The sequence below is a fragment of the Mesorhizobium sp. M1A.F.Ca.IN.022.06.1.1 genome, assembly GCF_003952605.1.
In the GTDB taxonomy this organism is placed as follows: Bacteria; Pseudomonadota; Alphaproteobacteria; order Rhizobiales; family Rhizobiaceae; genus Mesorhizobium.
Map to the genome: position 1 here is coordinate 1,977,540 of NZ_CP034455.1, position 115,343 is coordinate 2,092,882.

A 115,343-nucleotide genomic window follows, 5' to 3' on the forward strand; every position below is an offset into this window, starting at 1 on the left:
CCTGCAGTCTCAGGTGCCACGGCGGCGCGACCCGAGGACCCGAACGATCCGACCCAAGTCGTGGTCGCCGGAATAATTTTCAAAGCGGGCAGCAAGGCCGGTTACAGCTACGAAGCCGACCCGCGCGACGTCGCCGACATTCTTCGGAACGTTCGGAGGGGCAAGCAGTTCTCCGACTTCTGCATCGTCACCAACCACTGTCACCAGCCCGGGAACTGGAGCGAGGAGGCGCCTGACTACGAACAATCGTTTGCCCATCGTATGATCGATGCGGGAGCGGATGCATATGTCGGACACGGCCCGCACAAGTTGCGCGGCATCGAGATCTATAGCGGTCGGGCTATCTTTTATAGCTTGGCCAATTTCTTTTATGATGACCACCGGACCCCTGTAGGGGCTGACATGTTTGCCGCTTATGGAAAGGACCCACGGGTCGACACGGATGCCGAGGTGACCGTTGCGGAGGAGGCAAAAGGTTTTGACGATCCTGTCTTCTATGAGAGCGTTATTACCGTGAGCCGCTTTCAGCGGAATCAGCTTGCTGAATTGCGCCTATATCCCGTCGAGCTCGGGTATTCAAAGCGGTTTGCCAACCGGGGTGTTCCGCGGCTAGCCCCTCCGCTGCAAGCAAGGACCATTCTGGACCGTCTGCAGAAGCTTTCAAAGCCATTTGGAACCGAAATCGCCATAGAGAACGGTGTTGGAGTAATCAGCCTGTCCTAGCCCGCCGAAATTGCGCGGACGCGTGATTTGCGGCTTGGGAAAGCGCGGATCGTGGTGCAGAGCTTTGTGCTCGCCGCGCTCGTTGCGGCGCGCCGAACGAAGTTGGACCGGCGAGGGATCGAGTGACATCTAACTGACAGCTAGCATGCTTGCAGCAGCGGTCTGCCAGCTGAGAACACCCCGTACATCTGTCTCTCCTCTTTCTTAAGATAAGCTATGACCTCTGATCGATTGAACGCCGTTTTCGAGCATATCGAGGCGAACCGCATTCCCTTCCTCGATCGCCTAATCGACTATCTTCGGCACCCGAGCATCAGTGCGGAGAATATCGGCATCGCCGAAGTCGGCGCGCTGCTGGCCGAGATGCTCACCGATGTCGGGCTCGAGACCAGCCTGATGCTAACCGAAGGGCACCCGATGGTGGTCGCGCGCTGGGAAAAGGCGCTGGGCAAGCCAACCGTTCTGCTCTACGGCCACTACGACGTGCAGCCTGCTGATCCGATAGACAAATGGCTCTCGCCGCCCTTTGAGCCTACCATTCGGGACGGGCGCCTTTACGCACGTGGCGCGGGCGACAACAAGGGACAGCATTTCGCTCAGATCCTGGCAATCGAGTCTCACCTCAAGGTGTATGGCGTGCTGCCCTGCAACGTCATCCTGCTGCTGGAAGGCGAAGAGGAGATCGGCAGTCCCCACATTGCCGATTTCGTGCGTGCCAATAAGGAAATGCTTAAAGCCGATCTTGCCGTCACAGCCGATGGCCCGCGCCATGCGAGCGGCGCACCTGTGATCAAGTTCGGATCGCGCGGAGAGCTGTCTATTGAACTACGCTGCCGCCACGCAAACGGCGACTTGCATTCGGGTAACTTCGGTGGCGTTGTGCCCAACCCGATCTGGACGTTGGTGCACCTGCTCAGCACCATGAAGAATGCTGACGGCGAGATCACCATTGAAGGCTTCCACGATGGAATCGAGCCGCCATCGCCTGAGGAGTTGGCCGCAGTCGAGCGCCTACCGCTCGATCTCGAGACATTCAAGCGCAAGCTCGATCTATCCCGGCTTGACGCGCCCGCGGAATGGTCCTTTTACGAGCGCCTCTGCTTCCGCCCGACGCTGACGATCAATGGTTTCCATGGCGGATATGGCGGGCCTGGCAGCAAGAGCGTTCTCCCCAACGAAGCCTTCGCAAAATGCGATATAAGGCTCGTGGAACCACAGGATCCCACGGATATCCTGCACAAGGTCGCCGCCCACGTGGAAAAACATGCGCCCGAGGTAGAAATTATAGCGCAAGGGAGGATGTGGCCCTCCAAAACGCCCATTGCCTCGCCCTTCACCGAGCCCCTTCGGCGTGCTTTCGTAGCAGCGCAAGGCGAGGAGGCTTTGCTGATCCCCGCAGGTTTCGGCACTCTCCCCAACTATGTATTCACCAAGATCCTCGGCATTCCTGCGTTCGACACTCCTTATGCAAACCATGATGAAGCGAATCATGCGCCGAATGAAAACTTAGCACTTAGTTGTTTCTACAGCGGGATTCGCACAGGGGCTGCATTGTTGTATGAGCTTGGTTCGAGGCCGTGAGCTTGAGGCGGCAAGTGCGGCCTATGCAGCGGTCGACAACACAACGCTGGGACCAAGGGGGGTGCTTGAAAGGTATTAATGCATGTTTCGGCGGGTCGATCTGTGTTAAGCTGGCTGCGGGCGCTGAGGTTTGCATGCCCTGGGTATAGAGCGTCCTGCGTCCCGAGTGGTGACCAGGCCACTTTTGGTTTAATACCCTGGAACGGCCATCTAAGACAAAGATATCCCCGATCTAGAAACGCAATTTGACGTCATGCAGGTCAACTTCTTATATCCTGTTCAGCGATCAAGAGGCGCTACGCAGGTGGAGGCTCGCCGACTAGATGTGTGAGGATCGGCGACGGCCTGTTTGGGGTCCATCTGACTTCCAGAGCCAGTAGAGATCATGGACATTAGGTTCTACTAAAGCGCGTCCCGAGGGAAGGTCCGCGCTGGTGAAATACATGCCAGGACAGTGCAGCAGATGCCAAAGATAAACGCGGGGCGGTTGCTCTCGGATCTTAGACGTTTCGCGCAGTTCGGCGCGTACAGGACGGGTGTCCATCGCCCAACCTATTCGAAAGAGGACATGGACAGCCGCCGCTGGCTTGCGCAGCAATACGAAGCCGTAGGGCTTCAGGCGCATATTGATGGGGTCGGCAACGTGTTCGGCACGCCGCGGTCGGACCGGCGATCGCTGTTGATCGGGTCGCACGCAGAGTCCCAGAATTATGCCGGATGGCTCGACGGGGCCCTTGGTGTGATCTACGGCCTCGAGATCGCGCGGACCTTTGCGGAAACGCCGGACTGCGCAGTCCTCCCCATCGCCCCAGTGGCGTGGGCGGATGAAGAAGGTCACTACGTCTCAATGCTCGGAAGTCGTTCGTTCGTCGGTGATATCGACGAGGCGGAGATCGACCGCGCTGTGAATGTCGATGACGGGCTGCCGCTTAGGGATGCGCACCGTGCAGCCGGCCTGGCCGGTGTTCCCCGATCTCTGGTGGAACCGGAACGCTACGTTGGTTATCTGGAAGCACATATAGAACAGGGCGACGCGCTGGAAGCCTCGAGCAAACGGATCGGTGTGGTTACGAGCATCGCCGGGATTTGGCAGTACTCAATCGTCTTTCACGGCATCCAGAATCACGCCGGCTCGACGCGCATGGCTATCCGAAAGGATGCCGGACTAGCAGCAGCGCTGCTGGCGACTACTATTGCTGATCGCTTTCCTAAAGTGGCCGGCCCGCGCTCGGTCTGGACCACAGGCCGCATTACGCTGGAGCCAGGTGCTCCCAGCATAATTCCGGGCAAGGCGGAACTGCTGTTCCAGTTCCGCGATTCGGAGGTGCCGGTGCTTGAGCGCCTTGATTTGGCGCTCAGGGAGCTGGTAAAGGAGACCGCGATCAGAACCGGCTGCCGCGCCCAGATCGACCGGGCCGAGGCCGGCAAACCATGGCATATGGACACGGCGTTCCAGGCCGCGATAGAGAACGCGGCCGCCTGCCATGCTCCCGGAGGCCACGTGAGGATGCCAAGTGGCGCCAGTCACGATGCACAAGTGGTGGCTCACAAGCTGAGAGCCGCTATGCTTTTCGTGCCAAGCATCGGCGGTATCAGCCATCATTGGAGCGAGAACACAGACGATGCCGACCTGGTGCTCGGCTGCCAGGTGCTTGCCGATGCCGCCGAGACAATCCTGCGTGACGAAGAAAACAGCTGGACTCCCAAGCTAAACGGCTCCCGCGCAACGCCCTCGAAAGCTGGGTGAATTTCGCTATTCAGTGCACGTCTCCAGTCATGTGTAGTGATCCCTCCTCCGGCAATCTGAATTCCATCTGAAAACCACGCAGACTGAACTTGACGTAAACCAGCGGCAATTGAAACCAATTAGGCGCTGGTCCATTCGGCAGTCGCATCCTAGACGGCGATTTCGGTACCTCTTTAGAGGCATTCTTTAGGATCTCGTGAAGGAGTAAGCATCTATGCGATCATCGATTGATGCGGTCATTGAGGGCAAGCTCAAGGAGTTTTCGATTCCAGGCTCAGCAGTTGGGATCGTGCGAGACGGCAAGCTCGTTTGGGCAAAGGGTTATGGATGGGCAGATGTGACACGCAAAGTTCCCATGACGCCCAAAACCATTATGAATATCGGCTCCATATCCAAGACTATCACCGCTACAGCCGTGATGCAGCTTTGGGAGCGAGAGCTAATTGACCTGGATACAGATGTCAGTAGGTATCTACCCTATCAAGTCCTCAATCCGAAATACCCGTCGATGCCCATCACAGCACGGCGGCTATTGAATCATCGTTCGTCAATCCGGGATGGGAAATGTTACTGGGAGACCTACGCTTGCGGCGATCCTGCGGCTGCGCTTGGCGATTGGCTGGAGGCATACCTAGCGCCGGGGGGAGCCTATTATGACGCCAAGGACAATTTCCATGGGTGGGCGCCCGGTATACTCCAACCAGATCAGACCAACGGGTATTGCAATGTTGCTTATGGCCTCCTCGGCCATCTTGTCGAGCGCCTGACTGGCACACACTTCACCGATTATTGCGCCGCCCACATCTTTACCCCCTTGGGCATGAGCAGCACTGGCTGGTATCTGCGTGATATCAATGTTGACCGGCATGCGGTTCTCTACGGCAGGATCACGAAAGAAAAGCTGGAAAAGGGCAGGCAATCATTTTCCTCGCTTTTACCAGCTCCAGGTTTGACCATTGATGAGCTTAAGCTGGGTGGCCGCATGCCGCATTGCCTTTACGGTTATCCCACCTATCCGGAGGGGCTGGCGCGCACGAGCGTCGAGGAGCTGTCGCTCTTTCTCGCCACTTATGGAGACCGAGGCAGAAATCAGTTGCTGAAACAAGCAACCATCGACTTGATGGTCTCTGAAGTCCATGACGGTCGAGCTCTCTGCTGGCACAAACTCGTCCTTGCAAATGGTGATATCATTTGGGGCCACCCTGGCAGCGATCCCGGTGTCAAGACCCATATCGGCTTCCGTGAAAAGGACGGGACTGGCGCGATCGTCCTCTTCAATGGCGACGACATTGGCGACAGCAAAGAGGTCATTGTCGAGACCCTTTTCTGCGATGCCGCAAGCCCTTAACGCCCTGTGGCCATACGGTGGGACGCACCTCATGGGAACGGAACGCTGGTCCCATCGGGTATGGTTGTGCTCGGCCTGAGTGCATGGCACGCGGGACCCGGTGATCCTGTTTGCAAAATCAGCGCCCTTGACTGGAGCCGTCGTTTTCGGCGCTCGATCGGGCGGTCCGCAAGCGCACTACCACGGCCTCCTAACAGCAGCCGCAGTTGTGCGGGTCAAGTTCAGCGACGTGGTGTGCGGCCAGGCCTTCTCGGTCTCGTCGATCTTGGCCCCCAACAAATTGCCGCTAGCAGCTCTTCCGTGATCGCCTTGACCTTCCGGGTCGACACGCCCTGCACGCATCTCGGCTTGCCGACCAGCTGACAAGGCTGCGGCCGTAATAATAACCCGAGCGGTAGCCGAGCGGCTCAGATGTGCGCTCGTTCTTCGAAGACCCCAGTGCCTCGTCCATTTCGGCCTCGAGCATCTCCTCAATCCCCGCACGGATCACTGTGGAAACTTTGCGGGTCCAAAAATAGAATGTCTTTGACAGCAGCGCTGGCGGTCTTACTTTCAGTTTTGATCATCGTGGCTTTCCTGCGGGGAATCGATGACGCTGAACATCACCAGCCTGCCATGACCGCCCTCTCTCAGCGTTGGCCAAGTGCCGGAAATGGTGTGATCGACCAATCGATCAAGTCGATGGCACGCTGAAGTATCGCTTCGGTCCGAGCAGGGGTAGGCGAAGCGGCGATGACATGTCCGATAGTGTCTCTAGAGTCGCCATTCCTGACTATCTGGGTCTGGGGTGCAACATAGAATTGGACCTCGGCGACGCCTGGTAGAGAAGCCGCCCGGCTGCCCCCATCGATCCAATCGAGGATGCCATCGCGATCAGGAACGAGGAACCGTGCGGCCGCTGTTTGCGAATGCATTTTGCGCAAACTGCATTCCTCGCCGATGGCAAGCTTGACGTGCTCGGTGATGAGATCAACACCGTAAGCCAAAGGAACCAGCTGGGGAGTTGGCGTGTCATGAAGGCGCGGATTGACTTCGATGACCACTGGACCACGCTTAGTCCACCGGAATTCAATCCCATTTGGTCCCCAGTCAAGACCGAGAGAGCGCAAACAGCTCCGCGAAAGATTGGCGATACATTCATGCTCGTCATCACTCAGCTGTGCCGGGTAGGTGCACTTATGATAGACGAAATGTGGTGGGGGACCTAACTCAGCGGCGTAGATCCCGATGACCTCATTTCCCATTGTGTCGGCACCATACAAGGGGCCTTGTGCGAATTCTTCGATCAGTATCCTCGGTGCAGACCGCCAAATATGCTCGCCGTCCAACAGATAGTTCGTATGGTCGACTACCTCATCGAAGCTGCGGCACAACCGGACGCCGTTGCTGCCGCTGCCTGCGGCTGGCTTAACAATCACCGGCAGGCCGATCTCTGCAGCAGCGCTCTCTGCGTCCGCCGCGTCCGCGGCCAAGCGATAACTAGGTATCGGAACGCCGGCCTCCGCGAGGAGCTGGCGTTGAGTGAATTTGTCGTTGCATCGTTCAATCGATTCGGGGTTTGGTCCGGGTAGGTCGAAATGGTGGCAGAGCTTGCCAACTGTCGCATAGAATGCGCCCCTCGCGGACGTAATGCCAGCAATTTCGTAAGCCGGACGCAACCAGGAACATTCGTGGATTAGCGCATCGAGATTGTCAGTGTCGACACGGACTACCTCAATTCCTTCCGCCGCAAGACAGTCGTATAGAGCTGGATCAGCCGACAGGATGAGTGGATGAAGACCAAGGCGTCGGGCCGATTTCATGTATAAAAGACAGAGGTGACGATGGCCTTCAACTATAATGAGCGCTCTTCTTGTCATAAACCGTGAACCCTGATATTTGCTGCCGTGCGTCGGTCCGAGCGTAATCGATATCAGCTTTGTTAGCCGTGCTCGATCTCAGATGTCGACGTGAACATACCATTGCAAGCGATCAGCGGTCGTAAAAATTGTGTAAATATATTATAAAAACAGGTTCGCTCATCACCTTGTGTCTTGAGGCGGCGTGCTGGATTTCCGGAGGTTTCTTTGGTTTTTCGGATGCCTTTATCGTCATCGATCGCCCACCGAAAGATATATATTGTGACGCGCGGGACGTCCATTCTGCCATTAATTTGGAATGATCCGGAGGGCTAAGAGCGGCAGTGGCTGCCGGCTTACTCTTCTTGCATTAGTACCGCCGCAGGGTGATTTGACCGCGGTTTTGGTCAGCGCAGGACGGCGAGCTGCCCTGGCTACGCCTCTGCCGGAGGGAGTCGCATCAAGCGGGCGTATGGATAGATAAAGCTCATCGCAAGCCTAAAGGCTGGGCCGACGGTGTGGCGTTTACCGACATCCCAAGCGGGTGACGGTGCGCCCCCTGCTAGCGCCTGAACGGAAGTTGTGTTGAGCGAGGTGGTGACGGAACTAGGGCGGCGCCTGCCATTCCAGACTCGGATCCGAAACCGACAAGCACAGGGTGCTCTTGAGCGAGACGATACGCGACTATTGTCTGGATGCCTTCATCGAGTTCATCCGCTGCTGTCCTTACCGCAAGAATGACCAGGCCTCCGTCGAACAGAAAACGGCGCCGTGGTGCGGCGCATTGTCTGGTATGGTCGGTTGGAGGGGCTTCAAGCCGCCACTCCCATCGCACAGTTTTATCTGCCAGCCCTTTCAGGCTGGATGGCGCCAGGTGCGCAAACGCTAGCAACGCCTGCCAGCGGCTGATGGGAAATCGCAGACGCCGGCGCCCGTTTGCTCTAATCTGGCCCGGACGGCTGCGCAGTTGGAACCTGATCAGACTGCCGCACAACAGCCCTTGTGGCCTCAGGCGATGATTGCCCACACCAGATCCGCGGTGTCCGAGCCGACGCTCGATGAGCTCCTTCCATTTGCGAGGCGCATGGACGCAGGGCGAAATACGACCTACTGCGATGCCGAAACCAAAAGAGAAGCGGGCGGCATTCTGATCACATTGCGGGCTCACCACGAGCTACATGGGTGGGGTTGAAGAATGGCCGTGGCAAACGAGTCGGGAATTGCTGGCGCGGCTGCAGTCGGAAGTCTCGGAAATTTATCCCTGGTGCAACGTCCCGTCAAAATATTCGCGTAAAGAGAAAAGGCTCATGAGATGGTGTTCGGCACGAGCGCCTTTCAGGCAACGTTCAGCTTCTCCCTTCAGCCGCACTCAAGCGCTCCTTAATAATCCCAGAACCCCTCTATCCCGTATCCAGGGCCTCCGAGCAAATCACGAGGGTGAAGTGAATCGAGTGCCGACTGCAATGGTGAGGTTTTTCGAGGCGTTCCAGACCGCATCGGAGAGAGGCAGATCTTTCTCGAAATCCACGTGACGTTGGCCTCCGCAGAGATGAACCGCCGAACCGTCCGAGCTGCGGTTCCTAGAAGCGTCAAGCCACTTGATCAGGCAGTTTGTGAGCTACGTCAATACATCTATTTAAGTCCTGTCAGCAAGGGAGGGCAAGGTGGCCCGCCAAAGCGACATAAACGAAGCTGGGTTCGCGCGCACCGGCGGTGTGCTGACTGCCTGACCGGATCGATCCCAAACCTAAACACGCGGTATCACAAGAATCTCTCTAGTCGCGAAAAGGCAACCAATTAGGCCACTAGATAGGAGCTGCTCATGTCAACTCAGATAAGGTCAGGCCCGGCGGAAATTGCAATTCCTGCAATCAGCGAGGCGGATGCGCGAATTGAGCGCCGACTCTCCGAGTTCGCGACTTCCGATTCAGCCTTGATCTGGGAGGCTCAAGACGAACTTTCCAGCGCAATTGCAGAGGCGGGCATGCACTTTGAGGGGCGGGCGTATCCCGTATGTCTTAGACCTCTTGTTATAGACTGCGATCTGGCCGCCCACCTGAGCGCTACCGCTGAGGAGATGATCAAGCTCCTTGATGTCGCCGCTGAGCTGTATTGCTGCAATGAAGAGATGCAAAGCCTGTTTCCAGTCTATAAACATTTGGGGCATTGGATCACTCGTCTTCCAAAACATCGGCCAATTGTCAGAATATGCCGACTGGATGGCCTATTCGGGAGCGATGGATATTATAAAATACTTGAAACGAATACCGAAGGGCCAGGCGGCGTTATTCAGAACGGCCTCGCCGCAAAAGTCTGGAGCGGTATCCCCAATCCATTGACACACGGCTTAGCCCTTGACGTGAGCAGCCAGCGTTTCGCGAAGGATCCGAACTGTTTTGTTCGGGAGCTGGTGTCTGCCTACCACGCTGCAACTGGCAGCGAGCTCAGAACCGCCGCCGTAGTCAACTTTCGCGGCCGTTATACAAACGAAGTAGAGTGGATTATTAGCGGCCTAAGAGGCCTTGGCGTCGAAGCAGCGTTGCTAGACGTTACCGCGATGAAGCGGACACGTCGCGGGCTAGTCGGGCCGGACGGTGAAATCATTGAGCTTGTATACAACAAACTAGATGTAAGGGACATTTTTAGCTGTTTGGAAGCCAGAGATTACTTAGATGCATGTGCAGCACAAGAAGTCGTGTCAATAAATCCATGGATATCCCAGTGGATATTATCTGACAAGGCGATCCTTGCTGTACTCAGCGACGAGCGATTCGTACCCAATTTCAACGCCGACCAGGTCGAGCTTATTGCACACCACATTCCATGGACCCGACTTGTTAGAGCGGGAGTAACGACCAACCCCGAACGACGTCGGATCGAGCTCATAGGTTACATTCGGGCGAACAAGGCCAATCTTGTTCTGAAGCCCTCTAATGCGACGCGTGGCGAGCATGTCTTGGTTGGGCATCTCACACCCTCAGAAGTGTGGGAGGAACACATTGAACGGGCTGCCCGCAACCCGTACGTCGTACAAGAGTACGTCAGGCCTGGAGAGGTGACCGCTCTCCACCCGCCAAGCCGGTCGATCAAGAAAATGGCGTATGGAATAGACTGTTATGTATTTGGTGGCCGCTTAGCAGGTTTTCAGTCGCGCGCAAGCTTCGATGCTGTGATGAACGTTGGGCGGAGCGGGATCCTGATGCCCGTCGTTGTCGCTGGTTCGTGAACGGGTGGCTGCCGATGCATTACATGGCGGAGCTCGGTTTCTGGCGGCGTTGCCGCCGTCGTCCAAGGTCCTCGACGAAGGCTCGAATGACAGTCAGCCAGAATCTCACGCTCCCGATTCGAGAACCCGATCTGACACATTGCCTTCCCGGACTCGGTCGCGTCGATGCCGCGCGGCTATCTTGTCCAGTCGCCCTGCGGTTGGCCGACGGCGCTGCAGAAGACGGTGCTTGGGTAATCACGGTTTCGCCAGGTTTGCTGTCACGCAGGCGGACCTCAAGGCCAACTCCAACGAAATCGAAGCTGGCCGATCCGGAGGCGTCCCGGCGGTTTGTCTTCATCCGATCGCTGGCCTCGTCGGATCAGCGACGATGGGTCAACGGTGCATTCGTGACTTAGCGAACGGATCAGGTCGGGCCGGCCTCGTAGCAGAAATGTACTCGATCGAACCTGGGTGGCAATCCGCTGGACAACTCGGCGCATGCGGTCATCCAAGGCAAATGTTTCCCTATAATCTGCCACGGCTCGTCACTCCTGTGATGAGGATCGGTCAGTGTGAGCAATCCTCGGACGCGGCAATGTGGGGCGAACCTCACCAACAGGAGCCGACACACGGTCTTACATATAGGTACTATTTGCCAAGCCTAGGAAATGGTTTGATCGACCAACCGATTGAGTCGACGGCACGTTGAAGGATCGCCTTGCTCTGACCGAGACTGGGTGAAACGGCGATGACATATCCCATAGAGTCTCGGCAGTCGCCTTTCCTGACTATCGGCGTCTTTGACGCAATGTTAAATTTGACATCGACGACACCTGGCACAGCAGCCGCTTGACTTTCGACATCGTTCCAATCGAGGATGCCATCTTGATCAGGGACTAAGTTCCGGAAGCCCACAGTCTGCGAATGCCTTTTGCGCAAATCCCATTCTTCGCCGATGACAACCTTGATGTGTTCGGTAACGAGATCGACACCGTAAGCCTGTTGGATCATTTCAGGCTCCCCATCGCCAAGACGGGGATTCACTTCAATGACGACTGGCCCACGCTTCGTCCATCGGAATTCAATATTCGATGGCCCCCAGCCAAGGCCGAGAGCTCGCAAACAGCTCAGCGAAACATCGGCGATACGTTGATGCTCCTCGTCAGTCAGCGGTGCCGGAGTGACGCACTCATGAACGACGAAATAAGGTGGCGGGCCGAACTCGTAGGCGGTAATTCCAATGACCTCATTGCCCATTAAATTGGCGACATAAACGGGGCCTTGTGCGAATTCTTCTACCAGTATCCTCGGCGAAGAGCGCCCTGTATGCTTCCCGCCCAATAGATAGCTCGTATGTTCGGCCAACTCATCGACGTTGCGGCACAATCGGACACCGATGCTCCCGCAGCCTATGGCTGGCTTAACAACCACAGGCAGGCCAATCTCTGCGGCGAAGCTTTCTACCTCCGTCGCGTTAGCTGCTAAATGATAAGTAGGCATTGGAACGCCGGCGTCTGCGAGCACCTGACGTTGAGCGAATTTGTCGCAGCACCGTTCAACGGATGCGGGGTTCGGCCCCGGTAGACCGAAATGCCGGCAGAGCTTACCAACTGTCGCAGAGATCGACTCGTCGAGACCCGCAAATCCAGTAATGCCGGCAATGTCATAGGTCACATGCAGCCGGGAACATTCGTGGATCAGCGCATCGAGATTGCCTGTATCGATGCGGATTGCCTCGACAGTTTTTGCCGCAAGATAATCGTATCGAGTTGGATCCATCGCCAGGGTAATTGGATGAAGACCAAGACGCTGGGCCGCTTGGATGTGTAGCGGACCATTACGTCTTGACCCGCCAAGCATAATGAGCGCTCTTTTTGCCATTGGCTTTAACTCCGACGTTGCGTGCCTGTGTGGCGGTTTGAGCCTAAATCGGCATCTGTTGTGATCCATCCCTGACTCAAACCTTGCCGTGAGCATATCATCGTCAGCGATTTGCGGGCGCAAAGATCCTGTGAATTCACTTGAAGGATTTGTTGCGATCGTGGATAGCACGTGGGGCAGGGAGGATGGATTGAAGGGTTACCTTTCCTATCGTTACTGCGCCTCTCTGAAAATGATTCCCCGCATAATAGTACGATTACCTCTTCATCGCCGCATTCCAAACGCGGTTATGTTTGTGAATACCTCGGAAAGTTGTTCAGCATGCTCCGAATCCAGGCGACATAGCTCTACCGTGATCTGCCGCGGGCCGGCGTCAACCACGGGCAGCAACTGTGGAAGATACATGAAACGATGGCAGGGCTACTACCGATCCAGCACCGCCCGGAAGCGCTGCTTTCTAATCAAGTCCCATACGTCAAGCTGCGTGGAACGGACTTCGGTCCGCTCATTTGTACTATACTCCAACGTGAGGACATTTGAGGGCAAGCTTGGGAACTCAAATGATCCTGGGCAGATGACGCGATGGGGACCGTTATCCTGGCCAGCTACATCGTTTCGGCCGAGGGACGGTAATCAATACCAGGCGATCTTAAGCCCTTCATTCACCGTCTCCGCGACGTAGGAGGATCTCAGCACCAGGTTCCGATTGACTGGTTGATACCCGCCATCCCCACAGCCCGTCATCGGTGTGAACGATGTAGATTGTTGGACGTTTTACCTCCAGTCAGTTGGGAATGTTCCCAGCGCCTACACGGGTCACGACATCGCTTCAATAACGTCGCTCAGCGGCCGATAGGGCATGCCTTTCTTCTCCGCCGACAGCGCGTGGGTCAGGTGGCCACCGTAGCAACAGACTCCCTCACGCAGGCTGTCATCTTCAGTGATGGCCTGAAAGGATTTGAGACTGGCGATGTAACGAATATAAGCGAAAGTTCGCGCTGTGAGCAGCCGCGTCGCGGTGTTAGCTACCATTGATGGAATATGATCGCAATTGTAATGCACGACATTTTCTTCGCGATAGGAGTGGTAGAGCGATGCCGAAGAAATACAGGTTTCGATCAATTCGCGGTCGCAAGCAGTACAGTCGCACACTATGCTGCCTCTCTGCATGGCTCGAACCATGCTGCGGTCGATCAGGTACTCCATTCTTCGCTTCGGAAGGTCGGACCGACGCACCGCACAGTTGAGGACGATGTCGATCTCCGGCAGTGCCGCCGCAATGGTGTCCTGAGTCCTTGAAGGATCATTGTTGTTCATAACGATTAGGTTGGTGCCGGTTGCGCCGATGTAATCGACGCCTTCCGTTTGGAAGCGCGCGTTGGCTTTGCAATTGAAATCATCACGGCCTCGAGCAACGACGGTCAAGGCAACCCCGAGGTCCGACAAGTATTTGAATGCAGAAAGACCGATATTACCGCATCCGATGATCAGACCCCGCCCTCCGGGGAGGTGGCTCTCATTTCGCGGGCAGAACATTCCTTTTTCCTTGGAGCATAACTCCAACGCCCGCTGAGCGAAGAGATAGCCAGTCAGTTGGCTCATCGGCTCAAGCAATGGATACTGGCCACCCTTTCCAACCCACTCGTAAGCAATCCCCAGAAACCCTCTACTGATGAGTTCAGAGATGTCCCGAGGATCAACGTTGTTCTCGTCAAAATGCAGAAACGTGAAAAGAATATGATGCGGAGCATAGTCAGAATATTCTGAGCGCAGTGGCTCCTTCACCTTGAGGAGGAGCCGCGCCCGGGCGAGGACCTCATCTTTCATCGCAATCTTCGCCCCGCAGGCCTGATAATCCGCATCCGAGAATCCAGCCGCTTCCCCGGCACCGATTTCAACATAGAGGTTGTGACCCAGACGCGAAAGCGCTTGCGCCTGGTTCGGCTGGAGTGCTACACGCCGCTCGTCTTCTTTGATTTCCTTCAAAACACCGATGTTCATTGAAGCTCCCCTTGCAGTCTTCCGTCAGCCTCCAATCCAAAATGCGCGGCCGTGACCATGCCCGTGCGAGTGTAAGTCGCCGAGTTTCGGTGTGGCGCTTTGTGTACGCGGTCTGAACGCGGTTGCCGGATTGAGTTGCGGTTGATGGCGGCGGCAAATTGGGACTCTTCGAGCCGACGTTCTGGTAGCGGAATCGGGCCAGCAAAGCCTTTTCGTTGGGCGCGGCGGCAGCATTGCTGCAAAAACCAAGTCTGCCATTTCGGGAACAGGGAGTGTCAGATCGACAACGGCTCCGAATTGCTCGAAGAGGGCCATGAGCGACCGCGATTTGGCTTTGCGCCACCCCTCCCGATTTGGGTGCCGCGGTGGCCACATCAATAAGCGCGGTGGGTATTCGAGCGGCATGTCAGTCTCTCCTCTCTTGATAGAAGATAAGGCCAGCGCGAACGTGAACAACTATCAAGTTTGGTAGGAAAGGTGACCTGCCAAGAAAAACGATGGTATCTCTCCTTGCCTGTATTGAGACTCAAGGGTGCATCAGTTTTGCCGCGTGAACCGCGGTTTACGGGCCTTGGTGGCTAATCTCGATTGGCTTTGCCGCCGCTTTGCCGACCATCCACACCGGTCGCCAAAAATGAAGCTTTTTTGCTGAGTGCACAGGGAACTCGAGTGGGCCCGCGATGTCATCGCGGTAGAACGACGCCGCCGCCCACGGAGCGTCTGCATTCTCGTTGAATGGTAAGATGGTTGATCCGCCGGTGGCGCGCTCGCGAAATCCTAGCTCTCGCCCGCAGCAACGGACCTCCCTCCAGTCAGTGTGGTCGACGGGGCCTTTCCCAGTGGGGGGGCGGCAAGTTACCTTGTCAACGTCACCGCGTCCGGAGACCGGCTGCTTGAGCGCGCCCGGATCGTAAGGGAAATTCAGCTAACTGAAACGGGACTAACGAACTCGGTGGCTGCTCCTTCCGGAGAAGGGACCATTCCGTCTGGCGCCGCTCGCTTGGTCAGTGGTTCGCTGCTTGAAGCAGTAAGACGAACTGCCGAGGATCTCGCTGAAGATAACTGGCTGCGCATCTGGGGGGACCCGCCAGCGGTGCTGGAGCTGCCGCGAACCGGCGGCATCTTGCGCAGCACTAGGGCAGTTCCGCGGTGCACAATATGCGGATGACACCATTCATCAGCATTCCGAACAGGGTGGTCTCTAGTGCTCGCGCTGGTGATTGGGGCCTTCGGGGCAATCCAAGTGTGTGACCAATGTCACCGATCAACAAAAAAGGAGTACAGGCGTGATTAATCGATTCGGTCAGCCTTTGCCGCAACCGCCGCAGCCTTGGCCGGAGGGGGACCGCGACAGTGTCGTGTCGGCACTGCAAGAGGGCGGCCACGAGGTGCTGCTGTGTGAGGGCGATAAAGGACTGCTCGCTACGCTCGAGCGGTTCATGCCGCCCGATTCACAAGCCCGCCCGTCGGGATTCGTCTTCAACTTGGCTTATGGAATTCAGGGCGAGTCCCGTTTTTCCCATGTTCCCGCCATGCTCGAGATGGCAGGCGTTCCGTATATAGGAGCGGGCCCGCTTGGACATGAGCTCGCCAACGATAAGGCGATCACCAAAATACTCATACGAGACTGCGGTGTGCCGACGGCGAACTTTCGGGTGATGCGTCGAGGCTCTGATAATGCCGGCGACCTGAAATTTCCAGTGGTAGTGAAGCCGCCTCGTGAAGGTGATAGCCTCGGATTGCAGCTCGTAATGAACCTGCCGAGCTAAAGCGGGCCGTGGAAGTGATTGTCGAGCAGTATGCGGAGGACGCGCTCGTCGGCGATCGCGCAACGCGTCTTATGACTTGGGAAGCGAAGTACGTGGCGGCTGCGGCGCCGTCGAAGATTTGCCCGGCACAGATCGGGGGCGGGCTTGCGACGGTCCTGCGGGATATTTCGATTGCGACATTCCGCGCTTGCCAATGCCGGGACTATGCCCGCGTCGACCTCCGGATCGACCGCTCCGGGCAGCCTTTTGTCCTAGAGATCAACGCCAATCCGTCCCTCACAAAGGCCTCATCGTATTGCTGCCGCATGGCCAGGTAGGCACGGACGAATGGAGTGGACGCTTCCTGCCCACTCGGACGTGGACGCGCAGACAACCTGACCGGGTCAATGGACGCCGGTCTCGGTGGCGCAGAAGGTGTCGTCCCAGCGGTGTCTTCGGTATAGTAAGAAACGGCTCGCAGTACTGTCGCATTCAGCAGGCCTATAGCCGCTATTGATCCGCCTCGTTGATCGGCGCATCAATTGCGCTGGCAGCTATCACGCAACACGCTACACTTCGGCAGACGTGAGGCCGCCCACTGATTGTGGGTATGTCCGACTCTCGAGGGGGGTAATTTCGATTGCCGCCGAAAGTGCCGCGAGAAAGGTGGATTGGGCGCGGGTGCGCCTGGCAGCGCGCTTCGTCACGAGATAAACGTCGACAGAAGGCGGATTCGTGTATGGCGGAATTTGCCAGAGCTGCCCTGCTTCCACGTCTGGAGCAACGACATGTATCGGCAGGGGACCGAATCCAAACCCGGCCTTGATCAGGCGCTTCACCTCTTCGAGATTGGTGAACTGTCCCACAATTTTCCCACAAAGCTGCTCTTGCTTGCGCAATGCTGCCACAGGCGCCAGAGCTCCTGAAAGCTCGTCGGTTTTGAAGGAAACGTAGTCGAGTCTCCTCATCTCATCGAAGCCGGAAATTTGTCGTTGGAAGAGCGGGTGGCTTGGTCCGCAAAAGAAGCCGAAACGCTCACGATAAAGCAGGGTGTATTCCAAGTCATCAAGCTTTTCCTGCGCGAGGAAAATGCCGAGTGCGGCTTCATTGTTGAGCACGGCTTCAGCGGCGGACCTGCTGGACGAAACCGTGGTAGAAAAGGTGACGCGCGGATGGGCCTTGTGGAAGTCGACAAGGAAAGTGTCGAGGAAGGGACATTCGACATGACTGGCAAAAGCCATATCGATGTGGCCGGAGATGTGGTTTTGATCCTTCTCCATGAGTTCCGGCAGTCCGGCGACGATAGCGAACATTGCCATACATTCGTTGTAAAGTGTCTCTCCCGCTGGCGTGATCCTAAAATAGTTCGAGCTTCTGTCGATCAGGCGGCAAGCCATATGCTCCTCCAGCCGGCGCAGCGCGTTGCTGATTGTGGGCTGCGACAGGGACAGCCTGTCTCCGGCAGCGGTTACGCTTCCCTCCTGCACGATGACCGAGAATGTTCTCAGGAGGTTCCAGTCGATCTCCCAGACAAAACGACGCCGCACTTGGGTCATTCTCCACCTCCAACCTTGCGGAAATCTCTTGAGGCATTTGCCGTTCCTTGTCTAGGCACTCAGGGTCCGGTCAAGGATACGGTCTATATCTCGCACGGCCCGGTCGGCTGCGGGCAATATTCCTGATCCCAGCGCCGCACTACTATGTCGGCACGACCGGCATCGACACCTTCGGTACCATGCAGTTTACCTCCGACTTGCAGGAGAAGGACATTGTCTTTGGCGTGACAAGAAGCTGGAGCAGATCATCGACGAGATCGAGGCGCTGTTTCCCCTCAACAACGGCATGACGGTGCAATCGGAATGCCCGATCGGGCTGATTGGCGACGACACCGGGGCGGTGTCGCGCAACAAGGCCAAGGAACACGCCAAGACGATCGTGCCGGTGCGCTGCGAGCTTTGGCCACCAAATCGCCAACGATACGATCCGCGACTGGGTGTTCGACAGGAAGGAGGTCGAGTCCGAGGCCGGTGCCTACGACGTCAACGTGATCGGCGATTACAATATCGGCGGTAAGCGCTGTGGTCGGCTGCGCTGTTCGATCAGCGGGATCCATTCGCTGTCCTGACGGGCGAGGTTGGCAACTTCACGCCCCAGGAGATTAGCAAGGGCAAGCCCGTTAGCATTGTAGCATCCGGCAACAAACAGCCCGTCGGCTACCTTGCCAAATACATGATGCCCATTCGTACTCAGGCAGACGATGCCCGACCAGGAATGGGTGAAAATCTGTGGGCTTAGTGCCGGAAACCGCTTCGTCAGGGCGCCGGCATGATCGGCCTCTCGCCGGACAAGCGCGGTGGTATCGAGTGACATGCGCCGCGGTACCTCGCAGGTGTTCCGGACGAGGAGGCGCCGATCGCGTGTCAGCCGGATCATCGCCCCCATGGCATCGGCCGACAGAAGGCCATACGGCTTGGGCGCACCGATCGCTGCGTATTCGTCGTCCGTTAGGGGGCGGCTCATGCTCGCGGTAAGCTGCAGGGCGAAGCTGCGGTGCTGGCGAATACCGACTTCGGGCATAAATCCGTTGACTGCCATGATGACGTTGCGCGCGACGACCTCGCCGGAAGGCGTCTTCAGTAGATACCCGCCATTGCCGGATTGCCACGCGATGACAGGCGTGTTCTCGAAGGCCTCGATCGACGGCGGCAGATTGTCGGAAAAGCCGCGCGCTAGTTTGGCGGGCTGCAGCATGACGCTCGTCTTCGTCCATACGGCAGTCGTGTAGAAGCCGGTGCCGATGTGATGGCGAAGCCTTGTCCCGGTCAGGACCTCGTTCGCGATGCCGAGTTCGCCGAGAAGGCGCGCAAATTTCTCAAGCCTGTCGAGGTAGCGCGGGTCGCGGGCGCCATAGAGTTTTCCGCACGTATCCCAGTCGCAATCGATGCCGTAGCCGTTGACGAGGGATTGGACTTCAGCGATGGCAGCGAGGGCGAGCTTGTATTTTTGCCGAAAGACCTCGATGTCCGACGCCGTGCCCGTCCCTTCGTTGAGCGTCGCATCGACCAGGAAGCCGGAGTTTCGCGCGCTTGCGACAACAATGTCGCTTTTGATTTGCCGCAGTTTGCTGATTGAGGGCAATTAGTCGGCCGCGGCGGAGTGACGTGATGGCAAGCGAGAAAAAGGGTGCTCTGTTGAATGTAATGCGACCCTTGGTCATCTACCGCTAATGGGCACTGGCGCAATTCGATCCAACATCGCTCTGCCGGACCTGAGTGCCATCTTGGGAGGGCGGCAAGCATTCCACCTCCTGCCGTTTGACGGAGAGTTGGGTCATAGAGCGTCGTGCGCATTGCGGCATCGCCGATCTCGCTGATGCGGCCGCTTTAGTCGGTCTCGCCAGATCGATAAGTCTTCGGGTCAGGCCGAAATGCACTCCTACCCGCTTCGAGGAGCGAAATTGCCGGATCATCGATCGCAGAAGCATAGGGTAGCACGACCTGGACCGCCCCCCGCGTCGACAGTAACCACTTGCCATGAGGTCCGGCGCCCCAGCGCGTAAGCTTGCTTCTCGAAAGCTTGGAATTCGCGCAGTAGCACGGCACGCTAGAAAGCAGCGCCGCGGGCCACCATCTTCAGGTTCGGATGGCCAGCCACCAGTTCGTGGATGCGCTCGGCAAAGCCGCGCAGCGTGCTCTTGCAATCTTCAGCCGCCGCGTACACTGTTCTCGAAATCCCTCATTGCGGTCCGACTTCACCGGCATCGCCGTGAAGGCGCCGCGCACCTCACACGAACCAGCTCCAGCGCCAGTCACCAATCCGCGCGCCAGAGCCGTCTCGTTGGCCAGCAACTGCTGGGGCTGGTGGGCTGCCCGAATGTCAGGCTACCGCGCTTTGGGGCGCATGAGGTAGAACGTTGCTTGCGCAAGAAACGCGATCTCGGCCGCCAGATCGCCGACGATTCTCGGCGGCTTATGCGGGCGCTTGATGCCGGTTGCCACATGATTGCATAAATGCCGAGCCTAGCCTCCTCCAGCGCCCCTCAAGGCTTTGGTCGAGAAGATGCGACAAGTGCATTTTTTTGCTGCCTACTGCTATGTTGGACGGTTGTCGCTCGGGCTACGTTAGGGAGTCCAATACGTCATTGGCTCATCCCAGCGAGGTGGGCCTCACACGGATGACCCCTACGTCGTTCTCGATAGCGATCTCGGTCCCAAACGGCTCCGAAAGCTTCAGTAGACGCTCTAGAATGGCCTTCGCTTCCTCCCTATTGGCAAGCTGCGGGATGCCGCGATTGGCAAACCTCTTCGAGCTTCCCAGTTCGACCGGATACAGCCGCAATTCGGCAAGTTGGTTCTGCTCGAATCGGCTGAGGGCAACAATGCTTTGCCAAAAGACCGGGTCTGAGTAGCTCGCCATCTCCGCGACTTTGACCTCGGCATCAGTATGGACCCGAGGGTCCTTGGTGTAATCACCGTACATGTCGGCGCCCGCGGGGGTTCCCAAGTCGTCCTGGAAGAAATTTCCAAGACTATAAAAGATGGGTCGGCCCTTAAAGATTTCGATGCCTCTCAATTGATGAGGCCCATGGCCAATGTATGCGTCGGCCCCGGCATCGATCAGACTGTGCGCAAAACAACGTTCATAGTCCGGCGACTCGTCGCTCCAGTTCCCCGGCTCGTGGCCGTGGTTCGTAACGATGCAAAAATCGGAGAACTGCTTCCCCCGGCGGACGTTTCGTAAAATGTCCGCGACGTCACGCGCATCTGGCTCGAAGCTGTAGCCGACTTCGTCACCTGCTTTGTACGTCGTTCCGGCGAGCAAAACCTTGTTTGGAACTTGGGGGGCGGCGGAGTCGGTGGGCAAGGCAGCGCTTATGAGCCTCAAATTCTCCAGCATTTCGGGTTGAACCACAATGCTTTTCGCCAAACGAAGAGCGTTCAGTCCCGGTCTGCCTGGCGCTTCGCCAGCGGGATCGCCTGCACGAGCCATCGGTGCGAATGTTGCAGCAAACGACACTAATGCCACACGCCCGCGAGCGGTTTCTAAGAAGCGAGCTGCGCCGGCTTGTGCGAGATTCTCGCCCGTGCCTGCATAGACCATATCGCTCGCGTCGAGCACCGAACTCGTCTCGCGCATGCCTTCAATGCCCCAGTCAAGCGTATGGTTGTTCGCCCGGCCAACCATGTTGAAACCCATCGCCCTCAAATCGGGACCGACCTCCGGTAGGCTGAGGTGATAGGCACCGCCGTATTCAGCCTGCGGGTAACCACTGAACGATCGGATATCGAAGACGTTAACTTCCAGGTTGCCAAAAGTGACGTCAGCATTGCGAAGGATTTTTACGACGTCTGCGAAGCCTGTATCCTGAGATTTGGTCACTGCCCGCGAGACGATGAGGTCGCCGACTGCTACCATCGTGAAGCCGTCTGCAACGTTTGTCGCAATCGAACCCACCAAGTCATAGCCAGGACCCTGCTGGGTCCGGTTGTTGTATAGATGCTTCTCCATAGCTTCCTCGGTGATAATTGCCGAACCAAAATTCGCGTTCTTGTCGCCACCTGACATGAAGGGGGATTCCGAGCACAGGGCATAGGGAAAATCCGCCAGGTTGCTCAACGTCGGGACGCGATGTGGCGGTCTGAAAAACCCTTGCGACGTGTTCTTACGAGTTGAGTGGCCGCGGTGTGTCCCGTTGCCGTCCGCTTTGATGCGGCTGGCCACTTGTCATTTCGGCCATTGAAAAAGGCTGGGTATGAGCATACAATTTGACCTCCCATTCTATTTGCCGACGTTCGCTGAGATCGGCGCAGCCAAGCTGGCGGCCGCAGCCGACTGGGCCGCGATGTCCGCAGCCGGAGCGCGCACATGACATGCGACGACGCGCCCGTCAGCAGTCGGCACAAGGGGCGGCACGTCCACGCGGCAACGCTCAGCGGCAAGGGGACAGCGCGGGTGAAAGGCGCACCCGCTCGGCGGATTGATGGGGCTTGGCACCTCGCCCTCGACGGGCGCCTCGAGCCGAACCCGCGCGGGATCCGGCACCGGGGCCGATGCGATCAGCGCCTCGCTGTAAGGATGGACCGGATTGGCGAACAGCGCCTCGCTCGGGGCGAGTTCCACGATGCGTCCCAGGTACATGACGGCTACGCGATGGGCGATATGCTCCACCACGCCAAGGTCATGTGAGATGAAGACGAAGGCGATGCCCATCTGCTGCTGGAGATCCAGAAGCAGATTCAGGATCTGCGCCTGCACGGAGACGTCAAGAGCCGACACCGCCTCGTCGGCGACAATGAGAGAGGGGTTGAGCGACAGAGCGCGTGCTATGCCGAGCCGCTGCCGCTGGCCGCCTGACAACTCGGCCGGAAGCCTGTCCATCATCTCAGGCGACATTCCAACTTTTCTCAGCAGGTCTGCAGCAAGCTCTCGACGCTGCTTCCGGCTGAGACGCTCAAAGTTCTCGACGGGCTCAGTGATGATCTGTCCGGCGGTGAAGCGCGGGTTCAGCGACGAGTAAGGATCCTGAAACACCATCTGCATGCGACGGCGCCAGGCGTGAAGTGCATCTTTGTTGAGTCCCGCAATATTGGTCCCGTCGATCAGCACGCGCCCGCCGGTCGGCTCGGCGAGCCGCATCAGGAGCCGCGCCACGGTGGATTTGCCACAGCCGGACTCGCCCACGATGCAGAGCGTCTCGCCGGCCTCGACACTGAAGGATACATCCTCCACCGCCCGGATCACTGGAATGGTTTTCTTGAACAGGCCCGCACCGAGCGGATAGTGCTTGGTGAGGTTCTCGACTTTCAGCAAAGGACCACTCATGCGCCCATCACCTCTTCGGCGCGCCAGCAGGCCGCGGAATGGCCCGAGCCGACATCACGCAGGCCGGGCGTCTTGTCGCGGCAAATGTCGACCGCGAAGGGGCAGCGGGGCGCAAAGCTGCATCCCACAATCGGCTCACGCAGACTTGGGACGATGCCGGGGATTTCCGGAAGCCGCCGCTGTCGGCCACGCCGCCGGTCAGGCACCGATCGCATGAGACCCTGAGTATAGGGATGCGCCGGTCGCGCGAACAAGTCCATGACCTTTGCTTGTTCTACGATCCGGCCAGCATACATCACGAGTACGCGTTGGCATGTTTCGGCTACAACGCCCAGGTCATGCGTGATGAACATGACGGCGGTTCCCGTGCGTTCTTGCAGATCGATGATGAGCCGCAGGATCTGCGCCTGGATGGTGACGTCGAGCGCGGTGGTTGGCTCGTCGGCAATCAACAGTTCCGGCGAGCAGGCGAGAGCCATGGCGATCATGGCGCGTTGGCGCATGCCGCCCGACATCTCATGAGGATAGTTGTTGACGCGACGCTCGGGGTCCGCGATGCGGACGAGACGGAGCATCTCTTCGGCTTTCTTCATGGCAACGGACCGCGAGGCTTTGGTGTGGATCCGCACCGCCTCGGCGATCTGGTGGCCTACTGTATAAACGGGGTTCAGGCTCGTCATCGGCTCCTGGAAGATCATGGCGATCTGGTCGCCGCGGATCTGTCGCATCTCCCGATCGGACAACTCAAGTAGGTCGCGCCCGTGAAAGCGGACCTCGCCGCCGACCGTCTTGGCGGTCAGCTTCGGCAGCAGGCGAAGGATGGAGAGAGCAGTGACGCTCTTTCCGCATCCCGATTCGCCGACAACGCCGAGCGTTTCGCCTTTGTTAACCTGAAAGCTGATTCCGCCCAGGGCGCGTGTGACGGTTTCATCGCCGTAAAAGTGCGTCTCAAGGTCTCGAACGTCGAGAAGCAAGTCCTCCCCTGCGAATTCTCGCATTAACATATCAATGTCTCCGCTTTGAGCGGGGGTCGAACAGGTCACGCAGGCCGTCCCCAAGCAGGTTGACGGCCAGAACCGTGACAGCAAGGCAGATACCGGGGGCGAAGATCGTCATTGGGGCGCTGGCAAGATACAGCCGCGAACCGGCAATCATGTTGCCCCAGCTCGGGATCTCGGGGGGTACGCCCACGCCGAGGAAACTCAGCCCCGCCTCCGTCAGAATCGCACTGGCGCAAACAGTAGCGCCCTGGACCATCAGCGCAGGAATGGTACTTGGCAGGATATGCCGCCACAGTACCTTGGGGAGGCGCGCACCGCCGCAGAGCGCGGCCTCCACATATGGCCGCTCGCGAACGCCCAGAACCACCGAACGAACTAACCGCGCGACCGGCGGCGTCTCGGGGATCGCAATGGCGACGATGAGGATGCCGATGCCGGGGCCGGTAAGAAAAATGAGCGCAATTGCCAGCAAAATCGTCGGGATCGACATCAGGCCGTCCATGACCCTCATGACCATGTTGTCGAAGGTGCGGCTATAGCCGGCGATGATTCCGATCAACAGCCCCGCAAGAGCTGCGCACGCCGCCGACAGCAAGCCGACCACGAGAGAGATCCGGGCACCGAAAACTGTTCGCGCAAACACATCCCGGCCCAGATTGTCGGTTCCGAACCAAATCTCGGCAGAAGGTGGCTGGAGACGCTTGAACGGATCCATGTTCACTGGATTGCCCGCATAAAGCGGGGCGGCGATCGCCATAACGATCAGCAGTACTAGGAGGCCGCCGCCTATTAGGACCAGGGGGTGCCGCCTTGCCAAACGGGGAACATCGGATAGCTGCAGCCGACCCATCAGCAGGGTTTCAACTGGTGCGGAGGAGAGAAGGCTCATATCAGTACCGGATGCGGGGATCGATCAGCGTATAGGCAAGATCGACCCCGAGATTGATAACGACGTACAGACCCGAAACCAGGATGAGTACACCTTGAATGATGGGATAGTCGCGCTTGCTGACCGCATCGGCGACCAGACGGCCGATACCAGGTACGTTGAACACCGTTTCCGTGATGACAGCCCCAGAGATCAGATAGGCAAAGCTTATGCCGATCACGGTTAGGATCGGGACACCCGCATTCTTCAACGCGTGATGGAAAAGCATTGAATAAGACGAAGCGCCCTTGGCAGCGGCCGTTCGCATATAGTCTTCCGACAGAACTTCGAGCATGCTCGCCCGCGCGACCCGGGCGATGAAAGCAATGTAAGCAATGCTCAGAGTCACGGTCGGGAGGATCAGATGCAAAAGCCATGGGCCGAAGCCATGGTCGAAAGGCTGGTATCCCTGGACGGGCAACCAATGTGTCCCGATCGCAAATACGTATATGAGAAAAAAGCCGACGACAAAGACCGGGACAGAAAAACCAAGTGTCGCGAATGCGGTCAGGATGCGATCAAAAAAACCGCCCGCTCGCCAAGCGGCAAGAATGCCGAAGGAGACGCCGACCGCGATCGAAAGGATCATCGTCAGGATCGACAGGGAAAGAGTCGGTTCAAGCCGCTGCGAGATGAGTTCGAGGACCGATCGTCCGGAAAAGATTGAGGTACCGAAATCGCCGACGAGTATGTCCTTTCCCCAACGTATGAACTGAACTGGCATAGGATCGTTCAGGCCGAATTTTTCGTGGATGCCGGCAATCTTCTCCGCGCTGGCAGACTCGCCGGCGATCATGACTGCCGGATCGCCAGGCGCCAGCCTAAGCAGCAGGAACACGAAGACCCCAACCATCGCCATCACGGCGATGGTTGAAACGACTCTGCGCAGGATGTAGGCCCCCATCAGGCCGAGGCCTTCTGCATGTTCCACATCGGTGTTCCAGTCGGCGTAGCAATAAGACCGGTGAGAGTCTTGCGGCTTGCGATTGGCGTGAGAACTTGACCCAACAAAACTTGGGGGGCGTAGTCCCACCAAATTCCTTGCATCTTGCGAGCCAGCCCTTTGCGCTCTTCGACCGTTGCCACATAAGGCCACCTCGCCCGCAGCGCCTCGTATTCATCGCTTTTAGGCCAGCCATACCAGCCCGCCTCGCCTTTCGCGGTTAGGTAAGGTGCGGCGAACGGGTCGCTGAGCTCAAAATTGGTAGCCGACGTGATGAAGATGCTCCAGCCGCCACTCTCAACAGAACCCTTATTCGCGCGGCGTGCGCGGACGGCGCCTCCGTCTCCGGGAGCAAGCTCCACATTAACGCCAATCTTGCGTAGCGTCGCCGCCAAGAACTGCGCCATATTGCCGGCTGCAGCCCAGTCCGTACGCTGGAGGACGACTACTTTCTCGCCTCCATATCCAGCTTCCTTAAGGAGCTGCTTGGCCTTTTCCGGATCGCCGCCCTTTTTGAACCAGCCCGTATTTTCCTCGTTGGAAAAAGGCATTCCCTTTCCAAACATCGACGTGATGGTGCCGGTGTATTCCGGGAGGGAGGAAGTACGAGTGAATGCCTCCTGATCGACCACGTGAAGCATGGCTTGACGCGCCTTGTCGTTGTCAAATGGCGGCTGCAGGCAATTCATGGCCATAAAATATACGTCGCCCCACTCATTAAGAACTTGGAGTTCAAGATTGGGGTCGCTTTTGATCACGGGGTAGAGATCGGGAGATGGTGCCTCCAGGAAATCGACCTCACCCGACTGCAAAGCCGCAAAAGCAGTCTGCTGATCGGAAATATTGTCCCAGATGACGCGTTCGACCTTCACGATCTTCCCGCCGGCAAATCCGTCGGCCGCCTCGTTACGCGGTATGTATTTTTCATTGCGGTCGTACGTGAAGCTGGCGCCCGGCTTCGCAAGAGCCTCGTTAAACCGGAACGGCCCTGACCCTATATTGGCGGTCACCTGCTCGGTTGCTGGTCGGGCCGCATCTTTCTCGCGCATTATAGACAGGTAATATCCTGAACTCGCGAGCATGTCGATCAGCAGTCCGATCGGCTCTTCAAGAACAATGGCGAAAGTCTTGTCGTCCTTTTTCGAAATATCCTTGGCGCGAGCGATAAGCAGTTGTCCGCCGGGGTCCACCTGGCCCCAGCGACGGATCGAGGCCACACAGTCAGCAGCGGTGACAGGCGTGCCGTCGTGCCAGCCGAGGCCATCCCGGAGCTTGAACGAATACGTCTTCTTGTCGTCCGAAACCTCCCACCGCTCCACCATTTGGGGCTGCGGCCTCAACTTGGAGTCCATCGCAAGCAGCGTGTCGTAAATCATGAGGGCATGGTTCAAGGCTGGAGTAGCCGTCGAAAAAATCGGGTCGAATGCATCGGGGAGTTGCACCACCATGCGTGCCGTCCCCGCCGCGTTTGAGGCGATCTGTGCTCGCAGAACAGAAGGCGCCGACAAAAACGCTCCAGCGGCCAAACCAGCCTTGATCATCTCACGTCGAGAAACTGTCATTGTTCATTTCCCCTTTTTGCAGTCGCGCCGTTTATCGCGCCTCTCTATTAGATAAATACCTAGAGGAGCATTTAATCGATCTATGTTCGGTTCTGTCTCGACTTACGTCAAATTCAGTTTGCGTATCGTTGTCATCTAGTTTTGAGATAACTCAGAGCGGTTGGAGTCGAACAACTATCGCGACCCGATTGCCCTCGGAAGAGGTGACCGCGCGAGGCGAGTGCCGTGACCAAACTTGTGGGCGTCAAGTCAGCAAATGGCTTTGCAGTGAGGTCGGTGTGTCTGCCGCGCAGCTCTCGTTGCGGAGACCACGGCTCATGCGGTCAAAGCCCCGAATTTTGTGCTCGCGTAATTGGCGGACTGCCGTCTCGACGATAGCCATATCTTCGCGTCCGTCGCAGGGTGAACTTGTCCAGGGTGCTGGTCGAAGAGGCCACTCCAAGCCCGTCAGCGAGCGGCGACAACTGCGGAGTGGCTCGCGATCGATCACCACGTCGGCCCTGATCGAGTAAGCTTGCGTTCAACACACCTTGCTCAACTATGTGGAGGAGGGACTTGCGCGGCGGTGTGGCATCGAGTGGCGCTACCGCCGTGCCTTCGGCCCTGATGGAGAGGATCTCGCCGTCGCTGCCGAAGCCGGCCAAGGGCCAAGGTCGCCACTGGCTGAACAATTCCGCGATCCAAAACGGTTGCCGACCGCCAACCAGATCCGCACTTGGCTCGGAGCCGGGCATCATGAAACACTCTGCGCCTTCACCATCACCGCCGCCAGTGTCGACGGCAGCGAAATCCGCAGCCGCACGTTCGGCTGGGACATCATCGCATTGCGGTTGATCAGGACGATACGTCCTAGCTGCAGATGAAGTTCGCTGTCGGTCAACACCTTGCCGCCGCGGGCAGGCGCTACAGTCCGCAGGTTCTAACTTATATCCAAGGCACGCGCGCGCCGCGGACCGCTTCAGACGGAAGCTGGCGCTGCGCCTCATTAGACCACGCGGATTGTTCCGCTAAATGTGTCGCGCTCGTCCGGCGCCGCGTGCACACGCCATTCGACGCGGTCAGGGAAGAGCGCAAAGACGCTCGTGGCCAGGGTCTGGTCCGAGCCGTTCGCATAAATCGGGGTGGTCTCGTCGAAGAGCACCGCCTCCGCGCCCTCCGCAAGCGCGCCTTCCGCGATCATCCGGTCCGCCGCCTCCTGCCGATTGCGCGAAGAGACGGAGATCGTCTGCTCCAGGCCGTCGAATTCCCCGAACAGCAGGTGGTTGGCGTGGGCTCGCGGCGAGGCGACCTCCCGAACGACGCAGCCTGAGGCCGGCGCCTCTACAGAGACGAGCCGACCCGTCTTCGCCTCGCCGAGATTGTGATGGTAGCCGCTGGCGCGGTCCTTGCGCTTCAGGATTTCGATCGCTTCGTCCAGCCCTTTCGCACTGAGGATCGCTCGGCTGATGATTTCCCGCGGCACGCCAGGCTTAAGATCGTTGGGTCTGATGTTGTTGATCGTCTGAACGAGTCCGGCCTCGTTCAGGCCGAATGTTTGCCCCGGCAACATGCCGGGAGTCATGAAGCTGCTCCAAGCCGGGCCCTCGTCGGGTTCGACCTCGACCCAGAGGCAGGCACCGAGAAACTCCCGCTCGCCATCCTCATTATGGGCGATGACCGCGGGTCCATCGCCTTCCGCCGGAATCAGGAGCGAAGTGCAGCCTGCAGCGGCACTGTTTTCCACGGCCTGGGAGACGCCCTCGGGAAGCATCAATTCAGCCATGCAATGCAAGAGGAAAACCGTTTCGAAGTCCTGCCCGGCGCCTGCGGCGATCCCCTCGATCTCGCGAACGTAGCGGGGATAGGCCGCGCGCGAGGCGGATTCCAGCGACTTAAGATAGTCCGATCCCCGCCAGCGCGTGTTCAAGATTTGATTTAGCTCGCTAACAAAGACGTTCTCGCGGAAGACGCGCTCGCGGAAGCTGGAGGCGGTGGCTTGACCGATGACGAAGCCGACCGAGAACGCGTCGCCCTTGGCACGCAAGCGGCGGATGGGATTTCCGGACATTCAAGGCCTCTGAACGTGAGTCACGGTTTATAATTGTACATGCACCTCGACAATGACCGTTCGGATGCAACGCAAAATTCGTGCCCCGACGGGTTGGAATCAAATAGAATATCGAGATAGGGGTTATAAGTCTGCTGAATGCGAGCGTACTGTGAGCCGCTTTCTTGTCAGTTCCTGCGCGTTTCAGGCGAGGCCTGCGGTTGGCTCATCGGCAATGATCAAGCCCGGGTTCATCGCAAGAGCACGCGTATACCAACGCGCCTGACCTGACCTCCAGAAAGCTAATGGGGATAGCGGCGAGCAAAGTCCGCCGGCAAGCCGACCATCCGAAGCAGGCGCTCCGCTTCGCCTTCAGCATCGCGACACTTAGTCCATGGATACGAAATGGCTCTGTCAGGGCAATCGCACCGTCAGCCTCGGGCGAGCGTGATCCGACCGGATCCTGGAACATCATCGCCATGCGCCGCAAGTAGGGCTTAAGGTCAGCCTCGCTGAGCTCCTCGTCATGTTCATCGAAGCTGATGCCACCGCTCAGATTCGAATATATCAGCATTTCTGCTTCTTCTGCGGACCAACCCACCTACCTTGCCAAAGACGGATTCCTAGTTTCGGTGAGCTCACAAAGCTCGATGATATTTCCTGCGAAACCGACAAGCTTTCAGAAGCTCTGGCGCTGGTTTTGGGGCTTTGGTGGCGCTTGCCTATTTCCCCGCGGTTAACAACCAGAGTGAACCCCGGGGGCTGGACTGCGAGGCGTATTAAGGTTGTGTGCGTCAAGTTCTTGTGTGGATGCCAGCCATTTTGCAAGGAAGAACCTGAAGCATTGGACGTGTGATCGAGTGCGGTCATGTGTCAGGCCTTGATTTGCGGCCGTTCCATGTGCCGCGGGCCGGTATGGTGATGCGCGGATCAGGTCCAAATCAGCAAAGCGAGCTTGCGTGGGCTCTCAACTTGACTCTGGTTTTCCTGCCTGATCGATCATTTGCCCATGCAGTTCATGCCTTCCTCACATCTCCGACGTCCCGGTCTCAGGTGCGTTGTTGCAAATCACGCAGGCAACCTCGCCGGATTCCGGTAGTCCTCCTGTTTCGTCAGCATGGCCCAGATGCCACGCGCCATCTTGTTGGCCAGCGCGATTGCCACCAGCATGCGCGGTTTCTTCAACATCAAGCGGGCAAGCCAGGAACCGTCGGGCGCGCGCCTCCGAGACGCCCATCGAACCACAGCCATGGCGCCGATGATGAGCAACCGCCGAATATCTCGCTGGCCCATCTTCGATACCTTCCCTAATCGTTGCTTGCCGCCGCTCGACTTCTGCCGAGGGACCAGCCCGAGCCAGGCGGCGAAATCGCGACCGCACTTGAAAGCCTCCATCGGCGGCGCAAAGGTTTCAATGGCAAGGGCAGCGATAGGGCCGAGACCGGGCATGGTTTGCAACCGCCGAGATGTTGCAGCTTGCTTGGACAGCGTGTCCATCGTCTTCTTCAATGCCGCGAGCCGGCTGCTCAACTGGTCGATTTGGTCAAGGAGAGCGCTGCAGATGTCGCGGACCAGATCCGGCAGGTCTGCGCTCTCGTCCTCGACGATCTCTGCCAGACGTGGCAGGTGGCGATGCCTTGCGGAGCAACATAACCGAACTCATAGAGGTGCGCGCGCAGCGCATTCACCAATTCGGTTCGCTGATTCACGAACTGCTCTCTGGTGCGAAACACGATAGCCCGGGACTGCTGCTCCTTGGTCTTCGGTTCGACAAAGCGCATTGTCGGTCGTTGCGCTGCTTCGACGATCGCCTCCGCATCTGCGACGTCGTTCTTCTGCCGCTTGACGAACGGTTTGACATAGGCCGGGGCAATCAGTCTTGGCTCATGGCCAAGCCGAGCCATCTGACGGGCCCAGTAGTGCGAGCTGCCGCACGCTTCCATCGCCACGACCCATGCCGGTTGACTCGCCATGAACTTGCAAAACTGCAGGCGCGACAGCTTCTTGCGGAACACAACCGATCCATCAGCTGCCGTGCAGCTGAAAGACGTTCTTTGCCAGATCGACCCCAATGATGGTAACCTTTTCCATGGATGCCTGCCTCTCCTTTGCGTGGCGCTAACACCACAAACTTTGGCACATTGCGATGCCGTCGGAGAAGGCTGGCATCCACCCCATCTGCAAAAAGGGGCGGCCATGGTGCTGGTCATGCGGCTTGGCGCAGAGCGAGCTTCTTGTGCTCGTGCAGGTCGTCCATGTTGATGTAGCGGTTGGCCTCCATCCAGTTTTCGTTGGTTTCGACGGCCAGCGCCCTGACGAGGCGCAGGCAACTCTGTGAGTTTGGAAAGATGCGCACGACATAGGTGCGCCGTCGGATTTCCTCGTTGAGCCGTTCAAGCATGTTGGTGCTCTTGAGATGCTTGTGGTGTGGCGTGGCAGACGAAAGAAGGTCAGCGTGTACTCGATGGTCTCCTCCACCCATGTCGTCAGTCGTGGGTAGCGGGCCGACCATTTGGAAAGCCATGCGGCGAGATCGGCCTTGGCCTCGGCGAGATCGCGCCGGTCGTAGAGCCAGCGCAGTTCCTGCAGGCAATCGTCGCCATGCTTTCTCGGCAGGTGATCGAGCGCGTTCCTGAGGAAGTGTACGTAGGGGCTGTTGAGAAAGCCGGTTTTTCAACATTTGTTCCGAGACAACGCTGGTCTTGGTGTCAGAACTGCCGAACGCCCTCGTCAGGTCTCGTCAACGAGGTTCAGAGGGTGCATCAACAGCAACAATCCCAGGAATCGGTCAAACAAAGCGGCAGCCAGCCGCTTCAGGTTCACCGCCGCTGCGGTGAGGTAGGCTTGGATCTTCATATTGGCGAGACCCCGTCGGATCGCTCGGGCCAGTCCGTGCCAGTTCTTCGCCTCGCCATGGAAGCCCTCCGAGCGCCACCGGTGGCGTTGGTAGAGACATTGATCCTCCTCTGACCATCGCTCTCGACGCCGGCGCGCGCTCAACAGCGCGGGATAATCGTCACCCACAACAACCGCTTTGTTGACGCGCCCCTTGGAAAGACACAGGGAGGCAAGGTCGCAACCGGCGCACTCACTGGAGCGCGAATAGAAGAAGCGGCCGTGCTTCACCGGCCTAGTCGGACGTAGGATCTTTCCCCGCGGACACTTCAATATGTCGTGCTTGGCATCGTAGCGGAAGCGGCGAAGCGGGACCGGGCTACGGATCGGCTCTGCCTTGGCCGGAATCAACGCATCAATGCCGCGACGCTCGAGCGCCCCGAACACTTTCGCGTAGGCATAGCCGGCATCGGCAGTGACGGTGCTAACACATAACCCGGTCGACACCATGGCGGCTTCGATCCGTTCTACGATCATCTGTCCCTCGTTGATCTCCCCGGTGGTCACGGAAACATCGAGAACTACCCCGCGCAGATCATCGACGATGGTATGCTGTTTGTAGGCGGGCTCAAGACGGCGGTTGCGGGCGTTTGTCGCCATGCTCGCATCGGGATCCGTGATGCAGACTTTTTTGAACTTTCCTGTCTTGCGGCTTTTTCTGATCGCTGCCTCCTCATCTGCATTCGCCGCGCTCACCGCCTCAAGGTGGCGCACCGCCAAGCTATCCCAGCTGACGTCGGCGCGGATTAGCGAAGCATCGACATGAATGACTTCGCCCTTGGCGATTTTGGCGTCGATACAGGCTTGTACAGTGCTCTCAAGGATCCGCTGGAACCGTTCTTCACCCCAGCGCCGGCGGATTCTCGTTAACGAAGAATGATCGGGCAATGCCTCATGGAGGGCCGTAGCCGACAAACCACCGGATCGCGATGTTGACCTGCGCCTCCCGCATCAGCCGGCGATCATGCACAATTCCAAGCAGGAAACCCGCGAGCATCAGGCGTACAGCCACCTCGGGATCGATGCCGGGGCGGCCATTATCGGTGCAGTAGAGGTTCGCCACCTCGTCGCGCAGCCAGGACAGATCCAGCACACGATCGACCCGCGCGAGAATATGATCATCAGGGATAAGCTGTCGCAGCGAGCCAGTCATGAATAGCTCAAGCTGATCGCGCTCCTTCCGTCCCAGCATCGCGAACCCCTCCAGAGAATCAACGATTTCACAATTGAATCATCAGGAGGAGGCTTCTTCAACAGCCCCACGTAGCAGCGCTGCCATGCCGCTTCCGGGATCACCTCGCCGATTGCCGCGATCAGGCCGGCATGATCGTCGGACACGACCAGCTCGACGCCCGCCGCGCGCCTTCAAGCCGACGAGAAAGTCCCTCCAGGCCGAGCGGCTCTCGCGATTTGCCATCTCCACGGCCAGGATCTGACGCCGGCCGTCCCAGTCGATGCCAACCGCGATCAGCACCGCCTGGTTCATGACGATGCCGGCTTCGCGCACCTTCTCGTAGCGAGCATCGAGGATGAGGTAGGCAAAAGGCTCTTGAAGCGGTCGCTCGGTGCTTTCAGGCTCTCGTCCAGGCGTTTGTTGATGGCCGAGATCGATGAGGCCGAGAAGGCATGGCCGCACAGCTCTTCCGTGATCGCCTTGACCTTCCGGGTCGAAACGCCCTGCACATACATCTCTGCAAGCGTGGCCACCAAGGCCCGCTCCGAACGCTGGTAACGCTCGAAAAGCTCGGTGGAGAAGCGGCCGGCCCGGTCCTGCGGAACTCGCAGCTCAAGCTTTGCCGACACGGGTGACAAGAGTGCGAATAACCCGAGCGATAGCCCAGCCGCTCCGGTGTGCGCTCGCCTTTCGAAGCACCCAGAGCCTCGTCCATGTCGGCCTCGAGCACCTCCTGCATCACCGCCCGGATCACTTCGTGCAGACCTTGCGGTCAGCAGAATGTCTTTGACGGCGGCGCTGGCGGTCTTACTTTCAGTCTTGGTCATGGTGGCGTTCCTTCGCGGGAATCAGGTGACGTTGAACATCACCAGCCTGCCATGACCGCCCCCTCTCAGCGAATTTGCAGAACTCTCAGCACACTACCCGTATTAAGGCCGTCCAGTGCGCAACCAGCCCGACCGATGTAGCCAGGGGGCTTTCGCTGTTGGCTAGACAGGTGCATCACGCCGCGTAATACAGAGTGACCGGTCGAGCTATCGGCCACGCTAGCTCGCAGAACTCATGAAGGAACATGCCCGCTCCGCGCTGCCCTTTAGGGCCGCGCGATTGGCCACTGAAAATGGCCACGTCACCGATGCCGCCGACCTCAGCATTGTGAAATTTACTTCAGCCACCTGGGGAAATTTAGAGCGGCATTGACATGCGTGCAGTTAGTTTGGCGATGGTCTTTTCCATGTCACGGTGGACTTACATGCGTCTTGGATGGATACTTCTTCGGCGGGTTATCGACATTAAGGCACCTCCAACAGTGCCAGCGAAATTGATGCGCCAGCGGGGCTGGACGGCTACGCGTGGTGAATGCGGATAATCCGGCCGGCAAGCTGTTCTTACCAGTCCCTGCGGCCCGGGGGCGCCGGTCGACACCGAACAGCCCGCGCGCCAGCGCCATAGGCTCGCGCAATGATACCCATGCGATTTATCTATTTGCGCGGCGCCCCCCGTGCGCAACGATCCGATATCGAGCCGCGTTGCAGGTGAAACCATGCCGGCTGCCGCGACATACGGAGGTTTCCATGCAGAGAGTAACATGCCGAGAGTAAAGCGGCTACCTGGCAATGATTCGACCTGCGGATGGCTAAACCAGTTACCCGAACGGTCGACGCGTCCCACGTTGAACGGCACCCAAAAAGCAGATTGGGTGGTGGTGGGCGGCGGCTACACGGGCATGGCCGCGACGCGGCAACTGGCGACGCTTAAACCCGGCGAGCGCATCATCCTCCTGGAGGCCAACCGTGTCGGAGAAGGCGCAAGCGCGCGAAACTCCGGCTTCCTGGTCGATGCGACGCTCAACGAAGGGACGGGCACGGCGTCGGACATCGAGGTCTTTCGGCAAAAATACAAGCTCGCCCTCGCTGCCATCGCTGAAGTCCAATCCCTCGTCAACGGCTACGGCATCGATTGGATACGTGCGGAAAACTCTATGGCGCCCGCGACCCGCGCTACCTCGACAGGCTTGAGAAATTTGCGCGCCTTCTCGGCGAACTCGGCATCGCGAACGAGGTCCTGACCGGGACAAGGCTTCGCCATCACATCGGCACCGGCTTCTACACGACTGCCGTATGGACGAAGACGAGCGTCATGCTGCAGCCCGCCAAACTAGCGCGCGGCTTTTCCGACAATCTGCCGCCGTCGATCGAGGCCTTCGAGAACACGCCTGTCATCGCGTGGCAATCCGGCAATGGCGGGTATCTACTGAAGACGCCTTCCGGCGAGGTCGTCGCGCGCAACGTCATCATGGCAGTCAACGGATTTATGCCCGAAGTCGGTATTCGCCAGCACCGCAGCTTCGCCCTGCAGCTTACCGCGAGCATGAGCCGCCCCCTGACGGACGACGAATACGCAGCGATCGGTGCGCCAAAGCCATATGGCCTTCTGTCGGCCGATGCCATGGGAGCGACGATCCGGCTGACACGCGACCGGCGCATCCTCGTCCGGAACACCTGCGAGGTACCGGGGCGCATGTCACTCGATCCCACAGCGCTTGTCCGACGAAAAATTGATCATGCCCGCGCACTTACGGAGCGGTTTCCGGCACTAAGCCCACAGATTTTCACCCATTCCTGGTCGGGCATCGTCTGCCTGAGTGCGAATGGACATCATGTGTTCGGCAGGATTGCCGACGGACTGTTCGTTGCCGGATGCTACAACGCCAACGGCCTTGGCCTTGCAAATCTCCTGGGGCGTGAAGTTGCCAACCTCGCCGCCCGTCAGGACAGTGAATGGATACCGCTGATTGAACAGCGCAGCCGGCCACAGCGCTTGCCGCCGCAGCCGCTGCTCGGCTGGGGGGCGCGCCTGCGGCTCGCCCGCGACCGTTTCCTCGCACGCAGCGAAGCATGAGAAAAAGGAGAGCATCCATGAACGACGATATCACCCATATCGAGCCCGGCCCACGCTACAGCCAGGCTGTCGTCCACAACGGCATCGTCTATCTCTGTGGCCAAGTCGGATCGCCGAATGCTTCTATCACCGAGCAGACCGAAGGAGCCCTTGCCAATATCGACCGCTTGCTGGCCCTGAGCGGTTCCGACAAGTCGCGTATCCTGCAGGTGACGATCTGGCTCACCGACATGAAACACTGGGCAGAAATGACGGCAGCCTACGAGAAATGGATTCCGCACGGGTCCGTGCCGGCGCGCGCGAGTGTCGGCTCCGCACTCGTCCCGAACTACGACGTGGAAATAATGCTTACGGCGGCGCAACGTCCCACCGTCTAAAGGTTCGAGCTACAATGACGACAGACACAGCTATTGCGCCCGACGGCCTCGAAGTCGAAATCTCGATGAAGACGCTTGACCTCACTCGAGAGAACTGGGGTACACTTGGCCAGCACAATGGCAATGTTGGCCTGCTGCTGCCCCTCAGGCAACCACCGCTTCATTTCTATCGCTACCTTGTCGATAGGATTGGACGCAAGTGGCACTGGCAGGATTCTCTTTGCCTGAGCGATGCAGACCTAGCTGCCCGCATCCATGCACCGCAACGCGACATGCGTCTGCTGCTGATCGAGGGCGCGCCGGCAGGCTTCTTCGATCTCGACCGTCGTGACAAAGAGACCGTCGAGATTGTCTACCTCGGCCTGATGGAGCACGTGGCCGGGCGCGGGTTCGGCAAATGGCTACTCTCCGAGGCAATGGCGGCGGCCTTTTCCGCCGATGTGCGGCGCATCGTGCTCAAGACCTGCTCGCTCGATCATCCGGCGGCACTGGCAATCTACAAGAAGGCCGGCTTCCGGGTCGTCGCAGATGTGCCGATGGCGATGCGGCTTCTGACGCTGGATCAAAGGGGGGCGATCCTACTTCGCTGATTAGGTGAGACCCGCTGCCGTTCGCCACAACCGATGGGCACCAGTCGGGGCCGCGCAAGGCCCTTCGGCATGGCCGTCTCCCATTCAGCAGATTTCGAAGAGTGCCGCAGCACCCTGCCCGCCACCGATACACATGCTGACGACTGCCAACCTGGCCCCACGGCGCCGGCCTTCGATAAGCACATGTCCCGCCAGCCGCGCCCCGGTCATGCCGTAGGGATGGCCGAGCGCGATGCCGCCGCCATTGACGTTGAGGCGTTCGGCCGGAATCTCCAGGCGATCAGTGCACGCCAGCAGTTGCGCTGCGAAAGCCTCGTTAATCTCCCACAGGTCGATATCATCAATTCCAATCCCATGGCGGGCAAGAAGCTTCGGGACCGCAAGGATGGGGCCGATGCCCATCTCTTCAGGCGCGCAGCCGGTAACCGCGATTCCGCGGAAAATTCCCAGCGGCTTCAGGTTCTCCCGCCCGGCGGTTTCGACATCCATGAGAACGAGAGCGCTTGCGCCGTCCGAGAGTTGACTGGCATTGCCGGCCGTCACATACCGCCCATGCTCCAGTGCGGGTTTCAGGCCCGCTAATCCCTCATAGGTGCTCTCGCGCGGGCCTTCATCCCTGTCCGCAGACAGCGTCCTGCAGGACATGGCGCCGCTGTCACGATCCTTCACCAGTTGTGAGACGACGATTGGAACGATCTCCGCATCGAACCTTCCCTGCCGCTGCGCATCGCGCGCGCGCTCTTGGCTCTGCACTGCGAAGTGGTCCTGACGTTCACGGGTGATGCCGTACGTTTCGGCCACCCGCTCGGCCGTCTGCAGCATCGACATATAGTAGAGCGGGTAGGATGCCTCCACTGCAGGATCACGCTCGCGGTACCGGTTCATGTGCTCATTCTGCGCAAGACTGATTGATTCAACCCCGCCGCACAGGACGACCCGGCTGCTGCCGGACGCGACCTGCATGGCGCCGGCCGCTATGGCCGACAGGCCGGAGGCGCACTGGCGGTCGATGGTCATGGCGGCTACCGAGACCGGGAAGCCAGCCGCGAGAATGGCGTGGCGCGCGACATTGACGCCGCTCGTCCCTTGGGTCACGGCGCAGCCGAGTATGACGTCGTCGACCATGCCCGGGTCAATGCCCGCCCGGGTGACGGCCGCCTTCATGGCATGGCCAGCGAGCGACGGCGCCTCGGTGTTGTTGAAACAGCCGCGATAAGCCTTGCCGACTGCCGTGCGTGCCGTTGATACGATGGCAATGTCCTGCATTCCTAAGTCCTTTCGATCGGTTCGAGCCCGCACCAGGCAGCGATGAAGAGCGCAATCGACTGCGTGACACGCTTTACAGAGTCGAGGTGTACGCGCTCGTCGTAGCCGTGGATGCGCTCTGCGACCGGCCCGTACACCAGCGCCGGCATACCGGCGTAGAGACCGAAGTAGCGTGCATCGGTCGTGGCGGTGATCGGCGTGCGCGCCATGGGGGATCCGTTGACGATCTGGTGCATGGCAGCCAGCAGCTCTATGGCATTCGTCGCCGCCTCGGAGCAATCGCGCCCCAGACTGTAACCCTCCGCACGGAAGCCATGGCAGATGACCTCCGGCGGGTTCTGCCGCAGATAGTCGGAAGTGTCCGCAGCCGACGCGATGCATTGCCGAAGCTCCCGCTCGGCCGCGTCAATATCGTCTCCCGGATAAATCGCCATGCGAACGTCGAAAGTCGACCAAGCCGGAACGCTCGATGCCCAATCTCCGCCTTCGATCCGTCCTATGTTGAGGTTCAAGGGGTGATCGACGCCTTCAAACTCCGTCGGCCGACGCGCTGCGTCGTTCCACCGCGTCTCCAGATCCCGAAGCGCAGAAATCAGGGGTAGTGCCGCTTCGATCGCGTTTACGCCTGTACTGGCATGGGCAATGTGCGAGGGAATGCCCTTCAGACGTACCTGGAGCCATAATACACCAATCTGCGCGGTGACGAGCGCCTCTCCGAACGGTTCGGGAATGACCGCGGCATCGGCTGTGTACCCTCTTTGCAGGCACGCGAGCGCACCGTTGCCCGTACACTCCTCCTCCACGACGAATTGCAGGTAGCAATCGGCAGCCGGCCGAAAGCCGAGCGAGGCAAGGGCATCCAGCGCGAAAAGATTACACGAGAGGCCGGCCTTCATGTCGCCGGCACCGCGCCCATAAAGCCAACCGTCCTCGACATACGGCTCGAAGGGATGATTGCTCCACATAGAAACCGGACCGGTGGGTACTACGTCCACATGTCCGTTCAGTATGAGGCTGCGCCCCTTGGGGCTCCGGCTGGTGCTTTTCCCGACCACGTTGAGCGCCTGCGCATAAGGCTCGAGCACCGGCGAGAAGCCGGGAAGATCGGCAAGATCCTGCTCGTTGATCTCCCACACGTCCGTCTCGTAACCGCGGCTGCGAAGCGCGTCCGCCAAACAGAGCTGAATCGACTGCTCATGGCCGCGTACCGACGGAAAGCGGCAGAGTTGTTTCAGGAAGTCTGTTTGTCGATCGAACGCGCTGTTCACCGCGTGCAGGACGGTCTGGCGAAAGTTCGAATCCATTAGATCCTCAATTGAAAACGACAGGGGGGTGCGGGATTATGAGCGGGGCACCGGTCTTAACCTTCACCTCTTCGACCGAAACGCCAGCAAACAATTCAACAAGTTCAAAGCCGCCCGATGACACGTCGACGACGGCAAGGTCGGTGATTATCCTGTGAACGCACCGCTGAGCAGTCCGAGGCAGTGTGCATTGCTCTACCAGCTTCGGTTTTCCGGCCTTGTCCACGTGTGTCGTCAGCACGACGACGCGTCGTGCCTTCTGGGCCAATTCCATCGCGCCCCCTGTCCCGGGCGTGAACTTTCCCGGTATTATCCAGTTGGCGAGATCGCCGTTGCTCGCAACCTCAAAGGCCCCCAGCATCGTGAGATCGAGATTTCCGCCGCGGATGATCGCGAACGAAACCGCACTGTCGAAGTAAGAAGCGCCGGCCAGCGTGGTGATGTAGTTGCCGCCCGCATCGATGAGGTTCCGATCGGCTGCGGTATAGTCCGCCAGAGGGCCCATGCCGGCCACTCCGTTCTCGGAATGAACGCACACTGTTATCGAGGGGGCGAGATGGGCCAGCACCTTCGTAGGCAACCCTATGCCGAGATTGACGGTGTCGCCATCATTGAGTTCGCGCGCCGCACGGCGCAGCATCATTTCACGCGCGTCGGACGACATCATATGCCTCGCTGATAACGTGGAGACCGACGACCTTTTGAACGAACGGCCCGGGCGTATGAATTTCGTCGGGCGCAAGCTCACCAAGGGCGACGATTTCCTCCGTCTCGACGACCGTTGTCCCGGCGGCCATCGCCATGAGCGGCGAAAAATTGCGCGCCGTCGCGGCAAATTTCAAATTGCCGAAGGTATCTGCCTGTACGGCATGAATCAAAGCATAGTCCGCCCTAAGCGCAGTCTCGATCAGCGCAGTCCTACCGTCCATGTCAATCGCCGTCTTTCCGTTCTGCAGCATCGTGCCGATCCCGATGTCGGTCACGATCCCCATCAGTCCGGCGCCGGCGGCGCGGATGCGTTCGGCCAGAATGCCCTGAGAGTTGAACTCGACCTTCAGTCGGCCGGCATTCATCTGCTCGACCGCCCTGGCGTTCAGGCCAATGTGCGACGCGATCAGTTTCTCGACGAGACCGGCCTTCAACAGATGGTCTATGCCCATCCCGATCTCGTTTGCGTCGTTCTTGATAATCGTGAGGTTCTTAGGCCCCTGACGCACCAGTTCGTCCAGCAGGGTGAAAGGCGTTCCCGGCACACCGAAACCGCCGATCATAATGGTCATCCCGTCACGTATTCCTGTAATCGCCTCTTCGATTTCCGTTAGTTTGTTACGCACCCTATTCTCCTATCCGGATTAGCTCCGGCAAATGCTTCACCATCACAACCGCTATCCCTGGCGCCAGTTATGCGTGGAAATGACATCATGAGGGAGGGGCATGAGCAAATAGATACCGTGAACGGAGCATATAAGTTTCGGCAATGCTGGGCGGTCGACGCCCCGCGATTTAAAGGGAGCTGCACCGGAGGTTAGAGCTCGTTTGAAAGCCGTGTCGGGGCTATCGGCAGGATCGCTGTGATTAGGGCATGGCGCCTCTCTAAGGAGCGAACCGTCAGATTGCTCCTTCGGAACGAGAGAAACGGACCCATGTCGACGTTTGTGCTCGGAATTCATCTGGCAAGAACGTCTGCAGCCTCGTCGGCCTTGACGAGATTGCGCTGTGCTCCGCACTGTCGATCTCCGTCGTGATGGTGTTGCGGACGGATCCGCTATACAGCAGTCGCACTGCAGTGCCGACGTTTGGCAGCGCTCGATTGCAGTCATCGCCGCGCTTCGTCCACTCGATAACGGGCCAGTGCTGCTCCCGCCCCCACTGTAGCGACTGAATATATCCGCCACTTCCGGATCTGAGCGGCCCATGCATGGTGCTGGCACCCAGAAATATTCGGGCGCGGGCGAGGCCTTGGAATCGTACGCGTTAGCTGCTCCAGCGGTGGTCAGTACATGCGGCACGCCTCTTCGCAGCGGTCGTGATTGAGGCGACGGTTGGCCGCTGCGACAGAAAGGTCTCAAACACGCTTACCTCAGCCTGACGCAGAACGGATCGCCGTACGGGAAGCCATTGCGTTGTGCTCAATCCCCGAAACCATATTGGGCAACAAATGCCGCTTAGCTCGGTCATTCAAACCGCCATCGATTTTGCTCGAACGGCCTCAACCGCGTCGCTCAGTATACGATTGGCGCGCTGGGGATCTAACCATGCCGCCTGCGCATCTGAAGAGAGAGACTGCAAAGGGTCCGGATATATGAAGAGCTGGTCCGGCCGCACAGATGGAGCCCGGTACAGAGCAATCCCAGTCTGACTATCATAATGCTCGAAGCTATGGACGTCGCGCTTTCCACCGCCTCCCGGCGTGTCGACAACGAACAACGGAGTGTTATACCCAGCCGTAATCCCGCGTACGGCCTTTTCTAACTGACATGCTAGTCTTACCGAGCACCGCATATGCTCGATTCCGTCGACAAGATCGCAAGTATACACGTAGTAAGGCTGGATATGTAGGCCTGATAGTTTTTTGACGAGCTTTTTCATAACCTCGGGATTGTCATTTACGCCAGCCAGCAGAACCGACTGATTGCGCATCCTTATTCCCCGCTTGAAAAGAAGCTCTGCAGCCGCAATGGTGTAGTCGGTGATTTCTCCAGGATGGTTGAAGTGGGTGTGAAATGAAATCTCTACGCCCTGATTCCGGCCAGCATCGCTAATGTTGACAAGAGCATCAGTCCATTCATGATCGCTTGTGATTTTCATAGGCAGTACAGCAAGGCCTTTCGTCGCGAATCGGATGCGGCGAATTGAGGGGATAGACAGAAGGCTCATGCCGACCGTCAAAAGTCGGGAAGGTTTGATCCGAAAGCAATCTCCTCCCGACACTACTACGTCAACAATGACTGGGGTCGCACGAAGATATGCCAGGATAGCATCCCAGCGCATCTGGAATGGAGAAGCCCTTTTCTTCGAGACCGATTGCGTGTCTAGACCCACACTGTAACTGCGGGTGCAAAAACGACAATAGACCGGGCAGCGATCTGTTGCGAGTAAAAGTGCCTTGTCCTGATAGCGATGCACCAGTCCATCTACAGGTGAACTTTCTCGTTCATGTAACGAATCCATTTTTAGTAACGGGTGAGATGGAAGAATTTCGCTTCCAACGGGAATGAATTGCTTGCGAATTGGGTCTTGAAGGAAATTGGACCAGTCAATCAAGTTCAGCACATAAGGCGTGATCCGCATCGCCATCGGCGCACGCGCGAGGCCGAGCTCAATGTCCCGTATCAGACCGCCGTCGGCGTCGACCCCCATCCATTCGCGCAGCTGGTCAACGCGAGTAACAGCATGGCGCTCTTGCCATGCAGCGTCTGCGAACTCGTGCCTCACCTCATGCGCAATACGGCTCATCGGAACTTCGCTCCTGAAAAGACGAAAGATGCTGACCGCGTGGATGGCGCCCTCGTCAATCTGCAGTTTTTCGCGGGGACCTCCGACTTGAGGGCGGCAACAGCACAATCGTTGAGCATGGACATGGAGGATTCTCCCAGTCGGTGAAGCGTTTGCCGATCTTGACGCATGAAGCGTGCCAAAGGAGATAGTCTTTTTACAACAATACGATACGCTAGTACTAATATTCGCATGTCCGACTTTGTCGGACATGCGACAGCAAGAAATCATTGACCAACGCGAGAATTCCCGTGGCCCGAGGGGTCCTATCCGCGATGGGCGGCGACGAAACGCGGTCTTCCGCCTCTCTGATAATCCGCGTGTGTCCTAACATTCGTTCTCGCCCGCCATTTGGCCGCGACCGCAGCGCACGTTCCTGCGAGTGAAGGACCCGTTATCCTGCAGGACACGACCGAATTTATCTCACACCGCGAGCCGGCCAAACCGACTCACACCAATACCGTCAACTCCGGGCGCTATAAGATCGGGCAGCCCAACCTGCTGACATTGGGCGGTTGTGTGCGCCAAGTTCTGCAAAAAAGCCAAGCCTGACCACAATTACCCTGTTCGATCACATGTCCAACGGTTCAGGTTCTTCCTCGCAAAATGGCTGGCAATTTGTCGATGATCTGCGCGGCGTGGTCCTCCATGGCGGCACGCTACAGCGCAGATCGGGCATTCTGGCAGTCGACGCTATGGATCCGCAGAACCGGCTGGGTCGCGGCGGAACTGGAGTTGCGATGGAACCGGGCGCTCGCGCGTGTCGGTGAGATAGAGAGTAGGATTGCCGCGCATGATGGCTCGACATTGTAGCCATCATGTCGCCAACACACGCCGCCGCGCTCGCTGCCGATCCCAAGACTGTCTGGTCGGCGGCAACGACCGACGCGCGGTTCAAGAAGCGCATCGTGTGCGCCGTCATCCACGAGGTGGTCGCCGATGTCAAGCCAGCGACCTGACCGAGTGGCGAAATTCGTGCCTATTCGGCGACGATTAGCGGTTATCTGGCGTCAACTCCGCCGGTGGGGGACATGAGGGCCGCGTATCATTCCTGTTCGCCAACGGTCGGAAATGGTGTGATCGACCAGTCGATCAATTCGACCGCACGCTGAAGTATCGCTTTGGTCTGAGCAAGATCAGGTGAAACGGCGATAACACGTCCCATACAGTCTCGGTAATCGCCTTTCCTGACGATCGGCATCTTGGGTCTGACATACAATTTCACCTCGGCGACACCTGATATAGTCGCAGCCTGACTGTCACCGTCGATCCAATCGAGAGTGCCATCGCGATCAGGAAGTAGAGCCCGCCAGGCCGCAATGTGCGAATTTCTTCTGCGCAAATCCCATTCGTCGCCGATGACAAGCTTGATGTGCTCGGTGATCAGATCGATACCGTAAGCCAGTTGAACCGCCTCTGGACCGGCAGCAAGACGCGGATTCACTTCAATGACGACTGGGCCACGCTTCGTCCACCGGAATTCAATGTGTGTTGGACCCCAGACAAGGCCGAGAGCGCGTAAACAGCTCAGCGAGACATCGGCTATACGCTCATGCTCGTCATCAGTGAGCAGTGCTGGAAAGATACCCCCACGATAGACGAAATGCGGTAGGGGGCCGAACTCAGAGGCTTCAATGCCAATGACCTCATCTCCCATTATACTAGCCCAATAAAGCGGGCCCTGCGCGAACTCTTCCACTAGTATCCTCGGCGAAGAGTCCCATATATGCTGTCCGCCCAAAAGATAGGTCGTATGTTCAACCAATTCATCGACGTCGCGGCACAATCGGACACCGTAGCTGCCGCTGCCTACGGCCGGCTTGAGAATGACCGGCAGCCCGATCTCCGCAGCAGCGCCTTTTACGTCCGCCGCATCCGTTGCTAAGCGATAATCAGGGATTGGAACGCCGGCTTGGGCGAGGAGCTGACGTTGACTGAACTTGTCGCAGCACTGTTCAATTGATGCGGGGTTCGGTCCCGGCAGATCGAAACGGCGGCAGAGCTTGCCAACTGTCGCAAGGAAGGGCTCGTAGGAGGTCGTAATGCCAGCAATGTCACAGGTCGCACTTACTTGGGAGCATTCGCTGATTAGCGCTTCGAGATTGTCAGTATCAACACGGATCGCCTCAACGCTTTCCGCTGCAAGATAGTCGTACTGAGCTGGATCAGCCGACAGGGTAATTGGACGAAGACCCAGACGCTGGGCCGCTTGAATGTATAGCAAGCCATTGTACCTTGTGCCTTCAAGGAGGATAAGCGCTCTTCTTGCCATTTGCTGCTAACTCCACGTTGTGTGCTGTGCTGCGGTCCCACCGCTTTCTTCGCCGCCCGATCTCGGACCTTACGGCGAAGGTACCATTGTCAGCGATCCGCGCTCGCAAAGTTTGGTAAAGTTATTTAAAAGGATCTGTTGCAAATGTGCTGGGCCGGCAATGTAGAATGGAGGTCCTGACAATTCGGATAATAGGAAAGGAATTCGACCCGCAGAGATCTAGAACATAAGCTGACCAGGCGGTCATAGGCTAGCCGGAGCCAGGAGCAGCGCAATCGCCCGACTTGGTGTTCTCCATTCGAACGCCGAGGAGATTGGAATTACCACGCTGAGGGTCCGAATGGACATCCGTAAGAATGCCCGTCTAGCCCCGCTGCGCCGAGAGGAAATGGCGCTGTCGGTATAGAAGGCAGCCCTTCGCGAGCCTAGGCGGCGTCGAAAAATGCGGTCACGGCGAACGTCTTGTGGCGCTTTGAGTCGAGCGCTGTAATCCGAGGGCCGGGCCGGCACGGCCGACCGCTCGTCGCGCCCAGACATACCCCAGCGCGACCGAGCAGCCGATCATCGACCGATCGTGGCGATGTGGCGCCAGCGCTTCACCAGCGAGCACATCGCGCACGAGGTTGCCGTTTCGCCGACTAGGTGAGCCGGGTGCTCGCGCGGGCGTTGACGGACTTCAATCCGGCCGACCCGGCGGTGCGCTACGAGCGCGAGCATTCAGGCCAGCTTTCGCTTGCCGCACACCTGGGAATCCTCTGGATCGTTCTTGTCCCAGCTGTTGTGCAACTTTCTCGTGTTCGGGCCAGTGCTACCGACGACACCAGCCGCACCTCAAAACGCGCTTCAGCCAGGTGCCAAATTGGCCGGCGATAATTCCGGTTGCGTCAACGGCGCAGACCAAAGGGCGGCCGTATGCCTGCAGCACGTCCATCAGATGGTCGTGCTCGGCACGGATGTCCAGGACCTAAGGGCGACGCCACCGCCTTCCGGTCCGGGCGCAAGCGTCTGGCCGTCGGCTGCAACGTTGCTGCATCAGATGTGCGCCAGCGAAGTTCTGGACACGAACGAAATTCAAGGGAACGCTCGCGCTCAAGCGGCAGTGTGTGCGGGAGGCGGCGGATGAACTCGTCGGATCGAGCCTCATGAACTTCGCTTGGTGCGGTTGGATAACGAGACTTGCCGTCGGCCAGCTGATCAGGCGGGAATTGGCGATGCGACGCCGTCGGTATATAACGGGCCGAGATAGGCCAGCACCTGCCCTGGCCGGCCGAAAGACGGCCTGCTGCTAGAAGACCCATCCACGGCGGCTGGCTTCGTCCTCGTGAATATCGCAGGGCTGCGGTGCGCCACTCACTCTTCTTCGTTGAGCACGCTAGTCGGCGATCGAGCTATGCTGGCAAACAAAGGAGTTGCAGACCTACTGGAACGATTTCGAGCTTGCCCTCCTGAACCAGGCCCTGGACCAACCGCCGCAGTTGTGAAGCCTCCGTTGAGCTCAATTCCCCGCGCTCTCCATGCGGCGACCGTCAATTGCGTGCTCCAACCAACCTACTTCCATTTCAGGTACGGAAGATAGCAGGAGGTCGGTATATGCGTCGAACGGCGGTGTTAGCACCTGCATCTTCGACCCGTAGCGGACCACCTCCCCTCGATGCATAACCGCGATTGAGTCCGCGATAGCCTTCACGGTCGCGAGGTCGTGCGTGATGAACAGGTAAGCCACGTCCTCAATCTTCTGTAGACGAAGCAAAAGCTTTAGGATTCCGTCGGCCACCAGCGGATCGAGAGCGCTCGTCACCTCGTCGCAGATGATGAGCTTTGGCTTTGCCGCCAGCGCGCGGGCGATGCAGACCCGCTGCTTCTGCCCGCCCGAAAGCTCTGCCGGATAGCGGTCGATGAAGCCTTTGCCCATCTCGATTTCGTCGAGCAGTTCGGCGACCCTGGCATCGCGCTGCTTTCCTCGCATACCGAAATAGAATTCGAGCGGCCGGCCGATGATGGTGCGAACCGTCTGGCGCGGGTTCATCGCAACGTCGGCCATCTGATAGATCATCTGCAATTCACGCAGGTCGTCCTTGGAGCGGTCGGCGAGCCTGGGTTCGAGCGTGCGTCCGGCGAAAGTGATGCTGCCGGCGATCGGCGGCAGCAGCCCTGTCATGACGCGGGCGAGCGTCGATTTGCCCGAGCCGGATTCCCCGACGACAGCCAGCGTCTGGCCAGGATGGACCTCCACCGAGACGTTCTGAATAACCTTCACAGCACCGCCGCCATAGGCAGCGGTGACGTGCTCGACAGAGAGCAGCGGCATCGGCGTAGGTCCCTTCTCCTCATGCTCGATCGAGCGCACCGAAACCAATGCCTTCGTGTAGTCCATGCGCGGTGCCTCGATGATCTGCCGAGTTTCGCCATGCTCCACCGTCCTACCATCCCGCAGCACCATGATCTCGTCCGAGACCTGGGCCACCACCGCAAGGTCGTGGGTGATGTAGAGCGCCGCGACGCCTGTGTCGCGGATAGCATCCTTGATGGCTGCCAGCACGTCGATTTGCGTCGTCACGTCGAGTGCTGTGGTCGGCTCGTCGAATACGATCAGGTCGGGTTCGGAGCACAACGCCATCGCAGTCATCACGCGCTGCAATTGGCCGCCAGACACCTGATGTGGATAGCGGAAGCCGATGCCTTTGGGATCGGGCAAGCGGAGTTTCGTGAACAGCGCCAGCGCGCGCTTCTCCGCCTCCGCCTTGGTGGCGACGCCGTGCAGAAGCGCTGCTTCCACCACTTGGTCCATGAGCCGGTGCGCGGGGTTGAAAGCGGCAGCAGCCGACTGCGCGACATAGCAGACCTCGCTCCCGCGCACCCTGCGTAAATCTCGGACGCCGCCCTTGAGGATGTCGCGGCCGTTCAGGAATACCTCGCCGCCGGTGATACGAACGCCGCCGCGGCCATAGCCCATTGCGGCAAGGCCGATGGTCGACTTTCCGGCGCCGGATTCACCGATCAGCCCCAGCACCTTGCCCCGATTCAATAGCAGCGAGACTCCGTCCACGATGGTCACGTCGCGGGGCTTCTCGCCAGGAGAATAGACGGTCGCCTCGACCTTAAGATTGCGGATGTCGAGCAGAGCGCTGTTTTCGCGCCGCGGCTTTGCGTGAACCTTAACCATTATTCCCGTCCTCCCTTGAGACTGGCGGTGCGGGTAAGCACCCAGTCGGCTACCAGGTTGACGGAGATTGACAGCATCGCGATCGCAGCGGCCGGGATGAGGGCGGCAGGTATCCCGAAGACAATGCCGTCCTTATTCTCTTTCACCATGCCGCCCCAATCGGCCTCCGGCGGTTGCACGCCGAGCCCGAGGAATGAGAGCGCCGAAAGGAACAGCACCGAAAAGATGAAACGCAGGCCAAGTTCCGCCACAAGCGGCGACAGTGCGTTGGGCAGGATCTCGCAAAAGATGATCCAGCCGAGACTCTCACCGCGCAACTTAGCTGCTTCGACGAAGTCCATTGCGTTGATATCGGCCGCAACGGCGCGCGAGAGGCGATAAACGCGTGTCGAACTCAGAACCCCCATGACGAGAATAAGCGTCACGTTATTCGAGGGCAGCACCGACAGCACCACTAGGCCGAATATCAGCGTCGGTATCGCCATCAAGAGGTCGACGAAGCGCGACATCAGCGTGTCGACCAGACCGCCAACGACCGCCGCCATGAAGCCGAGGATGGCGCCGAGCGAGAAAGACAAGGCGGTGGCCATGGCGGCGATGAAGATGGTGGTGCGGGCGCCATAGACCATGCGCGAGAGCAGGTCTCGCCCCAGATTGTCGGTCCCCAGCCAGTGCGTGGACGACATCGGCTCCCAGATGTCGCCGATGATCTGGCTCATTCCAAAAGGTGCAATCAGCGGGGCGAAAAGGGCGCAGAGGAGGAACAGCGCGGTGAGGATGAGGCCGATGCCGGCACTGACGGAGAGATTCTTTGAGTCGAACATAGCCGTCCCTACTTCGGATGCCGCAGGCGCGGGTTGGCAAGGATCGCGCCGACGTCCGCGACGATGTTGAGCCCAATGTACACGGCAGCAAAGATGAGACCGACCGCTTGGACCACCGGCACGTCGCGCTTGACGACGTGGTCGACCAGATATTGCCCCATGCCCGGGTAGACGAAGATCACCTCGACAACGACGACGCCTACCACCAGAAAGGCCAAGTTGAGCATGACGACGTTGATGATGGGCGCGATGGCGTTCGGGAGGGCGTGCTTGCGGATGATGTCGAAGGCGGAAAGGCCCTTAAGCTCAGCCGTCTCGATGTACGCCGATTGCATCACGTTCAGGATGGCGGCACGCGTCATGCGCATCATGTGCGCCAGTACGACAAACACCAGAGCCGTTGCCGGCAGCACGATCGCCTTCAGCTTCTCCAGGAAGGGCATGCCGTCATAGACGGTCGAGATCGACGGGAACCACTGGAGCTTCACGGCAAGGAATAAAATAAGCAAATAGCCGATGAAGAATTCAGGCAGCGATGTTGACGCCAGCGCGAAACCCGAAATGGTCTTATCGATAGGGCCATTGCGGTAGCGCACCGCCAGCAGCCCAAGGACGATGGCGAGTGGAACTGACACCACGGCAGCCCAGAAGGCGAGGAACAGCGTGTTCCACAGCCGTGGCATCAGGGTCGCCGTGATCTCCTGGCGCGTGGTGAGCGCGGTACCGAGATCGCCGGTCAAAACCCCGCCCAGCCAGTGGAAGTAGCGCACATAGGCAGGGTCGTTCAGCCCAAGCTCCCGGCGCAGATTGGCGACCGCCTCGGGCGTGGCCGCCTGACCGAGGATCGACTGCGCCACGTCGCCTGGAAGGATCTGGGTGCCCGCGAAGATCAGCACGGAGACGGCGAATAGGAGGAGAATGCCCAGCGCGACGCGCTGGGCAACCAGCCTCAGAACTGGCGAGCCCATAAGCACTATGTTCATGCTTCGAGCCAACACTGCGTCAAGGCGTAGCCGTTCATCAGCGAGTCGACCCGTCCGACGTATCCGCCAACCTGGTCGGAGATCGCATCGATGAACTGGTTGAACATCGGCACGATCGTCCCGCCCTCATCGCGAACGATGATGGCCATCTCGCGATAGAGGTTCTTGCGCTTGTCCTGGTCGAGTTCGCCGAGCGCTTCGGTGAGCAGCTTATCGAACCGTTCATTAAAGAAGTGCGTGTCGTTCCAGGGTGCCGTCGACCGATAGGTGGTCGAGTACATCCAACCCTGCGTCGCGCGCCCCCTCCAGTTGGACGCGCAGAAGGGCTGCTTATTCCACACTTCCGACCAGTAGCCATCTCCCGGCTCGCGCTTGACCTCGACGGCGATGCCGGCCTTGGCCGCGCTCTGCTGGAAGAGCTGCGCCGCGTCCACAGCACCGGCAAAGGCAACATCGGAGGCCCTCAGCAGGATCGACCCGCTGTGGCCCGACTTCTGATAATGGAACTTGGCTTTATCCGGATCGAAGGCGCGCTGCTCAATACCCTCGGGGAAGAGCGGATAGGCTGCATTAATCGGGAAGTCGTTGCCGACGGTGCCGTAGCCGCGCAGGATCTTGTCGACCATCTCCTCCCGATCCACCGCGAGCTTGAGCGCCATCCTCAGATCATTGTTGTCGAAGGGAGGCGTGTCGCAGAACATGTTGAAAACATAGTGGCCGGGACCCGGCAGGGCCTCGACCTTCAGGTTGGGCGCGCGCTTGATGAGATCGATGACCTTGGTTTCGACCTTGTTGATCATATGCACCTGGCCGCCCTGCAGCGCGGAAACTCGGGCTGTGGTGTCATTGATGACAACGATCTCGACCTGGTCGGCGAAGCCCATCTTGTCGGACTGCCAGAAATTGGCGAAGCGCTCGCCGCCGTGGCGGACGCCGGGCTGGTTGACGGTAACCTTATAGGGACCTGCGCTGATGCCTTCGGCCGGATTGTCCTTGCCACCGTTGGGCTGGATGACGAGATGATAGTCCGCCATGAGGTAGGGCAGCTCGGCGTTCGGCTCCTTGAGGGTGATGACGACGTCGCGGCCATCGGCCTTGAGGCTGTCGATGCCGGCCAAGATGCCCAGCGCGCCGGATTGCGATTTCTTGTTGGAATGGCGTTCCAGCGTCGCCACAACGTCTTCCGCCGTCACGGTCTTGCCATTGTGGAACTCGACGTCCTGACGAATCTTGAAGGTCCACACTTTTGCGTCTTTGGATGAGCCGATCTCCTCGGCAATGCGAGGCTCCAGTCCGCCGTCCGACGTGAGCGCCACGAGGTACTCGCCCCAGCATTTGCCGAAGTAGGACATCAATTCGATGAACTTCGCCGGGTCGAGGTTGTCCGTCGCCGCCCCGCCTACGATGCCGGCTTTCAGAATGCCGCCTTTTTTTGGCGTCTGCGCCATGGACGCGCCGGCAAGAAGAGAATTGGCGAAGGCAGCACTGACGCCGAGCGCCGTCGCACGGCCGAGAAATTCACGTCGGCTCAGCCGGCCCGCAGCTAAACCGCGGCTTAGATTGTCGAGTTCCTGCGACATTGATTAGCTCCTCTATGTTATGTTTGAATCTGTTCCCGGGTACAGAAAGTGCGGCTTTTTGTTTTGATGATGATACATTTGCGTTTGCGCCGCCTTATGCAGAATCCTTCGGTGTTCCGGTACGGAAACTGCGTTTTCATGGTCTCAATGCAGAATTCCGGCGACCAAAGGGAGATCTGCTCTGTGGCATCAAGCTAAGGCGCGCGGTGGATGTTCGGACAGTGATTGGCGGGCCGAGGGCCGAGCTATTGCTCCCACGCAGCAAGCGCCGGCTGATCCACCGACGGAGCTAACATGATAGATTGCGGTTCAGATTACGAGCAGGACTGGTCGGCGTGGCGAGGAGGGCACTGATCGAGCAGGCCGTCTGACCAAGCCGAAGCCTCACGCGCTATGACCAGTGGGGTGCCGGTCCTTGATAGCTTACCGATAAACGACGCTCGCCCGGCCGCCTCGCCGGCGTCGTGCGTTGGGATCTGCAGGCACCCTGCACAATCGACTGCTGGCGCGGTCTCAACGCACTTGGGCAATAGAGGTTGAGACGCTTTCATTGTCTCAGCGTTTGCTTACGGAAAAGGATCCCCAGTCTGCTGTTCGATGGGTGAATTGCCCGCAATCCAGGCGACAGTCCCGCCGGGGATTACAACTTGGCTGTAGAGATACCCGAAAATAACACCGGAGGCGCTTGCCTTCAAAGAACTCCGGTCGCCGGACACAGGATCGAGAATTGTCCCAATCTCTTCGCCTGCCTGCACATGGTCACCGGGGGTCTTCGAAAAAATGACAATCCCAGGGGCATTGGCTCGCACGTAGTCAACGCAGTCGAGCGTCGTGTGGCACGTGACAACTTGCGACGGCGGCTGCGTCGCTCCCTCCAGAAGGCCAACCGCCTCCATGAAGCCAATCAACCCTCGCGCGTCATCGACCGCAACATCGTCGCGAAGACCCTTTGATCCGCGATACTCGAGCGTGGCCGACAAGCACTCAGTTATCGGTACGTCTGGAAGAACTTCCTGTGCTGCGCGCCACGGCAGAAGGCATGCTGTAGGGAAATCTGTAAGCTCGGGAATGCCGCCGATGGTGGCCACACTGCCGATGTAGCGCGACAACAGGTCTGCGGCAGGATGCTCGGGATTGGAAACATATGCATAAAGGACCGCTTCGTCGGCGCAGTGAACGTCCAACACAAAATCCGCGTCAACAGCGAGCCTGAGAAGCACCTGCTTCAGGCTATCAAGCTCGTTTTTTGGAACGAGTGCCGAGACTGCCTTCACCATTGCACGTTTGACAGCCTCCACAATCATAGCGAGCCCCTCGCTTCGGAGTGCTGCGAGCTGCGCCCCAAGCAGAGGGGTCAAGTCCGGAAAATTGCGGTTGAAATTACCCCCCAGCCCCAAGTCAGCCCGGCCAGCATGATACCCTTGGATTCTCTGAGATAAACCAATCGGATTGGCACATGGGACTATGATGATCTCTCCGTTCGGCTCACCCTCTCTTTCTTGGAGCAGTCTCACAAGATGGCTGAGGATCACCATCCCAGGGAGTTCGTCAGCATGGAGGCCCGCCTGCAAGTAAATTTTTGGGCCTGGGCGACCAACTCCGAAACGGTGGACGGTAACCTGACGCCGAGTACCGATTGACGAGCGGAAAAGGGCGATATTTTCTACAACAGAATGCATACCGATCTCGTTGTGTTGGCGGGAGGTGACCTGGGGAACCCCCGCGCATTGGCCGCAAGCCCTGCTTCATGCGAGCTAATGTGGCAAGAATATTTTACAGATGGCGTGCATCTAACTTCTATATTGCAAATAAATTTACTTGGCTGCCTCCCATCTCAAAGTAGCCATCTCTTCGCATTCTTCGCAGGGTGAACTGATCCAGGGCGCTGCTCGAAGGCCCAAAGCCCGTGGGCGATCAGGACCACTGCGGAGGGTTGCGATCGATCACCACATGGGGCCTGATCGAGTAAGCGTGCGTTCAACACAACTTTGCTCAGCTATATGGAGGAGAGATTTGAGGGCGGCGGTGTGACATCGAGTGGCGCTACCGCCGTGCCTCAGGCATGACGGAGAGGAGCTCGCCGCTGTTGCCGAAGCCGACCAAGGTGCCGCTGCCTGAACATTCGCTTGCGCGAGGTCCTCCACGCGGATCCGCTCCATGGCATGCGCGGAGTAACTGCGGATGATCCCCGAGACTATCGTACGGCTGAGCCTTTCGAATTATCCACAAGATGAGGCTGAATAGCGAGTGCGCCGGGCGCGAAGGTCGCCCGGTGCCGGCATCAGCCACAGCCCGATCGTCAAGGCGCATACCCTGATCGCCACGCGGCGGCATGATACCGCCAACGAAACGGTCGGACGCCCGGCGCGACGTCGCGGGCGACACTGATGGGCGGCAGCTGATGGCAATCTCACTGCGGCCGGCACTTCCACTGGCGTCGGCCGCGGGTTGATTCGAAGGCTGCCGGCGAGAGCGCGCCGCGTTCGAACGGGCTCAAGCGACGCGCTTTAGTCCTTTGTTCTTATGCATGTCGTTCACCCAAAGCCCAGGTTACTTGGGGCGACATCCATCACAGGCCCTTATGTGTTCGTCCCAGGGCAGCGATGCGACATCAACCGTATTTTTCAAGCCTCGAGCCAGCATTGCGAGAAGGCGTAGCCATTCATCAGTGACTCGATCCGCCCGACGTAGCCCCCAACCCTGTCGGAGATTGCGTCAATGGCCTGGTAGAACAGTGGCACGATCGTCCCTCCTTCATCGCGAACGATGAGGGCCATCTCACGATACAAATTCTTGCGCTTGTCCTGATCCAGTTCGCCCAGCGCTTCGGTGAGCAGCTTGTCGAACTTGGCGTTGAAAAAGTGCGTGTCATTCCAGGGCGCCGTCGACCTATAGGCTGTCGAGTACATCATGCCCTGCGTCGCTCGCGGGCCCCAATTGGAGGCGCTGAAGGGCTGCTTGTTCCAGACATCAGGCCAGTAGCCGTCTCCCGGCTCGCGCTTGACGTCGATTGCGATGCCGGCCTTGGCCGCGCTCTGCTGGAAGAGCTGCGCAGCGTCGACGGCGCCGGGGAAGGCAACCTCCGAGGTCCTGAGTAGGATCGGCCCACTGTGGCCTGACTTCTGATAATGGAACTTGGCCTTGTCCGGATCGAAGGTCCGCTGTTCAATGCCCTCGGGAAAGAGCGGTTGGGACGCATTTATCGGAAAGTCGTTGCCGACCGTACCATAACCGCGCAGGATCTTGTCGACCATCTCCTGACGATCCACCGCCAGCTTGAGCGCCATCCTGAGATCGTTGTTATCGAAAGGCGCCGTGTCGCAGAACATGTTAAAAACATATTGGCCCGAAGCCGACACCGTCTCGATCTTCAGGTTGGGCACGCGCTTGATGAAATCGACGACCTTGGTCTCGACCCTGTTGATCATGTGCACTTGTCCAGCCTGCAGCGCAGAAACGCGGGCTGTGGTGTCATTGATCACGACGATTTCGATCTGGTCGGCGAAGCCCATTTTGTCGGACTGCCAAAAATTCGCGAAGCGATCGCCGCCATGGCGCACGCCTGGCTGGTTGGCCGCTAATTTATAGGGACCTGCCCCGATGCCTTCGGCAGGGTTGTCCTTACCGCCATTGGGCTGAATGACGAGATGATAGTCTACCATGAGGTAAGGGAACTCGGCGTTCGGCTCCTTGAGGGTGACGACGACGTCGCGGCCATCGGCCTTGAGGCTCTCAATCCCCGACAAGATGCCCTGTGCGCCCGACTCGGAGTCTTTGTCGGAATGGCGTGCCAGCGTCGCCACAACGTCCTGAGCTGTCACAGTCTTTCCGTTGTGGAATTCCACGCCTTGGCGGATCTTGAATGTCCATACTTTGGCGTCTTTGGATGAGCCGATCTCCTCGGCAATGCGATTCTCCAGTCCTCCATCCGCCTTCAGCGCCACAAGATACTCGCCCCAGCATTTGACGAAGAAGGACATCACCTCAATTGCTTTCGCCGGGTCGATGCTGTCCGTTGCCGCGCCGCCTCCGAGGCCGGCTTTCAGAATGCCGCCCCTTTTCGGCGTCTGCGCCATTGTGGCGCCGGCAAGAAGGGAATTGGCGAAGGCAGCACTGACGCCGAGCGCCGTCGCACGGCCGAGAAATTCACGTCGGCTCAACCTGCCCGCCGCGAAGCGGCGGTTTAGATAGTCGAGTTCCTGGGACATATTTATGCTCCTTCGTGTTTTCGTTTTCCTCGGGGCCGACAGCATGGCCACTGTTCGACGGTATCACTGAGCATGGAACCACTTGCGAGATTCCAACGTCCTTGACGCAGGCACTTGGCGTTTTGCTCTCGCCCTACGCAGAATAGCGTCGCTGTGAGAGGGCAGAGTGGCGATCGAGCTCTGTCTCCTATGGGAGAAAGCTCCGACCGTGATTGCTTCAAGAATCAAGGGCGGCGAGGGTTGCTGGTCGGGAAACCCTGTAACGATCGCGCATCATCGAAGGTTTGGCCTATCTACGGCTTACCCGCAGTGGCTATGGCTTCAGTCTGCGGCGAGAGCTGACATGAGAACGCTTAAATCCGATAACTGGTCCATCTGCTTAATCGTCGCAAGCGCGCGGGCGGTGTTGGTGGGACTCAGCACGGATCTTGCGCAGTCCTTGAATTTGGACATAAACTCATCTTCCGCCATCGGGTTCTCCGGATGGCCCCGCATGTATTTTACCGTTTTATCGATCACCCGCCCGTCCTCAAGCGAGATCTCAACCCGGGCGGCAGCGCAGAAGCTTCTCGGGTTGGGGCTGGTCAGTTCGGAATCGAAGTCGAGCTTGGAAATGTTGATCAGCCGCTTGATGACTGGATCATCGACTACTTCTTGAGAGAATTCGGCGAGAGATACGCGCCCCCGAGCCAGCGCAACCGCGGAACAAAACTCCATACTGAACTTGCCCTCCATAGGCGCTTGAGGGGCATGGTACGCCAGGTCACCACCCACTCCCGGAGCAAGCACGCATCGAATGGACCTTACGTGTTCAGGTTGGATGTTATGGCGATTGCGTAATTCGAGAATAGCATCGATGGCCGAATGGGTATCGAGGCAGGACGGATACTTTTTAAAGACAATACCTGGCTCTCGAATATCAAAGGGATTGCCGAGGAGCGGAGCGACGGCGGCGGAAAGTCCCCCTGATATGTAAGTGTTGAGAAATCCGTTTGGGCCGTCGAGCGCATTGGGACTTGCCGTGGCTCCTGCTGCAGCTAAAAGCGCCGCCTCCAGCCCGTCCCTTGCTGCAAAACCGCAATGCATCGGCTTTACCATCGACCCGATATTCGCACGTATACCGGCCACACGGGAGGCGGCAATGCCGAGGGCGGTAGCGGTATGTTCTGCGTCGAGTCCGAGTATCTTCGCGGCTCCGGCGGCAGCGCCAAACACCCCGAGTGCTGCGGTGGCGTGCCAACCGGACTGATAAAGCTCGTAACCAGCAACGCGGCCGAGCTTTGTCATCACTTCAATGGCAGCGGCATAGGCGAGAAGGACATCTCTGCCCGAACTAACTGTTAGTTCACCAGCCGCCAAGATCGCTGGGAGTGCAGGCGCAGTAGGATGCCCGCACATCGGGTCGCTTACGTCGTCAAAATCGCAAGCGTGTGCCATCACGCCGTTGGCCAGCGCCGCGCCGAGCGCGGAGCTTTGAACGGAATGGGCAAGAACTGTTGCTCTTTTATGCTCACCGGCTTCGGGCACTATGGTGTCGAGCACCATTCGGGTTACCGGCTCCCTTGCACCCGCAATCACGCAGGCTAAGCAGTCCATGATCCCGAATTTCAGGGTTGCGATATCGCTTGGCGACAGGGCGCCAAATTCAAGCCCGCTGACAAACCTTCCTATCGCCATAGAGAGAGAGGCAGCACCGTTAACATTCGAGTTCATAAGGATTGCCTATTTCGATATCAGCTCGTCTCAGTGATTAGATTCGCCGGGAACTACCTGCCGCCCACTAACAGCTCGAATAGCGGTGCCAACGTGGGCTGCTTATCGAGGTGGTTGATGAAGTCGCCGATCGATCCGAGTTGTTTCTCGGAAAACGGGACCATGGACATTTCCGCACAAGCTTCTAATTTCCGCACACCATCAGCGAGCGAAGCCGGATTTTCCGGGTGTCCGAATGCCTTGTCGACTCGGATGAAATGTTTCGCTCCGCCTTTTAATCTCACTTTGATCGTCACCGGCGAATTAGAATAAAGGCCGTGCGTGCGTTCGATCTCCGGATCAACTTCAATTTTAGTGAGCGCCATGATCCGGCGAACGGCCTGGTCCCCAAGCGCATCAGGAAGGAAATCGCGAATTGCAACTTCGCCGCGCTGGGCCGCGACAGCTGTGGCGTACGGCAGGCTGAAACGCGCTACGACTGGATCCTTCGGATCCCATTTTTGATCGCGTGGCTGGACCACAAAATCCTCTGCCAGACGATTCAATCCCAGGTCGATTGAGACAATATCCTCGCCAGTGAATTTGTAGCGCTGCCGCAATTGAAGAAGTCCGTCGATCGCAGGATGTACGCATTTACAGGCCGGCCATGGCTTGAAGCTAATGAACGCGTTCACATACTCATTGCCGAGTTTGTCCATGAGCAAGTCAAGATCGTAGGAGGGCTCGAAGGCCTTGTAGAAGCCATACCTCCCAAAGAACGGATCCCGCGGTCCGTTGAAGCCGACCATTGCTGATAGTGCTGACTCCAGTCCAGCACGTGCCCGCAACCCCTGCTGCAGCGAGACTGTGTGAGCAGCCTCTTCGTACATTTGCAATTCTCCAGCAGCGTGCGCGTAAGCGATCCCGAACGCATTGCGGGTTTTTTCTTCATCAAGCCTCAGCAACTTGGCACTGACTGCGGATGCGCCCCAGACGGCGACCATATTGTCGCGTCCTGTTTCTATGGCGTTGGTCGTGACGCTGCGGGCAAGGCGCACGTGCAAATCGATGGCCGTCGCGACTGCGCAGAGCAATTCGCTCCCGGTAATGGAAGGGTCGCGTTCGGCGAGTGCTAACGCCGGCGGCACGTCATAGGCGCTTGCGTGGCAACCGTTGATACAGAGCTCATATGTCTCATCAAAATCAAGGGCTCTGGCCGTCGACGCATTGACCAGGGCCACCAAGCTGGCGGGCAGCTTCTCACCGGAGATCCAAACCGTACATTCTGGCCTGCCGCCAGACAACGCGCCCAACTCGCGAGAGAAGCGGGCGATAGGATCATTCGACCCCCCAATGGCGCACGCGATTGTGTCAAGGATTGAAAGCTTCGCACGTTCTATCGCTTGCTCAGGTATCGCCTCCAGATTGGAATTGAGAACATGCCTAATGAGTTGCGTTGTAACGTCCATTGCCATACCTCCAAGCGATCCGGATCGAGAGCCCTAGCGCGAGCCGTCGATCGGCGGCCTCGACACTGGCAGATGAGAGACGATCTCGTGTCGATCCATCCCCACAACAAAGCCGAAGCAGTCAGCGCTGTTTAGATGTAGGGCCGATAAGGACGCGATTTGCATAAATCATGCCTGTTTCGAGCAGGAAAGCTGCGTTTTTCTACCGTGTCGCGCGCAACCCGGATTACTGAGGTGTAGAAGATTGCCGAACGCCAGCGGACACCCGGCTTTTCGTTCCAAGTACGCCTAGTGCTGCCCCAAGAAGATACGCGACCTTGCTGCAGGGGCATGGCCAAAAGCGCAGCGTTCATCCAGTGATTTCGTCGGGCTACCTCGGCATTGCGAGTGCTCAGCGTTTGCATGTTTTGTTCTGAGCACCCGCGGCTCAAGGAAGATCAATAGGGACGTCTCACAGCCGCGAATACGTGGTGGTGGACCCCGGCCAACATCATGCTGATGCAGTTCTCAAGCAGGCGACGCCAGCGTTGATCGGCAGCGGAGACATCCGATCGCAGGGCATCGCCCCGGACGATGTTCGCAGGTGGGGCACTGATCCCGGCGCAGTTCGAAAGCCTACAAGTGTAGCCGACAAAAGCGGAGTCATCGATGCAGCGGCCCACAGGCGAGCTTGCGGTCAGGCTGATGAGGGCGTCGAGATAAAGACGCCTAGCCGCCCTAAATCGCATATCTCCGGACCAACAGCGATGGCTACCAAGTTGATGCGCTTAAGACCGTAAAGTGCCGGCGTAAACCTGGATGCGGGCGCATACTGCCGTTATTCTTCAATAGGCAGAGCCAAGGATGCCTTGATCCGATCCATTACGACCATCGTCTTGACTGCTTTGATATCAGACTCATGAAAAAATCGACGGGTAAATGCCTCATACTCGGCCATGTCCTGGACAGAGATTAAGAGAACGAAATCGGCTTCACCCGTTACATAGTACGCACTCATGATCTCAGGCGTGCGCCGGACCGCCTGCTTGAACCGATCAATTATATCTACCCGCTCACGCTCGAGACTGATCGACGCCAGCATGAGCATGGGACGACCCACGGCTTGTGGCGAGACTATGGCAACGTCAGCCTCGATCACACCTTCATCACGCAGTCGCTTCAGTCGCCGCTGACAAGCGGTCGCAGAAAGGCCCGCAAGTTCGCCCAGTTCGGCTGTCGTCAGGCGATTGTCGCGCTGCACTGCGTTGAGAAGCTTACGATCAACTCGATCCAGGTCCATTTCACGATCACTGCAAAAAAGGAGAGGTTTGCGCAGAAAAACTGCTTGGCTCACACGATATTAGCCTGAGTTCCACAAGGATCAAGCCATAAAATGATCCGATCAGCGAAAGGCATGTGCCTCCCGGTGGTGAACCTCTTGTCTTATTAAATTCGGCCGAATGGTATGATCGCCCGCAACGGTAGCTCGACGGCTTCTAATCAAGGCATTTCGTTGCCAACTGCAGAAATGGGCGTCCCGAGTAGATTTTGCGCTCTTTACCCACGTAACACGGATCTGATGACGAGCATGACAAGCCATTTTCTTCCTTTGGACGTCCTCCGGCAGGAATTTCCAGCCACCCAAAGCGCCATTTACATGGATGTTGCAAATCAGGGGCTCATATCCAGAACCACCCGTACGTCCATGGATCAGCACCTTGATAATCGACTAAACGGCTTGAATGACGAAGAAGGAATGATGCAGCTTGTCGAGCAAACACGCTCCAGATTTGCTCAATTTGTTGGGGCCGAAAAGGACGAAATCGCTGTTACGAAGAATGCATCGGAAGGCATTAACATAATCGGAAACGCGATTGCTTGGAAGCCCGGAGACAATGTTGTCCTGTGCCGCCAATTGGAGCACGCAAACAACATCCTTCCTTGGCTGCAACTCAGGGACAAGCACGGAGTTGAGCTGCGGATTGTAGAATCTGATAACGGCGCAATCCCGTGCGACGCTACTATCGATCAAATCGACTCGCGCACCCGTATCGTTACAGTATCGACTGTCACAATGGTGCCAGGTTTCAAGACAGTGATGGAGCCGATAGCCGAGGCTTGCAAGCGTCTTGGCGCCTTTCTTTTGGCCGACGCCTCCCAATCAGTTGGCATCCTCCATACCGATGTCAAACTGCTTGGCGTCGACGGTTTGGTGGCTTCATCTTACAAGGGGTTGATGGGCCTCTATGGGTTGGGATTTCTATATTGCCGCCGGGAATGGGCGGATCGCCTAAGCCCTGCCTACCTCGCCCGCTTTAGTGTCGATTTGGGCGACGCACCAGAGTCGGCTCCAATATTCGATTCGGTAAAATTGCGCGCCGGCGCGCCCCGTTTTGAGATTGGCCATTTCAATTTTCCCGGCGTCATAGCGGTCCACGCATCCATCGGACAGCTGATGGAAATCGGCACGCCCGCCATTGAACAAAGCGTTACATCGGTTGCAAGGCGACTGGCGTCGGGCCTCCTTGACCTCGGGCTCCCGGTCTGCGGCGGAACGCCAGGGGATCACACCGGAAGTATTGTTGCTCTCGGAAATCCAGCACCTAGTTCGGGAAAAGCCGATAGCCGCATTCAGTCGCTGCACGAGCATTTATTGAAAAACCAGGTGATCGTCTCAGCACGCCGGGGAATGCTGCGCTTCTCGCTACATTTATACAACACAGCAGACGAGGCTGACCGAGTTGTCGGCCTGGCAAAGAACTGGCTGGCATAGCCGCAAGCTTGCGTTCTCAAGGAGGGATAGGAGTATTCATGTCGTCCATCAGCACACAAACGGTAGAGCTTCTCAAACAACTCATAAAAATTGAGAGCATCAACCCTTCAGCGTCGGCAAAGGGGAGCGGTGAACAAAAGGTCGCTGAGTTCCTCGAGGCCTTTTGCCGAGAGCGTAATCTGCCCTTTGAGTATCAGGAAGTCACCGACGGCCGCGCCAACTTCTTCACCTGGGTTCCTGGGCAGGAGCCCGACAAGCGTGTCCTGTTCATATCCCACATGGACACGGTGCCGGTTGATAATTGGGAGGCAGATCCTTTTTCGCCGGACGAACGGGATGGTCGGATTTATGGGCGAGGAAGTTGTGACGATAAGGGCCCGCTCGCGGCAATGCTCATGGCTCTTAGCACCCTGGGGGACCGTAAGCCACGATACACGATTGTCCTAGGTGCAAGCGTCGACGAAGAATACCGAAAGAAGGGGGCGCGAAAAATCGCTCAATCAGGTGTATCCTACGAGGCCGCAGTGGTCGGCGAGCCCACTGACTTGGAGCTTGTCGTTGCACATAAGGGATCGGTCCGCTGGCAGGTTGAAGTGGAGGGTGTGCCCGCTCACAGCTCCAAGCCCCATCTCGGAGTGAACGCGATCACAGGAATGGCCAAGGTTATCTTGGCGCTCGACAAGATTAATGAGACTCTGTCCCAACGCGTGCACCCCTGGTCAGCCCCCCGACCCTCACGATCACGCTCATCGAAGGGGGTGCGGAATTGGCGACGGTACCGCCATCCTGCCGGGTGTGGATCGACCGGCGGCTCATACCGGGAGAGCGACCGGCGGACGCGCTCCAGGAGGTAGAAAACATCCTGGAGGGCCTGCGCCAGGGTCCCGATAAGATCAAGGTGCGCTCGCTGCTACCCGCTCTGGAAGATCCAGCTCCCCCGAGTGCGGAAGCCACAAAAATCGCCGCGGTGGCGGCAAAGGCCTGTGCTGAAGTTGCCGGAACGGGCCAGCACCGCGGAGTTCCATATGGGACGGATGCGAGTCAGCTGTCGTTGGGAGGTATTCCCTGCGTTATTCTTGGACCTGGGAGTATTGATCAGGCCCATACTGCCAATGAGTACGTGGAGGTTGATCAATTGGCCAAAGCGGTCGACATCTACCAAAAGATCATGCTTACCTACTAGCGACCACTGGCACAATCACGCAAGAATAGGATCCCGCGATACTTCGGCTTCGCGGGACCACGTACCTTACGGTAGACTTTCAAGCCCTACCAATGCCACTTCCATTTGATCCCGCCGTTGCCGGATGATCATCTCTGACCTCGATGCGGCAAGAGGCTGGCGCATTGGGACGGATGTCGGCTGGGGGCTTCGCAGCCGACATCCGCGGCCTCATGGTCCGATCCAGGCGAAGACGACAGCTTACCTGATCTTGGGCTTCCGATAATGACCATGACAAATGTTTGAGGCAGACAAACTCTTCTCTGCGGAGGCCGATGATCATTTTCATGATGAATGCGGCATATTCGGTGTCTTTGGCCCCTTGGATGCGGCCACTATCGTAACCCTCGGCTTGCATGCCCTGCAGCACCGGGGCCAGGAGGCGGCGGGCATTGTCTCCTATGACGGCACGCAGTTCCACGTCGAACGTCATGCTGGCCTGATCGGCGACACCTTTACCAAGCAGCCGGTCCTCGACCGGCTGAAGGGCACGGGCGCCGTCGGCCACACCCGCTACGCCACCGCGGGCGGACCCGGGCTGAGCAACGTACAGCCTTTCTTCGCCGAGTTGGCCGACGGCGGCTTTGCCATCGCCCACAACGGCAACATCACCAATGCGATGACGCTGCAGCGTACGCTGCATAAGCAGGGTTCGATCTTCTCGCCGACCTCCGACACCGAAACGATCCTGCATCTCATCGCAACCAGCAGCGGGAAGGACGTCATTTCGCGCTTCATAGATGCGGTTCGCCAACTGGAGGGCGCATTCTCATTGGTAGCGCTCTCCCCCACAAAAATGATCGGCTGCCGCGACGCGCTCGGGATCCGGCCGCTGGTACTAGGCGAACTTGACGGCGCCTGGATCCTGGCCTCAGAGACCTGCGCGCTCGACATCATCGGTGCGCGCTTTGTTCGAGACCTCAAGCCTGGCGAGATGGTCATCGTCACCGCTGAGGGAGTGGAGAGCCTGTTCCCGTTCGAAACGCAGAAACCGCGGTTCTGCATTTTCGAGTATGTCTATTTCTCTCGTCCGGATTCGTCGGTCGAGGGCCGCAACGTCTATGAAGTGCGGAAGAAGATTGGCGCCGAGCTCGCCATCGAGAACCCGGTCGATGCCGATATCGTAGTGCCTGTGCCCGACGGCGGCACGCCGGCCGCGATCGGCTTCGCCCAAGCCGCCGGCCTGCCCTTCGAGCTCGTCATCATCCGCAGCCACTATGTAGGCCGCACCTTCATCCAGCCGACGGATTCCATCCGCCACATGGGCGTCAAGCTGAAGCACAATGCCAATCGCCGGATGATCGAGGATAAGCGGATCGTGCTGGTCGACGATTCCGTAGTGCGAGGCACAACCAGCCAGAAGATCGTACAGTTGCTGCGCGATGCCGGCGCGAAGGAAGTTCATATGCGCGTTGCTTCGCCGCCGACACGCTCCTCATGCTTCTACGGCGTCGACACGCCCGAGACGGCGAAACTTTTAGCGTCGCGTATGTCGATCGAGGAAATGGCCAAATTTATCCGTGTCGATTCGCTTGGCTTCCTGTCGATCGACGGGCTTTATCGAGCTCTCGGCGAAACGGCCCGTGAGAACAAACAGCCTCAATTCTGCGACGCCTGCTTCACTGCCGAGTATCCGACCCGCCTACCCGACCAAAAGGCGCTGACAACGTCCGGGCTCTGTCGGCTTTCGCCGCAGGCGGACAGTGAATCTGGCTAGCCAGTTGGAGCGGCTTCGTGGTCGGTATGAACCCCCCAAGCACTGCTGCTCGGAAGGTGAAGGGTGGTCAGCCAAAGGGCAACCGGCCCGGTAACGTTGAACTCGGCCGGAACCATTCTGCGGGCTTACTGCGGAAGAGTCCTTCGACCGCACCACCTCTGAGCGATCCCTGGTCCGTGCATGTTCGAACACGGCGCGCCGACAGATGCAGCGTCGGTGTCCGGGCACAGCGCCGCTGCGCAGATCAGTCGATCAATCTTCGGCCCGCTGTTGTGAAGCCGGCCGCGATGGCATGGGGCGGGTTAAAAGGTGCGGATCGGCGGCCTGTGCGATGAGCTCCTCCGAAAGGTCCGGCTGCTCGGCCAGGACTTCGCGGATCGTTTTACCGGAGGACAAGACTAACTTTGCAAGCTCCGCCGCCCGATCATACCCGATCGCGGGCGTCAGAGCTGTTGCCACGGCGGTGCTGGCTTCGAGATGTCTGCGGCAAGTCTCTGCATTGGCGGTAATGCCCACGACGCACTTCGTGCGCAGAACATCGACGGCATTGGTCAGAAGCTCAAGCGAGTGCAGTAAATTGTAGGCGATCACCGGCTCCATGACGTTCAGCTGCAGCTGTCCCGCTTCGGAGGCGAGTGTGATCGTGAGATCGTAACCGATGATCTGAAAGGCGACCTGATTGACCACCTCCGGCACTACAGGATTGACCTTTCCGGGCATGATCGAGGAGCCGGGCTGAAGCGCTGGCAAATTGATTTCGTTCAGCCCCCCACGCGGGCCGCTGGAAAGCAGCCGCAGATCGTTGCATATCTTCGAGAGTTTCGTGGCCGTCCGCTTCAGCATTCCCGAGAAGAGCACGAAGGCACCGGTATCCCAGCAGGCTTCGATCAGATTTCCGGCCGGGATAACGGGCAGGCCGGAAATCGCGCGCAACTCGGCGACAGCTGCCGCCTGATAGCCGGGGTTCGTATTGATGCCGGTGCCAATCGCCGTTCCACCGAGATTGATTTCATGGAAGAAAGCGCCAATCTCACCGAGACGGGCCACATCTTCCCGCAGCGTCGTCGCGAAAGCCTGAAACTCCTGGCCAAGCGTCATCGGAACTGCGTCTTGCAACTGCGTGCGGCCCAGTTTGATCACGTCCGAAAAGGCTTCCGACTTGCCCTCCAACTCAGTCGCGAGTTGCTCCAAAGCTCGTTGCAATGCCCCGCGTGAAAGAAGGATCGCAAGACGGATCGCTGTCGGATAAACATCGTTTGTCGATTGGGCGAAGTTGACGTCGTTATTGGGGTGCAGTTGGTCGTATTGTCCGCGTGGCAGTCCCATGATCTCCAAGCCGCGGTTGGCGATCACTTCATTGATGTTCATGTTGGTCGAGGTGCCTGCGCCGCCTTGAAACACATCGAGCGGGAAATGGCTGAGATGCCTGCCGGCCGCGATTTCCTCGCAGACCTGGCAGATGACATCGGCCTTTTGCTTGTCCAGATCGCCGAGCGCCGCGTTGGCGCGTGCCGCTGCCATTTTCACGTAGGCAAGCGACTTGATGAAGTTCGGAAAATGGCTGATCCGGATACCAGAAATCGGGAAGTTAGCGATGCCCCGAGCCGTTTGCGGGCCATAATAGGCATCGACCGGGATGCTTACAGGGCCAAGCGGATCTTTCTCGATGCGCTCTATTTCTGGAGCCTTCGTCACCATGGTGGCGCACGCCCTATTGTTTAGCCCGATCGCCGTTTGGATCGAAAAACGCCCGGAGCGACGCGTCGCATTCATAGAGTTTGCCGGCGATCTCGATTTCCCATCGACTGTTTTCAATCAGGTCCTTCGTGACACCAGCGGGGTGGTTTACATATCCCATTCCGATTGACGTTCCGATCGTAAAGCTCTTCACGCCGGACGAAATATATCCGACAATCCTCCCGTCACAGCGGATAAGCTCTTCATGAAAGAGGACAGGCTTCGGATCGCGAAGCTTGAATGATACCAGTCGTTTTTTAAGCGGTCCGGAATTCTTCTGGGACGTCAAGGCGTCTTTTCCTATAAAGCCGCCTTCTTTATTCCAGTCCACTGTAAATCCTAACCCCGCTTCAAGCAACGTATCAACTGGTGTAAGATCGAGCTGATATTCTCGGTAGGCACGCTCGGACCGCAGATGTTCAAGCGCGTGGTATCCTGCAGGCTTGAGACCAAACGCCTGGCCGGCCTCCCAAACAACGTCAAAGACGTGCTGCGCCATCTCGGTTGGAATATGAAGCTCCCAACCAAGCTCTCCGACATAAGTTAGTCTATTGGCAATCACGCGAGCATACCCGATATCGATTTCCTGACTGGTGGCGAATGGGAACGCCGAATTCGCCAGATCTGTGTCGGTTACGTGCGATAGGATTTCGCGCGATCGCGGACCTTGCAATGACAGGACCGCGTACCCCGACGTGAGGTCAGTGACCGTGACATTCCATTCGTCAGTAATGTGTTTTGTTATCCAGGCCTTATCCCGGGGATGGACGGTCGCTGACGAGATGATTAGGAACTCTGTCTGCGACAATCGGTTTACAGTGATGTCTGTCTCTATCCCGCCCTTTTCATTGAGCATGTGGGTGTATACCAGCTTTCCCACAGGTACATCCACGTTGCCGGCGCAAAGCCACTGAAGGAAACGGCAGGCATCGCGCCCCTGAACTAAGTGTTTTCCGAAAGAGCTTTGGTCCAACAAGATGGCATTGTTGCGGGCAGCCTTGCACTCCTGACTGGTATATTTAAACCAGTTCGGCTCGTCGTAGGAGTAGACGTTTTTAGTCGATTCCCCCTCCCCCGCGAACCACATGGGACGCTCCCATCCCATTCCTTCGCCAAAGCTAGCTCCAAGCCTCGCCCACCGGTCGTGAAGAGCGCTTTTGCGGACACCTCGGGATGTCTCCGGCTGGTAAGCCGGCCAGTGCATCTTATAGTGAAGACCCAACACTTCGGCTGTGCGATCGTGCAAGTATCGTTTATTGATCTGGAAGGGATGGAACCTGGCGACATCCACGAAGCTGATATCCATCTGAGGCTGACCGGCAATGATCCACTCTGCCAGAGCTCGTCCGGCTCCCGCGCCATATTCAATGCCCTCTGAATTATAACCTGTCGAAACGAAAAGATTTTTCGATCCAGGAACTTCACCAATCATGAACAAAAGGTCAGGGGTGAAACTTTCAGGACCATTGAAAAACTTTGCAATGCCGCAGTTCGCAAGATCAGGAACAATCTCTATTGCTTTGGTCATCGGTAGCTCAAAGTGATCCCAGTCTTCAGGAAGCTCGATGTACGCCGTTTCCTTAGGAAGCCTCCCCATCGGCAAAGGTTTTCCCCAAGGCTCGAAGGCACCAACCAAGAGCTTTCCTGTATCTTCCTTCAGATACACATGCCCGTCGGTGTCGCGTAGCACTGGCAAGGTGGGCGCTACAAAATCCATGGCTTCGGTCACTACATAAAAGTGCTCTGCCGCGTATATCGGAATTCGTGCACCTAGCTTCGACGCAAGTTCTCTGGTCCAAAGCCCACACGCAAGTACGAGAATTTCAGCTTCAACAACTCCGTCATTAGTCCGAACTTGGTAGTGCCCGTCTGCTGTGCGCCAGAGGTCGGTGACTTCCGCGTTCTCGACGATTTTTACCCCGTTCTTTTTGGCGCCAAGAGCTAACGCCATGCATGTGTCGACAGGATTGGTTTGGCCGTCCCCAGGGATAAAGACTGCGCCTTCGATGATTGACGCATTGAGCGCTGGATAGAGCTTTTTCGCCTCGCTCGGCGAGATCATGTTGGCCTCAAGGCCAAAACTTTTGGCGATCGAGGCGTTGCGTGCAGTTTCGTAGAGGCGTTCCTTGGTTCTGGCTACCCAAGTGTGCCATTTCGCTTGAATCCGGTGGCTTGGCCAGTCTCGGCCTCCAGCGCGGAGTAAAGTTCAGCATTGTATTTTGCGATCTCCGTCAGCGCGTGTGTCCCACGCGTCTGCATGATCAAACCCGCAGCGTGCCAAGTTGTACCGGACGTAAGACTGTTGCGCTCCAAGAGTGCGACGTCCTTCTTACCGTTCCTTGCAAGGTGAAAAGCAACACTTGCTCCCGCGATCCCTCCACCAACTATGAGGATCTCGTGGTGGCGAGTCGGTGTTTCACGAGGACGGAAAGGCGGATTCGTAATCATATGTATCCTTGTTCGGTTTCACTCGGAACTGGCAGCGGCAAGGTGTTTCCACGAGTTCGGCCATGATCATGCGTCAGTCACTTTCCAGCAGACTAAGGGGCGAGGCTCGCGTAGATCGCGCTAATTGGGCCGCAAGAGCGGTGTCGTTCTGCGTATTCTTCGGTTGGGCGCTGAATTATTGCGCGCGGAGAAAGGGCGGCGCTGATGAAGTCAAGGTTGGTCTGATTGCAAACACTTGCAAAGTGTGTCCGAGGGCCCAGATGGTAAACTGCGCCATCTCTCAAATAGCGGCCCATGACGCCCTCGATAGCGCTGTGACAAGCGAGCAGGTTGCCGACACAAACTGTTTGAGGAAACCATCGACAGCCAACAAAATGATGAACCTGGGCCTACCCAGAGAAGACCCCACCCCGATATCCTGCGCGGCCTGGTCGCCTTTGCCGTCGAGCGGCCGAGGAAGCTGAAGGCGGGCGCCGCCCACACCGTCCGCCCCGGCGAAAAGAACCCGCGCTTGCCCAGTGCCACGGCCGTCCCGAGCGCGACTGTGAGACGCGCGTCGGCACCCTGGAGCTTGCGCATCCCAAGCTGCGGAGGGCTCCTAATTCCCTCTTAAAGACGCTGACCGCAGTCGTGCGGGAGGTTGGCGGGAACGACTAATAGCGGCCGCTGCTGACCAGATCCGGTGAAGTCCCCAGCGCCATCACGGCTGCCGCGCGAAGCTGCATAGTACCAAAGATCGGCTCACCGGCTAGATCAAGCGGAAGACAATGGTCGGCGGCTTCTTCTCCAAGGAGATGCCATAGTCCGCCTCGCAGGTGCGCTGCTCCTGCTCATGGCGATGAAGAGCTTGTTAGGCCAGATGAGCGATGATCCGCTTATGGGCCTGCCGGCTGTGGGCTGATACGCCGGCTGCATGCCAGAGCGCGCGGCGACCAAGTCCTCAGCTACACCCTTCCGTGGGCACGATCTCGCGTCGATTGCGAAAGATCTATGGCATTGAATGGGTCATGAGTGGCCGGAATACTGATAGTTGCCCGGCAGGTAAACTCAGCGGTCTTCCGGGTAAGATGAAGAGTTAACGGATTGGGAAGCGAAGCACTTCGGCCACCTTCCCAATCCGGCTGCCTAAAAGCTTTCAGCTAGTCTACGACTATCAACTCTCGTGCGACGTCGGCTAGCCGCTCGCCACCCTTTTCGGTAACAACAAACGACTCCGAGATTGCGGCTCCGAAGGCAGGAGGCCTCACTCCTGATTGGAAATGGAAGCACATGCCAGCCTGGAGCACGGTCTTTTCGCCGGCGCGAATGCTCACAGTACGCTCGCCCCAGTCTGGCGGAAAATTCATGCCGATTGAGTAGCCGGAACGGCCTTTTTTGACATACCCGTGGCGGTTCAGAACGCTCAGCCAGACGGTGTTCAGTTCGTCGACGATTACACCCGGCTTTGCCATTTCTAGAACAGCGTCGCCACCTTCGATGATGGCATTGGCGAGGTGTTGGGCCTCCTTAGGTGGCTTTCCCATGTAGACCGTACGCGTCAGAGGCGCGTGATAATGGCGCCTGGCCGCTCCAATCTCCAGGAGAACCAGCCCCGACTTTGGCAGGGGCTTGTCCGACCATGTGAGGTGTGGAGCGTTCGTCTTCTCGTCAACCTGTATCAATGGACAGAGGCTTGTATAATCACCGTACTTTCCATCAACGCCTCTTGTCTGATCAGCATAAATCTGAGCGACGATTTCGTATTCAGGAATTCCTGGCTTCAGATTGTTGATCGCCTGGCGCATGGTGTGGCTGACAATCCGACCCGCTTCCCTCATGTAGACAAGTTCGGCGTCGGATTTGACGAGTCGGGCCCAATTAACGAGGCCGCGGCTGTCAGAGAACTTTGCATTTGGAAGGCCGTTGACAAGGTGCTGATGCGCACGCGCTGTATAAAAATGCGCATCGAGCTCAACCCCTATGCGATCAGATCCCCAACCGCGGGATTTTATGATTTCGCTAACTTCGTCGTAGGGATGCAGCTCCACATGATGAAGTCGGTCGTCGGAAAAATTGATAATGTTGTCAGCAGGCAAGTCCGTCGTGGCACGAGCGCCGTTCACGTCGACCAGCCGCCCTATCCAAATCGGCGTGTCCGATTTTAGGTGCAATAGAACCACTTGTGGCGTATAGAAGGACCAGGCGTCATAGCCGGTCAGCCAGCACATATTTGCGGGGTCCTGGCAGATTAGCAGGTCGAATCCTGCTTCCTCCATCCGTCTCTTCACGTCTTGGATACGGCGTCGATACTCCGCCGGCTGAAAGGGTTTCTCAAAGTCCATTTGTAGTCGTCCTCTGCACCTAGGTTGGCTGACCGGACCAAGCATTCATGCCCAATCCGTGCTGGTTCCCAACCTAGCATGCTTCAGAGGCCTGCTTCGCGCGGACCTCTTCGTCCAATCGCAGAAAACCTGCGTTATTTGCGCTCCATGCGCAGCTTCACCTCCCCTTGTGAAAAGGCTCGGCGCATCTCCGGGGTGGGCTGCGGCCTTTTGTTGAAGCCAAATAGCCGGACAACGGTGGAAATGTGACCCGCCGCTTGATCCACGGAAGAGCGACGCCGAGGGCGGGGCTCTTCTGGAAACGCTGCAGGACGGCCAGGCTGGCGTCATTCAGATCAGATGGACCACCTGGGACGGCCCACGGCCGTGCAAATATCCTGCCCGAAGGGCGTCGTGAAACCGTCTAGGCAAATTGGCGTTGCGCATGGGCCCCTTTAGGGCATTGGCGGCGGAGACAATCCCCGATTTTAGCAGCCCAAGACCGAGCTACTACGCCACCCCATGCCACAGCCCGCTTGGCATGACAGGTAGCGGTGACGTGCTGACCCACAACGACGTGGTTTCATTCATCCACTGTTCAATCTGCTGAAGACGCCCCGCAACTTGGCTTTCGCAAGACCGGGCCGCGACATCATTTGTCCGAAACGCCGCCGAAAGTCGCGCTAATTTGCAAGCTTCGTCGTCTTGGACACAATGCGACCAAGCGGCTCCTTTTACGCGGTCCTCAAATTGACCGGCATGTTGCGCTATGCTGCCTTCGTCCGATCCGCCATTACGCCGGCCACGACCTCGCCGAACGAAGCCGGCGTCGGCACGATGATAACGCCGGCTTCCTTCAAGATCTCGACCTTCTCTTGAGCCGACTCGCCGAAGGCGGAGATGATTGCGCCGGCATGGCCCATGCGGCGGCCCTTCGGCGCGGAAAGGCCGGCGATGTAGGCGATCAGCGGCTTCTTCATGTTGTCGCGCGCCCAGAGTGCGGCTTCCGCTTCCTGCGAACCGCCGATTTCGCCGATCATCACCACGGCGTCCGTACCGTCATCGTTTTCGAACAGTTCGAGGATGTCGCGGAAGGACGAGCCGTTGATCGGATCGCCGCCGATGCCGACGCTGGTCGAGACCCCGATGCCCATCGCCTTCATCTGCGACGCCGCCTCGTAGCCCAGGGTTCCGGAGCGCCCAACAATGCCGACACGCCCGGGCAGGTAGATCGACCCCGGCATGATGCCCATCAGAGCCTGGCCGGGCGTGATGATGCCGGCGCAATTGGGTCCGATCAGCCGCAGCCGGTCTTCGTAGCGGTAGCGGCGCATGTAGCGCTTCACCCGCATCATGTCCTGCGACGGGATGCCGTCGGTGATGCAGACGCAGAATCTGATGCCGGCGTCTGCCGCTTCCATGATCGAATCCGCAGCGAAAGGCGGCGGCACGAAGACGATGCTCGCCTCGGCGCGGGTCTCGCGCGCCGCGTCCTTGACGGTGTTGAACACCGGCAGGCCGAGATGTGTCTGGCCGCCCTTACCGGGTGTGACGCCGCCGACCACATTAGTGCCGTAACGCTTCATGTCTTCAGCGTGAAAACTGCCGATCTTGCCGGTAAATCCCTGTACGATTACGCGGGTGTCCCGGTTAAGCAGAATTGCCATTCTTTCCTCCCCTCAGCCTGCTTTTTTCAGTGACACCGCGCGCCAGGCGGCGACGGCTTTTTCGGCGGCTTCGGCCAGTGTGTCGGCCACGACCACCGCCTCGCCGGAATCGGCCAGGATGCGGCGCCCTTCTTCGACCTTGGTGCCGGCCAACCGCACCACCAACGGCACGTTGACGCCGACTTCGCGGATTGCTTTGACAACGCCCTCGGCGACCCAGTCACAGCGATTGATGCCGGCGAAGATGTTGACGAGGATGGTCTCGACATTCTTGTCACCAAGTACGGCGCGGAACGATTTCGCCACCCGCTCGGGCGAGGCGCCGCCGCCGATGTCGAGGAAGTTGGCCGGTTCGCCGCCGGCGATCTTGATCATGTCCATTGTCGCCATGGCGAGACCGGCGCCATTGATGATGCAGCCGATATTGCCGTCGAGGGCGACATAGGACAGGCCACGGTCGCTGGCAAAGGTTTCGCGCGGATCCTCCTGCGACTTGTCGCGCAGTTCGGAAATTTGGGGACGACGAAACAGCGCGTTCTCATCGAACGACATCTTGGCGTCCAGTGCCATCAGATTACCGTCACGCGTGACGACCAGCGGATTGATCTCTAGCATCGAGGCGTCGTAGTCGCGAAACACGCGGTAGCAACCAAGCAGGGTTTCGGTCGCCTTGCCAATGAGGTTGTTTTCGAAACCAAGCCCGAAGGCGATCTCGCGCGCCTGATAGTGCTGCATTCCCGCGCCAGGATCGACAGTCGCGCGAATGATTGAATCTGGCTGCTTTTCGGCGATCTCTTCGATCTCCATGCCGCCGGACGCAGACGCGACGATCATCACCCGCTCGGCTTTGCGGTCGAGAACAAAGGCGAGATAGATTTCCTGGCCAATGTCGACGGTCTCTTCGACATAGAGCCGCGACACCAACTTGCCGCGCGGCCCCGTCTGATGCGTCACCAGCTTCCTGCCCAGCATCGCCTCGGCCGCATCGGACACTTCCTGGTCGGACGAGCAGATGCGGATGCCGCCGGCCTTGCCGCGCGCACCGGAATGGATCTGCGCCTTGACCACCCATTTGCCGCCGCCGATCTCGCTGGCACGGTATGTTGCCTGCTCCGGACTGTAGGCCAGCCCGCCGCGCGGCACATGCACGCCATGACGGGCAAGCAGTTCCTTGGCCTGGTATTCGTGGATGTCCATCATGTCCTCCCGGTATTTTTACTGCGCCGCCAGATGCGCCTGGCCGGCGCGCTCGATCGCCTCGTTAACCGCCAATACGTTCCTGGCCATGCGCTCCGACGCGGCGTCGATCATCTTGCCGTCGAAAGCTGCCGCTCCCTTGCCCTGCGCCTCGGCCTCTTTCAGCACTTCGAGGATGCGCCTGGCGCGGGTGACCTCTTTTTCCGGTGGCGAGAAGACGTCGTTGGCGAGCGCGATCTGCGAGGGATGGATCGCCCATTTGCCTTCGATGCCAAGTGCTGCGGCGCGCCTTGCGGCTCCCTTGTAGCCTTCGGGATCGGAGAAATCGCCGAACGGTCCGTCAATGGCGCGCAGGCCGTAGGCGCGGCAGGCGACCGTCATGCGCGACAAAGCGAAATGCCACTGGTCACCGGGATAATCGGGGTTGAGGCCGCCGATGTTGACGGTGCGCGCCTTGTTGCTGGCGGCATAGTCGGCAACGCCGAAATGCATGGCTTCCAGCCGGCCCGGCGTGGCGGCGATCGCCTCGACATTGGCCATGCCGAGCGCGGTCTCGATCAGCGCTTCTAGACCGACACGGGTCTTGAAACCTTTAGCCATCTCGATCTGGTTGACCATGGCCTCGACCATGTAGAGATCCGCTGGAACGCCCACCTTCGGCACCAGGATGGTGTCCAGGCGGTCGCCCGCTTGTTCCATGACGTCGACCACGTCGCGATACATGTAATGGGTATCGAGGCCGTTGATGCGCACCGAGACGGTCTTGCCCTTGGCGCGCCAGTCGATGTCGTTGAGCGCCTGGATAATGTTTTTGCGGGCGCGTTCCTTGTCAGGCGGGGCGACCGCATCCTCGATGTCGAGGAATACGAAGTCGGCGGCGCTGTTCGCCGCCTTGTCGATCATCTCCGGACTGGAGCCGGGAACGGCCAACTCGCTGCGCTGCAGCCTCAGTTTCTTCAGGTGGTTGATCGTGTGGCTCATCGTGGGCTCCCCAGCATCGGGCTGTTGCTTTTCCAAGTCCTTTTGTGTTCTTCACAGGCTAGCACGCCTTGGACGCTGGGGTTCTGCTGCCCAGCCGGCGATGCCGCACAAGATCTGCATATTTGCGGCCACTTGCGCAGCAAATCCTCTTCCCTGGTTCTTTCGTCGCCTGGGAAGCGGTTGCACCCATTGGGAGCGCAGCAGAAATATTTTCGGCAAGAAGATTTTCGATTTAGTGTGATTTTTGGGATTTTCCCCAATCTGTTTTCACAAACCGCAGTGGCGATCTAAGCACAAGATCTCCCCACCAGGTCACCGATCTTACAATCAACTTCCCCACCTTTCGAAGCCCATTACAATCCTGAGGTATACTGCGAAGCCGAAGTGTCAGCCCCGCAAAAGGTCCGCCTAGCGTGGCCAACTGCAACTTACCGTTCGCCGCCCCTCCAGGCTGAGTGTGATCGTGGATGGCCACAGGTGACAATGTCATCTTTCCTTGCTGAACCTTGCCCATAAGCCGACAGAGATCCAACGGCGAAAAACCTCAGTCGCATGCCCTTATTCGCAGGAGAACGCCTCGGTGGCCCTCGATCGCGCTGCCAATCGACGCAGTTGCACGGCTATTTTGCCGGAAATGAACGGTCGATTGTGAGGTTAGTAATGAAAGGTACAGCAACTGCCGCGTTAAAGGAGCTCAAAAGGCAGGACCTCCTTCAAAAGTGCGCCTATGTGAATGGAGCTTGGCTCTCCAAGGCTGAGACGATCTTGGTGGTTGACCCGGCTACTGGCCAGGACTTGGCTCACGTGGCTGCCTGTGAGGTGTCTGATGTAGATGACGCGGTCAGCTTCGCGAGGACTGCGTTTGAACATTGGCGCAATGTTCTTCCTTGGGAAAGGGGCGCATGTCTGCGGAGATGGGCCGCCGGTATTCGCGAGAATGCGGAAGACCTTTCCACCATCATGACCGCTGAACAAGGCAAACCATTAACCGAGGCGCACGGTGAAATTTTATATGCCGCCAGCTTTCTTGACTGGTTTGCGGCAGAGGGTGAGCGAGCATATGGCGAGACCATTCCGAGCCATCTTGCGGGCAGCCGGCTCTCCGTGCAGATGCAGCCGGTCGGAGTGACGGTCGCTATCACGCCTTGGAACTTTCCGTCGGCGATGATCACCAGGAAAGCAGGAGCCGCCTTGGCTGCGGGCTGCACGATGATTGTGAAGCCAGCCCCGGAAACGCCCTTGTCCGCTCTGGCGCTTGCCCGCCTTGCCGAGGAGGCAGGAATCCCGGCTGGCGTGTTTCAGGTGATCACGGGAGAGGCTGCCCCACTCGCAAAACGGCTATTGGATCATAGAGATGTGCGGGCATTCTCCTTCACGGGCTCGACGGAGGTCGGTCGGATCCTGCTCGAGCAGTCGGCAAAAACCGTGAAGAAGGCTTCGCTTGAGCTGGGCGGCAATGCTCCTTTTATAATTTTCGATGATGCCCCATGGAGACAGCCGTAGCTGGATGCATAGCAGCCAAATTTGCCACATCCGGTCAGGACTGCCTGGCAGCCAATAGGATCTATGTTCAACGAGGCAACTATGAGCGCTTCGTGGAAGAATTCGCGAAGGCCACCGGTAAACTGAAAGTCGGACACGGATTCGAACCCGGCGTCGATATTGGCCCAATGACCAGACCATCCGTCGCCGAAAAGTGCAGACGGCAGGTGTCCGAAGCTCTTTGTTCCGGGGCTCGCATCGTTGTTGGCGGACAGGATAGTCTTCTCGGGGGCAACTTCGTTACCCCGACTGTTCTCGCCGATGTCACGGACGACATGCTGGTGGCGAAGGAAGAGACCTTTGGGCCGGTGGCGGCAGTCCTTCCGTTCGATGAGGAGGCGGAAGTGCTTGCACGAGCCAACAACTCGGAAATGGGCCTTGCGGCTTACGTTTACACAAGAGATCTGAATCGCGCCATGCGGCTAACCGATCAGTTGGAATACGGCATGGTCGCCGTTAACACCCCGAAATTCACCGGCGCTCCCATACCCTTTGGCGGATGGAAACAATCCGGGCTCGGCCGCGAGGGCTCAAGGCATGGTCTCGCCGAATATCTGGAAGCCAAATACGTGTGCATCGGTAATACGGCAAACTGAAGGGACAGACGCATGAGTATCAACATCAAGGACATCAGCGAGAAGGATAGAAATGCTGTCCTGCATCCTTTCACACAGCTCAAGGATTTTGCCACCGGCAAGCTCGGCGAGCCGACCATCGTTGAGACAGGCAAAGGCATCCGCATTCAAGATGCGCATGGCAACCAGCTGATCGACGGATTCGCCGGCCTTTATTGCGTCAATGTCGGTTACGGCCGCACCGAGGTCGCGGAAGCGATTTCCCGCCAGGCTTTCCGTCTGGCCTACTATCATTCCTACGCCGCCCACACGACCGACGAGCTCGCAATCCTTTCCGATCGCCTCGTGAAGATGGCGCCGGGCAAGATGAGCAAGGTGTTCTACGGCATGTCCGGCTCGGACGCCAACGAGACGCAGGCCAAGCTCGTCTGGTATTATAATAATCTCCGCGGTAAGCCGACCAAGAAGAAGATCATCTCGCGTGAACGCGGCTATCACGGCTGCAGCGTCGTGTCCGGCTCGATGACCGGCATGAGCTTTTATCACGACCACATGGACCTGCCGCTTCCGCAGATTGTTCACACCGGTGTTCCGCATCATTACTGGGGTGCAACCCCGGGCGAGACCGAACTGGAATTTTCAGCGCGGCGCGGCGAGGAACTTGATCAGCTGATCGAGCGGCTGGGGCCAGACAACGTGGGGGGCTTCATCGGCGAGCCGGTGCTCGGCACCGGCGGCATCACGCCTCCGCCGGAAGGGTACTGGCAAGCAATCCAGGCCGTGCTCAGGAAGCACGACGTGCTGCTCATTGCTGATGAAGTTATAACCGGCTTTGGCCGTACTGGCTCCATGTTCGGCTCGCAGCACTACGGCATGGAGCCAGACCTCATCACGATCGCAAAAGGTCTGACTTCGGCCTATTTCCCGCTTTCCGCGGCAATTGTCGGTGAAAAAGTCTACAAGGTCCTGGAGGACGGGGCAGACAAGGTCGGGGCATTCTCGCACGGATATACATATTCAGGCCATCCGATCGGGGCTGCCGCGGCCAACGCGGTCCTCGACATCGTCGAGAAAGAAGACCTTCCCGGCAATGCCCGTGACGTCGGCGCGTTCTTCCAGGCGCAGCTGCAGGAGAAATTCGCGCAGTTGCCGATCGTCGGCGAAGTGCGCGGCGTCGGTCTAATGGCTGCAATCGAATTCGTTGCCGATCGCGGCAAGAAGAAACGTTTCGATCCGTCGCTGAAGGTCGGTGCACGCATTTCGAAGGCAGCACGCGACCGCGGCCTGATCGTCCGCGCCATGCCGCATGGTGACATCCTCGGCTTCGCTCCGCCTTTGGTGACAACCAAGTCTGAAGTGGAAGAGATCATTGGCATCGCTGAGAGTGCAGTGCGCTTCGTTATGGATGAGCTCACGAGAGAGGGAGCTTAGCGTCTGAGGCGGGCGACAGCCGAACCTGCGGCGCCAGACGCCCTGATGTCTGCCTTAGGCAGGTTCAGCCTCCTGAGCGGTTCACCGGTGGCGACGCTAGCGAAGATCAATGGACACTTAGCGGGAGAATCCTCGGCACCCGAATGTGGTGGCTCAGCGCCAATCCAAATGCCAAAGCCGGTCGCGCAGTTTTGCACATGGCCGTTTCACGAACGAGAGATCAGGCTAGGAGAAAAGGAACTCCCGGGATGCTAGACTCGCAGTCGACCTGCCGAAATTTTTGCTTTTACCTCCTCCCTGCCTTTTCGCTCCAGGCGTTCTCGTCGGCAGTAGAGGCGCTAAGGCTCGCCAACGAAGTGTTGGGGCGGGACGTGTATAGCTGGCAGGTCGTTTCGGACGACGGGGGGCCTGTGGTCTCAAGTTGCGGGTTGTTGGTATGCGCTGCATCGTCGTTGTCGTTCGAACGTGAAAGAACTCGTCGATCAATCTCAGCACCGACCGTCGTCGTCGTCGGCGGCCGTAGTGCTCCTAGCGCGCACAAACAGCTTGAAGCCTGGTTACGAGAGTGCAGAAACCACCGCAGTTGTCTCGTAGGCATAAGTAGCGGAACGATTGCGCTTGCTCGTGCCGGTGTTGCAGAAGGGCGGCGTTGCGCGGTTCACTGGGAACAATTTCCTATATTCTCTGAGCGCTTTCTGGGTGTGTCAGCCACTCAAACCGCCTTTGAGCGGGATGGAGACCTGTACACCTGCGCCGGGGGAGACGCTCCCTTCGACATGTTCCTAGATTTGATTGACGGTCACCATGGGACGATAGTGGTCAATCGTATTTGTGAAAAAGCTATCGCGTGCAGGACCCGTTCAGCGGGTGACCGCCAACGTTTGCCACTCCATTCACGAGTGCAACTAAATCATCGGGCGGTCATCAAGATAATCGAGGAGATGGAGGCAAACCTTACGGAGCCACTGCTATTGGACGAACTTGTGGGATCAGCCGGTCTTTCCCGACGTCAAATCGAGCGGCTGTTTAGGAGAGAACTGGGATGTTCTCCAAGCCGTTATTACTTGGATCTTCGCCTGGAACGGGCGCATCTGCTGCTCATCAGTTCCCGCCTGCCGGTCGTCGAGATAGCGATGGCTTGCGGCTTCATCTCCGCATCGCACTTCTCAAAAGCGTACCGAGACGCCTACGGGTGCGCGCCGCATCAATCACGACTGCCAGTTCACCAACGAAAAAAAACGCGGTCGAGCGCGCCGGAAGAAAATAGAATCAGAAAAATCGACCGGAGGCTAAGTTACGAACGAGTGCCTAACTGCCACTAGCAGAGCGTTGTTCTGTGAAGATCGGTTATGGCGCTGGTGTTGGTGATGGGCTCACGTCGATGAGCTCGTGTCGATTGTCAGGTTCGAAAACCGGGCTCGCTCTGGGTCGACCCGGGCGCGATAGAAGAGGATTTTCTCAACATGATACCATTGCCATTCCACCCCGACGAATACCGCAGCAGGCTTTCCGCTATTCGCGCGGAAATGGCGCGCCGCAACCTCGATCTTCTCATCGTCAACGACGTCGCCAACCAGCATTACATCACCGGCTATGACGGCTGGTCGTTTTACACGCCGCAGATGGTCCTGGTCCCGCTCGCCGACGAGGAGCCGGTCTGGATCGGTCGCGCCATGGATGCCGCCGGCGGGTTGCTGACGGCCTGGATGAAGCCGGAGAACGTCGTCGGTTTTCCCGAAGATCATGTCCAGCGCACCGACCGTCATCCGATGGACTGGATTGCCGCCTGGATCGACAGGAAGGACTGGGGGCGCGGCAATATCGGCATCGAGCTTGAGGCCTACTACTATTCGCCAAAGGCGCATGCGCGCCTGACAGCGGGCCTGCCAAACGCAGTGTTCCACGACGCCGACCTGATGGTGAACTGGATCCGCAGCGTCAAATCGGAAGCCGAGATCGGCTACCTACGCAAAGCCTCGCGTCTTGCCGAGGCGGCGGTCACCGCGGCATATGAGGTGATAGCGCCAGGCGTTCGCGAGTGCGACGCCATCGCCAAAATCCAAGCCGCTCAGGTAGCTGGATCGCCGGATTTCGCCGGCGACATCACCGCCCTGCCACCGACAATACTGGGGGGCGAAAATGCATCGGCGCCGCATATCATGTGGAGCGATCGTCACTTTGGCCACAACGAAACCGTCGCGCTCGAGCTGGCCGGCGTTGTTCGTCGCTATGCCGCCGGTCTGGCGCGGACGCTTCAGCTGGGCGCCATGCCAGCCAAGGTCGGCGACACCGGCAAGGCCGTGCTCGAAGGCATGGAGGCCGTGCTTTCGACCATCAGGCCTGGCGTCTTGGCGGAGGACATCGAGGCGAGCTGGCGCAAGGTCATCCAGAGCTACGGCCTGAAGAAGGAATCCCGCATTGGCTATTCGATCGGCGCGGCCTATCCGCCAGACTGGGGCGAGCACACGATTAGCCTGCGCCAAGGGGATAAGACAATCCTGAAGCCAGGCAATGTCCTTCATTCGATCCTCGGCATGTGGATGGACGGCTGGGGGATCGAAGTGAGCGAAACCATCCTCGTCACCGCTGACGGCTGCCAGACTCTGACCAGCTTCCCGCGAGAGATCTATGTCAAACACTGAACGGCAATGATGGATCCCGCGCTGGAACGCCGATGATCGAACGGCGCCAACTCCATCGCAATTCGGCAACCGTCGAGCAAAAAGAGCGATGCGCCGGCCTTCGAAATCAGTGTTCGAAGAAGCCGGTTCAGCGGCATGAGGCAGAGGCCCGCTTCGGTATTGCCGTCGAAGCCGTCGCGGCTGCCGGTACCGGCCTTTGGCGTACGTTCAGCTTCTTGCAGCGTGCCCGCGCGCGACGACTGGCGTAGCGGCGGGTTCGATCAACGTGGGAAGGGCGACGCCCAGGTTCTGGCAACCGACGCTAGACGTTTGATCCAGGTTTTGATGCGGCTTGTCCTCCGAATCCGGGATGCGCTATGTGCCGGGTTCTTCATGGGAGCGCCACGACGACAGCGGTGTTCCGTCGAGCGATACAGCATGAAAGAGCCTGAAAGCGTTATCAAGCTCACCCATCATCGAGAAGAATGACTCTGCATCAGGTCCCGGCATAACCCAATCAAGTATGCAGGGTCTGCTCGGGCTCGGCTTTCGGGTCGCCACGCAAAATTGGCACGGAGCTTGTCCACCTTTGGAAGCTTAGCCCCTCACGCCGCAGGAATTGCCAAACGGTGTCATGTGAGACCTTCACACCATGTGCCTCAAGCTCGGCTTTCAACTGATGCAGTGTCAAATGCGGGGCCTTGTCGATTCGCTCCTGAATGAAATCCCGGTGAGGTTCCAGAACGCGCTTTCGGTGGCCACCCATCTTGCGAGGCTCGATAGAACCGCTCATTCGGTAGCGCTGCGACCATTTAACGGCGGAAGAAACTGCAATCCCAAAACGAGCCGCGACCGACCGGCAGCTCTCGCCAGCTTCAATCGCAAGTACGATGCGCTCGCGCAGGCTCTTGGAGAGGGGTGCTGTCATTCAAGCTTCAGTCCTGGTTAATCTTGATAATGCGAACCTAGGCAAGAACTGAACCCGGTACGTTTCACTGCTCTGAGATTCTATGTCAAATTCAGTTTGCCGATCGGATTCATCTTACGACAAGATGGTCTCGCTATCAGATGCACTTAGAACGTCAGACCCCTAAGGCGTCTGCGCCGTAGCAAGCTCTGAAGTGGAGGCATGCTGGCCTCCATGAGACCAATCTTTGCCCAGCAATAAAATGGGCGGAGTTGGACAGCAGCGGTCCTTTCGCGACGGATGTCGCGCAAAGCGCCAGTTGCCAGACTGACTGGCCATCGCCTTCGGGTAACGAGAGGAACTGCGCCTCGATCCATCAAAGCCTCTAGGCCAATACTTCGCTGACCGGTCGGGACGGGACTGAACGCTCCATGACCGTAGTCCCTCAGCGGGTCAAGGCCATGCAATCGGGGACGAAGACTCAATGCGGATCTTTCAAACCGCTTCCTTGACGGCAGAGAGGAACTGCTTGGTGCGGTCGCGCTGTGGGCTGGTGAACAATATTTGCGGGGGCGCCTGCTCCTCTATCGAGCCGCCATAAAAGAAGCACACGCGGTCAGAGATGTCGCGAGCAAAGCCCATCTGATGCGTGACCATGATCATGGTTAGATTGTGCTCGGCGACTAGCTTTCGAATGACATGTGTCACCTCGCCGATGACTTCGGGGTCGAGGGCGGAAGTGACTTCGTCGAAAAGCATCACCTTGGGCCGCATCGCCAACGCGCGGGCTATGGCGACGCGCTGTTGTTGTCCTCCTGATAGACGGGAAGGATGCTGGTCGCGCTTGTCGATCATACCCACCATTTTCAGGAGCTCTTCGGATCGCTCAAGCGCCTCTTTCCTCGAAAGCCCCAGTACCTGGACTGGGCCTTCCATGCAGTTCTGGATCGCGGTCATATGCGGAAACAGGTTGAAGTGCTGGAAACACATCCCGATCGAGGAGCGAATCTTCCGCTGGTATCGCTCGTCTGCCGGCACAAGGATCCCATCGCGGGGCATGTGTGTCAGCGGCTTGCCGTCGACGTATATCACGCCGCCATTGATAGTTTCGAGTGTCATAAGGGCTCGCAACACCGTGGTCTTCCCGGACCCTGAGGGTCCTATAATGGTAACCATCTCTCCTTCGGCCACGTCAAAATCGAGGTGGCTGATGACGTTGAGCCTTCCATAGCTCTTGCTGACGTTCATGAACCGGACCATGGGGCGGTCATTCTCCGGCAGTTCAAGGGGATAGTCGGTATTGCTCATTTTACAGTCCTAGTCTCAGCCGCAGCCGTCGTTCGAACATCCTGACGAGTCCGGCCGTCGGAAGCGAGATCAAGAGGAAAATCAGGCCAACCAAAGTAAAAGGTTCCAAATACCTGTAGTTCTCGGACCCTAACGCGTTGGCCGTGTGCATTAGCTCCATGACACCAATCACCGACAGCATGGGCGTGTCCTTGAGGATGCCCACCAGGTAGTTGCCGAGGCCTGGCACCGCAGGCGCAAGCGCCTGCGGGATGATGATGCGTACATAGGTGACGCGGGGGGACATGTTCAGCGCACGGCACACTTCCCATTGCCCGGGAGCCACGGAATTGAGGCCTGCGCGGTAAACCTCTGAGAGATAGGCCGAATAGTGCAGACCGATCGCAAAGATGCCGGATACCCAGGGCGACAGGAAAATCCCGAACTGGGGTCCGACGTAGAAAACAAAGAAAATCTGCAGGACCAAGGGCGTGGACCGGATGAATTCAATCAGCTCCCTGACGACAAATGTCAGTGCGGGCCACTTTGTGCGTTGTGCAAGAGCGAGCAGCAGGCCGCCGACCAGAGCGATTGCATACCCGACCCCGGCCGCAATCAACGTGTTGAGGGTTGCCCACAGCAACTGTGGCAGGATCTCCCACGTAAAATCCCAGCGCCAGTTGAATGTCATGCCCTTCCAAGCCTCCGGGCAACCAAGCGTTCGGCCCAGCGCATCATCGGGGTTATGAGGAACCTGGCAAGGATGTAGTAGATAATCAAAGCTGTTCCAAACGCCTGCGCCGACAGATAGGTCGAGGCGTTGATCTGGCGTGTCTGGAACATGAGATCGGCGACCGAGATGAGGGAGACCAGGGCGGTTCCCTTGAGAAGCTCGATCAGGAGATTACCCCACGGCGGAAGCATGATCGCCAGCGCTTGCGGCAGTATGATCCTGCGCATCCTCACGCCCTGCGGCATCGACAGCGCGGTTCCCGCTTCCCATTGTCCGCGCGGAACTGACTCTATGGCGCCGCGCACAATCTCGGCGCCATAGGCACCGATATTGAGGCCGACGGATATGTAGCCGGCGGTGAAGTTCGGAAGCGTTATACCAAACAGCGGCAACACGAAGAAAATCCAATATAGCTGCACCAGCAGCGACGTTCCGCGGAACACTTCAATGTAAATCACCGAAGCGCCGCGGACCAGCGGGTTTCTCGAAATCTTTCCAAGTCCTGCCACATGGGCGACCAAGATCGCAATGAGAGCAGCGAGCAGGAACTGCGTGCATGTGACCAGCGTTCCCTGCAGTAGAACGGGCTTAAATTGTTGGAGAAACTCCAAAATTGACATTCACCATCCTCTTTACGCATCGGAACTAAGGCCTAGTCCCGAATGCCACCGTCAGTGGAGGGCGCTAGCTCTGCGGTCCTGTTTCTTGGGCATAGGGTCGAATCTCAGAGCTCACATGACCCGACAAATGTCCTTCCATAACCCTCCGTCTGGCCGTTAAGGTAGCACGCTTCCAAGACCGATTTTGGCTCGTATAGCTCTTGCCACGCAGGAAATCTGCGTTCTTTTTGGTATTGGCGCATAATCTGATCGAGGAAAGACCTGTTCCGTTATGGGGGCAGCGCCAGGGGGAGACAACCCCGGCGGGAAGCCGTACCCAGCAACTCGGCATCCGCCACATTGCAATGACCTGGCTGGCGCCGTCCGGCGGCGACCCCTCCCCGGAATACCAGAAATCGCGTGATCTCACATGCGCAGAAGGCATCAGGGTGGCGAGGTGCAGTGCGCGACATAGCAGAGCTGCGGGTCCTCATGCGGAACGTGCTGGCCCTTCCGGCAAGAGCTGACGCCGCATCGCTGGAGCTTTAACGCAAGCGTTCGCCAACGACGCCAAGGCCGTCCGTAAGGCAGCGCGGTACCCGTTCGAGGTCGTCCGAATCTTCGCGAAGGATGTCCGAGAAATTCTGCTCGAAAAGAGGGAGTGGCGGTGCCGCGGGCCAGACATATGACCTGAACCGCAATAAGTTGAGCAATTTTTCAATCCTGAACTGGCAGCCGTGGCCCTCTGATCAGCCCATCGCGTCCGGCGCTACGTTCGCGCAACGAAAAAGCTTGGCAAATGCCGGCGTCTCGGCCGCCACACCCAACGTGTGGCGGATGGCGAACAACTGCTGGCGACAACTAGGTCAAGTGGAGCTGTTGCGGACGCTGTTGCCCGAACCAGACAAGGGTTGTGAGATCCGGATGCCAATATTTCTGGTCTGCACGTAGCCATCAAGGGCTTCCTGACCCTTTTCCCTACCGTAGCCAGACTTCTTCACTCCACCGAACGGCGTTTCTACGCCGCCGACGTACCATCCATTCACGTACACTTGGCCAGCCCAAAGGCGATCCGCGCTCCAAAGAGCCCGGTCGATATCCCGGGTGAAAACGCCCGCTGCCAAGCCTTGATCGGTATCGTTTGCCAGTTCGATCCCTTTTATCGGATCATCGAAAGCAGTAACGGAAAGAACAGGGCCGAAGACTTCTTTCTGGAAAAGACTACTATTTGGCGCGACATCGGCAAATACAGTCGGCGCCATGAAATAGCCGCTTCGCACCGAAAGTGCAGTTCCGCCGGCCACAAGCCGTGCCCCTTGCGACAGGGCCATCCGGCAGGCGCTCTCGACCCCTCTCGCTGCTTTTGAGAGATCAACGGGGTGATGTCGCAGTTTTCGCGTCCTGGTCCAATTGAGAGTCCTTCGACGCAGGCCTTCACTCTTTCTAACGTTTCATCAGCGATTGAACGCTCTACAAGCAATCTTGTTAGGTTGTTGCAATTCTGGCCAGCATTTAGATAGGTTCCGATACGCACCGCTTCCACGACGGCGTCGAGATCGGCATCGGAATAAACGACAGCGGCTGATTTGCCGCCCAGTTCCATGATGCAGGGTACGATGCGCTCCGCTGCAGCCTTGAGGACGGTTCGCCCGGTTGCCATGGAGCCCGTAAAGACGATGTGGCGAACATCGGGATGATCGATCAGCGCCTGGCCTGCCGTCTGGCCATACCCAGTGAGCACGTTTACGGCTCCGGCAGGCAGGCCCGCGGTCTCACAGGCGCGAGCAAGTTCTATGCCTGATAAAGGAGCCAGTTCGGGGGACTTCACTACCACTGAGTTACCAGTTGCAATGGCGCAAGCTAGTGAACGGGCCGTCAGTTCGAGGGGGCCGTTCCAAGGAACGATCTGGGCTGACACTCCGAAGGGGCTTCTAACCGTATAGTCAACAAGATCCGCCCCCCGCGGAATAGAGCGACCTTCGAGCTTGTCCGCCAAGCCAGCGTAGTACCGCAGGTATCTGACGGCGGTCCGAACCTCGCCACGGGCAAGGTCCAACGCCTTCCCAGTCTCTATGCAGTTAATGATCGCGACCTCGTCGCTGCGTGCCTCAAGTGCGTCCGCCACGCGGAAAAGCATGCGCCCACGGTCGTACGGGTGCATGTCTATCAAAACGCGGTCGCGAAAGACACGGTCGGCGGCAGCAACGGCGAGATGCACTTCTTCAGGTCCTGCCTCTGCAATAACCGCTACCGTCTCTCCGTTTGAAGGGTCATCAACCTCGATCCGTTTGCCAGACGAACAATCTCTCCACTCCCCATCGATGAAATTCTTGATCACTTCTGCGCTCGACATCAAAGTCCTCCAGTTTACCCATTATCCGATCCGAGCCGGTCAAAAGAAGCGCAGGCTTTCGCTGAGTCATTAGGGAGGCTCCTTCGCATTTGCGCGTTTCGGGCCTGCAGAGCATTAGGGCGGCTTGCAGAGGCTCGGGCCGAATTAATATTGGCCGTTTGTGAGCCGGACTCAGCTATTCTGGAGCCGAACCTCGAACCGCAAGTTGGCCGCGGTTGCAATGCCCGGGGTGGTTCAAAAGGCTGGGTTGGCAGTTTGAGAACTTATCTAGCACCCTTGAAGATTACAGCATCAGGAGCTGGCCATGGCCGACTATTGGCTTCCCATATTGCGCGAGCCTCAATGCGTCCCACAGCATAGCCTGGTTTGCAGTTATCACTGGCTTGCCGAGGCGCGCCTCCAGGCGGTCGATTATGCTTGAAGTCCGAAGGAGGGTGCATGGGATGAAAAGAGCTTCAGCTTCAGAGGAATCGAACGAGCAAGAGGCCTCGAAGATACTTTCCGGGGAAAGTCCGGCGATGTCGGAATCATTTTTGCAGTGGAATGAAGCAGACGCGCAGACCGAAATACCCGACCTGCTGAGGGCCTCGGTGACGACAGCGCCTACCTGATCGATATAAGGTGTGAGCATGGCGATGCGTTTCACCTCGAGCCTGTCGAAGGCGCGCAAAGCTCCTGTCATCGGTGAGGTTAAGGAGGCCCCGGGTCGGGTTGTCTGTAGCTCCTCTTCAAACCTTTTCTGCGAGATGATGGCTGATCCCGATGTGCAGGCGTAGGCAAATACTTTGACGACACCTGGCGGGTCGAATAGCTCGCCAACCTTAGCGATCTCATCAACATGGCGGTAGAGGTTTTCGACCGTACTGGGCTCGTGATGCTTCATCCTGGCGGCACAGAAACTGATGCCGTCATCATGCATCATTCTGCGCAATTCAAGCTCTGTGAGGACGTCGTTGGACGGGGTTATCAATCCGATGACGGTCTCAGTTGCCACAGCAGGATATGATGGCTCAACGTGAGTGGTGTAGAACGCAGTCTCACTAGGCATCTCAAAGTTCTCCGTGCGTACGATCCGTTTCCGGATTAGACTCGTACTTTCTGATATGTCATCCCTGGTTTTTCGCAGAGCGGCTGCTGATGAAATTGGCTGTGCTAGAGGCAGTCGCCTGCCTCTAGCACACAAGTTTTCAGCGATGAGCGCAGACCCATTCTGTTGTTGTATCGCCTGGCAACGCCTTCTCGTCGTAACCATCTTCTGCCGCAGCCTTCATCATCTCAGGCGTTCCGAGATAGCGCTTCAGTTCGGTATTGAATTTTGCCACGAAATCTTTGTCTGAATTCCTAAATCCAATACCTATCCAAGCGGACGATTCCTCCGGCATCAAGGCGGGATTGGTGGCCTCCACCTTCCCTCCAGATTTTTTGGCGATATCCTGGACGACTGTATAAGACGTCACTCCGGCGGCTGCTCGACCAGCGATCACCGCCGCAAGAATTTCGGTACCTCCTGGAACCTCCATAATCTGCGATGCGGGCACGCCCAGCTTCTTAGCGATCTCGATGCCAGCGTAGCCTGCCCCAGTCACCATGGTCGCATTCTTAGTCACCAAATCCTTGTACGTAGTGATTTGTTCCGGATTTCCGGATTTCACCATGAAGACATCTGTTTCTTTAGAAACAGGCTCCGAGAATGTTATGTTGTCGCACCTCTTTTTATTGATATACATGCCACCTGTAATTAAATCCAACCGGCCGGCTTGCAGCCCCGGGATCAACCCACCCCAATCGGTCACCACAGGCTCGATATTGGTGTAACCCATTGAACGAAGAACCCCTTCGGCAATGGCATTTACGTACCCCAGAGGCTTGTTGCCCTCACCAGGATATGCCTGTGGCGGCTCGGAAGCAAAGCCGAGACGAATTGTCTTGCCGCTTGCCGCGCGATCAGCAAGCTCACCTGTGTAAGCGGGCGCCGTCAGACCGACGACGACGAGCCCAATGCTCAGAAAAATCTTGGTTGTACGTTCCATTCTGTTCCCTTTTCTTGTTCTGTTGAACGCGCGCCTCTCGGCGGCGATGGGCGTTCTTCCTTTGCACTTCGAGCAAGAGACGCTTGCATCAGGTATGATAGGCCATTTTAAGTGCTCCTTTCTGCGAAGAACGCAGCTCTTGGGCATTGCAGCTGCAAAACTTCCCGCCCAAGCGCAGAGATCCTGCGTGCACGAGCACCATCGAAATGGATGACTTAATACGGCTGAGCAGATCGGTGGAATGCTGCGGAGGGCACGGGGAGCATCTTCGCAACGCGAGAGACCTGAGCCTCAGCCGGCATTTTCGTGTCTCCGGTGCCTTCAGCGGCGCCGGAAGACAATCTCTGGATCTTAATCCTGAAGGCGGTCGTCGAGGGGCGCGAGCGCGAGCAGCAGGCCGCCGACCAGAGCAATTGAATACCCGATCCCGGCCGCAACCAACGTGTTGAGGGTAGCCCACAGCAACTGTGGCAGGATCTCCCACGTAAAATCCCAGCGCCAGTTGAATGTCATGCCCTTCCAAGCCTCCGGGCAACCAAGCGTTCGGCCCAGCGCATCATCGGGGTTATGAGGAACCTGGCAAGGATGTAGTAGATAATCAAAGCTGTTCCAAACGCCTGCGCCGACAGATAGGTCGAGGCGTTGATCTGGCGTGTCTGGAACATGAGATCGGCGACCGAGATGAGGGACACCAGGGCGGTTCCCTTGAGAAGCTCGATCAGGAGATTACCCCAAGGCGGAAGCATGATCGCCAGCGCTTGCGGCAATATGATCCTGCGCATCCTCACGCCCTGCGGCATCGACAGCGCGGTTCCCGCTTCCCACTGTCCGCGCGGAACTGACTCAATGGCGCCGCGCACAATCTCGGCGCCATAGGCACCGATATTGAGGCCGACGGATATGTAGCCGGCGGTGAAGTTCGGAAGCGTTAAACCAAACAGCGGCAACACGAAGAAAATCCAATATAGCTGCACTAGCAGCGACGTTCCGCGGAAGATCTCTATGTATACAACGCTTACACTCCGGATAGGCCACTTGCTCGACAGTTTGCCGATGCCTGCGGCCCCGGCGGCAGCTACAGCGACCAGCGTAGCAAGCAAGAATTGCGCGCATGTGACCAAGGTCCCCTGTAAGAGCGCCTGGCCATAGTTTTGGAGAAACTCCAAGATTGACATTCGCCATCCTGCGTCAGACACGGCCGGGAGGCAAGCCTCCGGCCGTGTCTGGGCGGGGTCAGCGGTTGGCGCAAACCCACTCCGCACTCTTGTCATTTGGTAGCAGCTTTGCGTCGTAGCCATAAGGCTCGACAGCCTTCATCATCTCGGGCGTACCGATGTATTTTTTCTGAGCCTCGTTGAACTTCTCCACAAAGTCCTTGTCCGACTCTCGGAAGGCTATGCTGACCCAGTTTTGAGTTGATTCCGGCATTGCATCCGGGTCGGTTACGTCAAGTTTTCCACCCGATTTGCCAGCCACAGATCGAGACAACAGGTATCCCGATGCCCCGGCATCTGCTCGTCCCGCCTCGACCGCTGCAAGAATTTCTGTCTGTCCCGGCACTTGCATGATTTGATCTTCCGGAACTCCTGCCTTTTTCGCTTGCTCTATATTGCTATATCCTATGCCGGTCACCATAGTCGCCCCCTTGGCTGCGATATCTGCATAATTGTGCAGCCCTTTAGGATTGCCAGCTTTGACGATAAGCGCGTCGGTCACTTTCGCCAAAGGCTCGGAAAATGTAACGCTTTGGCACCTTGATTTAAGGATGTAGAGCCCCCCGGTAGCCATATCAAACCGTCCAGACTGCAGTCCGGGTATAAGTCCGCCCCAATCTGTTACGACGATCTCTACGTTTTCGTAGCCCATCTGCTTAAGGACGCCGAGAGTAATCGCGTTTACAAACCCTACTGGGTGACCATTACTGTCCGGAAAGGCGAACGGCTCTTCGTTCGCGAAGCCGATGCGGATGGACTTGCCGCTGGCGATACGGTCGGTTAGTTCTCCTGCGTGGGCCTGAAAAGCGGCAAGCGCGACGGCAAGGCCCAAGCCAGCCGCAATGTATGAAAGTCTGATCTTCATTTCTCGTTCCCTTCTTATTTGTTGAATTATCCAGCAGCCCGGGATGGGCGTTTCCAGCTTTGTAGAAGCGTCTTTTTTTGCAGAAGCTGATCTCCTATTTCGTTGAGTAACAAACCGGTGTTGGGCGATTGCCGCATAGTCCGGGCCCGCCAAGGCGTTATTCGAAAAGTTGATGGGCTAATAATCAGTCGATAACGACCAAGCGGCGCTCCACATCGCAGAAGCGCTGGCCGCCCTTCGCTGTGACCACGAAAGGTTCTGAGATCGCTGCGCCAAAATCGTCGAGCCACACTCCGGATTGGAAGTGGAAGCACATTCCTTCCTGCAATAGCGTTGTTTCACCCGCGCGGATGCTGATAGTGCGTTCGCCCCAGTCCGGCGGGTAGCCAACACCGATTGAGTAGCCGACGCGGCTGTCTTTGCTGTAGCCATTCCGTTTCAGTGTACGTTGGAATACGGCGGCTACCTCTTCGACGGCCACGCCCGGCTTGGCCGCTTCGAGTGCGAGGTCGCCGCCTTCAACGATCACGGAGGCCAGACGCGAGATTTCTTGTGGCGGCTGTCCGACGTGAATTGTGCGGGTCAGGGGCGCGTTATAGTGGCGACGTGCCGCGCCAAGCTCCATCACCACTAGCGCTGACTCGGGGATCGCCTGGCCCGTCCATGTGAGGTGGCAAGTGCTCGTCCCCTCACCAATCTGGATTAGGGGACACAGACCAGTGTAGTCGCCGAACTTGCCCTCACCCAAAATCTGATTGCGGTAAATGTCCCCTACGACCTCATAGTCGCGAACCCCCGGCTTGAGCTTCGCAATCGCCTCTCGCATAGTTCTGCTAATGATACGACCCGCCTCTCGCATATAGACGAGCTCGGCTTCTGACTTGACGAGCCTCGCCCAGTTTACAAGTTCCCGACTGTCCGAGATCTTCGCATTAGGCACGCCTCTAACAAGGTGCTGATGGGCCCGCGCGGTGTAGTAGTGAGTGTCGAGCTCGACGCCGATGCGATCGGAACCCCACCCTTTGGAATTGATGAGCCCGCACAAATCATCGAAAGGATGATTTTCCGGATGGTGAACCAAAGTCTCCGCGAATCCGAAGATGTTCTCGGCCGGCAAGTTTGTTGTAACGGTAGCCGATTTTGCGTCGATCGGGCGCCCGAACCAAAGAGGCATATCCTCGTTGACATGGACTAGCACTGCCTGCGGCGTGTAGAAGGACCAACTGTCGTAGCCCGTAAGCCAGTACATATTGGCTGGATCCTGGCAGATGAGGAGATCAAGACCAGCTTTTTGCATCCGCTTCTTCGTGTCCTGGACGCGCCAGTCGAACTCCTCACGCAGAAAAGGTTTTTGGTAGCTCATGCATATGATCCTTCTCGAAATTGAGCATGTGCGCTCTTGAGTTCGCCCAAGCTCGTGCGGCCCAGGACGACCGCAGGCGACGCCCGGAAATCTTGATGCCCATTCTCGCACGTCCCAGTTTGCTTGTGTTGCGGGTGCTCAGGCGAGCATTTGTCTCAAGGCATTCTCAGTCAAATGCAGTGTTTATATTGGCATCATCTCGCTTCGAGATGCCGGGGCCTGCAGACAAGAAATTGCGCGTTGAAGAATGCCGCTGGCTTCGACTAAAGACGCCCATGTCACCTGACGCTGGGCCATCTGCACCCATCGTGCCCATATGGATTTTGTCTTCGGCTTGGGCACCGGCGCTTACGACAATCGTGGCGGCGCGGGGCAGCCGCTATGCTGGGAACCACTGCCCAAGGTCCTGATATTTATAAGGGCGCCGGTTCCCTCGACCCCTGTCGGCACGTGCTTGGGTGCCGATCTCGGCGCGTTCCCGCTCCAGAGTCACCATCCGATTATGTTGCACGGCGGCCCTTCAAGTCATCACCACATTTACCCTGGTGCATTCTGCTGGAGTCACGCTGCATTGGGCCGCCTCACGGCGCAGAAATACTGCACTCCTGGTATGCAGATCAGCGGAAATCAGAGCATATCTGACAATATTTTATTGGCCACGACCAGTCCGCCTTAGCCCGCGCTTTCGCCCAAGCTCCAACAGGTTTCAAATGGCCAGCAAAGTACCATCGCATGTCGAATACGTTGTCATCGGAGGCGGCATAATCGGCCTCTCGATAGCCTATCACCTGACACGTCTCGGCCACCGGGACGTTCTGCTTCTGGAGCGCGACCAACTGACATGCGGCACGACCTGGCATGCTGCGGGCCTGGTGACGCAACTCCGCGCCAACGAGACCATGGCAAAGCTCGCTCAATACTCTGCGGATCTGTTCAGGGACCTCGAAAATCTAACCGGTCAGGCAACTGGTTTTCGGCAAACCGGCTCCATCACTGTCGCCGCGACCCAGGACCGCCTAGAAGAGCTTAAGCGCGGGTCTTCGATGGGCCGCTCGTTTGGCCTGGACGTGGAGATGATAAGCGCTGCGGAAGCCCGACGCCGCGTTCCATTGCTCGATGTCAGTGATGTCCTGGGGGCGGCATGGATCGCTTCCGACGGGATGACCAACGCTATCGATACCGCCCGTGCTTTCGCAACTGGGGCGAGGCAGGGTGGAGCAACGATCCTTGAGCGGACACCCGTCACGCGCATCCTCGTCGAGAAGGGCCGTTTTGTCGGCGTGGAAACCAGTCAGGGAACGGTCCGAGCTGAACGGGCGGTCATCTGCACCGGCCTATGGACGCGGAATATAGCTGCTGAACTTAACTGGTCGGTGCCATTGCAGGCTGCCGAGCATTTCTATGTTGTCACCGAGGCGATTCTCGACCTACCCCATGACCTACCGACGATCCGCGATATGGACGCGCGCGTATATGCAAAGGCAGACGCCGGGAAATTGCTCGTAGGTTTCTTCGAGGCCAATGGCAAACCTTGGGGCATGAACGGCATCCCCCAGGATTTCAGCTTCGATTCGTTGCCCGAAGATTTCGACCACATCGAACCGTATCTCTCTGCGGCCATCGAGCGCATGCCCGTCCTGGCAAATGTCGGCCTCCAACTGAATTTCAACGGCCCTGAGAGCTTCACGCCTGATAACCGGTTCCACCTCGGGCCATCGCCTGAAATTCAAGGTCTGTATGTCGCCTCTGGATTCAATTCCTGCGGTATCGAATCCTCGGGTGGTGCGGGCAAGGTCATGGCAGAGTGGATGTCGACAGGCTTGCCAGCGGGAGACTGCTGGGAGATGGACGTCCGGCGGTCAATGCCCTTCCAGCGGAACAGGCGGTATCTTTACGACCGCACGGTGGAGGCGGTCGGCAACCTCTGGTCGGTTCATTTGCCGCATAAGTCGCCGAAGACGGCACGCAACGTCCGCGTATCCCCCCTGCACGATCGCTTGTCCGCCGTCGGCGCGAATTTCGGTGAAAGTGCTGGTTGGGAACGCGTTCAATGGTTTGGTGCACCTGGATCCCCAAATGAAAGCCATGCAACCTATCGCCGGGACGAATGGTTCGAGCGAAGTGGCGCGGAGCATACCGCCACCCGCTCCGGCGTCACTCTGTTCGACCAAACCTCCTTCGCGCACCTTCTGGTGCAGGGTTCGGATGCCCTTGCGCTGCTACAGTGCTTGTCCACGAACGACGTGAACGTAGCGGTCGGCCGTGTTGTCTATACGCCGTGGCTGAACGAGCGAGGCGGTATGGAGTCCGACGTCACTATCGCACGCATCAGTGACGAGGAATTTCTTGTCGTGACAGCGGCGGTCCAACGCACCCGTGATCTCGCCTGGCTGCGCTTGCATGCCAAGGGAGCCGGCCACGTCTCGGTTGCCGACGTATCATCCGGATATACGACCCTCTCCGTGATGGGTCCGCGATCGCGTGAGTTACTGGAGCGCGTTAGTCCTGCGGATTTTTCTAACGAGGCATTTCCCTTCGCAACGGCTCGTGAAATCGAGGTCGGGTATAGCCTCGCGCTCGCATTCCGGATGACCTTTGTCGGCGAGTTGGGCTGGGAACTTCACATCCCGACCGAACAAACACTAGGGGTTTACGACGCCCTGGTGGCCGCCGGTGCCGATCTCGGCCTAGGCCACGCCGGATATGTCGCTCTCAACACGCTGCGCCTGGAAGCGGGCTACCGTGACTGGGGTGCAGATGTTGGTGATGAGGACACCCCGTTGGAATCGGGACTGGGGTTCACGGTTGCCTGGGATAAGCGCGAGGATTTCATCGGACGCGCTGCACTCGAGGCCCAGCGCGGCAAACCCTTGCGCCGGCGGCTGGTCCAGCTCGCTGCCGCAGATGCCAAATCGTTGATGTTCGGGACCGAGCCTGTCTGGCGTAACGGCAGCCTTGTCGGATACCTGCGATCGGCTGGATTTGGCCACACTGTCGGCTGTGGCATCGGCATGGGATATCTCACGGCAGAAGCCGGGGTGACGGCTGATTGGCTGTCCGGAGGGTCATTCGAAATCGAGATCGCTGGGGAGCGCTATTCCGCCATAGCTTCTCTGCGGCCATTCTATGACGCCGGACGCAGCCGCGTGAAGGGCGAGTGGCGTGCTGTGGAGGAGTTGGTGGCGAAAGAGCTCCTCAAGGCCTGAAAACTAGACTGCGCAATCTTGGACGACTGAGCTGCGCCTCTGGTCGACCAGCACGCGCTGCATCGGGTCGCGCATCGATTGGGGATAAGATGCCCACAACGCGGCCCGCTATGACGTCGTTGCTACAGGCCAGCTTAACGCTGGCCTCGTTTCAACGGCCCTCAGCCAGGGCAACGGTATTTGTGCTCTGGCTGGCATAACGTGGGCGAACGGCAGCTCATGGGCTTGTCTCGCAATCGCATCGGCAATTTCGTGCAACCGTATTGGATTTTAGCGCAGTGAAGGCCGCCAAACTTATCCAGGCTTGTGAGACGCTCGGTGTCCCAGCTGTATACGCCATCCGCTTGCCATGACCCGGTTTCGGGTCGCACGCCGGCCATGCTCGGCCAGTGCGTGGATGGAGGGAACAGCCTAGTTCCTCATCTTGAATTTGCACGGCGCCGAGATTGCTCGGTCTGACGACGGAGCTGGATTGTCATGCCTCGCGATGGCGCGCCCAGTTAGCTAGCAACCCTGCGTACCTATCTGAGGTGCGCGCGGGCAGAGTTTAAGAGGCTATGCAGCGCTAGCAGGCCAAGCCGCCTTCCACCAAGTTGACCCAGTAGCCGATCCCGTAAGGGATTGCATTGTCGTCGAAGTCGTAGGTTGGATTGTGCAGGCCCGCGGTAGGTCCGTTGCCAAGGAATAGGAACGCGCCAGGTCGCGCCTGCAACATGTAAGAGAAGTCCTCCGAGACCATCACCGGCTTGACCTGTTCGTTGACTGCCTCTCGCCCCACAAGACCCCGCGCGGCTGCGGCGGCCAATTCGGTCGCCTCTGTGTGGTTGAACGTCAGCGGCTCGAGACGCCTGTGCCGATATTCCACTTTAGCCCCGAAAGCTGCCGCGATATTTTCAGCGCAGACCTTGATTTGTTTTTCCGCAAAATCACGCAATGCTGGCGATAGGCTCCTAACCGTTCCGCCCAGCGTCACGGAGTCAGGTATGATGTGGTAGGATTCACTTCCGGTGAATTTCGGCACTGACACAACGAGCGCTTCCGTCGGATCGAGGTTTCGGGAAACCAAGGTCTGGAGCGCCGTGATGATCTGTGCTCCGACCACCACCGGATCTATAGTAAAATGAGGCGTTGCAGCGTGTCCGCCCCGGCCTGTGACAGTGATGTCAAACTCGTCGAGGGCCGCCATAATCGATCCGTCGCGAATACCGAATTTGCCAACGTCAATACCTGGCATGTTGTGCATGCCGAAGACTTGGGAGATATTGAACCTGTCCATCAACCCTTCTTGCACCATTCGTCCGGCGCCCTGCCCGTCTTCCTCGGCGGGTTGGAAAATGAGCGCCACCGAACCCTTGAAGTCCCGAGTGGCGGAGAGATGCTTAGCAGCACCCAGCAGCATGGCGGTGTGGCCGTCATGACCGCAGGCATGCATCTTCCCTTCGATCTGGGAAGTCCAAGGCTTGCCGGTAGCCTCGACGATCGGCAGGGCGTCCATATCCGCGCGCAGGCCAATCGTCGGTCCGTCCCCGCCGGCGCCTTGGATCACCGCAACCACACCGGTCTCGGCTATGCCCGTCTCGACATGGTTTATCCCAAAGGAAGCGAGCTTTTCGGCGACGAAGCGGGCGGTGTTGTGCACGTTGTATCCGAGTTCCGGATTCTGGTGGAGGTGACGGCGCCAAGCGATAGCCTCATCATGAATATCCCGGAATTCATCGATGCTGCGCATTCTTGTCTCCTGCACCAAAAATGAGCAGCCCGCGCCTCGCGTCTGCCGGCTTGAACCACATCTGCGCAGCGGGGCTCAGCATCCTAGATGCGCGGTTCCGCGTCGCGTCTCTATCGCTGGAAAACTTCCAGGGTTGAACCCCTACAGTCAAATGCATTGTGTGTATTGACCCCATCTCGCTTCGAGATGAGGCAAACTCCTCGCGTTCACGTGGGCGACAGACTTCTAGATGATCGGCGGTCAGCTGGTGTTCCCGGCTATTCGGCAAGTTCCGAACCAGCCAGATTGATAGCGAGCCGAAGTGACCGGTGTGCCTGCGGCCGCTTGAGCTTGCAGAATTCTACTTGACCAACGACACCTTCATTGCTGCCCCGCGTTCATGAAGTATGGCGTCAGACATTTTCTCGGCGACCATAATCGTTGGGATGTTCGTATTTGCTCGCGGGCAGAATGGCATCACCGACGCATCGGCGATTCTTAAACCGGATAGTCCATGAACGCGGCCTGTCGGATCCGTCACACTGTTCGGATCATGAGCAGATCCCATTCTGCAAGTTGAAGTGGGATGAAAATTCCCAAAAACGTTTTGTCGTACAAAGTAATCAAGAAGCTCGTCGTTATTTAGAAGGTCTGAGATGCTGCGACCATCAGTGATAGCGAATCTGATCAGGCTTCGACGAAGCGACGAGGAACTATCCATAACGGCCGCGAGCAAGGATGTGAGACCGTAGTTCAGACGGTTGTACTTGCCGATCCGCTTTGCTCGTCCAGTCCAGGTAGAAGGAAAAGGGTCGAGCGCCGTATTCGCCAAGGCCTTATGATTAATCAGTCTTGCAACGAATCGAAACGCGTTTTTCAATCGCTCCGCGTCGCGCTGGTCGCTCAACATGTCGAAGTTCACTTCTGGCTCAATGAAATGAGAGGAACTCTTGAGCGAGACAGTTCCTGTCGAATAGACGCGATTAACCCAGAAATTGAGCGTCCCTAGGCGTTTGCCAATGGGATGCCAGGCAGATTTCGCCAGAACCGAGATGGCCATATCGGTAGGCGGGCAACCGTCGTGACCGGATGAATACCGAGCATGCATCTGGATATATCCGGTCGCGGTCGGCAACATCCGATCCTCTGGCTTCAAGTACGCCGAGATGGCGACCCCGGCATGCTCCTGCAGGTTTTTTCCGACTCCTTTAATATCTGCGATGACTTGAATGCCGAGCTCTGATAAGGGTTTAGCCGGGCCAATACCGGATCGCATCAGTATTGCGGGCGAATGAATAGCGCCAGCACATAGGACCACAGTTGGTGCGCTATAGGATTGGCGACGACCGGTCTTACTCTCAGTATCGACGCCAGTTATTTTGCGACCTGAAAGAGTTAGTTTTACGACCGTAGTTTCTGCCAAAATTGTAAGATTTGTCCGAGCGCGGACACTCTCTGGCAAATAAGCCATCGCAGCTGACACTCGGCGACGATTGAGGTTTGTTAGTGGAACAACTGAGTGGCCATCGCGGAACTCACCGTTGAAGTCAGGCCAGAAGGGTATATTTTCATCTTCAAAAGCCGTCGACACCGCGTTCACGAATCCTGACCACTCTCCTTTGTCGGCACGGCTAATCGGCAACGGCCCGCTGTTGCCGTGGAAGTGATCGCGAAAGTCCAGATCGCATTCGAGTCGGCGGAAATATGGCAGGACGCCTTCCCAATCCCAACCCGTTGCCCCGGTGGAGGCCCACTCATCATAATCGGCGGGTCCACCCCGATTGGCGACTTGAGCGTTGATACTGGAGCCTCCACCTATGACTCGAGCTTGCTCATAGTGCACACGTCTGTCGCTATTTCGCGCAACGGCTGCAGTAAGTGACGGCCACTGATATCGTTGATTGTAGTAAGCGCGCGTCGGGTTCCCATCTAGAATATCATCAGGAATTTCGTTGGGGAGAAAGTCAGGCCCAGCTTCGACGAGCAGGACGTGACTACCATCGGCCGACAACCTGTTCGCCATAACGCATCCGGATGAGCCACCACCTACAATTATATAGTCAAAAAGCAACGATTTCTCCCCATCTTGCGGCAGCAAGCTAGCACAGTTCTAGAGCGGAAATTTGCGAATGAGATCATTCCTGGGCAGGAAAGCCCCGATTTTTTGCAATTTCCGCAGAAACACGCGATTCTCCTGCACGTTACGAAGAGAGCGAATTCCTTCCCCTTACAGACATTAAAAGCACCCATCTTGACAGAAGCCGTGGGAAGAGTTTCCACACGCGCAATGATCGGCAGGAGTGCTGCTCCCTTGTCTTTTCGAAGTTTCGGCTGCCAGTCTTTGCAGCCGTTTCCGGTCTTCGAGTTTCGTCAGCGCTCTGCTGAAGGATTTTGAGGCGATTGCAGTGGCGCGGCTTTTTCGCGAGGCTATCTCGAGGCTGCGGCATTGCTAGCGCGTCGGACGTTCAGATTGAATCGCGAGGGATTCCAATGAGGCGTGGTTCATGATTCACCTCCGTGAGGAGGTGATTTGTCAGCACTTTGAGTCACTCACAAGGCTTCGCGCCGTGGACCAGCAGCTGACCCCACCGGATCAGCGCGCCGGCGGTAGATGCGCGATCTGCGCACCGAGCTCATAGTAGCCCTCTCTGATGGCCCGGAAGGAGGCGTTCTGCGCCGGGGACACGGGCAGGAACATCGCATCGAGCCGCAGCTCGCCGCTGATATGGCGGGCGAGCTCGCGGCCGAACACGGTGCCCGGCGCGATGCCTCGTCCGTTGAAGCCCGTCAGCGCGATCATGTTTTCCGCTGGGGCGTGAAGGCGTGGTAGATGGTCGTTCGTCATGCCGATCCGACCGTACCACTCATGCTCCAGCTCGACCTCACCGACCTGCGGGAAGAGCGCCCGGATACGCCGCCGTGCCCAGTTGCGATGGATCACGGTTCCGGCGCCGCGGAGCGCGCCGACGCTGCCGACGATGAGGCGGCCGGCATTATCTGTGCGAAAGGCGGTCAGCACGGTGCGGGTGTCCCATGCGCCGTGCCCTTCGGGCAGAATCGTGTGGCGAATTCTGTGGCTCAGCGGCGCAGTCGCAACATGGAAGAAGGGGAGCACCACTTGCTCGCCACGCAGCTCGGGGAAGATGCGCGACGTGTAGGTGTCGGTCGAAAGAACCGCCCACTTCGCCCGGACGGTTCCACCTTGCGTGGCGAGCCGCCAGAGGCGGCCCTCGCGCCCGATGTGCTCGACCGGGCTCGCCGTAAAGACGGTCGCGCCGGCGGCAATCGCCGCACCAGCGAGGCCGCGCACATAGGCGAGCGGTTGGATCGTCCCGGCACGCAGGTCGAGGAGGCCTCCGGGGAAGGCCGAGGTGCCTGTCTTGGCACGCGTCTCCCCGGCGTCGAGGATGTGCACCGGGGCGCCGAGCGCCTGCCACTGCCGAGCTCGCTCCGCGATCTCGGCAACGCCCTTCTTATCGGCTCCACAATGGATCGTGCCGGCCCGCTTCAGCTCGCACTGCAAGTTGTGCTTGTCGACGATCTCGAAGACGGTGCGTGGGGAATCGCGCAGCAAATTAAGCAAACGATCGCCATAGAGCGGACCGAGCGTCTCCTTGAGCGCCGAGGGCATAACCCAAAGGCCCGCATTCACCAACCCGGTGCTTCGCCCGGCGGCGCCAAAACCAATTTCGGCTGCCTCAATCACGACAACGTCCAGGCCCCGCTCGGCAAGGTGCAGCGCAGTGGACAACCCGGTGTAGCCGGCGCCGACGATCGCGACATCGGCGACGAGGTTGCCTCGCAGATTCTCCGTTGCAGGCGGCGGCGGAGCTGTCCGCTCCCAAAGCCCATGGGACCGTCTATCGTTCAGCATTCATCCGCTCTCATAAGGCTGGACGCTGGCTCAGTGCGCACACAACTCAGGGCGCCCGGCAGGAGACTTAGCTCGCTGCCGGGCAGGTGCGCCTTGGGAGGAGGCGTATCTTCGCAAACGTTCTGAACCAGCCGCATCAGGCCCGCTTACAATAAGAGGACCGGACCGCTCAGAGCGCCCTTACTGAATGTAGCGCATGTAAATGGCCGATCTATTCGAATCTTCCGCGTTCACGCAGGAAATCGGCTTTGTGCGGCGACATGTGCATAAAAGCGGAGGTAGGCGAGCGCGTCGGCTCTAGGAAGCAATGACGCCCGTCAGCATAATGGTCTCCTCGCGGATGGCCAATTCACCCTAGACCGCATCGTCTCCTGCACTCGATTTCACCAACATGCTGCGATGAGTACCTTTATCTGTCACCATCTCCGCACCAGGTGGAAGGTAAGGGGCCACAGCGTGTTCCGTTTCGCCAAGGGCAGAAACCGACGTGATCGACCAATCAATCAAGGCAACGGCGTGCTGAAGTATCGCGTCGGTCTGAGGGCGGCTCGGGGAAGCGGCGATGACGTGTCCGATCGTGTCTCGGTAATCGCCTTCCCTGACGATAGGTGTCTTAGGCTGAACATGCAATTTGACCTCCGAGACACCTTCTACGGCAGCCGCTCGACTGGCGCCATCAATCCAATCGAGGATGCCATCACCCTCCGGGAGGAGGAACCGAGCGCCCGCGACATGCGAACGCGTACTTCGCAAATCCGATTCTTCGCCGATAACCACTTTGATGTGCTCGGTAACTAGATCGATACCATAAACCAATTTAACCATTTGAGGACCGGGCGCGCCAGCAAGACGCGGATTGACCTCGATGACGACTGGGCCACGCCTTGTCCAGCGGAATCCAATGTTCGATGGCCCCCAGCCAAGGCTGAGAGCTTCCAAACAGCTTAGCGATACATCGGCGATACGCTGCTGCTCGACGTCAGTAAGCACCGCTGGATAGGTGCACCCACGATGGACAAAATGCGGTGGGCGCCCGAAGTCAGCGCCGCCAATTCCAATGACCTCATTCCCCATTATGTCAGCCCAATAATAGGGGCCTTGTGCGAATTCTTCGACCAGTATCCTGGGCGAAGCCCGCCATTTGTGCTTCCCGCCCAACAGATGGATCGTATGTTTTGCTAGTTCGTCGACGTCGCGGCACAATAGGACACCGCTGCTGCCGCTGCCCACGGCAGGCTTAAGAATTACCGGGAGGTTGATTTCCGCGGCACAGCTTTGTACGTCCGCGGCATTCGATGCTAAGCGATAGGCCGGCATAGGAACGCCGGCCTCCGCGAGGATCTGACGTTGAGTGAATTTATCGCAGCATCGTTCAATCGAACTGGGGTTCGGCCCTGGCAGAGCGAAGGATCGGCATAGCTTACCAACTGTAGCATAGGCTAACTCATCGAGACCCGTAAAGCCGGTGATGCCAGCAATATCATAAGTTGCACGCACCCGGGAACATTCGCTGATCAGGGCATCGAGGTTGTCCGTATCGACGCGGATTGTCTCCATATCGTCTGCTGCAAGATAATCGTACTGGGTTGGGTCAGCCGACAAGGTAATTGGATGAAGGCCAAGACGCTTGGCCGCTTTAACGTATAGCTCACCAGTACTTCTGTTGCCTTCAACCAGGATGAGAGCTCTTTTTGTCATTGCCGTCGATCTCCGCAGTGTGCAGTGCGACGGCCTGGGAGTAAACAGGCGTCGACTTGTTGTTCGGCCTGACGTCAGCCTCCAAGAGAAGCTACCATGCTCAGCGATCTGATCTCGCGAAGATTTTGTAAAGTTAGCTGAATGATTTGTTGCGATTTTTGACCACCCGGCTGGGATCCGGTTGGCTCTCGCTGAATAGTCGCTGGGGCGGTGCTTGCCTGTCTCCGTTTTTTTGGCCAGCAGCCGTCGGCGCGCTGATGAGGCCGTCGATGTCGCCGGCTACCGTACGCGCACTTTGACAGGACCTTCAACATCAGCAGATCACCGGTCCGCGAGCGGGCTAGATATCGACGAGGCAAAGCCAGTGGATGGAGGAGCAGGGCTCAGCGCCAATCAGCGACGCACGGATGACGCCGGGCATCGCCTCGAGACTACTTAGCGGGCATGAGCACGCGACACTCCCTCGTGTCACCTTGCGCCCGATGCAGATCACGACGTCCTGGTCGATCGTCGCCTAGAAAGGGGCAAGCAGGAGACGCACTGGAATGCTTGGAATGCCCGCTCGCTGGCCGACGACACGACATGGGTAATCCTCGACCGGATGTTGTTCGTGAGGCTCAGCCGCAAGACCACCTCGATCTCGATGCACGCGCTGGACCGGTGGGAATATCCGGCGAGATTGACAACCTTGTGCCCTCCCGCAGCTTTCAGGGGAGTAGGGGGCTCATGCGCCTGCATCCGGCTTGGTTCAATTTTTCCAAATCGCAACTACGGGTTCTCAACATTTCTGAAAGTTACGACGAGAGATACTGTGCCGGTCGGGTGCTAGGTCAGCGTTCTGGTGCGCGATGTGCCCTGTGAAGACCCCAAACCAGCATCGACGACTAAACCTCCGCCGCAAGACTTCCCGACGGCGGATTGGCGACTAGCAATAACGATCGGATCGATTCACGGCGGGCTCGCTGTTGCCCGAACCAGACAAGGGTTGTGAGATCCGGATGCCAATATTTCTGGTCTGCACGTAGCCATCAAGGGCTTCCTGACCCTTTTCCCTACCGTAGCCAGACTTCTTCACTCCACCGAACGGCGTTTCTACGCCGCCGACGTACCATCCATTCACGTACACTTGGCCAGCCCAAAGGCGATCCGCGCTCCAAAGAGCCCGGTCGATATCCCGGGTGAAAACGCCCGCTGCCAAGCCTTGATCGGTATCGTTTGCCAGTTCGATCCCTTTTATCGGATCATCGAAAGCAGTAACGGAAAGAACAGGGCCGAAGACTTCTTTCTGGAAAAGACTACTATTTGGCGCGACATCGGCAAATACAGTCGGCGCCATGAAATAGCCGCTTCGCACCGAAAGTGCAGTTCCGCCGGCCACAAGCCGTGCCCCTTGCGACAGGGCCATCCGGCAGGCGCTCTCGACCCCCTCTCGCTGCCTTTGAGAGATCAACGGGGTGATGTCGCAGTTTTCGCGTCCTGGTCCAATTGAGAGTCCTTCGACGCAAGCCTTCACTCTTTCTAACGTTTCATCAGCGATTGAACGCTCTACAAGCAATCTTGTTAGGTTGTTGCAATTCTGGCCAGCATTTAGATAGGTTCCGATACGCACCGCTTCCACGACGGAATCGAGATCGGCATCGGAATAAACGACAGCGGCCGATTTGCCGCCCAGCTCCATGATGCAGGGTACGATGCGCTCCGCTGCAGCCTTGAGGACGGTTCGCCCGGTTGCCATGGAGCCCGTAAAGACGATGTGGCGCACATCGGGATGATCGATCAGCGCCTGGCCTGCCGTCTGGCCGTACCCAGTGAGCACGTTTACGGCTCCGGCAGGCAAGCCCGCGGTCTCACAGGCGCGAGCAAGTTCTATGCCTGATAAAGGAGCCAGTTCGGGGGACTTCACTACCACTGAGTTACCAGTTGCAATGGCGCAAGCTAGTGAACGGGCCGTCAGTTCGAGGGGGCCGTTCCAAGGAACGATCTGGGCTGACACTCCGAAGGGGCTTCTGACCGTATAGTCAACAAGATCCGCCCCCGCGGAATAGAGCGACCTTCGAGCTTGTCCGCCAAGCCAGCGTAGTACCGCAGGTATCTGACGGCGGTCCGAACCTCGCCACGGGCAAGGTCCAACGCCTTCCCAGTCTCTATGCAGTTAATGATCGCGACCTCGTCGCTGCGTGACTCAAGTGCGTCCGCCACGCGGAAAAGCATACGCCCACGGTCGTACGGGTGCATGTCTATCAAAACGCGGTCGCGAAAGACACGATCGGCGGCAGCAACGGCGAGATTTACTTCTTCAGGTCCTGCCTCTGCAATAACCGCTACCGTCTCCCCGTTTGAAGGGTCATCAACCTCGATCCGTTTGCCAGACGAACAATCTCTCCACTCCCCATCGATGAAATTCTTGATCACTTCTGAAGTAGCCATGCTTGTCGATCGCCGCCGGTTCCTGTTGGTACTGAACATCAAACGCTTCGTACGTGTCTTCCTGGGAAAGCCGCCTTTGGGCTTCTGAGCGCAAAAATCGGCTTCGAAGAAGTCGACGGCGGAGGTCGATTCCTGGTTGCCTATGAGGATCGCATTTCTTGATGCGACCTCAATCGCCACCTGCCCCCGCCCCACGCACGACCGATAACGACGCAGCTCCCGCGCTAAGACCGACAAATCGCAAGGATGCGTCTTAAAATTCCTTTTAGCCAATTCCTCTCCCGCGATGATAGCTTGTCTTCTACCTTCGGGTACCTACCAGATACGTGGGCTGCATTTGCTGGAAACGTATTATATAGGCGTAACTTTGTCTTGTTAGCCAGACGAGCATTCTTTGATTACCCAATAGGAGTATTCAGTGTTTCAACTGGAGCGGCAAATTCCGGCATCGTGTCGCCAGCGACATCGGTGATGCCATACTGAATGAGAGCTGATGAGACGAGTGTCCCCCACGGGGATAGTGTTAGAATTCGGCGAAGAGCGACGCCTTCTGGCGGCTGGGTGTCAGCAGGATGAAGCCGAGGAGGCGCTCACTGGCTCCGCGATGGTCTTTCATCAGCCTTCACTGAGCAGCAGGATCAGCGGTCGAATTATGCAGCTCAGAGTTCCGGTCGCTTTTGTTGGCTCGATGGGTCTGGGATTGGCCAATTTTCAAGTGGGCCTGGGGCCGTGATGCGCTCTCAAAACGGTGGCCTCGAGCCCTTACCGCCAGTTTTGGCGGAAATGGAAACGCCGGCGACTTTCCTGGTCGAAGGCTCCCAAGCCGATGGCTTCATGTTTCTATGCTCATGGGCAGACGTCTCTCAGTCTGGCCAAAGATCATGTAGTGGTTTTGGAGTGGCAGCCCTGGCCTCTTGGATCTCTGCTGCAGACAAACGGCCCGCGAATTGGCTCAGAACCGAGCGGGCAACCTCTTCCGGATCCACTGCCGGGTCGCGGTGGAGGCCCTCGTGGATCCGGTCGAGAAACGAGATCCGTTTTGTGTTTATGGCGCGGCGGCCGGGGTGCCAACCTTCGTAGTAAAAGCCGCGGAGTAAGGCTGGCAGCTGGGCACCGATGTACACCGCCTCGTCGCGACCTAGGCAGTCGCGCAGGGCGTGAAGTGTCGCAATCAGGGCTCGGAAAACCTGCTCGCGGTCATGCCAACGTAGTCTCCACGCCAGATCGCTGACCCAATTCTGGGTTGCTTGCAACGTATAGCTGATATCGCGCCTCAGGTACATCCAATATTCCTGTCCTTTAAGTTTCTCAGGGCAGATTCACGCGCCGTTACTCGAAATGCGTCACGTCGCCTTGCGCCAGCCCCCCTCTCAGGGGAAGCGCTGCAAGAAAGATGAACGAAAATGATGCCAAGCCCGCGGCAGATGCAGCCTAACGGAACATTGGTGTCGGGGTCGGTCCCAAGCGCATTGCCGCCGCGCTATACGCGCGACGTGGACGGATTGAGTTCCCCCGGCATATTGGCCGAGGTGCCCCGCGTCGTCGCCAGTAATTGCCCACGCCTGGGAAAACCAAACACTCACTGCAACTCTCGGGCGCGCCCGGCGCCATTCCCGGTCTCGACTGACTCGTAATTGCGCAGCATCATTTCCGCGACACTGAAGGTGTGGCGCCCTTCCAGCGAAGTCAGGCGCGCGTCGACGTCGGGATAGATAAAGAAGGGAAGCGAAATTCGGTCGGTCAGACCATTGTGCGCGACCTGATGCGGCGTACTCTTGAAGCGGTCGTCGCTCAAAGCCTGAAGCATATCGCCCAAATTGACTACGAGACTGTCGGGCAGGCTCGGCACCGGCATCCAGCGCCCGCGCAACCACACCTGCAACGACCGGGTGGGGAGTTCCTCCTGCAGCAGCAGCGTGAAAAAGCCACCATCGGTGTGCTTAGCGCACGTGCCGCCGCGAGCTGGATACCGGATTACGCGTTGCTCGAGCGTCGGCGGGCTGAAATACCGTTGGAACCAGCCCTGTTCCAAACCGATCACGTCGGCAAGCGCGGTTCCGAGCTGCGGGACGACCTCGCGGAGCACGGTAGCCTGCAAGGCAAGCAGGCTTCGCGCGAAACCAGGAGCCAAAGCCTCATCCGGAAACAGTGTGCTCCCCGCAAACGGACGCCGATCGCCTTCGTTGTCGATTCCGAGATCGAACACTTCCTTTGGATCGCGGCCGGCCTCAGGATGCAGGATTTCGCCGTACAGCGGACTGTATCCACGTGCGATAGTGGGGCGCACGTTTTGTGCGGCGTGACCGAAGCGTTCCTTTGTAGCCAGTGGCAACGCGAAGAACCGCCGGGACGCGTCGATGGCATCCGCGATCTGTTCCTTCGGGATTCCGTGCTCGATAAGGTAGAAGAACCCGTACACCTCGCATGCATTGCGCAAGCGCTGTTGCTCTTGATGTCGCGTCGCATCGGCAGACAGTTTCGCCAATGAGATTTGCGGTAGCGTGGTCATAGTCATCCTCCGTCTGTATCGGCGCCCCCTGCTGGGCTCCTGGAAAATCTCGCAACTCAGTTTCTGCCTAAGTAAAATAAAAGAATGATGCCCCTGATCCAGTTAACTCGTGGGATCAATACCACGTTATTGGGGGACCACTCAAGAACTTATACGTTAAAAATATAATACAAATTCGTTCTGATGTTTTAAACAACATCAATATTATAGGTGATTTCGCCTACTTTGACCTCCTGGGTGGCGCTAAGTTCTTTCCTGGTATGCGAAGCTTATTGCCGTCATGGACTTCTGTTTCAAGAGCCAACCGGACAGGAACTGACGTTTGAGTTTTCCCGCCGTAAGACAGACTGGCAATTGCTCGCGAGGTATTCGGCCTCTCCTCTGCGGGGCGACCAGGAATCAGGCCAGCTTTCACTCAATCGGAGCGACCTTTCGAGAAATCTTTCAAAAACTGAGAATCTAAGATTGTTTCATTATTATATTGAGCCGTCTTTAAAGTGTGTCGATGGTGCCTTCCACCCAAGCCGTCAGCCGCGGATAGCGAGGTCAAGTCACGCGGGGAGATCGGTCTTGGCACGGCGAGATCGATAGTGCTTTCGACGGGAGGTGGCGCGCCATGATGCATGAGAATATTCCGGCCCAATCTCTACCGTGCTGACTTACCAGGGCAGACGCTTTACGCACGCGACGGGGCCGGAGGCGAGGGATCCAAGGCGTTCATCTCAGTGGGATGGTCAATGGCTTTTCAACCGGTCAAAGCTATGACGCCGCAGTCGTCGCGCTTCGCAAGAAAGAATTCGTGCGACGATCCCATGTTTCTTTCCCTGCTTCGGAGGCCGGCCCCTTGCAAGCAACGATGTCCTCGTTGGAACTCACGCCACGAGTGATCTTCTTTCTACATCAATTAGGATGGACTCTAATTGCAGATAGAGGAAATAACCCGTGGCAAGTCCCCCGTGACGAAGGATGTTCACGCTTTAACTGCCGGCTAAATCCGGTCGGTCGCTGCGACATTCCTATTTCAGGTCCACCAGAGAACAAGATCAGGCCGGGCAAATCCGAAAAAGCAATTCAGCACCAGGCGACGCTTTCCGTCGCCTGATTGACCGGTAACCCCGTGAACGAAGCCGCCATCGATTAGGGCGATATCCCCGGCCTTGAGCTGGAACTCGCGGCACGGGACGGCCTCAAGATAGGCTGCCGAATAGGGATATCCAGTGGTCTCCACACCCTGCGACTTTCGGTCCGCAACTGTCGGCTTATGGCTCCAGAGCCTCAGATTGCCCCCGTTCTCGGGCATGCTGGGATAGAGGTTGAGCGCTGCGACCGTATTGTGCGCCACCGCAGAAAGCTCGTAATCATCGCCAGCACGTAAGACTTGAGCGACATCGTCGTGGGGATCCAAGGAAAACGTGCCACTGCCTGACCAACTGAGAGCGCGACAAACATTGGCCTGGCCGTGTTCGGAACGGGCCAGCCGCAATTCGATGCCCTGGTTGTGAAGCTCTCGCTTCAACGCCCCGAATACTGCTCGAACCGGGTCAACCAAATTCTTAAAAAGGGCATCGACGTACGGCCGCGCGTTTTCGGCGTCTGCGAAATATGTGGCTGCATCCTTCTTGTAGTGAGATGCGCCGACATATTGTCCGGGCACACCATCTTTACGCTCTCTGAGACCGGAGCTTCCAATAAAGTTCGTAGTGATCTCCTCGGCTACTTCGGTGCTGAAAGCTTGCTTGATGTGCAGAGCGGTGAGCTCACCTTTCAGGACCGAGATGATCTCCGCCGTGTTGATCGACCCGGTCCGTTCTTTGATCGAAACCGGCGAGATGGCTGGCACTTGAGATATCTGACTAGGCATTGTCTTGCTCCTGTAGTGCGTGTTCAAGGATGGTGATGCCACGATCGAGTTCGGCATCGGTGATGGTTATCGGCGGGAGGACTTTGATAACGTCGCGATTTGGCCCCGAGGATTCGATAAGAAGGCCATTTTCGAATGCGACATCGTGCACGCGGCCGACAACTGCCGGTGAACGGCATTTCAGGCCGGCCATCAGACCGCGGCCGCGCTTCTGTTCGATGTATCTTGGAAATTTCGCAACCAGGCGATCGAGGTGCGTTTGCAGCCTGACGGCTGTCCGCTCGACACCTGCAGTAAATTTCCTATCCGACCACATCTTGCACATGGCTCCTGCCGTCACGAAGGCGAAATTGTTGCCTCTGAAGGTCCCGCTATGTTCTCCGGGCTTCCATATGTCCAAGTCGGGTCGAATCAGAACGATGGACAACGGACTACCTGAACCGCTTAGGGACTTGGAAAGACACACAATATCCGGTTCGATTTTCGCGGACTCGAATGAGAAGAAATCGCCAGTTCGGCCCGCACCCGCCTGAATATCGTCGACGATAAAAACAATGCCGTGCGTACGGCAAATGCGCTGAATTTCCGTGAGCCAAGCTGCGGATGCGGCGTTCATGCCGCCTTCGGCCTGGATGGTCTCCAGAATGATTGCGGCAGGCTTTTCTATGCCGCTCCCCGGGTCGCTCAAAACGCTGTCGATGTAACTGGCGGAATCGAAAGCTTGGCTCGGATAGCCGTCATAGGGAACACGGATCACATCGTGGCGAGCGACGCCTCCCAGTTCCCTGGTTGAGGCCGAGCCCGACACCGCTAGAGAGCCGAGCGACATGCCGTGGAACGCATTCGTAAAGGCCATGACGCTCGAGCGGCCGGTGTATTTTCGCGCCAGCGCCAGCGCCGCTTCGTTGGCGTTCGTGCCGGTCGGCCCGGGAAACTGAATCTTGTACGAAAGGCCTCTGGGTTTCAGGATCCAATCGACGAACCCTTCAATGAAGTCACGCTTTGCCGCCGTATGCATATCAAGCGACAGAAGAATGTTCTCACCGACGAGATATTCAATCGCTGGCGCCATAATATCCGGATTGTTGTGCCCGTAGTTGAGTGCGCCGGAACCCACCAGGAAATCGATAAAGGGCTTACCCGTCTCGTCCCAGATCGTCGCCCCAAGGGCCTTCGTAAAGACGGTGGGGAACGCCCGGCAATAACGACGAACGTTAGATTCATGAGCCGTGAAAGCGTCGGTGTCCATATCAAGTCCTCTGCACATAGTCTTTCAAAGAAGAGAGCTGTTTAATGGCTAGTGGTTTGCGGCAGATGTTCGTCGCTTAACGTTGAAGCAGAATGCCGGAGGCAGCTTTGTTTGGTCTGGGTTTGGTCTGGTGATGCCGGCATCCTCATCAAATATTGTTGGGTTGCGTTGCCCTCCATTCGGATGCTTTCGAATGTGCTGCAACAGGATGGCTTCTAAAGCTTCCGCGAAAGCATCGCTACTATGGCATCAGGTAGTTGACGTACCCACCCTTCGCTGCCCATAGCGCTCCGGACAAATGAATGAGTCCAAGGAGATCAGCAGGGTCGCGTCGCCAGAGGTTGTGTCGCTCGGCGGTAGCGAAGCCGCTCGCGAGCGCGCTCCTCAATAGCGCCGTAGCGAGCGAGCGGCTTCGCGGCGGTCATCAATATTCGCCGTTCAACCTCGGGCTGCGGACACCAACCTGATTCAAGAAACTATTTGATGACCGATGACACAGCGAAAGCCACGCTCTCTTTGAGAAGAATGCGGATTCCGATCTCTTGCGCGATGACTGGCCCGAGCCGCCGGATCAAGAGGGCGGGGCCGCCGTGGACCCCCTTGACGGAAAGCCCGTTCGTAGGCCAGGCGGAAGCAACCGGGAGACGCGCTGGCGAAGGGCCGCATCGGTTTCGAGAACGTCCACTACCGCGACGGCAACCATCCCCGGCCGCAGCTGGGCTGCTGCCTTCAGGCGAGTCGAAAAGGAGATCGTCCGGGAGGGTGAAGGCGTTGACGAGGTGAGCCGTGAGTAAGCAATCAAGCTCTGATCGGGATCGACTAACACTGTTTCCATCCGACCGATGGTTGACCTGTGATCGGCGTTACCTCAAGCTAGGCAGGCCGACAAGCTCGGTTGGAAGGCGAAGACCTTTCGATGAGCTCGTCTCCGAAATGCTCGAGGCCCACTGCCGCGCCTACAGGAACATACTGGCGTAACGTGAAAACACGATGGCGTCGCGGGCAGGTGCATCTGTCGTGGGGCCATCCGCACTGCCAGGCACGCCCTCTCGGCCGGCATGCACTCAGGTCCGGTCGTTTGGGTCGGCGAATTCACACATCCTGCAAAGCAGAAAACCATCTGCTCCATTCATGCGGTCGACGATTTCGCGAAAAACTGGCTTTTCAAACAGAGCGGAGTAACCCTCATATAGAAGGTTGCCCAATACGTGACGCCGTTCAAAATCCATAGAGCACAGGGTAACGTCGCCGTTTGGAAGAAGAACATTCCGATACTGTCGTGCGTCCACGCAGGTTAGGGCTCCGACCACTGGCTGACGTGGTGCAACGATCTTAGGGTCGACGCTTCCACCCCTACTGCTCACCGGCCGCGCTTTTATCAGGGCTTCGGTAGGAATAATGTCGGCTATATCTGGGTGGGGCTCGCCCAAGGCCACGAATCGGATCAAGGGGATGTCCGCGTCGACGAGTTGACGAACCAGATCGCGATACTTGTCTCCGACCAGGCGGCTGTTCATGTAGGTGCCGTCATCGAAAACATGGACCACGAATACGCCCAAGCGCAAGGCTTGCAATCGCTGCAGGTCCTGCCCGTTCATTCCCACCAGCGTCGTAAAAATCCTGATGCCATGGCCTTTGGCGAAGGCGTGCTCCACCATTTCGGTACAGTCCGGATTGAGCCAAGGTTCGGAGTATCCCGCAAAACCAATGTCGACGGAAGTCGGTACGCGGGCCAGACACCGCTTGAAATCTTCAAGATCCAGATGACTCGCATGAGACACTTTTCTTTGCCGGACCGCGAACTTGTCCTGGGGACAATATGAACATCCTACGACGCATCCCGTGGTCGTCGTTATCTCCAAAACCCTGCCGGCTGTGTTTGCTGAGCGAAGTTCCGGTAAAATCACTGGTGATTACTCCCATCTACTTCCTGCGAAGCGCCACGATGGTGTGCGTGTGCCTTTGGCTTTCTGATACCGCCTGCTGATCTACCGAGGCAACGCAGACATCTACCCTTTTTGGCAGCCTAAGCCGCCCGGTTCACCGATTTGCCGGGCCGACCCTTCACAAACTTCCAGCGCGTCGGACCAGAGACAGCATTGCATCTTTCGAGGCATCACTCGCTCCGGAGATGTAGCCTCAACCGTTGGTCGCTGGCCCGTCGCCGAGATGCGCGCGCAGCACCCTCGAACCCGCCGGAGAGAAGCTTTCTGGATGCCGTCGATCATCCTTCATCGAGCGAGTTCCGTGTTCTCATGCGGGTCAGCCCTCACACTATATTGCCGCACATCGACCAGCAAAGGCCGAGCTAGTGCGCCTGGCGCGCAGTTACTGCGAGATAGGCTTCGAAAAGCCCGACAGGGCTAAGACGCTCCGCTGTATTGAACCCGAAATGTTTTCTGACAGCTGTCAGATTTTGGACACACATCACTCATCGTCAGTCGCTTAATACGGATGGTAATTTCTTCCAGGAATCGGTGACATTGAACACCACCCTGTCATGACCGCCCAATCTCAGCGAAGCGAACTCAGCATCGCCACCAGGACCAAGCCTGAAGATAAATCCGCCGTAGCAGCGTCAACGACATTTTGCTTTCGAAGCCGGATGGATTGCACGAGGTGATTCGCGCCGTGATGCAGGAGGTGCTCGAGGCCGAGATGGACGAGGCGCTGGGTGCTTCGAAGAGCGAGCGCACGCCGGAGCGTCTCGGCTATCACGCGCGCTACTACGGGCGGAGAACTAGCTGCGCACCTACGGCGGTTGGATAATCCCAAGGTTCAAAGCTTTTACAACAGCTACCGTTCTGCTGGTCGCATCCAACTTCCGCATTACATTTTTTAAATGGAAATCTATCGTATTTCGTGATCTGCCTAAAATAGTTCCTATTTCCCAAGATGATTTTCCTTGTGACACCAAATCAATGCACTCTATTTCTCTCGGAGACAGGTTATGAGCTCGTTCCGACGCAGTCGTAGTGTCGAACTTCGTAACCATCCGATGAAACCGCAGCGCGGCCATTTGCAGGTAGGTGATCGCTCTATTCTGCAATTCGCAGTCCGAGGATTGAGCAAAACTCACAAACCTAAAGCTGCCACCAGGGCCATGTAATGGGACGGTAACGCCTGACCTCAAGCCGAATGTTGCTGCTTCGTCCAAGACGCGGCGTCCATCTTCAGTTATGTTTTCATCAGTATACACCTCGCTCCATCGAAAGGGTCCCGCCTCCTTTCGACCTTTCTTGATGAGGGGGTCTATTTTGGCATAGCCCATTCTCGAGTAGCGCTCCTGCCATTCAGCAGGATAATTCCACATCACCACAGAACCCTCTCGGTTCGGCTTGAAAGCCCTCTCTGATGCGAGCGGCCCATAGGCAATCCACGGGCAATCGAAATTCAGCGCAAACGCAGACAACAGTTCGAACAACTGTTCGGATTGAGCGACATCATCAGTCATCTTGAGGAATAGGTCTAACTCCACCGCAATCCGCCGGAGTTCCATGATGTCTCCTTCATTGCGTTCTCATTGGTGCACAGTTTGCTCCAACCCAGCCTCGCAACATCCGAAGTCAACGGGACTCGAGCCGGAGTTCCTTCCGCCACCTGGAGTACCCTCAAGAGTCGTGCCAGCTTGCGAGCGAAGCTTCTCCTTCAGGTCGTCAATCGACGGGGGAGGTACCCAGGAGGCGAACCGACAGCACTGTGTCGGGGAGCGCACAATCC

The 115,343-nt window shown here is 58.0% G+C and carries 78 protein-coding genes and 13 pseudogenes (1 of these 91 only partly in view); 24 read left to right on the forward strand and 67 right to left on the reverse strand.

The annotated features are described in order from the left end of the window. The 4 genes from EJ078_RS09500 to EJ078_RS09515 all read left to right on the forward strand — a co-directional run. A protein-coding gene (locus EJ078_RS09500; RefSeq protein WP_208721265.1) for a CapA family protein crosses the window boundary here: on the forward strand, positions 1-723 show its 3' portion. The gene continues 687 nt to the left of window position 1, outside the view; 723 of the gene's 1,410 nt are visible here — the last part of the coding sequence; its start codon lies beyond the left edge, outside the window; it ends in the stop codon at positions 721-723. A gap of 216 nt (positions 724-939) precedes the next feature. Beyond that, entirely contained in the window at positions 940-2,304 is a 1,365-nt protein-coding gene (locus tag EJ078_RS09505) for a M20/M25/M40 family metallo-hydrolase (protein WP_208721273.1), read from the forward strand. 463 nt (positions 2,305-2,767) lie between these two features. After that, positions 2,768-4,051: a hydantoinase/carbamoylase family amidase gene (locus EJ078_RS09510; RefSeq protein ID WP_208721274.1), complete on the forward strand. Its 1,284-nt coding sequence runs from the start codon at positions 2,768-2,770 to the stop codon at positions 4,049-4,051. A 214-nt stretch (positions 4,052-4,265) separates the two neighbouring features. After that, positions 4,266-5,399 (forward strand): serine hydrolase domain-containing protein, encoded by a 1,134-nt coding sequence (locus EJ078_RS09515; protein ID WP_208721276.1) that lies wholly within the window; start codon positions 4,266-4,268, stop codon positions 5,397-5,399. A 290-nt stretch (positions 5,400-5,689) separates the two neighbouring features. Here EJ078_RS09515 and EJ078_RS30270 read toward each other — a convergent pair. Both EJ078_RS30270 and EJ078_RS09520 read right to left on the reverse strand, forming a co-directional pair. Next, positions 5,690-5,965 (reverse strand): annotated as a pseudogene (locus EJ078_RS30270) (transposase); the annotation flags it as partial. Between the two features lie 63 nt (positions 5,966-6,028). Then, complete coding sequence (locus EJ078_RS09520) at positions 6,029-7,258, reverse strand: acetyl-CoA carboxylase biotin carboxylase subunit family protein (RefSeq protein WP_208721284.1); 1,230 nt, start codon at positions 7,256-7,258, stop codon at positions 6,029-6,031. A 1,801-nt stretch (positions 7,259-9,059) separates the two neighbouring features. On the opposite strand from EJ078_RS09520, the gene EJ078_RS09525 reads away from it, so the two are divergent. Then, entirely contained in the window at positions 9,060-10,463 is a 1,404-nt protein-coding gene (locus tag EJ078_RS09525; RefSeq protein ID WP_208721286.1) for a hypothetical protein, read from the forward strand. 630 nt (positions 10,464-11,093) lie between these two features. Here the strand turns inward: EJ078_RS09525 and EJ078_RS09530 are convergent. Together EJ078_RS09530 and EJ078_RS09535 are read right to left on the reverse strand one after the other, a co-directional pair. Beyond that, positions 11,094-12,326: an acetyl-CoA carboxylase biotin carboxylase subunit family protein gene (locus tag EJ078_RS09530; protein WP_208721288.1), complete on the reverse strand. Its 1,233-nt coding sequence runs from the start codon at positions 12,324-12,326 to the stop codon at positions 11,094-11,096. 816 nt (positions 12,327-13,142) lie between these two features. Further along, the gene (locus tag EJ078_RS09535) at positions 13,143-14,327 is read right to left on the reverse strand and encodes a hypothetical protein (RefSeq protein ID WP_208721290.1); all 1,185 of its coding nucleotides are present in this window, start codon (positions 14,325-14,327) and stop codon (positions 13,143-13,145) included. 1,247 nt (positions 14,328-15,574) lie between these two features. Here EJ078_RS09535 and EJ078_RS30280 point away from each other — a divergent pair. Together EJ078_RS30280 and EJ078_RS30285 are read left to right on the forward strand one after the other, a co-directional pair. Beyond that, a complete protein-coding gene (locus EJ078_RS30280) occupies positions 15,575-16,096 on the forward strand; it encodes a hypothetical protein (protein WP_245459166.1) in 522 nt (173 codons plus the stop codon). A gap of 8 nt (positions 16,097-16,104) precedes the next feature. Then, positions 16,105-16,413 (forward strand): hypothetical protein, encoded by a 309-nt coding sequence (locus tag EJ078_RS30285; protein ID WP_245459169.1) that lies wholly within the window; start codon positions 16,105-16,107, stop codon positions 16,411-16,413. Between the two features lie 231 nt (positions 16,414-16,644). Here the strand turns inward: EJ078_RS30285 and EJ078_RS09545 are convergent, their stop codons facing one another. Beyond that, positions 16,645-17,631, reverse strand: coding sequence for a LysR family transcriptional regulator (locus EJ078_RS09545; RefSeq protein WP_208721292.1), 987 nt, complete (start codon positions 17,629-17,631; stop codon positions 16,645-16,647). 63 nt (positions 17,632-17,694) lie between these two features. Here EJ078_RS09545 and EJ078_RS09550 point away from each other — a divergent pair. After that, positions 17,695-18,146 (forward strand): annotated as a pseudogene (locus EJ078_RS09550) (nitrogenase component 1); the annotation flags it as partial. Here EJ078_RS09550 and EJ078_RS09555 read toward each other — a convergent pair. From EJ078_RS09555 to EJ078_RS30830, 15 genes and pseudogenes are all read right to left on the reverse strand, one after another. Continuing rightward, on the reverse strand, positions 18,131-19,213 hold the full coding sequence (locus EJ078_RS09555) for an FAD-dependent oxidoreductase (RefSeq protein ID WP_208721294.1): 1,083 nt from the start codon (positions 19,211-19,213) through the stop codon (positions 18,131-18,133). The pseudogene EJ078_RS09550 and the gene EJ078_RS09555 overlap by 16 nt on opposite strands. 1,008 nt (positions 19,214-20,221) lie before the next feature. Next, positions 20,222-21,583 carry a CapA family protein gene (locus EJ078_RS09560; RefSeq protein ID WP_208721632.1) on the reverse strand — a complete coding sequence of 454 codons (1,362 nt, stop codon included), beginning with the start codon at positions 21,581-21,583 and terminating at the stop codon, positions 20,222-20,224. Positions 21,584-21,853: 270 nt separating this feature from the next. Then, positions 21,854-22,897 carry a dipeptide ABC transporter ATP-binding protein gene (locus EJ078_RS09565; RefSeq protein WP_208721302.1) on the reverse strand — a complete coding sequence of 348 codons (1,044 nt, stop codon included), beginning with the start codon at positions 22,895-22,897 and terminating at the stop codon, positions 21,854-21,856. Further along, on the reverse strand, positions 22,894-23,901 hold the full coding sequence (locus EJ078_RS09570; RefSeq protein ID WP_208721310.1) for an ABC transporter ATP-binding protein: 1,008 nt from the start codon (positions 23,899-23,901) through the stop codon (positions 22,894-22,896). The genes EJ078_RS09565 and EJ078_RS09570 overlap by 4 nt, the downstream gene beginning before the upstream one ends. 1 nt (position 23,902) lies before the next feature. Next, positions 23,903-24,787: an ABC transporter permease gene (locus EJ078_RS09575; protein WP_208721312.1), complete on the reverse strand. Its 885-nt coding sequence runs from the start codon at positions 24,785-24,787 to the stop codon at positions 23,903-23,905. A 1-nt stretch (position 24,788) separates the two neighbouring features. Then, positions 24,789-25,730, reverse strand: a complete 942-nt coding sequence (locus EJ078_RS09580; RefSeq protein ID WP_208721634.1) for an ABC transporter permease — start codon at positions 25,728-25,730, stop codon at positions 24,789-24,791. After that, positions 25,730-27,331, reverse strand: a complete 1,602-nt coding sequence (locus tag EJ078_RS09585) for an ABC transporter substrate-binding protein (RefSeq protein ID WP_208721314.1) — start codon at positions 27,329-27,331, stop codon at positions 25,730-25,732. The genes EJ078_RS09580 and EJ078_RS09585 overlap by 1 nt, the downstream gene beginning before the upstream one ends. 733 nt (positions 27,332-28,064) lie before the next feature. Next, positions 28,065-28,211, reverse strand: a complete 147-nt coding sequence (locus EJ078_RS09590) for a hypothetical protein (protein WP_208721316.1) — start codon at positions 28,209-28,211, stop codon at positions 28,065-28,067. Between the two features lie 105 nt (positions 28,212-28,316). Next, positions 28,317-29,378: a C45 family peptidase gene (locus EJ078_RS09595; RefSeq protein WP_208721318.1), complete on the reverse strand. Its 1,062-nt coding sequence runs from the start codon at positions 29,376-29,378 to the stop codon at positions 28,317-28,319. Positions 29,379-29,583: 205 nt separating this feature from the next. Further along, a complete protein-coding gene (locus EJ078_RS09600; RefSeq protein ID WP_208721320.1) occupies positions 29,584-29,931 on the reverse strand; it encodes a hypothetical protein in 348 nt (115 codons plus the stop codon). Between the two features lie 494 nt (positions 29,932-30,425). Then, positions 30,426-31,448: pseudogene (locus EJ078_RS09605) on the reverse strand (IS110 family transposase). Between the two features lie 115 nt (positions 31,449-31,563). Next, positions 31,564-32,006, reverse strand: a pseudogene (locus tag EJ078_RS09610) (transposase); the annotation flags it as partial. 141 nt (positions 32,007-32,147) lie between these two features. Continuing rightward, a pseudogene (locus EJ078_RS09615) lies at positions 32,148-33,444 on the reverse strand (IS1182 family transposase); the annotation flags it as partial. Positions 33,445-33,486: 42 nt separating this feature from the next. Continuing rightward, positions 33,487-33,759, reverse strand: a complete 273-nt coding sequence (locus EJ078_RS30825; RefSeq protein ID WP_348627290.1) for a transposase — start codon at positions 33,757-33,759, stop codon at positions 33,487-33,489. Beyond that, entirely contained in the window at positions 33,735-34,055 is a 321-nt protein-coding gene (locus EJ078_RS30830) for a transposase (protein WP_348627317.1), read from the reverse strand. The genes EJ078_RS30825 and EJ078_RS30830 overlap by 25 nt, the downstream gene beginning before the upstream one ends. Before the next feature lie 433 nt (positions 34,056-34,488). Between EJ078_RS30830 and EJ078_RS09625 the strand changes: the two genes are divergently transcribed. The 4 genes and pseudogenes from EJ078_RS09625 (at position 34,489) to EJ078_RS09645 (ending at position 37,294) form a co-directional block, all read left to right on the forward strand. Next, the gene (locus EJ078_RS09625; RefSeq protein ID WP_208721322.1) at positions 34,489-34,626 is read left to right on the forward strand and encodes a hypothetical protein; all 138 of its coding nucleotides are present in this window, start codon (positions 34,489-34,491) and stop codon (positions 34,624-34,626) included. Positions 34,627-35,152: 526 nt separating this feature from the next. Beyond that, positions 35,153-36,327: pseudogene (locus EJ078_RS09635) on the forward strand (FAD-binding oxidoreductase). A 17-nt stretch (positions 36,328-36,344) separates the two neighbouring features. Continuing rightward, positions 36,345-36,704 carry a RidA family protein gene (locus tag EJ078_RS09640; protein ID WP_208721328.1) on the forward strand — a complete coding sequence of 120 codons (360 nt, stop codon included), beginning with the start codon at positions 36,345-36,347 and terminating at the stop codon, positions 36,702-36,704. A gap of 65 nt (positions 36,705-36,769) precedes the next feature. Next, entirely contained in the window at positions 36,770-37,294 is a 525-nt protein-coding gene (locus EJ078_RS09645) for a GNAT family N-acetyltransferase (RefSeq protein WP_208721335.1), read from the forward strand. Between the two features lie 84 nt (positions 37,295-37,378). On the opposite strand, the gene EJ078_RS09650 is transcribed toward EJ078_RS09645, so the two are convergent. From EJ078_RS09650 to EJ078_RS09670, 5 genes are all read right to left on the reverse strand, one after another. Next, positions 37,379-38,560: an acetyl-CoA C-acyltransferase gene (locus tag EJ078_RS09650; protein ID WP_208721337.1), complete on the reverse strand. Its 1,182-nt coding sequence runs from the start codon at positions 38,558-38,560 to the stop codon at positions 37,379-37,381. Positions 38,561-38,562: 2 nt separating this feature from the next. Further along, the gene (locus EJ078_RS09655) at positions 38,563-39,864 is read right to left on the reverse strand and encodes an ArgE/DapE family deacylase (protein ID WP_208721339.1); all 1,302 of its coding nucleotides are present in this window, start codon (positions 39,862-39,864) and stop codon (positions 38,563-38,565) included. A gap of 7 nt (positions 39,865-39,871) precedes the next feature. Continuing rightward, the gene (locus EJ078_RS09660; protein ID WP_348627291.1) at positions 39,872-40,531 is read right to left on the reverse strand and encodes a 3-oxoacid CoA-transferase subunit B; all 660 of its coding nucleotides are present in this window, start codon (positions 40,529-40,531) and stop codon (positions 39,872-39,874) included. Further along, positions 40,509-41,198, reverse strand: coding sequence for a CoA transferase subunit A (locus tag EJ078_RS09665; protein ID WP_208721346.1), 690 nt, complete (start codon positions 41,196-41,198; stop codon positions 40,509-40,511). Before EJ078_RS09665 ends, EJ078_RS09660 begins: the two co-directional genes overlap by 23 nt. 844 nt (positions 41,199-42,042) lie before the next feature. Next, a complete protein-coding gene (locus EJ078_RS09670) occupies positions 42,043-43,320 on the reverse strand; it encodes a KamA family radical SAM protein (RefSeq protein WP_208721348.1) in 1,278 nt (425 codons plus the stop codon). 857 nt (positions 43,321-44,177) lie between these two features. Between EJ078_RS09670 and EJ078_RS09675 the strand changes: the two genes are divergently transcribed. Then, on the forward strand, positions 44,178-44,318 hold the full coding sequence (locus EJ078_RS09675) for a hypothetical protein (protein WP_208721350.1): 141 nt from the start codon (positions 44,178-44,180) through the stop codon (positions 44,316-44,318). Between the two features lie 86 nt (positions 44,319-44,404). Here EJ078_RS09675 and EJ078_RS09680 read toward each other — a convergent pair whose 3' ends face one another. From EJ078_RS09680 to EJ078_RS09725, 11 genes and pseudogenes are all read right to left on the reverse strand, one after another. After that, positions 44,405-45,631, reverse strand: coding sequence for an acetyl-CoA carboxylase biotin carboxylase subunit family protein (locus EJ078_RS09680; RefSeq protein ID WP_208721352.1), 1,227 nt, complete (start codon positions 45,629-45,631; stop codon positions 44,405-44,407). A 741-nt stretch (positions 45,632-46,372) separates the two neighbouring features. Then, positions 46,373-46,622, reverse strand: a pseudogene (locus tag EJ078_RS30290) (IS110 family transposase); the annotation flags it as partial. Positions 46,623-47,126: 504 nt separating this feature from the next. Further along, positions 47,127-48,794, reverse strand: coding sequence for an ABC transporter ATP-binding protein (locus EJ078_RS09685; protein ID WP_208721354.1), 1,668 nt, complete (start codon positions 48,792-48,794; stop codon positions 47,127-47,129). Then, on the reverse strand, positions 48,794-49,618 hold the full coding sequence (locus tag EJ078_RS09690) for an ABC transporter permease (protein ID WP_208721356.1): 825 nt from the start codon (positions 49,616-49,618) through the stop codon (positions 48,794-48,796). Before EJ078_RS09690 ends, EJ078_RS09685 begins: the two co-directional genes overlap by 1 nt. Before the next feature lie 8 nt (positions 49,619-49,626). After that, positions 49,627-50,586, reverse strand: a complete 960-nt coding sequence (locus tag EJ078_RS09695; protein ID WP_127316362.1) for an ABC transporter permease — start codon at positions 50,584-50,586, stop codon at positions 49,627-49,629. 11 nt (positions 50,587-50,597) lie between these two features. Beyond that, positions 50,598-52,181, reverse strand: a complete 1,584-nt coding sequence (locus tag EJ078_RS09700; RefSeq protein ID WP_128284895.1) for an ABC transporter substrate-binding protein — start codon at positions 52,179-52,181, stop codon at positions 50,598-50,600. Between the two features lie 566 nt (positions 52,182-52,747). Next, on the reverse strand, positions 52,748-53,860 hold the full coding sequence (locus EJ078_RS09705; RefSeq protein ID WP_208721358.1) for a succinylglutamate desuccinylase/aspartoacylase family protein: 1,113 nt from the start codon (positions 53,858-53,860) through the stop codon (positions 52,748-52,750). A 945-nt stretch (positions 53,861-54,805) separates the two neighbouring features. After that, positions 54,806-56,389 carry an ABC transporter substrate-binding protein gene (locus EJ078_RS09710; protein ID WP_208721638.1) on the reverse strand — a complete coding sequence of 528 codons (1,584 nt, stop codon included), beginning with the start codon at positions 56,387-56,389 and terminating at the stop codon, positions 54,806-54,808. A 321-nt stretch (positions 56,390-56,710) separates the two neighbouring features. Beyond that, positions 56,711-58,102: an MmgE/PrpD family protein gene (locus EJ078_RS09715; RefSeq protein ID WP_208721360.1), complete on the reverse strand. Its 1,392-nt coding sequence runs from the start codon at positions 58,100-58,102 to the stop codon at positions 56,711-56,713. A gap of 53 nt (positions 58,103-58,155) precedes the next feature. Further along, positions 58,156-59,550: an MmgE/PrpD family protein gene (locus tag EJ078_RS09720; RefSeq protein WP_208721362.1), complete on the reverse strand. Its 1,395-nt coding sequence runs from the start codon at positions 59,548-59,550 to the stop codon at positions 58,156-58,158. 817 nt (positions 59,551-60,367) lie between these two features. Beyond that, positions 60,368-60,829, reverse strand: a complete 462-nt coding sequence (locus EJ078_RS09725) for an Lrp/AsnC family transcriptional regulator (RefSeq protein ID WP_126057703.1) — start codon at positions 60,827-60,829, stop codon at positions 60,368-60,370. 288 nt (positions 60,830-61,117) lie between these two features. On the opposite strand from EJ078_RS09725, the gene EJ078_RS09730 reads away from it, so the two are divergent. The 4 genes and pseudogenes from EJ078_RS09730 (at position 61,118) to purF (ending at position 65,231) form a co-directional block, all read left to right on the forward strand. Further along, the gene (locus EJ078_RS09730) at positions 61,118-62,302 is read left to right on the forward strand and encodes an aminotransferase class V-fold PLP-dependent enzyme (RefSeq protein ID WP_245459172.1); all 1,185 of its coding nucleotides are present in this window, start codon (positions 61,118-61,120) and stop codon (positions 62,300-62,302) included. 38 nt (positions 62,303-62,340) lie between these two features. Beyond that, a complete protein-coding gene (locus EJ078_RS30685) occupies positions 62,341-63,156 on the forward strand; it encodes a M20/M25/M40 family metallo-hydrolase (protein ID WP_281060663.1) in 816 nt (271 codons plus the stop codon). Continuing rightward, positions 63,069-63,485, forward strand: coding sequence for a M20/M25/M40 family metallo-hydrolase (locus EJ078_RS30690; RefSeq protein WP_281060664.1), 417 nt, complete (start codon positions 63,069-63,071; stop codon positions 63,483-63,485). The genes EJ078_RS30685 and EJ078_RS30690 overlap by 88 nt, the downstream gene beginning before the upstream one ends. Positions 63,486-63,762: 277 nt before the next feature. After that, a pseudogene (gene purF, locus EJ078_RS09740) lies at positions 63,763-65,231 on the forward strand (amidophosphoribosyltransferase). A 262-nt stretch (positions 65,232-65,493) separates the two neighbouring features. On the opposite strand, the gene EJ078_RS09745 reads toward purF, so the two are convergent. The 7 genes from EJ078_RS09745 to EJ078_RS09770 form a co-directional block, all read right to left on the reverse strand. After that, positions 65,494-66,939: an aspartate ammonia-lyase gene (locus EJ078_RS09745; RefSeq protein WP_208721366.1), complete on the reverse strand. Its 1,446-nt coding sequence runs from the start codon at positions 66,937-66,939 to the stop codon at positions 65,494-65,496. A gap of 13 nt (positions 66,940-66,952) precedes the next feature. Further along, positions 66,953-69,142 (reverse strand): FAD-dependent oxidoreductase, encoded by a 2,190-nt coding sequence (locus EJ078_RS09750; RefSeq protein ID WP_348627318.1) that lies wholly within the window; start codon positions 69,140-69,142, stop codon positions 66,953-66,955. After that, a complete protein-coding gene (locus EJ078_RS30305; protein WP_245459174.1) occupies positions 69,115-69,426 on the reverse strand; it encodes an FAD-dependent oxidoreductase in 312 nt (103 codons plus the stop codon). The genes EJ078_RS09750 and EJ078_RS30305 overlap by 28 nt, the downstream gene beginning before the upstream one ends. A 1,139-nt stretch (positions 69,427-70,565) precedes the next feature. Further along, complete coding sequence (locus tag EJ078_RS09755) at positions 70,566-71,747, reverse strand: Xaa-Pro peptidase family protein (protein WP_208721381.1); 1,182 nt, start codon at positions 71,745-71,747, stop codon at positions 70,566-70,568. A gap of 746 nt (positions 71,748-72,493) precedes the next feature. Continuing rightward, positions 72,494-73,393, reverse strand: a complete 900-nt coding sequence (sucD, locus tag EJ078_RS09760; RefSeq protein WP_127316353.1) for a succinate--CoA ligase subunit alpha — start codon at positions 73,391-73,393, stop codon at positions 72,494-72,496. A gap of 12 nt (positions 73,394-73,405) precedes the next feature. Beyond that, the gene (locus tag EJ078_RS09765) at positions 73,406-74,590 is read right to left on the reverse strand and encodes a malate--CoA ligase subunit beta (protein WP_127316354.1); all 1,185 of its coding nucleotides are present in this window, start codon (positions 74,588-74,590) and stop codon (positions 73,406-73,408) included. An 18-nt stretch (positions 74,591-74,608) separates the two neighbouring features. Further along, positions 74,609-75,571, reverse strand: a complete 963-nt coding sequence (locus EJ078_RS09770; RefSeq protein ID WP_208721383.1) for a CoA ester lyase — start codon at positions 75,569-75,571, stop codon at positions 74,609-74,611. Between the two features lie 660 nt (positions 75,572-76,231). Here EJ078_RS09770 and EJ078_RS09775 point away from each other — a divergent pair. From EJ078_RS09775 to EJ078_RS09795, 5 genes and pseudogenes are all read left to right on the forward strand, one after another. Next, a pseudogene (locus EJ078_RS09775) lies at positions 76,232-77,709 on the forward strand (NAD-dependent succinate-semialdehyde dehydrogenase). 12 nt (positions 77,710-77,721) lie between these two features. Continuing rightward, positions 77,722-79,119: an aspartate aminotransferase family protein gene (locus EJ078_RS09780; protein WP_127316356.1), complete on the forward strand. Its 1,398-nt coding sequence runs from the start codon at positions 77,722-77,724 to the stop codon at positions 79,117-79,119. Between the two features lie 248 nt (positions 79,120-79,367). Then, complete coding sequence (locus tag EJ078_RS09785; RefSeq protein ID WP_127316357.1) at positions 79,368-80,441, forward strand: GlxA family transcriptional regulator; 1,074 nt, start codon at positions 79,368-79,370, stop codon at positions 80,439-80,441. 141 nt (positions 80,442-80,582) lie between these two features. Further along, a complete protein-coding gene (locus tag EJ078_RS09790) occupies positions 80,583-81,761 on the forward strand; it encodes a M24 family metallopeptidase (RefSeq protein WP_127316358.1) in 1,179 nt (392 codons plus the stop codon). A gap of 32 nt (positions 81,762-81,793) precedes the next feature. After that, positions 81,794-82,009 carry a hypothetical protein gene (locus tag EJ078_RS09795; protein WP_127316359.1) on the forward strand — a complete coding sequence of 72 codons (216 nt, stop codon included), beginning with the start codon at positions 81,794-81,796 and terminating at the stop codon, positions 82,007-82,009. Positions 82,010-82,326: 317 nt separating this feature from the next. Here the strand turns inward: EJ078_RS09795 and EJ078_RS09800 are convergent. The 12 genes and pseudogenes from EJ078_RS09800 to EJ078_RS09850 form a co-directional block, all read right to left on the reverse strand. Beyond that, positions 82,327-82,668: pseudogene (locus tag EJ078_RS09800) on the reverse strand (helix-turn-helix domain-containing protein); the annotation flags it as partial. A gap of 474 nt (positions 82,669-83,142) precedes the next feature. Continuing rightward, positions 83,143-83,955, reverse strand: a complete 813-nt coding sequence (gene ehuA, locus EJ078_RS09805; RefSeq protein WP_127316360.1) for an ectoine/hydroxyectoine ABC transporter ATP-binding protein EhuA — start codon at positions 83,953-83,955, stop codon at positions 83,143-83,145. 1 nt (position 83,956) lies between these two features. Next, on the reverse strand, positions 83,957-84,625 hold the full coding sequence (ehuD, locus tag EJ078_RS09810) for an ectoine/hydroxyectoine ABC transporter permease subunit EhuD (protein WP_126057679.1): 669 nt from the start codon (positions 84,623-84,625) through the stop codon (positions 83,957-83,959). After that, positions 84,622-85,287 carry an ectoine/hydroxyectoine ABC transporter permease subunit EhuC gene (ehuC, locus tag EJ078_RS09815; RefSeq protein WP_126057678.1) on the reverse strand — a complete coding sequence of 222 codons (666 nt, stop codon included), beginning with the start codon at positions 85,285-85,287 and terminating at the stop codon, positions 84,622-84,624. The genes ehuD and ehuC (EJ078_RS09815) overlap by 4 nt, the downstream gene beginning before the upstream one ends. 845 nt (positions 85,288-86,132) lie before the next feature. Next, the gene (locus EJ078_RS30310) at positions 86,133-86,597 is read right to left on the reverse strand and encodes an aldehyde dehydrogenase family protein (RefSeq protein ID WP_245459176.1); all 465 of its coding nucleotides are present in this window, start codon (positions 86,595-86,597) and stop codon (positions 86,133-86,135) included. 80 nt (positions 86,598-86,677) lie between these two features. After that, a pseudogene (locus EJ078_RS30315) lies at positions 86,678-87,619 on the reverse strand (aldehyde dehydrogenase family protein); the annotation flags it as partial. Positions 87,620-87,902: 283 nt separating this feature from the next. After that, positions 87,903-88,667, reverse strand: coding sequence for a hypothetical protein (locus tag EJ078_RS09825; RefSeq protein WP_127320312.1), 765 nt, complete (start codon positions 88,665-88,667; stop codon positions 87,903-87,905). A 139-nt stretch (positions 88,668-88,806) separates the two neighbouring features. Next, the gene (locus EJ078_RS09830; protein ID WP_127320314.1) at positions 88,807-89,649 is read right to left on the reverse strand and encodes a transporter substrate-binding domain-containing protein; all 843 of its coding nucleotides are present in this window, start codon (positions 89,647-89,649) and stop codon (positions 88,807-88,809) included. A gap of 351 nt (positions 89,650-90,000) precedes the next feature. Then, positions 90,001-90,162, reverse strand: a complete 162-nt coding sequence (locus EJ078_RS09835; RefSeq protein WP_210212261.1) for a hypothetical protein — start codon at positions 90,160-90,162, stop codon at positions 90,001-90,003. Continuing rightward, on the reverse strand, positions 90,159-90,824 hold the full coding sequence (gene ehuC, locus EJ078_RS09840) for an ectoine/hydroxyectoine ABC transporter permease subunit EhuC (protein WP_208721385.1): 666 nt from the start codon (positions 90,822-90,824) through the stop codon (positions 90,159-90,161). Before ehuC (EJ078_RS09840) ends, EJ078_RS09835 begins: the two co-directional genes overlap by 4 nt. A 58-nt stretch (positions 90,825-90,882) precedes the next feature. Then, positions 90,883-91,728, reverse strand: coding sequence for an ectoine/hydroxyectoine ABC transporter substrate-binding protein EhuB (ehuB, locus tag EJ078_RS09845; RefSeq protein WP_126057673.1), 846 nt, complete (start codon positions 91,726-91,728; stop codon positions 90,883-90,885). A gap of 184 nt (positions 91,729-91,912) precedes the next feature. Then, positions 91,913-93,091 carry a M24 family metallopeptidase gene (locus EJ078_RS09850; RefSeq protein ID WP_127319289.1) on the reverse strand — a complete coding sequence of 393 codons (1,179 nt, stop codon included), beginning with the start codon at positions 93,089-93,091 and terminating at the stop codon, positions 91,913-91,915. A gap of 710 nt (positions 93,092-93,801) precedes the next feature. On the opposite strand from EJ078_RS09850, the gene EJ078_RS09855 reads away from it, so the two are divergent. Continuing rightward, on the forward strand, positions 93,802-96,297 hold the full coding sequence (locus EJ078_RS09855; RefSeq protein WP_208721399.1) for an FAD-dependent oxidoreductase: 2,496 nt from the start codon (positions 93,802-93,804) through the stop codon (positions 96,295-96,297). Positions 96,298-96,862: 565 nt separating this feature from the next. Here EJ078_RS09855 and EJ078_RS09860 read toward each other — a convergent pair. The 11 genes and pseudogenes from EJ078_RS09860 to EJ078_RS09905 form a co-directional block, all read right to left on the reverse strand. Then, complete coding sequence (locus tag EJ078_RS09860; RefSeq protein ID WP_208721402.1) at positions 96,863-98,026, reverse strand: M20 aminoacylase family protein; 1,164 nt, start codon at positions 98,024-98,026, stop codon at positions 96,863-96,865. Positions 98,027-98,366: 340 nt separating this feature from the next. Continuing rightward, a complete protein-coding gene (locus EJ078_RS09865; RefSeq protein WP_126057670.1) occupies positions 98,367-100,076 on the reverse strand; it encodes a GMC family oxidoreductase N-terminal domain-containing protein in 1,710 nt (569 codons plus the stop codon). A 522-nt stretch (positions 100,077-100,598) separates the two neighbouring features. Further along, entirely contained in the window at positions 100,599-101,879 is a 1,281-nt protein-coding gene (locus EJ078_RS09870; RefSeq protein WP_126057669.1) for an FAD-binding oxidoreductase, read from the reverse strand. Between the two features lie 354 nt (positions 101,880-102,233). After that, entirely contained in the window at positions 102,234-103,577 is a 1,344-nt protein-coding gene (locus EJ078_RS09875; protein ID WP_126057668.1) for an acetyl-CoA carboxylase biotin carboxylase subunit family protein, read from the reverse strand. A 925-nt stretch (positions 103,578-104,502) separates the two neighbouring features. Beyond that, positions 104,503-105,729 carry an aldehyde dehydrogenase family protein gene (locus tag EJ078_RS09880; RefSeq protein WP_348627319.1) on the reverse strand — a complete coding sequence of 409 codons (1,227 nt, stop codon included), beginning with the start codon at positions 105,727-105,729 and terminating at the stop codon, positions 104,503-104,505. Beyond that, positions 105,672-106,043, reverse strand: a pseudogene (locus tag EJ078_RS30320) (aldehyde dehydrogenase family protein); the annotation flags it as partial. The gene EJ078_RS09880 and the pseudogene EJ078_RS30320, both read right to left, overlap by 58 nt. Positions 106,044-106,867: 824 nt before the next feature. Beyond that, the gene (locus EJ078_RS09885; RefSeq protein WP_127315232.1) at positions 106,868-107,287 is read right to left on the reverse strand and encodes a DUF2267 domain-containing protein; all 420 of its coding nucleotides are present in this window, start codon (positions 107,285-107,287) and stop codon (positions 106,868-106,870) included. A 296-nt stretch (positions 107,288-107,583) separates the two neighbouring features. Continuing rightward, positions 107,584-108,513 (reverse strand): 2-oxoglutarate and iron-dependent oxygenase domain-containing protein, encoded by a 930-nt coding sequence (locus tag EJ078_RS09890; RefSeq protein WP_127315233.1) that lies wholly within the window; start codon positions 108,511-108,513, stop codon positions 107,584-107,586. Between the two features lie 1,021 nt (positions 108,514-109,534). Beyond that, positions 109,535-110,374, reverse strand: a complete 840-nt coding sequence (locus EJ078_RS09895; protein ID WP_127315234.1) for a hypothetical protein — start codon at positions 110,372-110,374, stop codon at positions 109,535-109,537. Further along, positions 110,367-111,623 (reverse strand): diaminobutyrate--2-oxoglutarate transaminase, encoded by a 1,257-nt coding sequence (gene ectB / locus EJ078_RS09900; RefSeq protein WP_063169362.1) that lies wholly within the window; start codon positions 111,621-111,623, stop codon positions 110,367-110,369. The genes EJ078_RS09895 and ectB overlap by 8 nt, the downstream gene beginning before the upstream one ends. 1,064 nt (positions 111,624-112,687) lie before the next feature. Then, positions 112,688-113,404 carry an SPASM domain-containing protein gene (locus EJ078_RS09905; protein ID WP_224571099.1) on the reverse strand — a complete coding sequence of 239 codons (717 nt, stop codon included), beginning with the start codon at positions 113,402-113,404 and terminating at the stop codon, positions 112,688-112,690. A 719-nt stretch (positions 113,405-114,123) separates the two neighbouring features. Between EJ078_RS09905 and EJ078_RS09910 the strand changes: the two are divergent. Further along, positions 114,124-114,359 (forward strand): annotated as a pseudogene (locus EJ078_RS09910) (transposase); the annotation flags it as partial. A 16-nt stretch (positions 114,360-114,375) separates the two neighbouring features. Here the strand turns inward: EJ078_RS09910 and EJ078_RS09915 are convergent. Continuing rightward, the gene (locus EJ078_RS09915) at positions 114,376-115,122 is read right to left on the reverse strand and encodes a LuxR family transcriptional regulator (RefSeq protein ID WP_063169365.1); all 747 of its coding nucleotides are present in this window, start codon (positions 115,120-115,122) and stop codon (positions 114,376-114,378) included. Positions 115,123-115,343 lie beyond the last annotated feature (221 nt).

Coding starts and splice junctions, on each gene's coding strand:
- EJ078_RS30310 (WP_245459176.1), bottom strand. CDS start 86,597: ATGGCCCTGTCGCAAGGGGCACGGCTTGTGGCCGGCGGAACTGCACTT.
- EJ078_RS09670 (WP_208721348.1), bottom strand. CDS start 43,320: ATGAGCCGTATTGCGCATGAGGTGAGGCACGAGTTCGCAGACGCTGCA.
- EJ078_RS09680 (WP_208721352.1), bottom strand. CDS start 45,631: ATGGCAAGAAGAGCGCTTATCCTCCTTGAAGGCACAAGGTACAATGGC.
- EJ078_RS09850 (WP_127319289.1), bottom strand. CDS start 93,091: ATGAGCTACCAAAAACCTTTTCTGCGTGAGGAGTTCGACTGGCGCGTC.
- EJ078_RS09525 (WP_208721286.1), top strand. CDS start 9,060: ATGTCAACTCAGATAAGGTCAGGCCCGGCGGAAATTGCAATTCCTGCA.
- EJ078_RS09685 (WP_208721354.1), bottom strand. CDS start 48,794: ATGGTTAAGGTTCACGCAAAGCCGCGGCGCGAAAACAGCGCTCTGCTC.
- EJ078_RS09725 (WP_126057703.1), bottom strand. CDS start 60,829: ATGGACCTGGATCGAGTTGATCGTAAGCTTCTCAACGCAGTGCAGCGC.
- EJ078_RS09780 (WP_127316356.1), top strand. CDS start 77,722: ATGAGTATCAACATCAAGGACATCAGCGAGAAGGATAGAAATGCTGTC.
- EJ078_RS09655 (WP_208721339.1), bottom strand. CDS start 39,864: ATGGATTCGAACTTTCGCCAGACCGTCCTGCACGCGGTGAACAGCGCG.
- EJ078_RS09885 (WP_127315232.1), bottom strand. CDS start 107,287: ATGTACCTGAGGCGCGATATCAGCTATACGTTGCAAGCAACCCAGAAT.
- EJ078_RS09790 (WP_127316358.1), top strand. CDS start 80,583: ATGATACCATTGCCATTCCACCCCGACGAATACCGCAGCAGGCTTTCC.
- EJ078_RS09720 (WP_208721362.1), bottom strand. CDS start 59,550: ATGGACGTTACAACGCAACTCATTAGGCATGTTCTCAATTCCAATCTG.
- EJ078_RS09890 (WP_127315233.1), bottom strand. CDS start 108,513: ATGACCACGCTACCGCAAATCTCATTGGCGAAACTGTCTGCCGATGCG.
- EJ078_RS30685 (WP_281060663.1), top strand. CDS start 62,341: ATGTCGTCCATCAGCACACAAACGGTAGAGCTTCTCAAACAACTCATA.
- EJ078_RS09650 (WP_208721337.1), bottom strand. CDS start 38,560: ATGCAGGACATTGCCATCGTATCAACGGCACGCACGGCAGTCGGCAAG.
- EJ078_RS09705 (WP_208721358.1), bottom strand. CDS start 53,860: ATGCATTCTGTTGTAGAAAATATCGCCCTTTTCCGCTCGTCAATCGGT.
- EJ078_RS09870 (WP_126057669.1), bottom strand. CDS start 101,879: ATGCTGAACGATAGACGGTCCCATGGGCTTTGGGAGCGGACAGCTCCG.
- ectB (WP_063169362.1), bottom strand. CDS start 111,623: ATGGACACCGACGCTTTCACGGCTCATGAATCTAACGTTCGTCGTTAT.
- EJ078_RS09505 (WP_208721273.1), top strand. CDS start 940: ATGACCTCTGATCGATTGAACGCCGTTTTCGAGCATATCGAGGCGAAC.
- EJ078_RS09640 (WP_208721328.1), top strand. CDS start 36,345: ATGAACGACGATATCACCCATATCGAGCCCGGCCCACGCTACAGCCAG.
- EJ078_RS09835 (WP_210212261.1), bottom strand. CDS start 90,162: ATGACATTCAACTGGCGCTGGGATTTTACGTGGGAGATCCTGCCACAG.
- EJ078_RS09875 (WP_126057668.1), bottom strand. CDS start 103,577: ATGACAAAAAGAGCTCTCATCCTGGTTGAAGGCAACAGAAGTACTGGT.
- ehuA (WP_127316360.1), bottom strand. CDS start 83,955: ATGAGCAATACCGACTATCCCCTTGAACTGCCGGAGAATGACCGCCCC.
- EJ078_RS09710 (WP_208721638.1), bottom strand. CDS start 56,389: ATGTCCCAGGAACTCGACTATCTAAACCGCCGCTTCGCGGCGGGCAGG.
- sucD (WP_127316353.1), bottom strand. CDS start 73,393: ATGGCAATTCTGCTTAACCGGGACACCCGCGTAATCGTACAGGGATTT.
- EJ078_RS09860 (WP_208721402.1), bottom strand. CDS start 98,026: ATGCGCAGCATCGATGAATTCCGGGATATTCATGATGAGGCTATCGCT.
- EJ078_RS09915 (WP_063169365.1), bottom strand. CDS start 115,122: ATGGAACTCCGGCGGATTGCGGTGGAGTTAGACCTATTCCTCAAGATG.
- EJ078_RS09575 (WP_208721312.1), bottom strand. CDS start 24,787: ATGAGCCTTCTCTCCTCCGCACCAGTTGAAACCCTGCTGATGGGTCGG.
- EJ078_RS09645 (WP_208721335.1), top strand. CDS start 36,770: ATGAAGACGCTTGACCTCACTCGAGAGAACTGGGGTACACTTGGCCAG.
- EJ078_RS09745 (WP_208721366.1), bottom strand. CDS start 66,939: ATGGTGACGAAGGCTCCAGAAATAGAGCGCATCGAGAAAGATCCGCTT.
- EJ078_RS09675 (WP_208721350.1), top strand. CDS start 44,178: ATGTCGCCAACACACGCCGCCGCGCTCGCTGCCGATCCCAAGACTGTC.
- EJ078_RS09585 (WP_208721314.1), bottom strand. CDS start 27,331: ATGACAGTTTCTCGACGTGAGATGATCAAGGCTGGTTTGGCCGCTGGA.
- EJ078_RS09515 (WP_208721276.1), top strand. CDS start 4,266: ATGCGATCATCGATTGATGCGGTCATTGAGGGCAAGCTCAAGGAGTTT.
- EJ078_RS30305 (WP_245459174.1), bottom strand. CDS start 69,426: ATGATTACGAATCCGCCTTTCCGTCCTCGTGAAACACCGACTCGCCAC.
- EJ078_RS09580 (WP_208721634.1), bottom strand. CDS start 25,730: ATGGGGGCCTACATCCTGCGCAGAGTCGTTTCAACCATCGCCGTGATG.
- EJ078_RS09785 (WP_127316357.1), top strand. CDS start 79,368: ATGCTAGACTCGCAGTCGACCTGCCGAAATTTTTGCTTTTACCTCCTC.
- ehuD (WP_126057679.1), bottom strand. CDS start 84,625: ATGACATTCAACTGGCGCTGGGATTTTACGTGGGAGATCCTGCCACAG.
- EJ078_RS09700 (WP_128284895.1), bottom strand. CDS start 52,181: ATGTCGCAGGAACTCGACAATCTAAGCCGCGGTTTAGCTGCGGGCCGG.
- EJ078_RS09565 (WP_208721302.1), bottom strand. CDS start 22,897: ATGAGTGGTCCTTTGCTGAAAGTCGAGAACCTCACCAAGCACTATCCG.
- EJ078_RS09520 (WP_208721284.1), bottom strand. CDS start 7,258: ATGACAAGAAGAGCGCTCATTATAGTTGAAGGCCATCGTCACCTCTGT.
- EJ078_RS09795 (WP_127316359.1), top strand. CDS start 81,794: ATGATCGAACGGCGCCAACTCCATCGCAATTCGGCAACCGTCGAGCAA.
- EJ078_RS09830 (WP_127320314.1), bottom strand. CDS start 89,649: ATGGAACGTACAACCAAGATTTTTCTGAGCATTGGGCTCGTCGTCGTC.
- EJ078_RS09755 (WP_208721381.1), bottom strand. CDS start 71,747: ATGGACTTTGAGAAACCCTTTCAGCCGGCGGAGTATCGACGCCGTATC.
- EJ078_RS09730 (WP_245459172.1), top strand. CDS start 61,118: ATGACAAGCCATTTTCTTCCTTTGGACGTCCTCCGGCAGGAATTTCCA.
- EJ078_RS09695 (WP_127316362.1), bottom strand. CDS start 50,586: ATGGGCTCGCCAGTTCTGAGGCTGGTTGCCCAGCGCGTCGCGCTGGGC.
- EJ078_RS09855 (WP_208721399.1), top strand. CDS start 93,802: ATGGCCAGCAAAGTACCATCGCATGTCGAATACGTTGTCATCGGAGGC.
- EJ078_RS09660 (WP_348627291.1), bottom strand. CDS start 40,531: ATGATGTCGTCCGACGCGCGTGAAATGATGCTGCGCCGTGCGGCGCGC.
- EJ078_RS09825 (WP_127320312.1), bottom strand. CDS start 88,667: ATGCCTAGTGAGACTGCGTTCTACACCACTCACGTTGAGCCATCATAT.
- ehuC (WP_208721385.1), bottom strand. CDS start 90,824: ATGTCAATCTTGGAGTTTCTCCAAAACTATGGCCAGGCGCTCTTACAG.
- ehuB (WP_126057673.1), bottom strand. CDS start 91,728: ATGAAGATCAGACTTTCATACATTGCGGCTGGCTTGGGCCTTGCCGTC.
- EJ078_RS09570 (WP_208721310.1), bottom strand. CDS start 23,901: ATGTTAATGCGAGAATTCGCAGGGGAGGACTTGCTTCTCGACGTTCGA.
- EJ078_RS09530 (WP_208721288.1), bottom strand. CDS start 12,326: ATGGCAAAAAGAGCGCTCATTATGCTTGGCGGGTCAAGACGTAATGGT.
- EJ078_RS09690 (WP_208721356.1), bottom strand. CDS start 49,618: ATGTTCGACTCAAAGAATCTCTCCGTCAGTGCCGGCATCGGCCTCATC.
- ehuC (WP_126057678.1), bottom strand. CDS start 85,287: ATGTCAATTTTGGAGTTTCTCCAACAATTTAAGCCCGTTCTACTGCAG.
- EJ078_RS09765 (WP_127316354.1), bottom strand. CDS start 74,590: ATGGACATCCACGAATACCAGGCCAAGGAACTGCTTGCCCGTCATGGC.
- EJ078_RS09595 (WP_208721318.1), bottom strand. CDS start 29,378: ATGTCCGGAAATCCCATCCGCCGCTTGCGTGCCAAGGGCGACGCGTTC.
- EJ078_RS09535 (WP_208721290.1), bottom strand. CDS start 14,327: ATGAACATCGGTGTTTTGAAGGAAATCAAAGAAGACGAGCGGCGTGTA.
- EJ078_RS09895 (WP_127315234.1), bottom strand. CDS start 110,374: ATGCCTAGTCAGATATCTCAAGTGCCAGCCATCTCGCCGGTTTCGATC.
- EJ078_RS09770 (WP_208721383.1), bottom strand. CDS start 75,571: ATGAGCCACACGATCAACCACCTGAAGAAACTGAGGCTGCAGCGCAGC.
- EJ078_RS09625 (WP_208721322.1), top strand. CDS start 34,489: ATGAAGGAACATGCCCGCTCCGCGCTGCCCTTTAGGGCCGCGCGATTG.
- EJ078_RS09600 (WP_208721320.1), bottom strand. CDS start 29,931: ATGCTGATATATTCGAATCTGAGCGGTGGCATCAGCTTCGATGAACAT.
- EJ078_RS09560 (WP_208721632.1), bottom strand. CDS start 21,583: ATGGAGAAGCATCTATACAACAACCGGACCCAGCAGGGTCCTGGCTAT.
- EJ078_RS09545 (WP_208721292.1), bottom strand. CDS start 17,631: ATGACCCAAGTGCGGCGTCGTTTTGTCTGGGAGATCGACTGGAACCTC.
- EJ078_RS09510 (WP_208721274.1), top strand. CDS start 2,768: ATGCCAAAGATAAACGCGGGGCGGTTGCTCTCGGATCTTAGACGTTTC.
- EJ078_RS09715 (WP_208721360.1), bottom strand. CDS start 58,102: ATGAACTCGAATGTTAACGGTGCTGCCTCTCTCTCTATGGCGATAGGA.